At 38.6% G+C, this 100,939-nt stretch carries 73 protein-coding genes and 2 pseudogenes (1 of these 75 only partly in view); 33 read left to right on the top strand and 42 right to left on the bottom strand.

Going from position 1 to position 100,939, the window contains the following annotated elements:
* The 4 genes from BM130_RS00680 to BM130_RS00695 form a co-directional block, all read right to left on the bottom strand.
* Positions 1 to 810, bottom strand: the 5' portion of a protein-coding gene (locus tag BM130_RS00680; RefSeq protein ID WP_254771971.1) for a lysylphosphatidylglycerol synthase transmembrane domain-containing protein. 69 nt of this gene lie to the left of the window's left edge; the window shows 810 of its 879 coding nt (coding positions 1–810); the start codon lies at positions 808 to 810; the stop codon falls past the left edge of the window.
* A gap of 239 nt (positions 811 to 1,049) precedes the next feature.
* A complete protein-coding gene (locus tag BM130_RS00685; protein WP_029626521.1) occupies positions 1,050 to 2,348 on the bottom strand; it encodes a KamA family radical SAM protein in 1,299 nt (432 codons plus the stop codon).
* 706 nt (positions 2,349 to 3,054) lie between these two features.
* On the bottom strand, positions 3,055 to 5,217 hold the full coding sequence (locus BM130_RS00690; RefSeq protein ID WP_010526952.1) for an APC family permease: 2,163 nt from the start codon (positions 5,215 to 5,217) through the stop codon (positions 3,055 to 3,057).
* A 150-nt stretch (positions 5,218 to 5,367) separates the two neighbouring features.
* Positions 5,368 to 6,228, bottom strand: coding sequence for a sugar phosphate isomerase/epimerase family protein (locus tag BM130_RS00695; protein ID WP_010526951.1), 861 nt, complete (start codon positions 6,226 to 6,228; stop codon positions 5,368 to 5,370).
* Between the two features lie 371 nt (positions 6,229 to 6,599).
* Between BM130_RS00695 and BM130_RS00700 the strand changes: the two genes are divergently transcribed.
* The gene (locus BM130_RS00700) at positions 6,600 to 6,791 is read left to right on the top strand and encodes a cold-shock protein (protein WP_029626520.1); all 192 of its coding nucleotides are present in this window, start codon (positions 6,600 to 6,602) and stop codon (positions 6,789 to 6,791) included.
* 132 nt (positions 6,792 to 6,923) lie between these two features.
* On the opposite strand, the gene BM130_RS00705 is transcribed toward BM130_RS00700, so the two are convergent.
* The 6 genes from BM130_RS00705 to lipA all read right to left on the bottom strand — a co-directional run bounded on the left by BM130_RS00705 (position 6,924) and on the right by lipA (position 16,040).
* Entirely contained in the window at positions 6,924 to 10,052 is a 3,129-nt protein-coding gene (locus BM130_RS00705) for an ATP-binding cassette domain-containing protein (protein ID WP_010526949.1), read from the bottom strand.
* A gap of 224 nt (positions 10,053 to 10,276) precedes the next feature.
* Complete coding sequence (locus BM130_RS00710) at positions 10,277 to 11,119, bottom strand: hypothetical protein (RefSeq protein WP_029626519.1); 843 nt, start codon at positions 11,117 to 11,119, stop codon at positions 10,277 to 10,279.
* 657 nt (positions 11,120 to 11,776) lie between these two features.
* Positions 11,777 to 12,508, bottom strand: a complete 732-nt coding sequence (locus BM130_RS00715; protein ID WP_010526947.1) for a DNA-binding domain-containing protein — start codon at positions 12,506 to 12,508, stop codon at positions 11,777 to 11,779.
* An 89-nt stretch (positions 12,509 to 12,597) separates the two neighbouring features.
* Positions 12,598 to 14,319, bottom strand: a complete 1,722-nt coding sequence (gene recJ, locus BM130_RS00720; protein WP_010526946.1) for a single-stranded-DNA-specific exonuclease RecJ — start codon at positions 14,317 to 14,319, stop codon at positions 12,598 to 12,600.
* Positions 14,320 to 14,469: 150 nt separating this feature from the next.
* Positions 14,470 to 15,171 carry a lipoyl(octanoyl) transferase LipB gene (gene lipB / locus BM130_RS00725; RefSeq protein WP_010526945.1) on the bottom strand — a complete coding sequence of 234 codons (702 nt, stop codon included), beginning with the start codon at positions 15,169 to 15,171 and terminating at the stop codon, positions 14,470 to 14,472.
* Complete coding sequence (lipA, locus tag BM130_RS00730; protein WP_010526944.1) at positions 15,168 to 16,040, bottom strand: lipoyl synthase; 873 nt, start codon at positions 16,038 to 16,040, stop codon at positions 15,168 to 15,170. The genes lipB and lipA overlap by 4 nt, the downstream gene beginning before the upstream one ends.
* Before the next feature lie 221 nt (positions 16,041 to 16,261).
* Here lipA and lysS point away from each other — a divergent pair, with 221 nt between their 5' ends.
* The 20 genes from lysS to BM130_RS00830 all read left to right on the top strand — a co-directional run bounded on the left by lysS (position 16,262) and on the right by BM130_RS00830 (position 44,020).
* Complete coding sequence (gene lysS, locus BM130_RS00735) at positions 16,262 to 17,986, top strand: lysine--tRNA ligase (RefSeq protein ID WP_010526943.1); 1,725 nt, start codon at positions 16,262 to 16,264, stop codon at positions 17,984 to 17,986.
* A 104-nt stretch (positions 17,987 to 18,090) separates the two neighbouring features.
* On the top strand, positions 18,091 to 19,086 hold the full coding sequence (locus BM130_RS00740; RefSeq protein ID WP_074964216.1) for an NAD(P)H-dependent glycerol-3-phosphate dehydrogenase: 996 nt from the start codon (positions 18,091 to 18,093) through the stop codon (positions 19,084 to 19,086).
* Between the two features lie 189 nt (positions 19,087 to 19,275).
* Complete coding sequence (locus BM130_RS00745) at positions 19,276 to 20,619, top strand: glucose-6-phosphate isomerase (RefSeq protein ID WP_010526940.1); 1,344 nt, start codon at positions 19,276 to 19,278, stop codon at positions 20,617 to 20,619.
* Between the two features lie 307 nt (positions 20,620 to 20,926).
* Positions 20,927 to 21,529, top strand: coding sequence for a TetR/AcrR family transcriptional regulator (locus BM130_RS00750; RefSeq protein WP_010526939.1), 603 nt, complete (start codon positions 20,927 to 20,929; stop codon positions 21,527 to 21,529).
* A gap of 121 nt (positions 21,530 to 21,650) precedes the next feature.
* Positions 21,651 to 23,114 carry a TolC family protein gene (locus tag BM130_RS00755; protein ID WP_010526938.1) on the top strand — a complete coding sequence of 488 codons (1,464 nt, stop codon included), beginning with the start codon at positions 21,651 to 21,653 and terminating at the stop codon, positions 23,112 to 23,114.
* Between the two features lie 63 nt (positions 23,115 to 23,177).
* On the top strand, positions 23,178 to 24,170 hold the full coding sequence (locus tag BM130_RS00760; protein ID WP_010526937.1) for an HlyD family secretion protein: 993 nt from the start codon (positions 23,178 to 23,180) through the stop codon (positions 24,168 to 24,170).
* Between the two features lie 41 nt (positions 24,171 to 24,211).
* Positions 24,212 to 25,396 carry an ABC transporter permease gene (locus BM130_RS00765; RefSeq protein WP_010526936.1) on the top strand — a complete coding sequence of 395 codons (1,185 nt, stop codon included), beginning with the start codon at positions 24,212 to 24,214 and terminating at the stop codon, positions 25,394 to 25,396.
* Positions 25,397 to 25,408: 12 nt separating this feature from the next.
* Positions 25,409 to 26,620, top strand: a complete 1,212-nt coding sequence (locus BM130_RS00770; RefSeq protein ID WP_010526935.1) for an ABC transporter permease — start codon at positions 25,409 to 25,411, stop codon at positions 26,618 to 26,620.
* Positions 26,621 to 26,990: 370 nt separating this feature from the next.
* Entirely contained in the window at positions 26,991 to 27,479 is a 489-nt protein-coding gene (locus BM130_RS15525) for a hypothetical protein (RefSeq protein WP_202796515.1), read from the top strand.
* Positions 27,480 to 27,534: 55 nt separating this feature from the next.
* A complete protein-coding gene (locus BM130_RS15530) occupies positions 27,535 to 28,422 on the top strand; it encodes an amidohydrolase family protein (RefSeq protein WP_202796514.1) in 888 nt (295 codons plus the stop codon).
* Between the two features lie 113 nt (positions 28,423 to 28,535).
* Positions 28,536 to 30,062, top strand: coding sequence for a bifunctional phosphoribosylaminoimidazolecarboxamide formyltransferase/IMP cyclohydrolase (purH, locus tag BM130_RS00785; protein WP_010526933.1), 1,527 nt, complete (start codon positions 28,536 to 28,538; stop codon positions 30,060 to 30,062).
* A 21-nt stretch (positions 30,063 to 30,083) separates the two neighbouring features.
* Positions 30,084 to 31,106, top strand: a complete 1,023-nt coding sequence (locus tag BM130_RS00790) for a rod shape-determining protein (RefSeq protein ID WP_010526932.1) — start codon at positions 30,084 to 30,086, stop codon at positions 31,104 to 31,106.
* Positions 31,107 to 31,122: 16 nt separating this feature from the next.
* On the top strand, positions 31,123 to 31,953 hold the full coding sequence (gene mreC / locus BM130_RS00795; protein WP_010526931.1) for a rod shape-determining protein MreC: 831 nt from the start codon (positions 31,123 to 31,125) through the stop codon (positions 31,951 to 31,953).
* The gene (mreD, locus tag BM130_RS00800) at positions 31,946 to 32,464 is read left to right on the top strand and encodes a rod shape-determining protein MreD (protein WP_010526930.1); all 519 of its coding nucleotides are present in this window, start codon (positions 31,946 to 31,948) and stop codon (positions 32,462 to 32,464) included. Before mreC ends, mreD begins: the two co-directional genes overlap by 8 nt.
* 15 nt (positions 32,465 to 32,479) lie before the next feature.
* On the top strand, positions 32,480 to 34,327 hold the full coding sequence (gene mrdA / locus BM130_RS00805) for a penicillin-binding protein 2 (protein WP_010526929.1): 1,848 nt from the start codon (positions 32,480 to 32,482) through the stop codon (positions 34,325 to 34,327).
* Entirely contained in the window at positions 34,311 to 35,732 is a 1,422-nt protein-coding gene (gene rodA / locus BM130_RS00810; RefSeq protein WP_010526928.1) for a rod shape-determining protein RodA, read from the top strand. Before mrdA ends, rodA begins: the two co-directional genes overlap by 17 nt.
* A gap of 355 nt (positions 35,733 to 36,087) precedes the next feature.
* Positions 36,088 to 37,920, top strand: a complete 1,833-nt coding sequence (locus BM130_RS00815; RefSeq protein WP_010526927.1) for a DNA topoisomerase IV subunit B — start codon at positions 36,088 to 36,090, stop codon at positions 37,918 to 37,920.
* A gap of 3 nt (positions 37,921 to 37,923) precedes the next feature.
* Entirely contained in the window at positions 37,924 to 40,557 is a 2,634-nt protein-coding gene (locus BM130_RS00820) for a DNA gyrase/topoisomerase IV subunit A (RefSeq protein ID WP_010526926.1), read from the top strand.
* Positions 40,558 to 40,806: 249 nt separating this feature from the next.
* Entirely contained in the window at positions 40,807 to 41,328 is a 522-nt protein-coding gene (locus tag BM130_RS00825) for a shikimate kinase (protein ID WP_010526925.1), read from the top strand.
* A 430-nt stretch (positions 41,329 to 41,758) separates the two neighbouring features.
* The gene (locus BM130_RS00830) at positions 41,759 to 44,020 is read left to right on the top strand and encodes a patatin-like phospholipase family protein (protein ID WP_010526924.1); all 2,262 of its coding nucleotides are present in this window, start codon (positions 41,759 to 41,761) and stop codon (positions 44,018 to 44,020) included.
* Between the two features lie 87 nt (positions 44,021 to 44,107).
* Here the strand turns inward: BM130_RS00830 and BM130_RS00835 are convergent, their stop codons facing one another.
* From BM130_RS00835 to BM130_RS00860, 6 genes are all read right to left on the bottom strand, one after another.
* A complete protein-coding gene (locus tag BM130_RS00835; RefSeq protein WP_010526923.1) occupies positions 44,108 to 45,439 on the bottom strand; it encodes a DUF58 domain-containing protein in 1,332 nt (443 codons plus the stop codon).
* 164 nt (positions 45,440 to 45,603) lie between these two features.
* Positions 45,604 to 46,608 (bottom strand): AAA family ATPase, encoded by a 1,005-nt coding sequence (locus BM130_RS00840; RefSeq protein ID WP_010526922.1) that lies wholly within the window; start codon positions 46,606 to 46,608, stop codon positions 45,604 to 45,606.
* 2 nt (positions 46,609 to 46,610) lie between these two features.
* Positions 46,611 to 47,813: a DUF4350 domain-containing protein gene (locus BM130_RS00845; RefSeq protein ID WP_010526921.1), complete on the bottom strand. Its 1,203-nt coding sequence runs from the start codon at positions 47,811 to 47,813 to the stop codon at positions 46,611 to 46,613.
* On the bottom strand, positions 47,810 to 48,541 hold the full coding sequence (locus BM130_RS00850) for a DUF4129 domain-containing protein (RefSeq protein WP_010526920.1): 732 nt from the start codon (positions 48,539 to 48,541) through the stop codon (positions 47,810 to 47,812). The genes BM130_RS00845 and BM130_RS00850 overlap by 4 nt, the downstream gene beginning before the upstream one ends.
* Positions 48,541 to 49,410 (bottom strand): hypothetical protein, encoded by an 870-nt coding sequence (locus BM130_RS00855; protein WP_010526919.1) that lies wholly within the window; start codon positions 49,408 to 49,410, stop codon positions 48,541 to 48,543. Before BM130_RS00855 ends, BM130_RS00850 begins: the two co-directional genes overlap by 1 nt.
* The gene (locus BM130_RS00860) at positions 49,403 to 50,383 is read right to left on the bottom strand and encodes a stage II sporulation protein M (RefSeq protein ID WP_010526918.1); all 981 of its coding nucleotides are present in this window, start codon (positions 50,381 to 50,383) and stop codon (positions 49,403 to 49,405) included. Before BM130_RS00860 ends, BM130_RS00855 begins: the two co-directional genes overlap by 8 nt.
* A gap of 504 nt (positions 50,384 to 50,887) precedes the next feature.
* On the opposite strand from BM130_RS00860, the gene BM130_RS00865 reads away from it, so the two are divergent.
* Both BM130_RS00865 and BM130_RS00870 read left to right on the top strand, forming a co-directional pair.
* Positions 50,888 to 51,619, top strand: a complete 732-nt coding sequence (locus tag BM130_RS00865) for an RDD family protein (protein ID WP_010526917.1) — start codon at positions 50,888 to 50,890, stop codon at positions 51,617 to 51,619.
* Between the two features lie 874 nt (positions 51,620 to 52,493).
* Positions 52,494 to 53,711: an ROK family transcriptional regulator gene (locus tag BM130_RS00870; RefSeq protein ID WP_010526916.1), complete on the top strand. Its 1,218-nt coding sequence runs from the start codon at positions 52,494 to 52,496 to the stop codon at positions 53,709 to 53,711.
* Between the two features lie 15 nt (positions 53,712 to 53,726).
* On the opposite strand, the gene BM130_RS00875 is transcribed toward BM130_RS00870, so the two are convergent.
* The 16 genes from BM130_RS00875 to BM130_RS00950 form a co-directional block, all read right to left on the bottom strand.
* Positions 53,727 to 54,821 carry an SGNH/GDSL hydrolase family protein gene (locus BM130_RS00875; protein WP_010526915.1) on the bottom strand — a complete coding sequence of 365 codons (1,095 nt, stop codon included), beginning with the start codon at positions 54,819 to 54,821 and terminating at the stop codon, positions 53,727 to 53,729.
* 319 nt (positions 54,822 to 55,140) lie between these two features.
* Positions 55,141 to 55,920, bottom strand: coding sequence for a glycerophosphodiester phosphodiesterase (locus BM130_RS00880; RefSeq protein WP_010526914.1), 780 nt, complete (start codon positions 55,918 to 55,920; stop codon positions 55,141 to 55,143).
* Between the two features lie 24 nt (positions 55,921 to 55,944).
* The gene (locus tag BM130_RS00885; protein WP_010526913.1) at positions 55,945 to 57,855 is read right to left on the bottom strand and encodes an FAD-dependent oxidoreductase; all 1,911 of its coding nucleotides are present in this window, start codon (positions 57,853 to 57,855) and stop codon (positions 55,945 to 55,947) included.
* Positions 57,856 to 57,979: 124 nt separating this feature from the next.
* Positions 57,980 to 59,143, bottom strand: a complete 1,164-nt coding sequence (locus BM130_RS00890; RefSeq protein WP_010526912.1) for a n-acyl-d-glucosamine 2-epimerase — start codon at positions 59,141 to 59,143, stop codon at positions 57,980 to 57,982.
* Positions 59,112 to 60,086, bottom strand: a complete 975-nt coding sequence (locus BM130_RS00895; RefSeq protein ID WP_010526911.1) for a DUF4434 domain-containing protein — start codon at positions 60,084 to 60,086, stop codon at positions 59,112 to 59,114. Before BM130_RS00895 ends, BM130_RS00890 begins: the two co-directional genes overlap by 32 nt.
* A gap of 46 nt (positions 60,087 to 60,132) precedes the next feature.
* Positions 60,133 to 60,837, bottom strand: a complete 705-nt coding sequence (locus BM130_RS00900) for a GDSL-type esterase/lipase family protein (protein ID WP_010526910.1) — start codon at positions 60,835 to 60,837, stop codon at positions 60,133 to 60,135.
* A gap of 2 nt (positions 60,838 to 60,839) precedes the next feature.
* On the bottom strand, positions 60,840 to 62,678 hold the full coding sequence (locus tag BM130_RS00905; RefSeq protein WP_010526909.1) for a sodium:solute symporter family protein: 1,839 nt from the start codon (positions 62,676 to 62,678) through the stop codon (positions 60,840 to 60,842).
* A 203-nt stretch (positions 62,679 to 62,881) separates the two neighbouring features.
* Positions 62,882 to 64,213: an alpha amylase family protein gene (locus tag BM130_RS00910; RefSeq protein WP_010526908.1), complete on the bottom strand. Its 1,332-nt coding sequence runs from the start codon at positions 64,211 to 64,213 to the stop codon at positions 62,882 to 62,884.
* Between the two features lie 30 nt (positions 64,214 to 64,243).
* On the bottom strand, positions 64,244 to 64,936 hold the full coding sequence (locus BM130_RS00915; protein WP_010526907.1) for a GDSL-type esterase/lipase family protein: 693 nt from the start codon (positions 64,934 to 64,936) through the stop codon (positions 64,244 to 64,246).
* A 106-nt stretch (positions 64,937 to 65,042) separates the two neighbouring features.
* The gene (locus BM130_RS00920; protein WP_010526906.1) at positions 65,043 to 66,422 is read right to left on the bottom strand and encodes an alpha amylase family protein; all 1,380 of its coding nucleotides are present in this window, start codon (positions 66,420 to 66,422) and stop codon (positions 65,043 to 65,045) included.
* Between the two features lie 78 nt (positions 66,423 to 66,500).
* Entirely contained in the window at positions 66,501 to 68,174 is a 1,674-nt protein-coding gene (locus BM130_RS00925; protein WP_237706101.1) for a DUF5018 family protein, read from the bottom strand.
* Positions 68,175 to 68,185: 11 nt separating this feature from the next.
* Positions 68,186 to 69,820 carry a RagB/SusD family nutrient uptake outer membrane protein gene (locus BM130_RS00930; RefSeq protein ID WP_029626513.1) on the bottom strand — a complete coding sequence of 545 codons (1,635 nt, stop codon included), beginning with the start codon at positions 69,818 to 69,820 and terminating at the stop codon, positions 68,186 to 68,188.
* Positions 69,821 to 69,831: 11 nt separating this feature from the next.
* Positions 69,832 to 72,921 (bottom strand): SusC/RagA family TonB-linked outer membrane protein, encoded by a 3,090-nt coding sequence (locus BM130_RS00935; RefSeq protein WP_010526903.1) that lies wholly within the window; start codon positions 72,919 to 72,921, stop codon positions 69,832 to 69,834.
* Positions 72,922 to 72,959: 38 nt separating this feature from the next.
* Positions 72,960 to 74,060: a DUF4434 domain-containing protein gene (locus tag BM130_RS00940; RefSeq protein WP_010526902.1), complete on the bottom strand. Its 1,101-nt coding sequence runs from the start codon at positions 74,058 to 74,060 to the stop codon at positions 72,960 to 72,962.
* 593 nt (positions 74,061 to 74,653) lie between these two features.
* Entirely contained in the window at positions 74,654 to 75,181 is a 528-nt protein-coding gene (locus tag BM130_RS00945) for a ribosome maturation factor RimM (RefSeq protein WP_010526901.1), read from the bottom strand.
* A gap of 209 nt (positions 75,182 to 75,390) precedes the next feature.
* Complete coding sequence (locus tag BM130_RS00950; RefSeq protein ID WP_010526900.1) at positions 75,391 to 77,418, bottom strand: transketolase family protein; 2,028 nt, start codon at positions 77,416 to 77,418, stop codon at positions 75,391 to 75,393.
* Positions 77,419 to 77,985: 567 nt separating this feature from the next.
* Here BM130_RS00950 and BM130_RS00955 point away from each other — a divergent pair.
* The 3 genes from BM130_RS00955 (at position 77,986) to BM130_RS00965 (ending at position 81,422) form a co-directional block, all read left to right on the top strand.
* A complete protein-coding gene (locus BM130_RS00955) occupies positions 77,986 to 79,113 on the top strand; it encodes a 4-phosphoerythronate dehydrogenase (protein WP_010526899.1) in 1,128 nt (375 codons plus the stop codon).
* A 106-nt stretch (positions 79,114 to 79,219) separates the two neighbouring features.
* Positions 79,220 to 80,077, top strand: a complete 858-nt coding sequence (locus BM130_RS00960) for a UDP-2,3-diacylglucosamine diphosphatase (protein ID WP_010526898.1) — start codon at positions 79,220 to 79,222, stop codon at positions 80,075 to 80,077.
* A 304-nt stretch (positions 80,078 to 80,381) separates the two neighbouring features.
* The gene (locus BM130_RS00965) at positions 80,382 to 81,422 is read left to right on the top strand and encodes a glycosyltransferase family protein (RefSeq protein WP_010526897.1); all 1,041 of its coding nucleotides are present in this window, start codon (positions 80,382 to 80,384) and stop codon (positions 81,420 to 81,422) included.
* A 107-nt stretch (positions 81,423 to 81,529) separates the two neighbouring features.
* On the opposite strand, the gene BM130_RS00970 is transcribed toward BM130_RS00965, so the two are convergent.
* From BM130_RS00970 to priA, 8 genes are all read right to left on the bottom strand, one after another.
* Entirely contained in the window at positions 81,530 to 82,222 is a 693-nt protein-coding gene (locus BM130_RS00970) for a zinc metallopeptidase (RefSeq protein ID WP_010526896.1), read from the bottom strand.
* Positions 82,223 to 82,443: 221 nt separating this feature from the next.
* Positions 82,444 to 83,952 carry an MBOAT family O-acyltransferase gene (locus BM130_RS00980; protein WP_010526894.1) on the bottom strand — a complete coding sequence of 503 codons (1,509 nt, stop codon included), beginning with the start codon at positions 83,950 to 83,952 and terminating at the stop codon, positions 82,444 to 82,446.
* Between the two features lie 6 nt (positions 83,953 to 83,958).
* Positions 83,959 to 85,362, bottom strand: a complete 1,404-nt coding sequence (locus BM130_RS00985) for an SGNH/GDSL hydrolase family protein (protein ID WP_010526893.1) — start codon at positions 85,360 to 85,362, stop codon at positions 83,959 to 83,961.
* A 30-nt stretch (positions 85,363 to 85,392) separates the two neighbouring features.
* Positions 85,393 to 86,946, bottom strand: a complete 1,554-nt coding sequence (locus BM130_RS00990; RefSeq protein ID WP_010526892.1) for a lytic transglycosylase domain-containing protein — start codon at positions 86,944 to 86,946, stop codon at positions 85,393 to 85,395.
* A 127-nt stretch (positions 86,947 to 87,073) separates the two neighbouring features.
* Entirely contained in the window at positions 87,074 to 87,733 is a 660-nt protein-coding gene (locus BM130_RS00995; protein ID WP_237706100.1) for a DUF5683 domain-containing protein, read from the bottom strand.
* Between the two features lie 24 nt (positions 87,734 to 87,757).
* Complete coding sequence (locus BM130_RS01000; protein ID WP_010526890.1) at positions 87,758 to 88,642, bottom strand: ParB/RepB/Spo0J family partition protein; 885 nt, start codon at positions 88,640 to 88,642, stop codon at positions 87,758 to 87,760.
* Positions 88,643 to 88,665: 23 nt separating this feature from the next.
* The gene (locus tag BM130_RS01005; RefSeq protein WP_010526889.1) at positions 88,666 to 89,466 is read right to left on the bottom strand and encodes a ParA family protein; all 801 of its coding nucleotides are present in this window, start codon (positions 89,464 to 89,466) and stop codon (positions 88,666 to 88,668) included.
* A gap of 468 nt (positions 89,467 to 89,934) precedes the next feature.
* Positions 89,935 to 92,406: a replication restart helicase PriA gene (priA, locus tag BM130_RS01010; RefSeq protein ID WP_010526888.1), complete on the bottom strand. Its 2,472-nt coding sequence runs from the start codon at positions 92,404 to 92,406 to the stop codon at positions 89,935 to 89,937.
* 380 nt (positions 92,407 to 92,786) lie between these two features.
* Between priA and BM130_RS01015 the strand changes: the two genes are divergently transcribed.
* On the top strand, positions 92,787 to 94,139 hold the full coding sequence (locus BM130_RS01015; RefSeq protein WP_029626511.1) for a UDP-N-acetylmuramate--L-alanine ligase: 1,353 nt from the start codon (positions 92,787 to 92,789) through the stop codon (positions 94,137 to 94,139).
* A 242-nt stretch (positions 94,140 to 94,381) separates the two neighbouring features.
* Positions 94,382 to 95,401: a DUF4097 family beta strand repeat-containing protein gene (locus tag BM130_RS01020; protein ID WP_010526885.1), complete on the top strand. Its 1,020-nt coding sequence runs from the start codon at positions 94,382 to 94,384 to the stop codon at positions 95,399 to 95,401.
* Between the two features lie 156 nt (positions 95,402 to 95,557).
* On the opposite strand, the gene BM130_RS01025 is transcribed toward BM130_RS01020, so the two are convergent.
* Positions 95,558 to 96,871: an acetyl-CoA hydrolase/transferase family protein gene (locus BM130_RS01025; RefSeq protein ID WP_010526884.1), complete on the bottom strand. Its 1,314-nt coding sequence runs from the start codon at positions 96,869 to 96,871 to the stop codon at positions 95,558 to 95,560.
* A gap of 498 nt (positions 96,872 to 97,369) precedes the next feature.
* Here BM130_RS01025 and BM130_RS01030 point away from each other — a divergent pair, with 498 nt between their 5' ends.
* The 4 genes from BM130_RS01030 to BM130_RS01045 all read left to right on the top strand — a co-directional run bounded on the left by BM130_RS01030 (position 97,370) and on the right by BM130_RS01045 (position 99,988).
* Positions 97,370 to 97,699 (top strand): hypothetical protein, encoded by a 330-nt coding sequence (locus BM130_RS01030; protein ID WP_010526883.1) that lies wholly within the window; start codon positions 97,370 to 97,372, stop codon positions 97,697 to 97,699.
* Positions 97,700 to 97,709: 10 nt separating this feature from the next.
* Positions 97,710 to 98,177 carry a hypothetical protein gene (locus BM130_RS01035; protein WP_010526882.1) on the top strand — a complete coding sequence of 156 codons (468 nt, stop codon included), beginning with the start codon at positions 97,710 to 97,712 and terminating at the stop codon, positions 98,175 to 98,177.
* A 460-nt stretch (positions 98,178 to 98,637) separates the two neighbouring features.
* Positions 98,638 to 99,270 carry an RHS repeat-associated core domain-containing protein gene (locus BM130_RS15535; protein WP_010526881.1) on the top strand — a complete coding sequence of 211 codons (633 nt, stop codon included), beginning with the start codon at positions 98,638 to 98,640 and terminating at the stop codon, positions 99,268 to 99,270.
* A gap of 328 nt (positions 99,271 to 99,598) precedes the next feature.
* The gene (locus BM130_RS01045) at positions 99,599 to 99,988 is read left to right on the top strand and encodes a hypothetical protein (RefSeq protein WP_010526880.1); all 390 of its coding nucleotides are present in this window, start codon (positions 99,599 to 99,601) and stop codon (positions 99,986 to 99,988) included.
* 36 nt (positions 99,989 to 100,024) lie between these two features.
* Here BM130_RS01045 and BM130_RS01050 read toward each other — a convergent pair.
* Positions 100,025 to 100,309: pseudogene (locus BM130_RS01050) on the bottom strand (helix-turn-helix domain-containing protein); the annotation flags it as partial.
* 94 nt (positions 100,310 to 100,403) lie between these two features.
* Here BM130_RS01050 and BM130_RS01055 point away from each other — a divergent pair.
* Positions 100,404 to 100,939, top strand: a pseudogene (locus BM130_RS01055) (IS1634 family transposase); the annotation flags it as partial.

A 100,939-nucleotide genomic window follows, 5' to 3' on the forward strand; every position in this document is an offset into this window, starting at 1 on the left:
CACTATGAAAAACAACAAACTTATGGCTATGGCCATATCGGGCTGCAAATCCAAATATTCTGCACCCATTAAAAAGGTAAATTCCCTGGCCCCAATTCCTCCTAGTGTCACAGGAACCGATGCCATTACCGACGATAAAAAAAACAAAAAAAGATATTCATCATATCGATAAAGCTCCTTAATCCCTAATGCGTATAAAATACATATCACGGACATCATTTGTACCGATTGTACAAATACAGACCAAAGCGTTATTGAGGAAAATGCTTTAATAAAATGAGGCAAAACCCATTTCATAAACACATAAAAAACAATTACAGGAAGCGGAATAGTAACTAGAACAAACGACTTATAAGGGAAAGAATAATCTATAAAAAATAACAACGCCAAAATAAATGTTACGATTATGGTTAAGCCCGACAACCTGTCGGCAAAAATAGCACCGACAGACCTCTTTACTGGCACTTTTGAATAATGATTCAGTAAATATATCTTAAAACCATCACCACCAACCCCACCCGGTAAAAACAAATTATAAAATAATCCCAACCAATAAAGTTTCAAATTGGTAAATTCATTCAGTTCAACAGGAATTAGGCGAAACAAAATATTAAGCCGGTATGACGATGCAACCTGAGAAATAATATATATAAATAACGTAACCAACAACAACCCTATATTTGCTTTCGACATGGCCTGACCAATCTCGACAAGATCAATTTTTGTAAATATATACCACAATACAGCGGCACTAATAAGAATTTTTATCAGCAGTTGAACTATTTTGGCTGTACGTTTCTTTTCCTTCATCTGTAATTCATTATGGCTGTTGAGAAATAAATGGTCAAAAGTACAACAAAAAAAGCTCCGGAAAAACCGGAGCATTTTATTAATCGATTATTTAATTAACTTATCAAACCTATTATTAAGAAACCCTACTTCATGCTTGGCCTAATTCTCCCTAAAGCGATAGACTCCAAAATATATTACTAAATTTTATAACTTCATTTTGAGGTAGCTGCCAAACATTTTTATTACCAAAACCAGAATTACAGCAGCATTCTGGCCAAATCCTCTTCAAAGAAAAATTCCTCTTGTCCAAATGCCGGTTTTAGGTCATCCATCCAAAGGGCCCGGGGATCATATTTGGCAAAGAAGGGACGTCCAACCCAGTCACTGTTTCGTCCTTGAATAAATTCACAAACAAATACTTTTTCTCCTTTAACTTCGCTTACACCTATAATCCTTACTTTACCGGGCGTGCAAGACATGCTAGGACCTCTTACAGTGCGACAGATACCGCTAACTTTGGTATAAGCACTTCTAAAAATATCCCAGGCTCGTGCAAGAGATACCCCAAAATACTCTTGTGCACCAGTATCCCGTGCCACAAACATATAGTAGGGAATCAAACCCATATTCACCTGTTTCTTCCACATGGTACTCCATACCTCGCCATTGGCATTTATATGGTTCAATAAGGGTGACTGGGTCCTGATTTGAGCACCGGTATTACGTATACGGGAAATGGCTTTTGCTACCGCTTCTGTTTCCAATTCCCTATAATGATTAAAATGAGCCATAAAGGCTAATGATTTTCCTGCTTTAGTAACCTTCTCAAAAACACGAAGTATATCATCCGCATCACTATCTGTCAGATAACGGTAGGGCCAAAAAGTAAGAGATTTGCTTCCTATGCGAATATTTTGAAGATGAGGAATATCGGCTTCCAGTAACCTAGATATATACTGATCTAGAATAGAAGCTTTCATTACCATGGGGTCGCCACCGGTAAACAATATATCTGTAATTTCGGGATGTATTTTTAGATACTCGATAACATAATCGATCTGATTCATGGCAAACTTCAGATCGTCCATGCCTGTAAATTGAGGCCAGCGGAAGCAAAAAGTACAGTAGGCATGGCATGTTTGTCCCTGTGTCGGGAAGAACAACATTGTTTCATCGTACTTGTGTTGTATCCCTGGCAACTTTTGACCGTTTAATTCCGGAACATTATGAACCTGACCCGCCGGATGAGGATTTAATTTATGGCGTATCTCATTAGCAGTCTTTTTTATTTCTACCTTGTCATTTGTCCGGTCAAGAACCGATGCCATTTTTTTAAAATCTTCCGGTTTGAGCATATCCCTTTGCGGAAAATTCAGAATAAAGATGGGGTCTTCATGCAAATTATCCCAGTCAATAAGTTCGTTTACGACATAGTTGTTCGTTTTAAAAGGAAGCACATGACCGACCACATCTATATTCCTTAAATCATCCTCACTTAAACGATCAATCTGTGGAATTTTACGATAATTGTGTAACGAATAAATTTGATACTTCATAGGCATCCAAAGTTTATTTTGTTTGTTAATTGTTTCCCGTACAATACACCAACACATCCATCTTTAAGACAAGACATGCTTCGGGTGCCATTAATTTTTCTATAAAAAGAGGCAAATCGACTTGCCACAGAGGTAATCCTTTTAGGGCCGGTAGGAACTGGAATGTAGTACAAATATACAGACATTTGATTAATTACACAAACAACACTCATTTTAACCCTGATTATCAACAACCTAAAACACAAATACATCTAATCCACCAATTATTGCTTTCATTTTTTCATTTCTACAACCTGTAAAACATCAAACAAGTCATAAAAACCACATTAACAATAATACTTATAAGTTTCAAATTAAAACCACTATCAAATATAATCCCACAATTTCCTTAAAATAAACTCTACAATATTACAATTCGATACTTCCTGGTAGCCAAAAAAACATTTCTTCAAATATAATGAACATGATGACTTTGGCTAAAAACGGGTAAGTATAAAAAGACATAGACAGAAGGGCTGATAGGCCATAAGGCCTACAGGTTGTTAGGCCAATGAGCTATTATGGTTAATAGATTGAGGGGATTGGGGATATTGAAGAATTGATGTGCAAAATAGACTAACCACTAATGGATAATTTTAAGTTCCGTGGACCAATGAGTTAAGTAAATTTTATACGAATAAAACAGTTTTGCACATTACATAAATATTTATTTTAAAATTTCCTTAAAGGCAATATCATGCGATGCCATCACAAATAACCTTCTGGGTATAGAAGCAGTTTTTGCTTTTAGGTCATTGAAGTACTTGGCAAATTCAGAATCAGGGCTCTTCAACCCCAACATAACAAGGTCTGCATTTTGTGAATCGGCCGTTAACAAACTAAAAAAGTCTTCCCTCTTGCCTACCAAGATTTTCCTGCCAAAAGATACACGAATCGAAGACAAAAGATTATCCAGGTTCCGCTCGGCTTCTATCGCAGCTTTTTCCGAGGTCACAACCATCTTTATGACCACCTTCACATCCTGCCAGTGAGGACTGTTTTGCATCATATAGGCCAAAACCATCATTAATCCGCCATTGCCTTTTAATCCGCCCCACCACAAATCCACATTAAGACTAGTACGGCTGGTTAAGGGTTGCTCGTCACGCAGTATAATCACATTTTTTCGTGAATTATAAAAATGAAGAATCATTTGCGCATAGGGCTCATGATGTGATTCGTCAGTAGTATCTCCCAAAAGAATTGTATTGGGCACTACCGGGCCCAATCCATAAGCATTGCTCAGTTGCCGAGCTCCAATAAATGGATTTTCGGCTCTAACCACCCGAACCAAGGAACGAATGTTTTTTTCGGTCAAATAATCCCGAATTTGTTTCTCAAACTGATATATCTTATCCTGTGTAACACTTACTTCGGGCAATATGGTAGCTACAGTAAATAATCCTTTTTCTTGCGCCAATCCATTAGCAAAGTCGATCAAATGCCAACGTTTTACGGGTGCTCCTGAAAAAACCAATATATTGGGCCGCCAACTTTTGGGATCTTCCATCCACTTTATCCGCAACAAAATAAAACGCACCAACTGTAGCAACACGCCATTACGCACATCACCCCACGTAGTTTTTAACCGACGCCGGCGCAACCACCCCAAAACGCCAAATATGACTACCATTGCTAATAAGGTGGCAACAACATGAATTAAAAACATTACCACTATACATCCAATGGCACCAATCAACGAAAAGCCCCAATGAACTTTAAATTTTGGACGAAACGACGGATTCTTCAGAAACCTTTCAATCCCGGCAGTAAAGTTTAAAATCCCGTAGGTTGCAAGAAAAAACATGGTTAGTACCGGGGCTATTGTATTAAGGTCACCCAACACTACACACACTAACGTAATTATAACAGTTAAAACTGTACTTCCCCTTGGAATATTTTCGGAACCATAACTTTGGGCCAATACAGCAAATCGGCGTGGAACAACATTATCTCGGGTCAATGCCTGCAAAACTCTGGGGGCACCCAACAAACTTCCTGTAGCACTGGACAATGAAGCCCCCCATACTCCCATTACTATCGCACCCCCCCAATATGCTATACGACGCATTATCAATGGATCAGAGATCAACAAAGAAGGATCGGCCCGCCGCCATAGTATGACAGGCAACAGCATATATATAACATAACCGGTTCCTACTGCCAAAAATGTACCTAAGGGAATCGAACGCGAAGCATCCTTCAAATCACCCGACATATTTACTCCGGCCATTATTCCCGTCACCGCCGGAAAAAATACTGCAAATACCTTCCAAAACCCCACCTTTTCAGGGGAAGTAACTTCCAATAGCCCTAACTCACCATTTTCAACAGGCTTTCCAAAAATTAGAGAAACTATTGATAGTGCTATTACCGACAGTATTACATATTGCGCCTTAATTGTTGCTTTGGTAGAAAAAAATGCCAGAGAGCCCAGCAATAATGTAGTAAGGATCCCGACTACTTTAATATTTAGTGATGGAAACAACGCTATTACACTTTCCGAAAAACCCATTACGTAAAGAGCCACAGAAAATGTTTGTGCCAAATACAACGGGATACCTAAAGCACCGCCTATTTCCAACCCCAGGGAGCGACTTATCATATAATAAGCCCCTCCGGTCTTCACCTGGGTATTCGTCGCTATCGAAGCAATTGACAATGAAGTAAGAAAGGTTATCGATGTAGACAAAGTCACAATAAGCATAGTGCCACCCAAACCCACATTGCCCACAACCCAACCAAAACGAAGATACATGATTACGCCTAAAATCGTCAACAACGATGGCGTAAATACTCCTCCAAAAGTTCCCAGTTTATTGTTTCGCATATAAAAATTTTAAGGGCCTGACGCGAAAGCCTATTTACGCATGGATTTCCTGCTAACAAATATATTATAATATAATTTGTCTGATAAAATTTCAATAAAAAACCGTGACACTAACTGCCACGGCTACTAAAATTTTAGTTTCACCAACTGTTATTTCCCATAAGAATTCTTTACAAAATCGGCTTTCTGAAGGTATAAAAGACTTTTTTCTACGCTTTCCAGTGGGTCATAATTATATTTCTCAACCTCTACAATGAGATAATTAACACCTGCCTGGTCGGCAGCAGAAAAGATTCGCTCAAAATCCACTTTCCCACTTGCTCCTAATTCTTTTTCATCCTTAACATGCCAAAGAATGAAACGACCCGGGTAATTTTTAAAATAATCTATCGGATCTTTACCCCCTTCTATAATCCAATATAAATCAAGCTGGAAAAATACCTTTTCTGGATCGGTATTACGCAACATAAAATCATAAATTACCTCACCTTCCAGTTTCCTAAATTCCTTATCGTGATTATGGTAACCAAATAAAATCCCTTTTTTGCGGCATTTTTCACCCACCACATTAAAGTATTCACAATACTTTTTCAGCCCTTCAAGCGACTGATATCCTTCTTCCCCCATCCATGGCTGAACAATATATTTCACTCCTGCTTTGACATGCGCCTCAATACACTCATCCCACCAAGCCATTGCGGAATCCCATGACGCAGAATCAGGCAATGAATGCCCTGTATGAGAACTAATAAACTTCATTCCACTTTCTTCCACCAACGTTTTAAAGGCCACAGGATCCATACCGTAAAATTTCCCATCCGAATAGCCTGCTGCTTCTACAAAGGTGTATCCCATTTCGCCTACTTTACGAACAGTTTCTGCCGGTGCTTCTTTCATGGCATCACGAACAGAATAGAGCTGTAGGCCTATTTCCTTTTTTTTCTGTAAAGAACACATGGCCATGAATAAACCAAGAAAAAATAACCCCATTAAAGTAACTGATTTTTTCATATTTCTAATCTGTTTTGTGTTACAATTAGTTGTATGTGAAAGTGAGTAATCAACCTATTTAAATTAAAAGATGTTTAAATTTAATAACAAATTCGGGAAAAGCATCTCTATTAAAAAAAGTATTTTCCTTGTACAGAATAGTTTTAATCTTTTACAATAGCCGAAAAAACCATTATATTTTCGGCAATTAACGGTCTTCATCAAAAATATCTGATTTTTATGCTCTTTTATTATGCAAAATCCAAATATTGTTGCTTTATTTGTAAACTAAATATTAATCATGCAAAGAAATCAACTGTCTATATTCAAATTTTGTTTAATGATGGTCACTATCGATGCATGAAATGATTAACAAACAAATTTTTATTACAATGAAAACAGGTAAAGTAAAATTCTTTAATGAATCAAAAGGTTTTGGATTTATTAAAGAAGATGAGTCGGAAAAAGAATTCTTTGTTCATGCATCCGGACTTATCGACAGAATTAAAGAAGACGATGAAGTTACCTTCGAGCTTGTTGAAGGAAGAAAAGGTCTTAATGCTGTAGATGTTAAATTGGTTTAGAATATATATTTCAATACCATTATTACATTAAGCACAACGTAACAAAAGAGCCGGCCATTAAAAAGGTCGGCTCTTTTTTATTCAGTAAACTTAAAACATTGGCTCAAGAATAAGCTTATACCGGCTTATCGGTCAAGTTCCCAACTTTTGTAGTTTCTGATGCAACTTCCGTAACCGGAATGTTTCGAAATAGCGAATTATCTTTCTCAACAGATCAAAATACAAGGTTACGTAAAGAAGTGCTGCTCCAAGCCAGATAATTATCAAATTAAAGACAGGGGTAGATATAGTCACTCCAGCAAACACCTTTTCGGGCGCAAAGAAATGAGATCGGCCCCACTTACCTGTCGGCTTCTTATACCCGGGATCTTTCTTCCGGATAAATTTATTGTCTGAATATACAAACTGGTCTACACTATTTTTATTCAATACCATTTCGTACAAAGCTTCATTGTGATATTTCTCTTTAAAGGCGGCAACAGCTTCAGTCGACCCCTTTTCTTCAATTAAAGCTTCCATTTTCTTATCCCTGCGCTTTTTCCAATACTGATATTCACTGTTAAAAAATTGTCGGGCATGCGACAACAGGCTATCCACCATGGTATAATAACGCTCCTCACCTGTCACTTTTCCCAAATTAATAAATCTTACAGGGAAAAGATCCGGATACTCATCACTCAATTGTACCAGTGCATCCCGTAACCGATTGTCAAAATACTTTTTTTGAGTAGTATCACCATGTGCGGCAGACCATCGTGCCGACTCCAAATAATTCATTAGTTCAGGAATAAATGTAGAGCCGTAATACGAGGCATTGCTCATGGCTTGCTCCTCTTCAAAAAAGATGGCATCAAAATCATTATTCTTAAACTGCTCAATCACCAAAGCTTCATACGACCAGCGCGAAACCATTGCGTCACCAATACGCGGAACATATTCTTCCGAAGTTATGGATTTATGCAACTTATCAAAACTCACCACAGCTCCGCTAAAAAGCAAATGAGGGACCAATATAAGCGGAATTAAAACATAAATGGCAACCACCGAATTGAGTCCACTGCTAATATTGAGTCCAAGCATATTGGCAAAGCACGCTGTCGAAAACAATATTATCCAGTAACTCCAGGTCATCCCTTTTATTTCCAGAATACTGTTTCCTATCAACACAAACATCAGACTTTGTATGGCTGAAATTGTAAAAAGTATCAACACCTTACTATTCAAAAAACTAAAACGGCTTAAGTTCAGAAATGATTCCCGCTGAAGCAGCTTCCGGTCTTTTATGATCTCCTCGGCACTCACGTTTAAACCCACAAATAAGGATACCACTACACACATGAAAAGATAGGCCGGGATATTAACATTTTCGGAAAAAACATAGCCATATGGATTATCCGGCGTTCCTGCCAGATACTTGATAAAAAAGCCCAATATTAAAGCCAGCAATGGCGACTCAAGTATATTTATCAACATATATTGCTTATCCTTTAACTTGGACAAGCCGTCACGTAAAGTATAGATCCAAAACTGCTTGCGGCGATTAGGAATATTATACAGATTTTCCGGAAGCGGCTCTTTACGGTCAATTTTTCGCTTTACCTTCCACTGAAATTTACTTTCAAAATTCTCCAGATAATGTCGATACCATTCTTCAGGCTTCACCTTCCGTTGCCGAATCAGCTTACCATAGGGGTTTACCATCCTCGCCTCAACAATCCGCAACACCTGCTCGGTTTTCACATTTCCACATACATAACACTCACGTTCTTCCGGATTCACGTAGTTGGCCATCTTCTTAAAATAAACGATGGCATCCATCGGGTTACCATTATAGATGATATAGCCTCCTTTATCTATGATAAGCAGTTTATCCAACATTTTGTAAAGGTCCGACGAGGGCTGATGGATATTAATGATGACCAGTTTTCCTTTCAGCACTTGTCGTTTAAGCAAAGACATCACCTTTTCCGAATCCATGGACGAAAGCCCGGATGTGGGTTCATCCACAAACAGAACGGAAGGTTCACGTATCAATTCCAGTGCAATATTCAGTCGCTTACGTTGCCCTCCGCTCAATATCTTATTCAGAGGGTTACCTACTACAAGGTCACGCGCTTCTACCAAATCAAAATCCTGAAGGGCGTTGTCTACTCGTCTGACTATCTCCTCATGACTCTGATTGCTGAAACACAACCGCGCATTAAAATACAGATTCTCAAAAACCGTCAACTCCTCTTTCAACAAGTCATCCTGCGGCACATATCCTATCACCCCCTCAAGCATCTCTTTATCGTGATGCAAATCATATCCGTTAATGGTAATCTTTCCGCTACTTAACCGATAATTACCATTCAAGACATTGAGCAAGGTAGATTTTCCCGTTCCGCTACCGCCCAGAATGCCCACCAGCTGTCCCGACCTACCGGTAAAGCTAAAACGGTGAATACCTATATGATTGTTATTAAATTTATACGAAACATCTACCGCACGGTAAATTATTCGTCCTTTTTCGATTCGATGAATAAACTTTTCGGCGATTCGGCCATAATATACGGGCGCCATGCGGGATGTCTTGATAACGGCACCCACTGCCAGCGCATAGGGGCGATTTTGCTCCACCTTATGCCCGTTCAGATACAAGTTCCGGGAACCTGAATACCGGAAGATGAAGGTCTTGGTACTACGCACCCGCAACACCCAAACCACAACCTGTTGACGCGGATTATAAATATGCTTGATGCGGCCATCGGACGGCGCTTTATCGCCACTAATCAACAACAATGAGCTCTTATCGCTGACAAGCTCAGGGGACTCAAGAATAAAGGTTTTAAGGTTATCGTAGTCCTGAGAATCTATTTTCAGGTTTTCGGCCAAAATATCAACAAAATAGTGCTCTTCATCACTTATGGTATCCTCCTTCCTCAAAAAATCAAGCAACTGAACAAAAAGAATAATCTTGGGCTCTTGTTCCAACTCCTGATTAATCTGATTACAAATATTCAGAATACGTTCGCGGTTATCGGACGACTGCTTCTCAATTAACTCATGGTCATTACTATACACATGCGCGTGATACCGATTGAGGAATTCTTCAAACTTTGCCAAATACTTTTGAACATACTCACTATTGAAATGACGGGCTAAAAAGTCTTCCACCAAAAAACGTGCTCGTCCTGTTTTGCTCTCCTTCTTTAAATCGGTAAGCAGGGCGAACAGTTTCATTAACGATTCCAGAAGTGCTTCGCTCATTGTTTGTTCCATGACTGGCACGTTTTTTTAGTGTTAATAATTTCTTTATTGTGAAGATATAAAAAAAATCACCCCGTTGTAACTTTTCCGAATTTGCGCGGTTAAGCTTCAAAATTTTTACTCTGACCTATAACACTTTTTTTGACGCGAATTGGACTGCTTTAACCTAAAAAAAAGGCTGTCTCATATATGTAAAGACAGCCTTTCAAACAATGTTATATTCACTTAAACCTTAATTATTCCACAAAAGCAGCTCTGATTTTTTGCGTCTCTTTTATGATAATGTTCATCTGCTCTTCCGAGATGGCATTTTCTTCAACCATATTATATACATTTGCCAAAGGCTGCAATTGGTGCATTACTTCCCGCACCGATTCATCATCTTCATGCTTTTTCATTAACTCCAGAAGCTTATTGAGTGAAGCCTTCTGTTTCATCACAATTTTTACCATTTCCTTATTCTGATAAGTGTTTTCGGAAATATTGGTGGTAATATAGAGTGCTTCGACCCAGCTTCCGGCCAGAACCAACATACTGACGGCACCACGACCATTGGCATTTAAATATTCATACGTATCATAAAATGTGTTGGTTATTATCTTTACCAATGCATCTTTATCATCCTGGTTTTGTTCAATCTGTTCAATAATATCCGAAGGTAAAGCCCCTGAAATATTCAAAGCATCAATCAACTTTTTGGATACCTCCATGTAATCCATGGTTTGCTGCTTTTGATTATAAGTGCTGGCATAACTCAAATCGGCACCATAAACACCCAGATTAATGGCTTGTTTTTTCTCTGTCAGATATTTGTCAACATTGTCGGTTGAATTAGACAAGGTTAAAATATAAGCGGCACCGATACGGTTTAACATTTCGGTCACTTCGAACGAAGTAGGCAACGGATAAACAAACTCTTTCACATCCTTTTCAACCTCTTCTTTTTCTATTCTGGGTTTGGTACTTGTCTGTTGTTCCCGGGCACTCTGCTCTTTTTTCTTACCTGACTGACAGGCAGGTAAAACCATAAGCACTGACATAAGCATTACTATCAGTGTGCGTTTTTGTAGAATTCTCATAGGTAATTTGTTTATTTTTTTGTTTCTACAAATATAATTTATTAATAGAAAATATTAAGCGATAAACCAAGCAATTTACAACCGGCATAAACAATTAAAAAAAAAATTAAGTTAACACCCCAATTCATCCGACACCTTAGCACATTTTCGTAAAACGATTAATATTTTTCTGATATAAGTCGACCGCTTCTCTGAAACGACACCCCAATTCAGGGGAATCGCTTTCCCATTACCGGGGGAAACACTTTCCCATTACCGAGGGAAACGCTTTCCCTTTACCGGGGGAAACGCTTTCCCTTTACCGGGGGAATCGCTTTCCCTTTACCGGGGGAAACACTTTCCCTTTACCGGGGGAATCGCTTTCCCCCAAAAACAGTTTTATCAAACATACCCTAAATCGAATACAATTTGCATGAAATAAATTTGATATTTAATCTCAGCCTCCTCAATACAGGAAATTAACAGGACATGAACACCCGTTATTAAGGGCACTCATTTTAACGGAGACCATAAAACAGGAAATATCATCTTTAAACCCTATCGTTGTTACTTTTTGTCATATTCCGGTTTCCGGAAACTATAAAAGGCCCAACAAAAACCAACGGGATTGTCAAAAAAGAGATGACAATCCCGTCGAAGAAAAAAGCAGAGGATACTTTAACCAACCACATTAAGCAGATGGTCCAAAATGGCAGTACGCGGTTCTTTTAATATTACATTTTTTCCATATTGCGTTACCACCTGTAGCCGATAACTTCCGGCAGCCAAAGCAGGGGTCAGAATAATAATCTCGGAAGGTTTGTTTTCAACGATATCAGAGGGATCAACCTTTATTACCTCTCCCGTAGAATCATTGATAAAACTAACCCCCACCCGGTCATCGTCTCCGGCCAGCTTAATTCTGGAACCTCGAATTCTCAAATTACGATTGGGGGTAATAATATCATTCACCGAACCGGTTTTAACATCTTCCACTTCCAGGATTTTAGCCTCAGTGTCACCTAATCCAAGAATTTCTACCTGGATATTGGAAAGCTCCTGACGAAGCAATGACCCCTGGTTAAACTGAATGTAAAGAGCATGCTTATCGGGATTAAAAGTCTCGTTAGGGCTGTTAAATACTCCCCTTATAGCAACCTCGGAAGTAAAATAACCGGTATTAACAGAGAAACCATCACAGAGCCTGTAGGCCATCTCCTTAAAGAATAATCCTACATCATGTTCCATTCGTTCGGCGGTGGTGTCAGCACCTCCGCGTGTCACTGCTGAAACACACACATCTCTTGTGCTCAGCGTTCGTTCCGAATCTACCCGGGCTACAAAATCATTTGGGTCATCGGTTAATGGATTTTCATACAATCGTGCTTTAATACTATGTAACGCACTCATATGGAAACAGTTTTAGGGTTAAACTCATCCCAAATTTAACACATCTACCATAAAAATACAACACTATTTAACACAAAAAAAATCGAATTTTATTGCTCGCTTTTCCATTTAATATCCAGCACCATTAACTGCAAAGAAAGAGGATGATTATTCATACATTCTTCAATGGTATAGCAGATATCAAACGGTTGAGAGGATTTGATACGGTTTAACAGATGACCCTTGCCGAAGGCTATACCCCTAATGATTTTAGGGGAATCGCTTTCAATGAGTTCCAGCATCAGATGTTCTCTGTGGCGTCCTACTACCTTACTGGTACCAAAGTCGTAGACATTCCGGGTAACAAAAACGGGTTTAGGATTTCCCGGGCCGAAAGGATGGCAACGTTTCAAATTATCAAAAAATACTTGCGTAATATCTTTCAGTCTGATTTCTACATCCACATCAATTTGCGGAACAAGCTGAGCAGGCTCAATGGTATGAGCCACCACTTCTTCAAAACGTTGTGCGAAAACTTCTACATTCTCGGGCTTAAGAGTCAATCCGGCCGCATAATCATGGCCGCCAAAATTTTCAAGCAAATCCTGACAAGCTTCTATGGCCTGATATACATTATAGCCATCGACCGAACGAGCAGACCCCACAATAAGCTTGTTTGTACGGGTTAAAATCACTGAAGGGCGGCAAAACAGCGAAGAAAGTCTCGAGGCTACAATTCCAATAACTCCCTGATGCCAGCAAGGCTGATAAAGCACAGTAGTCTTTCGGTGGGATAAATTCTTATCAGTGGCTACTAAACGAATAGCTTCACGGGTAATGTTACGATCAAGGTCCTTTCGTGTTTCATTGCACCGGTTTATAGAACAACCGATATGGTAGGCTTCTTTTTCATCGTTACAAATCAGTAATTTCACCGCATTATTTCCCGATTCAATACGTCCTGCAGCGTTTAGTCGTGGCCCGATTTTAAAAACAATATCATTGAGTTCAAGTTCTTTTCCATCAATACCAGCCACCTGAATAATACTTTTTAACCCGAGGCAAGGGTCTTGATTTAACTTTTTTAACCCTGCCACAGCCAATGTTCGGTTTTCGCCTGTAACCGGTACCACATCAGACGCGATACTAACCACTACAAGATCAATATAGCGCAGCAGCCTATCAAAAGCTACACCCTTACGCATGGCAAAGGCTTGCATAAATTTAAACCCCACGCCGCAACCAGAAAGATTTTTATCCGGATAGTTACAGTCTTCCCTTTTGGGGTCGAGGCATGCCACAGCTTCGGGAAGCTCAGCCCCCGGTGTATGATGATCGCAAATGATGAAATCAATACCCTTTTCACGGGCATAAGCTATTTTGTCTACTGCCTTTATTCCGCAATCCAGGGCTATCACCAATGAAATATTTTTTTCTTCAGCCAGGTCGATACTTTTTTGGGATATTCCATATCCCTCATCGCACCGGTCCGGAATATAATAATCGATGTGGGGATGAAATTCTTTTAAAAACGAATACACCAATGCTACACTGGTAGTTCCATCAACATCGTAATCGCCATATATAAGGATGCTTTCGTTGCTTGATATGGCTTTGCTCAGACGATCAACAGCTACCGCCATATCCTTCATAAGAAAAGGATCATGTAATTGGGCAAGAGTAGGATAAAAAAAAGCGTGGGCTTCTTCTCGACTCGTAATACCACGAAGTGCCAATAATCGACCTATAATCGGCCCTATATCTTCAAAAGCGGATAGCTCCGCTTCTACATCAAAATGGGGTTCTTCCTTAATGCTCCATCGTTTTTCCATTATATCTTCTCACTTCTGAGACCTTAATTTTTCCAAAAGATACCTGTTTTTAAATAAATTGGAACATTTTGATAAAAAAAGTTATCAACACAACTCAAACGAACTTATGCTAACTTACTGATTACATGTATATAGAAAATCAACAAAGCATTAAACGAAATTAAGCCCGAAAACCTTCTTAAGGTTGTCTTTCAAGACCTTTTTAACTTCATTCATATCCATTTTCGAACCTTTTTCTTTTTCCAGTGAAGTTACCCCTTTATCCACAAAACCGCAGGGATTTATATATCCAAAATACTTAAGATCGGTATTAACATTAAGCGCAAAACCATGCATCGAGACAAAACGACTGGCTCTTACGCCAATAGCGCAAATCTTTCGGGCATTGGGACCATTCGTGTCAAGCCATACGCCTGTAGCACCATCCATACGCTCACTCTCTGTTCCGAAGGCTGAAAGCGTTTGAATTATGGCCTCTTCCAGCAGGTGGATGTATTCTTTAACACCCAGTTTTAATTGTTCCAGGTCGAAAATAGGATAACCAACAATCTGCCCCGGACCATGATAAGTAATATCTCCACCACGGTTAATTTTGTAAAAAGAAGCATTAATCTGCTTTAAAAAATTTTCTTGTACCAACAAATTCCCGGGTTGGCCGTTTTTCCCCAGTGTATATACATGAGGATGCTCACAAAATATTAAACGATGAGTGACGGGTTGTTCATGCCCGGGATGCTCACGATTAAATAGTTTGGCATCAACAATCTCTTGAAACTTCTCTTCCTGATAGTCCCAGGCCTTTTTGTAATCTGTTACTCCTATATCTTCAAAAATAGTATTGGCAGTTGTCATTCTGATAAAGCATTTATATGTTTTTCAGCATGATAAGATGAACGAACCAGCGGACCGCTTTCCACATATTTAAAGCCACGTTTTAGCCCTTCTTTCCGATAGATTTCGAACTGCCCGGGGGTGACGTATTCATATACCGGCCAATGCTTGGGCGTGGGTTGAAGATATTGTCCAATGGTTAGTACCTTGACTCCGACTGCTCTTAGGTCATCCATCGTTTCAAAAACTTCTTCAGGCGTTTCACCGAGGCCTACCATAATACCCGATTTAGATACCACTCCCGAGGAAGAAATATATTGAAGCACCTTTAAACTTAAATCATATTTTGCTTTACTACGGATTTGAGGTGTCAAGCGCCGTACGGTTTCCAGGTTATGGCTGATTACCTCAGGCCCGGCATCAATAACTTTTTGTATGAGATGTTTTAATCCGTTGAAATCGGGAATGAGAACCTCCTGCGTAATCCCGGGGTTTAATTCTTTCACCATTCGAATGGTTTCTGCCCAAACAGAGGCCCCACCGTCTTCCAAATCATCCCGGTCAACAGAGGTGATTACAGCATGTTTAAGCTTCATAATTTTAATAGAGCGGGCAATTCGCAAAGGTTCTTTAAAATCTACTGCGTCGGGTTTTCCGGTCTTTACGTTACAAAACTTACAAGCACGGGTACAAATATCGCCCAGAATCATAAAAGTAGCGGTACCATTACTCCAGCATTCGGCAGCATTTGGACATTTACCGCTTGTACATATGGTATGCAACTTATGATCACGAATGGTTTTATTCATCCAATTGTAATCAGCAGTACTGGGTAGTTGTATTTTTAACCAGGCGGGCTTTCTTTTTCGTTCCGATAAAATATTAATCATTCTATTTTTTTATTTGACGTTTGAATTAGGGACTAATTGCCAACTCTGCAAGTTTAATTAAAATGGATTTAAATAACAATTATAACCAAAAATTGGTTTTCTCAGGTAATCATTATCTTTGTAAAGTTTTTTGTATGGCATTGAGCCGGTGAAAACATCTTTCCGGGTTAAAATGCCACAAAATTTAAGACTAACTAAATATCAACAATACAATAAAACTTATGAGCTTACTGGAATTGAGCGAACAGGAAATTATTCGACGCGAGAGTCTTAATGAACTTAAGAAATTAGGTATCAATCCTTATCCACCGGAAGAATATCCCGTAAGTCATTACTCTCAGGATATCAAACAGGAATTTGAAAAAAATCCGGATGCCTTCCAAGAGGTTAGCCTGGCCGGCCGAATCATGAGCCGGCGAATCATGGGAAGTGCATCGTTTGCTGAAATCAAAGATAAACAAGGACGTATTCAGATATATCTGCGCCGCGACGACCTTTGCCCCGGCGATGATAAAACCCTTTATAATGTTGTCTTCAAAAAGCTATTGGATATTGGCGACATCATTGGTATCAAAGGTTTTGTCTTTAAAACCAAAATGGGTGAGATTTCGGTTCACGTAACCTCGCTCAAGGTATTGGCCAAATCGTTGCGACCGTTACCCGTAGTTAAAGAAAAAGACGGAAAAGTTTACGATGCCTTCAGCGACCCCGAACAACGCTATCGCCAGCGTTATGTGGACCTCATCGTCAACGACAGGGTGAAAGATACCTTCATGAAAAGAACCCGGATTATTAATTCAATGCGTGAGTTCTTCAATGATAAGGGATATCTCGAAGTGGAAACCCCCATTTTGCAGCCCATACCGGGTGGTGCGGCAGCCCGACCTTTCATCACCCATCATAACACTCTTGACATACCTCTTTACTTGCGCATCGCCAACGAGCTTTATCTAAAACGTCTTATTGTTGGCGGATTCGAAGGGGTATACGAGTTTGGAAAAGATTTTCGTAACGAAGGGATGGACCGCTCACACAACCCCGAGTTCACAGTAATGGAAATCTACGTGGCTTACAAAGACTATGAGTGGATGATGAACTTCACCGAAGAGATGATTGAAAAAGTGGCGTTGGATTTGCATGGCACCACTAAAATTGAGGTTGGCGACCAAATCATCGACTTTAAGCGGCCATTTAAACGGATTAGTATGCTCGATGCCATTAAAGAGCATACTGGAATAGATATCTCCGGCATGGATGAGACACAACTACGAAAAGTATGTGACAGGTTGAATATCGAACACGACCCATCCATGGGGAAAGGAAAGCTTATTGATGAAATCTTCGGCGAAAAATGTGAAGCTTCTTACATTCAGCCCACATTCATCACCGACTATCCGGTGGAAATGTCACCTTTGTGTAAGAAACACCGCGACAATCCGGAACTAACCGAACGCTTTGAACTCATGGTCAATGGCAAAGAAATTGCCAACGCCTATTCAGAATTGAACGACCCCATCGACCAATTAGAGCGCTTTAAAGAACAACTACGCCTCTCCGAAAAAGGGGATGACGAGGCCATGTTCATTGATATGGACTTTGTTCGCGCGCTGGAATATGGCATGCCACCAACCTCAGGAATGGGTATTGGTATCGACCGACTAACTATGCTGATGACCAATCAAAATACCATACAAGAGGTCATATTCTTCCCGCAAATGCGCCCCGAAAAAAAACAAGAACGTGATGGTGAAGAAAAATTCACAGAGTTAGGAATCCCTGCGGAATGGGTACCGGTATTGTATAAAGCAGGCTACCTGAAAACAGCCGACCTGAAGGAAGCTAATCCAAACAAGGTGCATCAAGAACTTTGCGGCCTTAACAAAAAATACAAACTGGGTTTAAAAAATCCGCAACCCGACGAAGTGAAAGCCTGGATTTCCAAATAACCTTTCGCAGGAATCGGAATAATTTTTAAGGTGTTTAATGACAAATGTCGTTGCAAAAACCGGTAAACATCTATATTTTAGGGTAAATAAAAATTTATTTAAACATGGATGAGTCATCGACCATTGGAATCATAGGCAGTGGAAGTTGGGCTACCGCTATTGCCAAAATGGTTCTAAACAATACAGATAGTCTTAACTGGTATTTCCGTAATCCGGAACACATCAAAAATTTCAAAGAAATAGGCCATAACCCGAACTACCTGACTTCCGTAGATTTCGACGTCGATAAGATTTTTTTCTCATCCGACATCAATGAAATTGTTGAAAAATCAGATATTCTTATATTTGTTATACCGTCTGCTTTTTTAAAGGATGCTTTAGTATCGCTAAAAGCTCCTCTTAATAATAAATTTATCGTTTCGGCAATTAAAGGACTTATTCCTGAAGAAAACCTCATCATAGGAAGTTTTTTTCACAAATATTATCAGGTTCCCCTAAATTCAATAGCAGTAATTTCGGGTCCATGCCACGCCGAAGAGGTAGCCCTGGAGCGCCTGTCCTATCTGACCATCGCATGCCAGGATATGAAGAAAGGACGTTTCATAGCCTCCAAACTGGCCTGTTCGTATGTTAAAACCTCCGTTATTGACGACATTTACGGAACCGAATACGCCGCAGTGCTGAAAAACGTTATGGCCATTGCCGCAGGCATTTGCCATGGATTGGGATATGGTGATAATTTTCAGGCGGTATTAATTTCGAATGGCATACAGGAAATTAAACGATTTGTTGATACTGTCCATCCAATCAGTCGGGATATTAAAAGCTCTGCTTATTTGGGTGATTTGCTGGTTACGGCCTATTCCCAATTCTCCAGAAACCGCACTTTTGGCAATATGCTTGGAAAAGGATACTCGGTTAAAAGTGCTCAACTGGAAATGTTGATGATTGCTGAAGGATATTATGCCGTAAAAAGCATCGTTGAAATAAATGAAAAGTTTAAGGTTAATTTACCCATTACCGAAGCCGTTTACCGTATTATATACGAAAAAGTTTCTCCGGCAATTGAGATTAAGCTTTTAACTGAACAGCTGAGGTAAAAAAGGCAGTCAAATGTCAACAGTTTTTATTGCAGAGTGTTTACTGTTCGAGTAAGGAGGAATATGAAACGTTGATATTCATTAATTAAATTTTCAACCAGTTTTTAGCATTGGAAAACTGTTCATGACTTTTAAACGCAATTCAATCGAATAACTATAAATTAAGCATCATAAAAAAAGAAATAAATTATGAAAAACCTTGCCATTGATGTATCGAATGTAGCCCCGGAGGTTTCCCTTGACCAAATAAATGCCGAAAAAGAGAATGTGCAAAAACATTTGGAAACCCTCATGGCAAAAACAGGAAAAGGAAATGATTTCCTGGGATGGGTAGACTTGCCTGCAGAAATTTCTGCAGACCATCTGAAGTCTATTGAAGCTACTGCCGAACGTTTGCGTAATAAAGCCGATTATGTGGTAGTTACCGGCATTGGCGGAAGCTATTTGGGTGCACGTGCCGTTATTGATGCCCTCAATGATTCCTTTGACCACCTGAAAGGTGAACGTAAAAATCCCGTCATTCTTTATGCCGGCCATAACATTAGTGAAGACTATACTTATGAATTACTGGAATTACTGAAAGATAAATCGTTTGGCATCATTGTTATATCCAAATCGGGGACAACTACCGAACCGGCCATCGCATTCAGAGTTCTTAAAGAATTACTGGAAACAAAATACGATAAAAGTGAAGTTAAAGAACGTATCGTAGCCATTACTGACGCAAAGAAGGGTGCCCTTCGTACCCTTGCCGAACAGGAAGGCTACGAAACCTTTGTTATTCCCGACGATGTAGGTGGCCGATATTCGGTATTAACACCGGTAGGACTTTTACCTATTGCCGTAGCCGGTTTTAGCATCAGTGAATTGGTAAGGGGTGCCAAAACCATGAGAGACCTTACCGGTACTGACGTTCCATTTGACAAAAACCCCTCATCCATTTATGCTGCAACTCGCAACCTGTTATATCAAAAAGGGAAAAAAACAGAAATCTTAGTTAATTATCATCCCAAGCTGCACTACTTTGCTGAATGGTGGAAACAGCTTTACGGCGAAAGCGAAGGAAAAGAGAATAAAGGTATTTTCCCGGCTGCTGTCGACTTCACCACTGACTTGCACAGCATGGGACAGTGGATACAAGAGGGAGAAAGAACCATATTCGAAACTGTAATCAGTGTTGGTGCTGCCCGCCATCGTGTTTTAATTCCCCGCGATGAAGCCAACCTTGATAATTTAAATTATCTGGCAGGGAAGCGCATCGACGAAGTCAACAAGATGGCAGAATTAGGTACTCGTATTGCACATACCGATGGTGGCGTACCCAATATTCGCATTGAACTTCCCGAACTGAATGAATATTATTTGGGACAGATGATTTACTTTTTCGAAAAAGCTTGTGGCATCAGTGGCTACATTCTTGGTGTTAATCCCTTTGACCAACCCGGTGTTGAAGCATATAAGAAAAATATGTTTGCTCTGTTAGGAAAACCGGGATTTGAAAAAGAAACAGAAGCCATCAAAAAACGCTTATAAATAGTTAGTATTATTTAATTTAAGAAGCTGCCTTCAATACTTTGGGCAGCTTCTTTTTTTCAATTGCTAATAAAACAGAAATCCCTTCCAATAAAATTTCTGCCATCCCTTATAACCTCTAATATTCGGCATAATCTTTGCAAACTTTTGTGACACGAAACAGCGTTTGATTTTTCGCTGTTATCCTGTGTGAAAAATAAAAACTAAATCCCAAAAAAACTTAAAAGAAACATTATAAGAACCCTATAATACAAAGTTTTGTACCTTTGTGGAAACCCAAAAAACCAAAAAGGTGTAAATTGGTTTTATGAAAAATCGAATCATAAAAAAGGCGCAAGAACAATTTTTACAGTTTGGATACAGCAGGGTACGCGTATCTGACATCGCCACCGAACTGGCTATTAGTAAAAAAACTGTATACAACCACTTCAAAGGAAAAGAAGAACTACTCTATAGTGTCATAGAAAACTTCCAGGATGAAATAGAGAGCCAACTGGAAGAATTGGAACAAGAACAACGTACCGATTACCGCGACGAAGTGTTCGCTGAATTAGAGGTCGTTGGTAACTGGGTTAACAAGCTGTCTTTATTGTTACACGATTTAAAACGCACCTTTCCTAAAGCATACGAACAGCTTTGGAAAGCAGAACGAGAAATCATCGTGGAACGAACCATGAAAAAACTGGAAAAAGGGGTAAGCTTAGGACTACTGCATGCCGACCAGCGCACTCAAATAGCCATGGTAGTATTCTTGCTTGCTACACAACGTATTGCTGAGCCCGACTTTAAAGATACCATTCCTCAAAAGCTTTTGGAAAACTTACCGGGCGACCCGCGTGAACTGCTTCGCGAGATAGTCCTGTTAATCAGCGAAGGCATTAAACGAAATGACACTAATGATTATGAATAGATTCGTCATTACAGTGAACTATCCATTAATAAATCTATGCTGCATTTATTAACAGCAGCTCGAGGCAAACACAAGACTCATGCGACTTTAAAACTTGTAAAATATCACAAAACAGGAATTCATGAAAAATAGAGCCATGAAACAAAACAGCTTGATAATATTATTCCTGATGCTTCCGGTATTGGCTTATTCCTCGAGCCCATCCGGAGACGAAGAGCAAAGCAAAGATACTTTGTATCTGGACTTCAAAACTTCGGTGGAGTTAATGAATAACCGGAATAAGATGATTGAATCGGCAAGACTGAGTCAAAAAAAGGCTACTCTCGAGAAAAAAGCTACAGCAGGAATGTATTTCCCCAGTATTGGAGCATCGGCAACTTATTCAATAATGAGCGACCCACTGGAGTTAGATTTAACGCCTGTACGGGATGCAATAACACCCCTGTATGAAACCCTTAGCCAATACGGCTCATTTGAACCGGCAGAAGCTTCTGATGCCATTAAAGCAGGATTAACTGCGGGTCTAACACAAATACAAAACGCCGAATGGGTTAAAGAAATTCAGAAAGATCAGTTCGGAATGGCCGATATAAATATTAATTGGCCTTTATATGCCGGTGGTCGTATTCGTTTGGCTAACAAAGCTGCTAAGATATCAATGGAAGAGGCCGACTACCAGTTTGAACACACCTGGTCACAACAACATGTAGAATTGGTACAACGTTATTATGGTCTTCAGCTGACCCGCCAGGTGGCAGACTTACGCAAGGAAGTTATGGACGGCATGGCTCAACACCTTAATGATGCCAACAAGATGAAGGAAAACGGAATGATGGCAGAAGCAGAAAGACTTCATGCCGAAGTGGCATTCGCCGAAGCTGAACGGGAATATAAAAAGGCACTGAAAGACGTGGAACTTATGGAAACAGCCCTGCGCAACACGCTTGCTACAGACAAGCCTTTAATCCCCGTCTCAGAACTTTTTATTATTCCTACTATTAAAGACCGCCAGTATTACATCGATCAAGCTTTGGCTAATAATCCACAATTAAAACTTATCAATGCCAAGAAGAATTTGGCCGATTTAGGCATAAAAAAAGAACGGGCAGCGTTTTTACCCAACATTGCTTTAATGGGCTCTAAAGAAATTTATGAACATGACCTTTCTGAATATATACCCGATTGGTTTATAGGCGTGGGACTTCAAATCAACTTGTTTGACGGGATGACAAAAATAAGAAAAGTCAGCGCAGCCAAAGTACAAAAACAACAGGTTGTAACCCTGGAAGAAAAAGCCAGACAAGACATTACAACCCTTGTCACAAAAGTGTATCAGGAACTACAAAAAGCTTTGGAAGAATATCAATCGACCGAAACCTCTCTGAAATTTGCCGAAGAGTATTATCGGGTACGCAACAAAGCTTTCCGCGAAGGCTTTGCTTCCTCTACCGAGGTCGTAGATGCACGTCTTAATTTATTTAAAGTGCAAACCGAACAACTCAAAGCCATGTACAATTTCGATTTAGCCTGGGCCAGCCTGCTGGCCATCACCGGCAGTAATGAACAATTTTTAGCAGTAGAATAACAACTTAATATATCCATTACCAAGAAAGAAACAATTAAACCAATAACCAATAATATTGAACTTATGAAGCGGAGTAATATTATAGTCTTAATTGCCCTGATAGTTCTTTTAATCCTCTTAACCCTAATAGGTTGGTTTTCCTATCGTCCCGAACCAATGATATTGCAGGGACAGGTAGAAGCTACAGAGATTAAAGTGTCTTCCAAACTAACGGCACGTATCGACAAAAAATTGGTGCGCAAAGGAATGGATGTGAAGAAGGGTGACACCCTACTGTGGCTTTACAGTCCGGAGGTAGAAGCCAAACTGCAGCAGGCTAAAGCGGCCCGAAATGCAGCCTCAGCACAAAACCTGAAAGCTGAAAAAGGAGCTCGTGAAGAACAAATCAGAGCCGCACGAAACGTTTGGCTTAAAGCCAAAGCAGCAGCAGAACTTATGGAAAAAACTTTTGAGCGAATTAACAACCTCTACATGGACGGCGTTGTGCCTGCCCAAAAACGTGATGAGGCTGAAACTCAAATGAAGGCAGCTCAACTTACCGAACAGGCCGCCAAATCAAACTACGACATGGCGCTGGCCGGCACCCGCGAAGAAGATAAATTGGCTGCTCAAGCATTAGTACAACAAGCGGATGGTGCTGTATCTGAAGTAGAAGCTTACCTTAAAGAAAGAATACTGGTAGCGCCCATCGACGGTGAAATTGCCAATGTTTTGGCAGAACAGGGAGAACTTATTGCCGCCGGGTTTCCCGTTATAAGCATTATAGACCTCAACGATGTTTGGGTTACCTTTCACCTGAAAGAAGAACTATTAAGTGCCATGCCCAAAGGAACCAGATTTTTTGCCACAGTTCCCGCGCTCGGTAACGAAAAGATAGAATTCGAAGTAAGTTACCTGCATCCCATGGGAGATTTCGCCACCTGGAGTGCCACTAAAACATCCGGCGATTTCGACATGAAAACATTTGAAGTAAGGGCCGTGCCGGTTAAGCCTGTCGAAGGGTTAAGACCAGGCATGTCGGTTCTGCTAAATTATGATGAGTTGACCAATCAATAACGGGATAAATTACGGCCGTTTAGATTAAAACCATTTATGCAATGATTAAGCAATTACAACACATGGGTTGGTACCGGGTTACGCAAAGAGAATTACGACGCATGAGCAGCCGTCGTTTATACCTCTTGTTAACCCTGGTATTTCCTCTGATATCTATTGGGTTCTTTGTAGCCTTGTTCAGCGGGCAGGTTCCGCGGGATTTGCCTGTCGCAGTTTATGACGGAGACCAGACCAGTACTTCTCGTGCTCTGCTTCGAATGATAGATGCAACGCCTTCCGTTGAAATTGCTTATCAAGTGTCAACACCATTAGAAGGGAAAGCCCATATCGAAGCAATGGATGCCTATGGCATGGTTATTATCCCCGAAGGATTTGAAAAAGATTTGATACGAGGCGACCTGCCAACAGTTAAAAGCTATTATAATAACGCTTTTTTGGTGGCAGGGGGCCTCATCAACAGAGACATCACCACAGCCGTTCGTACATTCGCTGCCGGGGTGAGCTACTCAAAACATGTAAAAAAAGGCGAAGAACCACTGCAAGCCATTGTTAAAGTATCACCGGTAAAGCTGGATAAACATATTCTATTTAATCCCTACACCAGTTATTTTTATTATTTGGTTACCTGCTTTCTTCCTGTGATGCTTCAAATCTTTATCATGTCGTCTGTGGTTTACGCTATTGGCGTGGAACTGAAGGAAGCAACGGCCCTCGAATGGCTCAATACAGCCGGTGGCAATATCATTCATGCACTATCAGGGAAATTATTACCTTACCTTTTTATCTTCGGACTGCTGATGACTCTAACCTATACCATTTTTTTCCAATATTTCCATGTACCGTTAAACGGCAGTCATTTAATATTAGGTTACAACGCAGTACTTTTTGTACTGGCATATATATCCATAGGTATTTTAATAACATCCATATTTCCAAGTGTGCGAATGGCTTTAAGCATAAGTTCGGTATTTGGTGCTTTGGCTTTTACTTTTTCAGGATTAACATTCCCTTACCAGGCAATGTACAAAGCCTATGTGGTAGGTGGCCAAATATTCCCTTTTAGTCATTACCTAAAAGTATTTATTGACCAGGCTTTAAAAGGCGCACCTGTCTCTGCTTCTTTTTCCGGTCTGGTGGCATTAAATCTTTTTCTGCTCATTCCTTTCCTGGTTACCAGACGTCTAAAAAAAATGGCTCAGAATGAAAAATATTGGGGAAAACTTTAAAGCAAGTAACCAATGGGAAAATATTTAGACAAAATAGTTACCGCCCTTCACGAAATGCTGCAGATTTGGCGTGAAGAGTATGAAAAAATATTTACCGACTTTGGGGTAATGCTTCTTTTCTTGGGGGCTACAATTGCATATCCTTTAATATATGCCGGAGCTTATGCGCCCGAAGTATTATCCGACACCCCCATTGCGGTGGTCAACCATGACCAGTCATCTACAAGCAGGGAATTCTTGAGAATGGTTGATGCCACACAACAAATAAAAATTGCTATGGTTAAAGAGGACCTCAACCAAGCCAAACAGGCCTTTTTCGATGGGGAGGTGAATGGAGTATTGGTGATTCCCGAAGATTTCACCAAAGAAGTCATGAGAGGTGAACAAGCCCACATATCTGTTTATTGTGATGGAAGTTATTTCTTACACTACAAACAAGTTTATCAAGGTGTGGCAACCTCTCTTGCAACCCTAAACGCAGGAGTTCAGGTAAAACGATTGATGGCCTCTGGAATGCCCGAAGAGGCTGCAATAAAATCAGCACAGCAAGTCAAATTAAACAGCTATCCGCTTTACAATCCGGCAGGTGGATACGGAAGTTATGTCATGCCGGCTCTTCTTGTATTAATTTTACAACAAACCCTGTTAATGGGTATTGGCATGTTAGGAGGTACCGACCGAGAAAGAAAGGCCTACCACTACCTGGCACCCTATGCCGAACGGCGAGGTGGTGCGATACGCGTCATACTGGGAAAAACAGGAGCATATGTCAGCCTGTATTTCATCCTTGCTTTTTATATGCTTATTTTGGTAACCCGATGGTTTCACATCCCGCAAAACGGGGAGCCATTACATATCCTGTCTTTCATCATTCCCTTTTTACTGGCTTCAGCCTTTCTGGGACTTTTTTTGGCTACCTTTTTTAAGAACCGCGAAGTTTCTATGATTGTACTTCTTTTTACTTCAATACCTTTAATCTTTCTGTCAGGATTCTCCTGGCCATGGGAGTCATTTCCCATAGTCCTTAAATGGTTGGCACAAATTAGTCCATCAACACATGCCATTCGTGGATTCTTAAAAATCAATCAAATGGGAACTACTTTGTACACCGCCGGACACGAATGGATGATTTTGTGGTTTCAAACAATTTTGTTTGCGGTTCTGGCAACTTGGCGCATGAGAAGCATTATCAAACACGCCCGTAATACAAAACAACCTGAGTAAAGAAAGATTAACAACAGGTCTTAAAAAGTTATACTATTCTTTTTAATTTATTACATCGACTTGGTCGCTTGCCCGCAGGCGACTCGGTCGTTTGAAGCCAGGCGACGCAGTGGTTATAGCAATTCAATTTCATCACCCATTGGTGGCAACCCATTTTGATATCCCGTACAAACATCAACCATAAAACAACATTCTGATAACAAAGAACACTACACAAATAGTATTGGATATTTTTATTAACTTATCCACGATTAAAAACTTCCGGTTCAGATAACATGGCTGTTCCTCCCTTTCTCCATCCTGAGATAAAAAACAGGATGATTCATTACCCAAGTTCAAATGAAGAAACAAATCATCAAAAACTCCCAACATGAAGTTAATTAGGCGAATAACCATAACAGCAGGAATTTTAATTGGCTCACTGATCATTATCTTAACGGTCATATTGACGGCAGACAGGATAAAAACCGATTACTTAAGAAAAAAACGCAGTGAATACAACTCCCAAGATTCCTATGTGATAAAAAACATCCAACTAATACCAATGACTGCCGACACAGTGTTGACCGGTAAAATAGTGCACATCAAAAAGGGTATTATCCATGCCATCTACGACTCAACCAACTGGAACATAAGCAACGAAAAGCTTACAGTGGTTGACGGTCAAAACGGATTTCTGTTGCCGGGACTTACAGATATGCATGTACATCTTTGGGACCGCTACGAGCTGGGCCTTTACCTGGCTAACGGGGTAACCACCATTCGTAATGTTTGGGGATTACCTTTCCATTTAAGACTAAAAAAAACAAATAGCAAGAAACAAACTTATTGGTCCACAGTTTTTTACTACCGGACCTGAATATATTGGCGACGACAACCTTCAGATTTTCACCCCACAAGAGGGCAAGGAAAAAGTGCGGTCCTACAAAAAAAGAGGATATGATTTTATTAAAACCTATAATGGGTTACCAGAAGAAATTTTTTCTGCCATCCTGGAGGAAGCTCAATTACTGAATATGGAAGTAGTGGCACATCCTTCTCACAAGGTGCCCTATAATTTTCATTTCCATCCACAAATTATCACTATTGAACATGCAGAAGACATTGTACAGCAGCCTCTAAATTATCAATTAGACACACTAAAGCTTAATGATTTAGTAACCGCATTTGCATCTTCAGAACACACATCGTTTTGCCCGACACTGATAGTATTTTATAATATTTTCAATATGCTCTCCGATAGCCTTATATTGAATAAAAATTTGATATCTTACATAAATCCGGCCATCAAAATGCTGGACAGCAAAGTTCAAATAAACCGGTGGATTTTAGCAAAAACAACGGATTCAACAATAGTAGACCGGATAAAAAAACAACATCTCTTCCATCTTTGGGCCATAAAACAATTGCATGATGCCGGTGTCAACATTGTATGCGGAACCGATGCAGGTATCGGAATTACAGTACCGGGATTTTCCATCCATCAGGAATTGGCTCTTTACCAACAAGCCGGACTCTCTAATTTCGAAGTCATTCAAACCGCAACGGTTAACGTATCAAAGACTCATCATTTACTAAAAAACATTGGCACCATTGAAGTTGGGAAAACGGCTAATCTCATCCTTCTCAAAAAAAGTCCGCTTAAAAACCTTAATGCGCTCAGAAAACCGCAATTGGTAATTACTAATGGAACCATAATCACCCGAAAAAGCCTGGATAATTTCGAAATAAAAGCCAAAAACAGAAGGAACTTCCTGGCAACCACCATTCGATACCTGGAAAATTATTTGGTGGAACAATGACCATTAAAATTTGCCACAATTTTCCGTTCCCCATTATAAATTACCACCCTTTTATTGGTAAATATTCTCTTTTTCTTAATTTTGCGTCAATCCAAACGACCAACAAAAAAATAATGACGGAAACAAAAAAAATTAAATCGGCCCTAATCTCTGTTTATCACAAAGAGGGACTCGACAAAATAGTTAAATCACTAAATAATTTAGGTGTAAAGATTTATTCTACCGGTGGTACCCAATCATTTATACAGGAGTTAGGAATCGAAGTAACTGCTGTTGAAACCCTTACCGGTTATCCATCCATACTGGGCGGAAGAGTTAAAACCCTTCATCCCAAGATATTTGGAGGAATTCTTGGAAGAAGAGATGAGTCTGGCGACATACAACAAATGAATGAATATGATATTCCGGAAATTGACCTGATTATAGTTGATCTATATCCTTTTGAAGAGACCGTTGCGTCGGGAGCGTCACACTCTGAAATCATTGAAAAGATAGATATCGGGGGGATATCACTTATCCGAGCTGCAGCAAAAAACTATCATGATGTGGTAATTGTTCCTTCTCAAAAGCAGTACCCTAAATTGCAAGAGATATTGGATGGAAAAAAAGGAGAAACTTCTTTAGAAGATCGACAATTCTTTGCCACAGCAGCATTTGCAGTATCTTCGGCTTACGATATTGCCATCTTCAATTACTTCAATAAAGAAAATACTTTTCAGGCATACCGGCATGCCTATGATGACAGTAAGCCGCTTCGGTACGGCGAAAATCCGCACCAAAAAGGAACCTATTTTGGAGACTTCAATAAATTCTTCGACCAATTACACGGCAAAGAAATATCCTACAATAATCTGTTGGATATAGATGCAGCCGTTTCATTAATGTCTGATTTTACAGAGACCACAATAGCTATATTGAAACACAATAATGCCTGCGGATTGGCATCACGAGACAGCTTGCTGGATGCCTGGAATGATGCTCTGGCAGGAGATCCTGTCTCGGCCTTCGGTGGGATTATTATCTCCAACCGTAATATAAGCGCCGAGGTTGCCGAAGAAATAAACAAAATATTTTTCGAAGTAATTATTGCCCCTGGCTATGATGAAAAGGCCCTGCAAATACTAAAACAAAAGAAAAATCGCATCATCTTGGTACAAAAAACCTCTGAACTTTCGACGCTTTGTTCACGTAACCTTTTAGATGGTTTATTAGTACAAGAAAGAGATGTGAAGAGCGAAACCAAAGAGTCCCTTAAAACAGTCACCAATTCTGCTCCGAACGAAAAAGAAATTGAAGATCTTCTTTTTGCCAACAAAATAGTCAAGCATTCCAAATCCAATGCTATTGTTCTGGCAAAAAACAAGCAATTAATTGGGAGTGGAATTGGGCAAACATCCAGAGTCGACGCATTAAAACAAGCCATAGCCAAAGCCAAGGCTTTTGAATTCGATTTGGAAGGCGCTGTAATGGCTTCTGATGCATTTTTCCCGTTTTCCGATTCTGTGGAGATTGCTCATGAAGCTGGCATAAAAGCTGTCATTCAGCCCGGGGGGTCAATAAGGGATAAAGACTCTATTGAATTTTGCAATGCCCATCAGATGTCGATGGTTTTTACCGGAACACGTCACTTTAAACATTAATCATTTTAAGCAGCAAGTAACATGGGATTATTTTCGTTTTTATCTCAGGAACTGGCAATGGATTTGGGAACTGCCAACACCATAATCATCCAAAACGACAAAATAGTACTGGATGAGCCCAGTATCGTGGCGCTGAACCGTCGCACCGACAAGCTGGTGGCTATAGGTGAGAAGGCTCGACAAATGCATGGGAAAACGCATGATAACATATATACCATTCGACCACTTAGAGATGGTGTCATTGCTGATTTCAACGCCGCTGAACAAATGATCAGAGGCATGATAAAAATGATCACCCCCAAAAATCAAATTTTCACACCTTCTCTCACCATTGTCATTTGTGTCCCTTCCGGAAGCACCGAAGTTGAATTGAGAGCGGTTAGGGATTCGGGGGAACACGCCGGCGGCCGTGAAGTTTACATGATTTACGAGCCGATGGCGGCTGCTTTGGGTATTGGGCTGGATGTAGAAGCCCCGGAAGGTAATATGGTGGTAGATATAGGTGGTGGGACAACCGAAATTGCTGTCATCTCTTTAGGTGGAATTGTTACCAATAAATCCATACGTATCGCCGGCGACGACCTTACAGCCGATATAATGGAATACATGCGTCGGCAACATAACATCAAAATTGGAGAACGAACCGCCGAAGAAATAAAAATTAGTGTGGGGTCGGCACTCCCCGAATTGGATGATCCCCCGGCCGACTATATAGTTCAGGGCCCCAATCAAATGACGGCCTTACCCATGGAAGTTCCGGTTTCTTATCAAGAGATATCCCATTGTCTTGAAAAATCCATTTCCAAAATGGAAACGGCTATTTTAAGTGCCTTAGAACAAACCCCGCCCGAACTTTATGCCGATATCGTGAAAAACGGCATTTATTTAGCGGGGGGCGGCGCTTTGCTCAGAGGCCTCGATAAACGTTTGACCGATAAAATAAATATCCCTTTCCATATCGCCGAAGACCCATTACATGCCGTAGCCCGAGGTACAGGTATAGCGCTTAAAAACAGACATAGATTTTCATTCCTAATGAGATGATAATTAATTTAGACTGATGAGAAACTTTTTCCGTTTCATCATTCGATACCATTTTTTGCTGTTATTTCTTTTATTGGAAGTCATCAGCTTTTCTTTAATTTTTAATTTTAATCATTATCATAGGAGTGTATATTTAAGTTCCTGTAATAAAATTTCGGGTTATTTATATGAACATTATAGTTCTATTATTCAATATTTTCAACTTAAGAAGATTAATGAAGAATTGGCGCTGGAGAATTCAGAGTTAAGAAACCGTCTTGAAAAAATTACCCATTCCCTGCCTGTCATCACTCGGTTTACAATTGACACCATTGGAAATCAACATTATCGATATATTCCTGCCAGGGTTATTAATAACTCGGTCAATAAACACTTCAATTATCTTACACTGAACAAAGGAACAGCTGATGGAATCAAACCCGATATGGGTGTCATTTCTCCGAGAGGGTTGGTTGGTGTGGTGCTAAATGCCTCAAATCATTATGCTACCGTTATATCCTTATTAAACGCCCGTTTGCACATCTCTGCCCGAATACGAGAATCAGGTTTTTTTGGGTCTTTAAACTGGGAAGGGGTAAATTATCGATATGCTAAGCTTTCTGGCATTCCTGCTCATGCAGCCCCATCGGTTGGTGATGCTGTGGTTACCAGTGGTTACTCTGCTATCTTCCCTGAAGATATATTAATTGGTACCATAGATCAAATATCTATCGATCCCGGTGAAAGTTTTTATGACATCAAAGTCTTATTATCGGTCGATTTTAAGCAATTGCAATACGTCCATGTGGTAGAGAAAGTGGGTGTGGAAGAACAACGAGAACTTGAAAACCTCATTGAAAATGATTAATTGGTTGCCTCGATACTTGTTCAATTTTGTAGCGTTTGTGCTCATCCAGGTATTATTACTGAATAATCTTCAGTTAAGCAGCTTCATGAACCCTTATTTATATATCCTATTTATAATTACGCTTCCCTTTTCTACCCCAAGATGGCTCCTTATGATCTTTGGGTTTATTACCGGACTGGTTATCGACATATTTATGAACACATTGGGCATTCATGCCTCCGCAACCGTATTTATATCATTTTTAAGACCTTTCATTCTAAGTTCATTTTCTCCCCGTGATGGGTACCAAACAGGGACGCTACCCGTTCCCGCAGACTATGGCTTCGGATGGTTTTTTAAATATTCATTGATAATGGTTACTACGCACCATTTGTTTTTATTTTATGTTGAAGCGTTTAACCGGGAAGATTTTTTCTCTATCTTATGGAAAAGTATTGTAAGTACTATCGCATCCATGATTTTTATAATTATTGCCATGCTTTTTGCTAAAAACAAATCAGGTGTCAATTAAAAAAATTTTGAATAAGTGGGAAATCTCAATAATCGCACCATTATAATAAGCCTCATTATAATTGTTGTGGCAATTATCTTTAGCATAAAACTATTTTTGCTTCAGGTGTTTGATCCCTCTTACAAGTTTTCGGCAGAGAGTAATACCCGTAGAAAAATAACCGAATATCCGGCACGGGGTCTTATCTTCGATCGTAATAATAAGCTCCTGGTTTCCAATCAGGCAGTGTACGACATAATGGTCGTTCCCAACGAAATAGAGAAAATTGATACTTTAGCCCTGGCCCAATCTATGGGAATTGACATTGAGGAGGTGAAGGACTTGTTCCGCAAGATGAATGAGAATTTGAGAGCCAGGAAGATTTCTTCCTTCCGACCCTCGGTTTTTTATAAACAGATGCCGGCCGCACAATATGGTTTTTTCCAAGAAAAACTTTTCAAATTCAAAGGTTTTTATGGTCAACGACGTATTGTCCGAAACTATGAATACCCCATAGCTGCCAATATTTTGGGATATCTTGGTGAAATAAGTGAAGAAGAACTAAAAAAGCAACCCTATTATAGCCAGGGCGACTATTGGGGCATAAGCGGTGTTGAAAAAGTTTATGAAAAAGCATTACGCGGGGAAAAGGGTGCTAAATATGTACTGGTTGATGTACATGGTCGGCAAAAAGGATCCTTTAGAGAAGGTAAGTTTGATATTCCGGCTGTTTCAGGAAAAAATTTAACCTTAACTATCGACCGGGAACTTCAAGAGTACGGCGAACTTTTAATGCAAAACAAGATTGGAAGCATTGTCGCCATAGAACCCTCTACCGGCGAAATTTTAGCCATGGTGTCATCACCATCTTATGACCCATCAATGCTGGTAGGTAGAAACCGCAATAAGAACTTTCCCATTTTAGCGAATGACACCTTGTATCCCCTTTTCAACCGACCACTGCAATCGGGATATCCCCCGGGCTCTACCTTTAAAACCATTAATGCTTTAATTGGATTACAAGAAGGGGTCTTACAACCTCATAACCGGTACGAGTGTTTCATGGGATACCATACTCCTGCGCTATCGGTTGGCTGCCACTATCATATTAGTCCGCTCGACTTACCTCAATCCATTCAAATGTCGTGCAACGCCTATTATTGTCATGTCTTCCGCAATATTCTGGATAACCCTCAATATGGATCGGCCAAAAAAGGACTCAACGTTTGGAAAGATTATCTTGTAAAGTTTGGCTTTGGTTATCGCTTAGGAACCGACTTAAGCAACGAAGCCCGCGGGTTCATTCCGAACAGTGATTATTATGACCAAATATATAACGGTAGTTGGGGATCGCTGACGGTAGTATCACTAGCCATAGGACAAGGCGAATTATTAACAACCCCGCTTCAAATGGCCAATATGACTGCAGCTATAGCCAACAGAGGGTATTGGTACACACCTCATGTTGCAAAAGATATTGAAAATGATACTATCCCATCACGTTTTCTGGAACCACATTTTGTAGATATAGACTCCTCATATTTTGAACCTGTTATTAAAGGGATGGAGCTTGCAATATGGGGTGGCGAAGGAAGTACCGCACGCATTGCCCAAATACCGGGCATTTCAATCTGCGGGAAAACCGGAACCGCTCAAAACCCGCACGGTGAAGACCATAGTATCTTTATTGCTTTTGCACCCAAAGAGGACCCCCTAATTGCAGTAGCAACCTACGTTGAAAACGGCTCTTTTGGCTCAACATATGGTGCTCCAATTGCAAGTCTGATTATTGAAAAGTATCTTACAGGTCAAATCCATCGTAGTAGAAAGTGGATAGAAAAACGAATGTTAGAAGCAGATCTAATTCATGAACGCAACAGGTAAATCATATCGAAATATTGATTGGATAACCGTATTCATCTATTCCTTAATGGTTATTTTTGGTTGGCTGAACATTTTTGCCGCCAATTTTGATCCCGAATCCAATTCATTATGGGCCATTTCAACTGAACCTGTCAAGCAATTAATATGGATTGGCGTGTCACTGGTTACTATCGGTATTATTTTTCTTATCGACAGTAAATTTTTTGTGGAATTTGCCTACATATTTTTAGGGCTTTCCATAGCAATGCTTTTAATGGCCCTTTTGTTCGGAATGGAAATCAATGGGGCAAAGGCATGGTTCAAAATAGGGTTCGTTCGGTTTCAGCCTGCCGAGTTAACCAAAGTTGCGGCAAGTCTTGCTTTGGCTCGGGTAATGAGTCGTTACGGTTTTCAAATGAATAAGATCCGCCACATTTTAAAAGTGGGATTGGTGGTGCTTTTGCCCGCCCTAATCATTTTGCTGCAAAATGACACCGGTTCGGCTTTGGTTTATTTCTCTTTTTTTCTGGTCCTTTTTCGCGAAGGGATGCCCCCGGTAATTCTTTTCCTGGGCTTTTTGGCATTAATAGTCTTTATTTTATCACTTTTATTTAATACCCTTTTCATTTTAATCGGTTTATTCTTTCTTTTTACTGCATTTGTCTTTTATTCAGTTCAAAAAAAACTAGCCATCATTTCATTAAGCATAACAATTATTGCTTTTTCTCTTATAACAGGCATCTCTTTTTTCTTAGAAAATAAACTCGGATATGTACTGCCTTTAATTCTTAGTATAAGCCTCACATCTATTTTTTTGGTGATTCAATCGTTTTTCAGGCGTCTGCCGCGACTGGGCACTGGTTTATTGATTCTGTGGCTTATGATTGCTTATACCTATTCTAATAATTATGTGTTTAATTCAGTACTTTCCGATTATCAGCGAAATAGAATTTTAGTAGTACTAGGAATAGAAAACGATCCTCTGGGAGTCGGCTATAACGTTAACCAGTCTAAAATAGCCATTGGTTCCGGGGGCTTTGCCGGAAAAGGTTTTTTGCAGGGTACACAAACCAAATTCGATTTTGTGCCGGAACAAAGTACCGATTTTATTTTTTGCACCGTAGGTGAAGAATGGGGCTTTTTAGGAACGGTTTCGGTTCTGGCATTATTTCTGTCTCTTTTGCTGAGGATAATATTTTTGGCTGAACGACAGCATTCCGCTTTCAGTCGTATTTACGGATATTGCGTTGTCTCCATTTTCTTCGTGCATATGGCCATCAATATAGGAATGACTATTGGGCTGGCACCCGTTATAGGTATTCCTCTGCCCTTTTTCAGCTATGGGGGGTCATCCTTCTGGGGTTTTACCCTATTATTGTTCATTTTTCTAAAATTAGACACTAACCGTAATGAATTAATAAGATAAAATGAGCATCGAAACCCTTTGATTTGCATCAGTTAATTATTTTATGCCCAAACTCCATTACGAAAGATTTTTCCTTTTAACTATATTTGGATGAATTTTCAGTAAAAAATTCATGTCATAATTCATGCAAATTTTCCGACTGAAAAGAACGTGACCAACGTAAAATTGTCACAATAAAACTAGTTTAGATTCAGTAAAGACTTGCTGGTTTCAATATTGGTAAATTACTTGCCATAAGTAAAATAGAGGCAAACCATGTAAAATAGACAGCATGCAATATTGATGTCCACAATTGAACGAGATAGAGAAAATCATGGTAAAATTTTAAAGAGAAGACTTAAATAAAGAAGCAAAAATGGTGCAGAATTATTCAGAAGATACCATACGCACACTCGATTGGAAAGAACATATCAGGAAAAGGCCGGGAATGTATATTGGAAAGCTCGGCGATGGAACTTTTGCTGATGACGGAATTTATGTTCTTCTCAAAGAAGTCCTGGACAACTCTGTTGACGAGTATATGATGGGCTTCGGGAAGGAAATACATATTCAACTTTCAGACACTAAAGTATCAGTAAGAGATTTTGGACGAGGTATTCCTTTGGGAAAAGTCCTGGATGTTTCCAGTAAAATGAATACCGGCGCCAAATACGACAGCAAAGTTTTTAAAAAATCGGTGGGATTAAATGGAGTAGGGATAAAAGCTGTCAATGCTCTTTCAGATCACTTTGTTGTTCAGGCTTTCCGTAAGGGCGAAACCAAACGCGTCGTTTTCAGCAAAGGAGAATTAGTTGAGGAAGCACCGGTAGAATCTACTCACGAGGCCGACGGAACATACGTCGAGTTCATTCCTGATGGGTCCATCTTTACCAACTTCAAATTCAAGAATGAATACATTATTTCTCTTCTCAAAAATTATACTTATCTAAATGCCGGGCTGTCAATTCACTTTAATGGCGAAGTTTACAAGTCGGAAAATGGACTTCTCGATCTTCTGGATGAACAAATGACCGAAACCAGTTTATATCCGATTATTTCGCTCAAGGATGATGACCTGGAAATTGCCGTTACTCACTGCAATCAATATGGAGAAGAATATTATACTTTTGTGAACGGTCAACATACCACCCAGGGTGGAACCCATTTGCAAGCTTTTCGGGAAGCCTACGTAAAAACCATCAGAGACTTTTACAATAAAAATTTTGACGTTTCCGACATCCGTTCCGGAATCGTTGCCGCCGTTAGTATTAAAATTGAAGAACCTGTTTTTGAATCGCAGACCAAAACTAAGCTGGGTTCAAAAGATATGTCACCGGGTGGACCATCCATCCGGAACTATATGATGGAATTTGTAAAAGAAAAATTAGACAATTTCCTCCATAAAAATTCCGAAGTAGCAGAAATACTTCATAAAAAAATCCTAGAATCTGAGAAAGAGCGTAAAGCTATTTCCGGCATACAAAAGCTTGCTCGCGAACGAGCTAAAAAAGTCAACCTGCACAATAAAAAACTTCGTGATTGCCGTATCCATTTTAATTCCAATCACGAACGTAAAATGGAAACTTCTATTTTCATTACCGAGGGTGACTCTGCCTCCGGATCTATCACCAAAGCTCGTGACGTAACCACACAGGCCGTTTTCAGCCTAAAAGGAAAACCGCTTAACACTTACGGACTGAGCAGAAAGGTGGTTTATGAAAACGAAGAGTTCAACCTGCTACAAGCCGCGCTTAATATTGAAGAAGGCATTGAAGCTCTGCGGTATAATCAGGTAATTATTGCCACAGATGCCGATGTGGATGGAATGCACATTCGCTTGTTGTTACTAACGTTTTTTCTGCAATTCTTTCCGGAACTTATTAAAAACGGGCATCTGTTTATTCTTCAAACACCCCTCTTTAGAGTGCGGAACAACAAACAAACTTTTTATTGCTATACCGAACAAGAACGTATTGAAGCCATTAAAAAAATTGGAAAAAATGCTGAAATTACCAGGTTTAAAGGTTTGGGAGAAATTTCCCCCGATGAATTCAAACATTTTATCGGGAAAGATATCCGGTTGGAACCGGTTACGATGAAAAAAGGGGATGCGTTTAAAGAGCTGCTAGAATTTTACATGGGCAAGAACTCCCCTGAAAGACAAAATTTTATCATTAACAACCTGGTGATTGATGAAGAAATGCTTTAAAAAATGAGCGATAAAAACAATAAATTTCCGGAAATACCTGAAGAAAACAACAAAGATTCCCAAAAACAGGAAGATAAAAACTTACCAGCCCAAAATGATAATGAACAGGAAGTAAAAATTACCCCGCTACAGGGAATGTATCGGTCGTGGTTCCTCGACTATGCTTCCTATGTTATTTTAGAGCGTGCCGTCCCGCACATTAAAGACGGTTTAAAACCGGTGCAACGGAGGATACTTCATGCCATGCGTCGGATGGAAGATGGTAGGTACAACAAAGTGGCCAACATCATTGGCTATACCATGCAATACCACCCACATGGTGATGCTTCAATTGGTGATGCGCTGGTACAACTCGGACAAAAAAACCTCCTTATCGATACGCAAGGTAACTGGGGTAATATTTATACCGGTGATAGTGCTGCAGCACCCAGATATATAGAAGCCAGACTTACCAAATTTGCTCTTGAGGTAGTTTTTAATCCCAAAACCACTGAATGGAAACCATCTTATGACGGGCGTAATCAGGAGCCCGTTACTTTACCCGTAAAATTTCCTTTATTACTGGCTCAGGGAGTTGAAGGAATTGCTGTTGGACTGGCTTCTAAAATATTACCACATAACATCGCTGAACTTATTGATGCATCCATCGCTTATCTAAAAGGAGAACCGTTTCAACTCTATCCCGATTTTCCTACAGGCGGGATGATAGACGTTTCCAGATACAATGACGGCTTAAGAGGTGGGGTGGTAAAAGTCAGAGCTAAAATCAGTAAGCTCGACAGTAGAACCCTGGTTATTTCTGATATACCTTTTGGTAAAACGACTACCTCGCTTATAGAATCTATCCTCAAGGCCAATGAAAAAGGAAAAATAAAAATCAAAAAAATCGATGACAACACCGCCGAAAAAGTGGAAATCCTCGTCCACCTACCGGCAAATACATCCCCCGATAAAACTATAGATGCTCTTTATGCTTTCACCGATTGTGAACTCTCTATTTCCCCTAACTCATGTGTTATTCAGGACGATAAACCAGCTTTTCTCCCCGTTACCCAGATACTTAAAGAAAACACCAATCACACCGTTCATTTATTAACCAGAGAACTGGAAATTAGAAAAGGGGAACTCGAAGAAGCATGGCATCTCTCTTCTCTTGAAAAAATATTCATCGAAAATAAAATTTATCAACGCATCGAAGAGTGCGAAACATATGAAGCCATTATTCAAACTATTGACCATGGGTTAGAACCATTTAAAAAATTACTCAAGCGTGAGGTTACCAGAGAAGATATTATCAAACTAACAGAAATTAAAATTAAGAGAATATCCCGTTACGACTCAAAGAAGGCCGATGAATATATCTCAGCTCTCGAAGAAGAACTGGAACAAGTAGAATTTAATCTGCGAAATATCATTCCTTACGCCATCGAATATTTCAAAAATTTAAAAAAGAAATATGGTTCAAACTACCCAAGAATGACGGAAATCAGAAGCTTTGAAAACATCGAAGCTTCTAAAGTGGTTGTAAAAAACGAAAAATTATACATCAATCGTAAAGACGGTTTCATCGGAACAGCTCTCAAAAAAGATGAATTTGTCTGCAACTGTTCCGATATCGATGATATTATCATCTTTTACAAAGATGGAAGATATCTGGTGACGAAAGTACAAGAAAAGGCCTTTGTAGGAAAGAACATTATCCATATCGCCGTCTTTAAACGAAATGATAAACGAACTATTTATAATGTCGTATACCGTGACGGAAAGCGTGGAAATGCTTATGTGAAAAGATTTGCCGTAACAGGTGTAACGCGAGATAAAGAATATAACCTAACCAAAGGAACACCAGGCTCAGAAGTATTATATTTTAGCGCAAACCCCAATGGCGAAGCTGAAATTTTAAAAGTAATTCTGAAACCACGACCACGACTCAGAAATCAAATCTTTGAATTTGACATGGCTAACCAGGCCATTAAAGGAAGAGGTGCACAAGGAAATATTCTTTCAAAATACGACATCCACAAAATTGTTTTAAAGAAAAAAGGAGAAAGCACTTTGGGTGGACGAAAAATTTGGTTCGAACCGGAAATCCTTCGTCTTAATGCTGATGGTAGAGGTAAATATCTCGGAGAATTTCATGCGGGTGACCAAATTTTGGTTATGACCAAAGACGGTTATTTTTTCCAGACCAGTTTTGACCTTACCAACCACTATGAAGATAACATCCTCGTTATCGAAAAATTCAACCCCGAGGTAGTATGGTCAGCCGTCTATTTCGATGCCGACCAAAATTATTATTACGTAAAAAGATTTCAGGTGGAACCGGTAAATAAACCTCAGCGATTTATCGGTGACAATCCAAAATCTTATTTGGTAAAACTTACTCAGGTTGATTATCCTCGTCTGGAAATAAAATTTGGTGGTGAAGACAAAAACCGCGAAAAAATGATTGTGGAAGTAGCCGAATTCATCAATGTTAAAGGTTGGAGAGCTCGAGGTAAAAGGTTAACCACATATCAGGTACAAAAAATCATGGAACTGGAACCTATCAAAAAAAATGAACCGCAAGATATTCCGGATAACGAAAACAACAACCCGGAAGATGATGATGAAAAGGGACAAATGTCTATTTTCTAAAAACTTATTAGTTTTAAAACATAGGTTCGACAAAGGAATTTTTGTTTTATGCTTAACATTTTTTTGAGACAGGCATGTCAACCGGAATTCTCATAAAGGAAACATACCATCATTCAGAGGTAATGTTATATAAATGGGTAGTCAACCATTAAAAAGCTCAAATACCTCTGTAAATAATTGTAATACTTTATTTAAAACCGGCTGTTATGCCTCTGTTTTTTTAACAAAATCACCAAATTGCCAGTAGTTATGACAAAACCAATATATTTAACCGGTTTTATGGGAAGCGGAAAAACAACCTTTGGGCGTTTGCTGGCCAAACATCTTAATCGCGAATTTATTGACCTTGACCACTTTATCGAACAACAGGAAGGAGTTTCTATTTCACAAATCTTTTCTGACTTAGGTGAAGATGAATTTAGAAAACTAGAACATAAAGTTTTACTATCAACAGTTGATAAAACAAACGCTGTTATTGCAACAGGAGGTGGAACTCCATGCTATTTCAATAACATGGATTTTATGAACAATCATGGCACTACTATTTACCTTAAAGTTAATGTCGAAGATCTTGTCAATCGGCTCCTCCCGGCCAAAAATCATAGACCCTTAATTGCCGATAAAGAAGAATCTGAATTAAGAGAATTCATCTCCAGAAAACTTTCCGAACGGGCACCCTATTATAATAAAGCCAAAATCATTGCTGATACATCAACCCGTTCACCCTCTGATACCCTTCGTATCGTTACCAGAGCATTGGAATTACACTAATTAACTTCATTCGTATAAATTTTACTTACTTCATTGATATATTGTTTCTTAAAAGTAGTCATTAGTGGTTAGTCAATAGTCACTAGTCCTTTAACACTAATGACTGTTCAACAAATGACTATTGACTTCTTCTGCCTTCTGCCTGTGCACTTCTGCCTTTGTCGTTTATACATGCTCTTTTGTGGCAAAAGTCACCATGCTCGTTTTATTCGTATAAAGTTTACTTAAGTCATTAACCGAATAGAACTCGCATGACCTAAAATTTACACATGTTCTTATTATGACAACTTTTGGTGTTCATGCTCATTTCATTAAATCTTATTTTTCCACCTTTTTAACAAACAAAATAAACACCTCAACCAATTATTAATCTTTTTTCTGGCATCATACACAAGGATTCTTTTACTTTTGTAAAAATCCATTCTAAACAATGAGTAAAAAAATTAGCCTTCTTTGTTTAATTTTTGCTAGTGTTATAATAGAAATTAGCCTTGCCCAATCCCCAAAGAAAAGTACCATAGGACTGGTGCTTAGCGGAGGAGGAGCGAAAGGATTAGCACATATTGGAGTTCTTAAGGTTTTGGAAGAAGAAGGTATTATCCCTGACTATATTGCAGGTACGAGCATGGGAAGCATTATTGGAGGTCTATACGCTGCCGGATATAGTGCCCATGAACTGGATTCCATCGTTAACCACGTTGACTGGGGACGGCTGCTCAGTGACGAACTACCGCTTACCAGTATATCACCCCATGAAAAAGAAGACTATAATCGTTACCAGGCGGAATTTACCATAACATCCAAAGGCCTTGAAATACCCTCTGGATTGATTAAAGGGCAACAGATTAGTGCCCTCTTTTCCAGGCTTACCTGGCACATTGCAGATATTAAAGACTTTGACAACCTACCCATACCCTTTCGGTGTGTCGCCGCCGACCTTAACAGCGGACAAGAATATGTTTTTAAAAGTGGAAATTTAGCAACAGCCATGAGGGCCAGCATGTCAATCCCTACGGTCTTTTCGCCCGTAAAAATCGACACTTTATTCCTGGTCGACGGCGGTATCCTTAACAACTTCCCCGTTCGATTATGCCGTCAAATGGGTGCCGACATTATTATTGGGGTTAATGTAGGATTTCAGGATGGTCCCGAAGATAAACTAAAATCTTTCCCCGAAATTTTGATGGCTTCGGCAACCATTGCAGGAAACGTCTCAACCAGAAGAGCCATTCGACATACCGATTTACTTATCTCCCCCGATTTAAAAAATTTCAACACCGGCAGTTTTTTCGATGCACAAAAAATTATTGAGCTGGGCGAACAGGCCGCTCGTGAAAAAATCTATCAAATCCGTCAGCTCGCCGACTCAATTAACAATGGCAAAAGCAGTCCAGTAGTTAACAAAAACAAAAACAGACAAATAAAAATTTCTCAAATCACCATCAATGGTTTACAAAATACAAATCGCCAGTTCCTACTCGGACATTTGGGTATTCAACCGGGTGATTCCATCACTCCTAAGTTACTGGATGAGGGACTAAAAAAATCTATGGGAACCCGTTATTTTGAAAATATTACATATGATTTAATTCCAACAGATTCTTCTGATTATATACTCTCTTTAAATATAGAAGAGAGTCCTAAAGGAAAAGCTAAATTTTCACTTCATTTTGATAATGAAAATAAAGCCGGGCTTTTATCCAACCTCACCCTCAGAAATATAATGGGTAAAGCCTCACGAACTTCACTTAATGTGGATATTTCCGAATCACCTCGAATTAGTTTCTCTCAAATCAATTTCATGGGTGAGCGCCAAATCACTGCCATCAAATTTGGAGGTGAATTCGAAAGCAACAAACTTCCGGTTTATGTCGACAATGGCTCAAAATATGGCACGTTTAAACATTCTTTCGCTTCAGCCAGATTTGGCTTTATGACGGCTCTTGGTACCCGCTGGCAAATGGATGCCTATCTCAGACTTTACAAGTCTACCCTTCAAAGCAAAACCGGATTTTTTGATATCTTTCAAGCCGGTGTCGAACGATTCGGGAATCAGTTCCTCTCTTCTAATTTCGATTTTATTTATAGCTCTATAGATCGACGATTTTTCCCAGTTAAAGGTTCGGAAATTAAAATTAGTTACAAATTCAATCTCGATGCTCAACAACTTTATAAGGGCTCCCCTGCCGGAGAAAGTATGATTGCACCGGTTACCGATTGTCCTTACCAAAACTTTTTTACTGTAAACGGTACCTTGAAAAAATATATTCCAATCACCAACAAATTCACTGCTGGATTAAGAGCCTCCGGACAAATCATCAGTCGTCCACAACCCCTTCTAGGTTTAACCTTTATCGGAGGTATGCCTTTTAATAACCGAAACAATGAAATCTATTTTATGGGTTATTCCTTTCGGGAAATAATTGCAGAAGATTTTACCCTGGGGGAAATAAACCTGCGGTATAATTGCACCAAACAAATTCATTTTAGTGCAATCGGTGGCTTCCTTATGACAGACTCCAACCTACCTCAGGTCATTGAACACATAGACTTTAACCAAACAGACAAAATTTTTGGATACGGATTAATTATGGCTTACAACAGTTTTCTGGGCCCTCTGCAATTGGGGGTTGGAAGTAATAATTCTGACAATCGTTTAAGATGGTACTTTAACTTCGGCTTTAATTTCTGATATTCACTAGTATTTTAACTAATATTGGCCAAATAAAACCTGCATGATTCAACTGTTTTTACCCGTTAACATGCTCATTTTATTTGTCTAGATAAGACCTCTCGATTTTAATTCTAAATATTTATTTATGGTTGCTACAGTAAGTTCTGAGGGTTTGCTTAAAATTGCCTGAATGCCGTTGCGCTCAAGTTCTCTAACTATTAATTTTTTGTCAAAAATAAATTTTTCGGCAATGGTTTGCCGGTAAATATCTTCCAGATCGTTAGCATTTTTATGAATCAGTTTTTCAATTTCTGTATTTTTAAAAAAAACCACCACCAACAGATGATTGGTGGCTATCCGTCTAAGCAATGGTATTTCCCTTTGAGCTGACTTCAAGCTTTCAAAGTTAGTATACAAAACCAGCAAACTACGTTGCGGAATATTATACCGCACAGCGGAATATAAGGCTTCAAGATTATGCTCCATAAAACCTGTTTCCTGGTTATATAGCATTTCCATTATGGTTTGCAAATGTCGTTTATCTCTCCGGGCGCCAAGCACGCATCTTACTTTTTCATTAAAAGTTATCAAACCAGCTTTATCATGTCTTAGCATGGCTATATTGGCCAACACAAGCGAAGTATTTATGGCATTGTCCAATAAGGTCATCCCATTAAAGGGCATTTTCATCGTACGCCCCATATCAATAAGAGAATAAACCTGCTGAGATTTTTCATCCTGATATTGATTGACCATCAGATGGTCTTTACGGGCTGTAGCTTTCCAATTAATTGTTCGGACATCGTCACCCTTTATATATTCACGAATCTGGTCAAATTCCATCTGATGTCCATATTTCCTTACTCTTTTAATCCCCACATCACTTAACCGGTTAGAGATGGCCATTAATTCAAACTTACGCATTTGCATAAACGAAGGATAAACCTTCACCATCTTGGACCCGGCGACAATCACCCTCCGCGACAACAATCCCTGCGGTGTCGAAATAAAAACATTGAGATTGCCAAAATGGTATTCACCCCGCTCCAAGGGTTTTAAAGTATATTTAAACGACCATTCCCCACCTGGTGAAAGCCATCCCTGCTTAAAAAAATCCCGAATCTGAAACTGAATAGGTAGCTCATCTATTACCTCACAACGTACACGAAAGGGAAGCAAATTCTTTAATTCAATCGATACAGAATTGGCATCTCCGAAACTAAACCGTTCTGAAAGATTTCTTGTCCCTTCTATTACGGCTCCCCCTCGCCGGTATAGCATTATTACATCGATGGCTATCAGTGCAACAAAAGCAGTTATTCCAATAAACCCAAGGACGTGGAATAAATACCAGAAATGCCCCAACAAAAAGAGAACAGCCAGAATCGACAGACCGAAATAGAAATTTTTTCGTAAAAATAATGTCTGGATAATCATTCAGGATCTTAAAAATATATTGCTATTCATTCGTATAAAATTAATTTAACTCATTGGCCGAATGGACCTCGCATGGCATAGCCAAAATTATACATGTCCTTTTTAGCAAAAGTCGCCATGCTCGTTTCAATAGAAAACTACAAACGTCCAATTTTAAATTCCTATTATCTGGGAACATCAATTGAGTCAACAATACGACGGATAACATTTTCGGGTTGTAGTCCTTCCATTTCCCTTTCAGGCGTTAAAATAACACGATGGTTCAAAACTGGAATAACCATCTCTTTGACATCTTCGGGGGTTACAAAATCACGACCCTCTAAGGCCGCAAAAGCCTTAGCCGAACGCAAAATGGCAAGAGATGCCCGTGGACTGGCCCCCAAAAACAAGTCACTATTATTGCGTGTTTTGTCAACTATTTTTGCAATATAACTGATTATATCATGGTCAACTCTTATTTTTGTAACAAGTTCTTGAAAGTCTATAATCTCTTCGGCTGTAATAACCGGCAAAACCTCTAGAGTTTCCGGGACATTCCCACGTTCCTGTGCATTCTGCAATATGGTGACTTCCTGATCTACGGTAGGATAATCCAACTTTATTTTGAAGAGGAACCTGTCCAGCTGTGCCTCCGGTAATCGATAGGTGCCCTCATGCTCAACAGGATTTTGAGTGGCCAAAACTATAAATGGGGAAGCCATAGAATGAGTAATACCATCGATGGTTACCTGTCTCTCTTCCATAACTTCAAATAATGCTGCCTGTGTCTTGGCAGGCGCCCTGTTAACCTCGTCAATTAAAACAATATTCGAAAAAATAGGCCCTTTTTTAAACTCAAATTCCGAGCGGCCGGAGTGAAATACCATTGTGCCTAATACATCCGATGGCATCAAATCAGGCGTAAACTGTATCCTGGAAAAGCCAGTGCTAACACATCTTGACAACAATTTCGCAATCATTGTCTTGGCAATGCCCGGAACTCCTTCTAATAGGACATGCCCATTGGCCAGCAGAGCGGTCAGTAAGTAATCCAATACGCGCTCCTGACCAACGATAACTTTCCCAATCTCATTCCGTATTTTAAAGGCAGCATGATTTAGTTCTTCAACATTCAATCGGTTGTTGAACAATGATTGGCCGTCATCAACAGATAAATTATCTAAGTCCATAACTATTGGCAATTATTGTAAAAAAAATCAATTTGTCTATTAAATTGTTCTAGATCTTCCTGAGAAATCCGACGAAGTTCCTGTAAACGATTCCCCATTTGAAAGAGGGCTGCTACCGTTCGCTCCGACACCCCTGATTTTTGTGAAACCTCCCCTATAACCCTACTCGTTTCTAAAGAAGTATTAATAAAATATTTGGTTCGTAAAAACTCTAAAAAATAAGTAAATCTCTTCTTTGCAATATCCAAATGATCCTGACGATGATAATAAAGTTTTGCAATAGTTTCTATAAAAGTAAGAGATGAATTCTCCGGCGTTTTTATCTCCGGAATAGGTCGTTGAACCCTCTTACTCCCAAATGCAAACAATGCCAATACGCCAACTAATATTATATACCAGGCCATTTGCAATGAGCCATTCTCTAATACATAGTCGAAAAGCCCCTCGACATGCATATGTCCGGGTTTATAATATTCGTCCCAAACTGTTGCCTGAACCGGAAGATAGGATAAGGCTTTACTAATGTATTCATAATTATTGCGGGATAAAAAATGGTAATTGGTAAAAGCAAGGGGATTACTATGAAAATAAAAATATCCATTACCAAATTTTACTTTAATGAAATTTGTCTTTCCTTTATCATCATATCCTAAAACGGTAACCCGGGAAGTATCGTAACGGCTAAAATAAAAACGTGTCATCCATTTGGGATACCAATAGCCAAATCCATTATTCAACTTTTTATTGGCAAAATAAAATCCCACCGAATCACTGGAAAAAAAATCCAAATCCTCCCAAAGCTCGGGTTTATACTCCAATTTAAAGGTATCGGCCAACACACCATAAACAACTTCAGAAGCCATAAAAATATGGTTTCCCGCTTTCGCAGCATCCAGTAATACATCAACATCAGAGGGTTTTGCATTTATTCGGCCATTAATGTAAATGAAGTTTGTATTTAAGGGTATCTTTTCTTCCAAAAATAAATGCGGCGAGGTCCAGGATGTGATAATTTCTTCTCCGGGAAATAATTCCGGCAATGATTCAAAAACTAATTCATTACCAAAAGGAATCTCATCATTTCTCGAAAAACTATAACTCCAGTCCAAAGAAGGCGGAGCAAAGATGGCCGCTAAAACCAATAGTAAAAAAACAACTCCTACAAGCTGCGTAAGGATCTTTTCTTTCCGCGAAAGCTGTTTCATAACTTACCTCCTTCGCATGCCTCTTTAAATTCTATTTCCATCTTTTTATACTGCGCTTCAGAAACTGACAGATGTCCATACCATATCGCTTCAAACATGTGACTTAATCGCTGAAATCGCATTTTTTCGCTTTCATCGCCTATTTCATGAAAATAATCTACATTGGTTTTATAATTCCGCAATTTGATGGCCCCTTTTTCCTGAAGAACTCGAAGATATAAATGAAACAACACCCTCACGGCCTCTCTGTATGCTCCATTAGTACGGTATAATTGAAGCATTTCATTTAACTTCTCCAAAGATACCTCTTGTTCATCTGTGCCAAATTGCAGAGCAACAGCATCATGTGGCAACGACAGCACAAGCAACTTGCTCATCGGAACATCCAGAAATTTCAACACCATGAAAATCCCACCCAACCCAACAAGACCTAACAATATGTAAAAGAACCAAGGACGACCTTCAGGTGTTATAAAAATCCAACTTAACAGTGCCAGTAATAAATTTTCCCAGAAACCCGGCCCCTGACCCCTATCATACCTATAACGAGGATTCTTTTTATAAGCATTTATCTTATCTTGTTGAAATGACCGGACTACTACTTCCCCCCCCTCATCCCAAACATCTTTATTGGAATGAGATATAACATCCGTAGTATCCTTTAAGGTTCCATTGACAGAAAAAGTACCTATAAAAAATAATAAAACAAGAGATAATAATCTCTGCATTATACATTCGAATTAATGGCTGATACTTTATTTAATAAAACTTCTCGGTCTTTTTGTTCTCTAAGACTGTAATATTGAAAACCAATGATTATATACAATGCAGGATAGACTAAATATTGCCCAAGGTTACCTATAATATTCGTTAAAATAACTCCTATAGATTTCCCGATTTCGCCATCTATTTGATTCCTACTATATAGGAAACCTTCTATACCGGTCATTATCATTGCCGGGAAAGAAAATAAGGCTCCTACAATTGCAATGATTATATAAGCTAAAATAATTACTCCAAAGGTAACCCACCAACGTTTTCTTATTAATTTAAAACTACGACTAAATGTTCTCCTAAATCCATTCCCTTCTATAATTTTTATGTAAAGAATCAATGACAACGGCACTAAAAAATAAATCCCCGGAATAAAAAAAAGAAGCATTCCAAATAATACAATGATACCAACTACAAAAGAGTATCCAAATATTGCCCCCAAATTTCGAATAAATCTTTTCCAAACATCTATTGAACTGAAATTACCTTTGCCTTTTTCTTCATATTCTCCCATATATGCGGGGACAAGTCCACTAATAAACAACGTTGCAATTATGGAAAAGAAAATGGTTAACAAGATTAGGCTACCCGAAGTAACATTATTATCTACACTATTACTCCCTTGAATTACCTGCATAAAGGCGGTCATATAATCTTGAACAAAATACACATTCATAATTACAGCAAGAATAATAGGAAGGCCGGCGTATAAGGCAATAACCTTGAACAACTGTTTAAACTCTTGTGTAATGAAAGCAAATGCTGCGTTAAAAACATCTGAAAAGTCACGATCCTGCTTTAATTCAATGGCTTGCTTATTCATTATAAACTATTTTTTTCCGTCGATTTTTCTGAATATAAATTGGATAAAAAATAAAATACCCCAAAACAATAGTCAATGAAACAAAAATAATAATTAAATTAATTAGAAATGGGATCTGATTGTAATATCTTGTAATAAAACTTTCGATAAAGCCTGCCATTATAAAAAAAGGTACTAAGCCAATCATTATCCTTGTTCCTTTTTTAACTCCCCTCAGAAAAGCACTTTTACGAGGTAAAGTGCCGGGCCAAATAAAACTTTTGCCTAAAATTATACCTGCACCACCGGCCAATACAATAGCCGATAATTCCAACGTACCATGTAAAAATATGCCAAGCGAAGCTACCGTTAATAAGGAATGCTGATAAAAAAAGGCCTGAAATGCACCAACCATAACACCATTCCGAAACAAATGGAAAAAGGTCCCTAACGGGCTTAGTAAACCAAATAAAAACACTACAAATGAGACAAAAATATTATTGCCCGTTATCATTAAAAACATCGGAACTTCATTCATCTGGCTGTAAACGCCCAATGGGTCACCCTTCTCTATATTATCCAATGTCATATTTACATACTGGTCACTCAAAACCAATCGCACGAAATCATCATTTTTAACCGCCGATACAGCTCCAATGAACATAGAAACAACAAAGACAACCAACGATAATAAAAAATAATACCTACTGTCATATAGATCTTTGGGCAGATCTTTGGTCCAAAAAGAAAAAAAACGATGTGACTTTTCGGGCTTATTTTGATAAATTAAATAATAGGCTTTACTACTTAATGCATTCAAATACTCAACAATAGAAGATTCCGGAAAAAAGGTCCTTGCATATGATAAATCATCAGTCAACTGAATATAATGATCTGCCAACTCATCAGGACTCATCTTTTTTGGGGTTGCAATTTTGTTTTCAAAAGATTGCCACCGTTCACGGTTCTGCTGAATAAATGTTATTTCCCGCATTCACAAGTTTTTTACTCATGGCACAAATTAATCAAAAAATTATAATTGAAGAAAAAAGACCACCATTTCTGACATTTAACAAAAACAATAATAGCTCAGAATCTCCAATGCCAAATGCTATAGCCACTAACACAAATTTATTTCGGTTATATTATTCACTTCTTTAGGAAATATAGTATTTCTATTTTTTCACCAGCACAAAATTTATATAAGTTATTGGTCGGATGGAACTCGCTTTGTTTTAAGGTAATTCTTCTTGTAATGTTAATTTCATTACATTTATTACATTTGCAAACATAAAAAGCAACCGAAAAGATCAGTCTATAATATTTTCAACTCAGAATATTGACATTTGAGGATAAGAGAATAATTTTCCTATAAAGTCAATAACACCAAACAACCACTTCTAAACTTACTTATTATAAGAAAAAAGTCGGTTAACTGTTATTTGCCATTTTTGTTATTGATTGAATTAAAACCAAACTGAAATATTCAACATAGGTAATGGAAACAATTGAACTAAATACTTCTCAGAATGTGTCCTTACAATTTCCTATTGCGAGTGTAGCCGACCGTATTTTGGCATATATTTTCGATGCTGTTTTTGTTGGTATTTATATCATTTTAGAGGCCATAGCCATTGCCCAGTGGTTTAGTATAGATGCATGGGGAATCATCATCCTCTTTTCTCTTCCTGTTCCCTTTTATCATTTAATTTTTGAATTATTTTTCAACGGTCAAACTCCCGGGAAAAGAATTATGAATATAAGGGTGTTCAAGGCAGATGGAACCACTCTTTCAGCCGGTAGTTGTTTTATTCGATGGATATTTCGCTTAGTAGATATTACCATAACTTCAGGGGCTTTAGCCACTTTAGTTATCATTTTAAATGGGAAAGGGCAGCGTCTCGGTGATATTGCGGCACAAACAACAGTCCTCAAAATCCGAAAAAAAAATAACCTTCAGCAAACCTTATGGGTTGATGTCGAAAAAGACTATCAACCTCGTTTTCCCGAAGCCGAAACTCTTTCCGACAAAGATGTCCAAATTATCAAGGAAGTAATTAATGTGGTAAACGACTCTCAACGAAGACCCGACAACTATGTACTTTTGTTAAACAACACCAGGAAAGCTATCGAACAAAAATTAAATACTTCAAGCGATTTGACTGATATGGACTACCTTACAACCATCATCAAAGATTACAATGCATGTCACCAAAGACCAAAACAATAAGTTTCTTATTCACTGTCTTTAGCATCTACCTTTTTACCATTTGACGGATGCCTTAGTCGTTAAAAATTTTCAAAACAATATTTACTCATTACCGTTTCCATAAATCTGATGCTTTGTTTGCTATAATAATCAGGCACGTTGCCATCTTTTAAAGGATATTTCCTAGTAAATTTACAAATAATAACTCCCCTAAAAGTTGTGATTTTGACTTTTTTTTCGACCAACATAAATCCTTTTAAGGATAAAATTTAAATTATTCTAATCAGTCAGCGCAAATCCTTTTAAGGATTAATCTTTTATAATTCTAATCAATCAGTACGAATCCTTTTAAGGATATAAAATAAGCTATACTGATCATTTAATTCCAATCCTTTAAAGGATATTCATTTGACAAAAATGATGGACTAATGATAACCCTTTTAGAAATATTAATTAACATTTGGTTTAGCACCTATACTACTAAAAGATTCCAAAGAGATAGAATAACATTATAAACCCATGGAAACTAATAATAAAATGGGCCCCCATTAAACGAAGCAGAGCCGGCAACACCGTTCGCTATAAAAACATAAAATAAACTGCTCCCCATTAAATTGGATAGCACTTTTATTCTCAGTGGTTTTAGCCTCTAAAGAAAGTTTTTTCACAAAATCATATTTCAATTATAAAGGAAAATCGAAAGAATAGCCTTCCAATTCAATTCTTTAGCCAATCTATTGTGAATACTTCTATTCTCTCTTAAAATATAAGGTCAAACACAGATTTCCTCAAAAACTTTCCTACTTTAGAAAATTTTTTAATATTTACCCTTTATAAACTCAAAAGAAAAATTAACACTAACCACTCAGCCAAATAAAAAATAAAAAAGAGGACAATGAACTTAAATACTGTTTTTAGGGAATCAGATGAAGTAAGTAATCAAAGCCGGCAAGCCAAGCAAAAAAGCAAAATAATCCGGACACTCTCAAAATCAAGAAATGCCTTAACGATCCCCGAACTTCAAAAGCAAGTTCGCATAAGCCCACCTACTACAATTAAATTAATCAACGAATTAATTGAAGAAAACCTGGTCAGGGAAGAAGGGAAAAAAGAGACTGAAAATGGCCGAAAACCCATGTTATATTCGTTAAACATTAACAGATTTTATGCTGTAGGGGTAGAAATACAGTTTAAGCGAATAAGTGTTTCATTAGTTCGATTAGATCAAAAAGTTATTTTTGAAAAACAAGATCAAAATTTCGACTTAAAGAACACTTCTGAATGTTTGCAAGATGTCATTACCTTTATCCAAGACACCATAGAAGAATCTAAAGTTGCAAAAGATAATATTTTGGGCATTGGCATAGGCCTTACAGGGCGAGTCAACACCATAACGGGAGAATCCTATAATTTTTTTAACTTCACAGAAAAACCTGTTGGACAATACCTTTCAGACATATTTCAAAAAAGGGTAATAATTGACAACGATACCCATGTAATGGGATTAGCCGAACAAGTATTAGGTCAGGCCAAAGATGCCAGAAACGCGTTGGTATTGAATGTAAGCAGAGGATTGGGGATGACCATTATCGCAAACAAAAAGCTTATTACGGGCGGAATGGGATTCGCAGGCGAATTCGGACATATGCAATTGGAAAATTCCGACAAACTTTGCATTTGTGGTAAACGAGGTTGTTTAGGTATGGAAGTTTCCGGTTTTGCCCTGGAGGAAAACTTTAAAATCGCTATTCAGGAAGGCGGAACTTCACTATTACTAAATGATAAATCGCTCGACAAAATCCGCTATGAAGACATATTAACGGCCGCCAATCAGGGCGATGGACTATCGATCAACCTGCTACAAAATATGGGTGAAATTTTGGGAAAAACTCTTGGCAATATTATTAACCTATTAAACCCAGAACAAATCATTCTTGGAGGAAAATTTGCTCAGGCCGGACATATTTTCACAGATAGCATTAAAACCGGAATAAACAAAACAGCTTTGCCCCTACCATTAAAATACGTAACCATAAAAAATTCTTTATTGGGCAGTGAAAGTGTATGCATAGGAGCTTCTGCAATGATTTTCAAGCAACATGATTTAATATAAAAGCCCATATTCGGATTAATACTGCCACTGTAAAAAATTACTCATAATGGGAATAATAAAATTGGCTATTTTTTGGTGTCCCTTATAGGAAGGGTGCCAATCAGCTCCTAAATCTTCATGGTCATTCAATAACTCGGTAGGAATCCCAATAAAACAAACCTTGGGATCATTATACAAAACTTTATAATTCTCCACCACCTCTTTCACGTAAGTAAAACAAGGCTCGTTTACCATTGGTCCAACCAGACAAAACAGAGAAACTGTTGGACCATAAACTTCTCTTATTTGCAAAAGAAGTTTTTCATACGTACGCTGAAAAATCACTTTATCAGGATGGGGTTCAGTGGAAAAATCGTTTGTTCCTAAATTTATTATCACAGCATCAGGTTTCCAGGAAGAAAAGTCCCATTTTTTAATATCATCCATATCTAAAGTTCGGGAATATCGCTGTGGCATTGTGGCTAAATTCACAGACACTTTTTGCGGATCACCATAATTTCGAACCACTCCTAACCCTGAATGGGCAACAACATGGTAATCTGCTCCAAAAGCATTCGCAACAATAGATGCATATGACTTTAATACATTTTCTGTACGGGGATCAAAATCTTCGTCCCTGCTTTTGGCCTCTGCACCATATCCACAAGTTATAGAGTTTCCGATAAATTCAATACGACGTTCTGAAACTTCGAGCCAAGGAAGCAATTGACCCTTGGACGATAATTTAACACCAGAAAAACGAACTTCGCCCATTTCACCTTCGGTGCGTTTAATAAACTCGACTCGATGCGGACCTTGCCCTTTTAACCCATTAATTTCAAGAACTGTATCTTTGGGAGCATGAAAAACCCCAAGATGCTTTCCGTCAACTACTAAGTCAAAATAATTTCGTTCGCCGCCACTAAAATGAAGATTTAATTCCCTTCCGGTAAAACGGAATCGAACCCTAACACCCGGCCAATCATACCGGACATATCCACTGTCTGATAAATCGACACGCCCCATGTAATCAAAATACTCATGATTGGCAGGGTAAAAATTTTTATCCTGTCCAAACAAAAATCCTGATATCGACACAACGAAAAAAAATGTATATAGTCTAATTTTCATTCGTATATAATTTATTTAACTCATTGGCCGAATGGAACTCGCATGGCTTAATAAAATTTATACATGCTCTTTTGAGGCAGAAGTCGCCATGCTCGTTTCATCCGTATAAAATTTACTTACTTCATTGATATATTGGTTCTTAAAAATAGTCATTAATGGTTAGTCATTAGTCACTAGTCCATTAATTAATGACTGTTGACTAATCACAAATAACTTCTTCTGCCTTCAGACTGTGCGTTTTGTATGCGAGCTCTTTTTAACCAATAAATGTATAATGAATTTTAAATAATCCAATATCTGAAAACGAATATTACCTGAATTATTTCTGAATGACTATTTTCTTTATTAAATCAGGATGATCTGTTGTAATACCCTTTATACCGGGATATTCAGCCAGAATTTTTTCTGCTAATACTGGATCATTAACGGTCCAAACATATATTTCCAAGTTATTCATTGAAGCTTTAGATAAAAGTTCGTTACTCAAAATACCGTAATTAACATCGAGACCGTCAACTCCGTAATCAAGAGCCTTTTCAATCAATTCATCAACCGGTTTATTTTCCCATACAAGCCAATAGGTTGGTACATCAGGCAAAAAATCGGAAGCTTCAACTAACTTATCCGGATTGAAAGAAATAATTACTGCCTGACTGGTTTTTCCGGTTTCTTCCAAGAGCTCTGATAACATAGGAAATACTTCACCGGCCTTTCCTACTTCCCAACAACATTTTATCTCTATAAACAATTTCATATCATCCGGCAAAATCTCCAAAACCTCTCGAAGTGTTGGAATTTTTCTGTTCCCTTTAAGTGTCAAGTTTCGTAAATCAGCAAAATAAGCTTCAGGGATAATGAGTGAATCATTACTCAACCGTGCCGTATGCCGGTCATGAAAAACTATTATTGAATCATCCTTTGTTCTCCATATATCAATTTCGATGGCATCTGTATTCAATTCGATGGCTTTTTTAATTGCAGCAATAGTATTCTCAGTTTCTTCACCTGAAGCACCCCGATGGGCAATAACTTCGATATTAGTTGAACGGCACCCACTAATTAAAAGCACCATCAAAAATAAAATAGCTCTCAATACCATATCAAAAAATTATTTCAAAACAAATTAATTATCACTCGATAATTTATGTACAAATCTCCCCTTCATATCAACCTCTAAGGCGAATGGGTCGGCAATACGATTCAGCAAGACAGCCATCTGAGCTCGGGTTATCTGTGAATCAGGGTCAAATGTACCAAAATTTAATTGAGTCCACCATTGTTTAACCTGCTCATCAATATCCATTTTGAGGGATTTATGTTTTAAATATTCTGCCAACTCAATAGCAATATCCAAACCATCTTTTACTGATAAGATATTGTTGTCTTCAAAATCAATTATATCTATTTCTGGGGCCATCTCATTAATACCGGGTTTAATTGCTTCAATAGTCATAACAGAATCAGGATGAAATAAAGTAACATTAGTCCATCCAATATTTTTTCCTTCACCTCTTATCAATCCGGTAGCTCCAATTTTTTGGACATCTAACCAATAAGGATCATCAGGTATTACGTCCCGGTATGGCATCAAGTAAGCACCTGCTTGTAAAAGATGCGTTTGAACTTCACGCACCGACACCTCGGCAGGTGTGATTTGATTATTAGCCGATAAGGCTGCTAAAGTTCCGGCAGCCTGCCCCAGAAGAATACAAACAGGCTGCAATCGGGTAGCGCCATTAACGATATTGGTAACCGATATAGATTTTTCGGCCACAATAAAATCTTTAACATCTTGGGGTATAAGCGTACCCAGAGGGACAGAGAATGAAGGTACCGGGTAAAAATGCAGATCTGGCACTTTCGATTGATCAGGATAAGCAGCATGGTGATGATCGATTGGATAATCTCCTACAGCGATACCGGTTCTATATAAGGGAAATTCCTGATCAAACGGACGGGCTAAATCATTAACGGTAAATCTTACTAAACCTTTTATGCGTCTGGATTCCCTATGATAAGGGATAAGCGGAAAGCCATCCTCAGTCGGAAATTCATTCTCAGCAATCCCTAAATAATTAAACCCTAATTCTGTTTGTAAGTAGTAGAGGTAACAACGTGTGTACCATTTGGCCTTCTCATATGCTTTTTTTCTTTCAGCCGGGGGCAGCTCTATTACATTCAAATAATAATCGTTACCATATATGGGCCAATTTATCATATATTTATTGTTGGGTAATCGCCCGTATTCAATCATTTTATCACATGGCCATAAAATTCGAGAAATTGTATCCGGATCACACTTTCCTGCACAAGTACAAAAGAATGGGGTTGGATCATAGTTTTCGGGCCGTGCAATAGTCTTATCAGTGCCTTCTCCATAATCCTGAAGAATAACCACATATGTCATATCTTGAATTATATCATTACTTTCATCAGGTGCAATCTCCTCGCCGGTGTCATACCTTGAATCCATTCCAATGTCATAAGGGATTCCAACCATTTTTGCAACGTCCCCCAGCTCAGTACCGTCAATCACCACCTCCGCCTCAATGATAAATGACCCGTTTTCACCAACAAATGCGGCAAGCCAACCATGATCAGTTCTCTTTAACGTATCAAGTTTTGAATTAAAAACCACTTCAAGATTTGACTCAGCAAAAGCCATTTCTCTAATCAACTTTTCGCCTACCGAGGGCTCAAACAGGACATTACTTACCCAACCTGTTTTGACAGAGTCAGGCCCACCATAATAATCATAAAGCCTCTGTCTAAATTCTTCCCATAAACCGGAATAGAGATGATAATTTCCATCAATTGCACTAACGCCGGCAGAAGTTAGCATACCACCCAACCATGGACCTTCTTCAACAATTAAAGTTTTGGCGCCCATTCTGGCCGATTGAATGCCAGCCATACTACCACTAGCTCCTCCACCAATAATTAGTACATCTACCTTGTTTTTCTGACCATTATAGCTACATCCGAAAAAAGCAACCAATAACCAAATCAATAAGAAAGACTCTGTTTTCTTCATAAAAAAACACCAAATTTTATATCAAAATCTCAAACGGTTAAGATCCCTACTTTTTAACCTTTTAGGGAACTAAAACAAATATGAATCAATCCATTAACAATTTAACAAGAGAACCACAACTTATTTAAGCTAATTTTTCGAGCAGTTGCCAACATTGAAAGAGACCTCTTGGTACATGAAAGCAACCTTTCCATTTTCCCCCTTTCAGGTTATGAGTTACTTCACCTCTTCTATTCAGATAACCAAACCATTCGGGGTACTCATTATCTTTAAAATGCTTCCAGGTATAATCATGGACAATTTTAAACCATTCCAGGTTTTCATTTTCACCTGTATGATAATATCCTTTAAGCAGAGAAACAAGAGTTTCAAGATGGACCCACCAAAGTTTCATATCCCATTCGAGCTGTTGCGGGGGGTGATTTTTTGCATCCATATAATAAAAAATCCCAGAAAATTCATTATCCCATCCATGTTTAAGGGTTTGTAAAGTTATGGTTTGAGCTTTTTGAACAATATCTTTTCTGTTCAAACGCTCAGCCAGGTCCATTACAAACCACATGGCTTCAATAGCATGTCCCGGATTGAGTAATCGGCCATCAAAAGTATCGGAAAAAGAGCCGTCGTAATTCACATTTTCAACAATCAACCCAAACTCTGGACGGTAAAAAACATTCATCACCTCCTCAATTAATTTCTCAGCCGATTCATCAACAAAGTCTTTGCCCAACAGGAATTCCATCTCCATATTGAGATTACACATAATCATCGGTAAGGCAAAACTCCTTAATTTTCTAGTTTCTACAACAGCTTTATTGTATTTACCTTTAGGATTTTCCTGACGTTCTAGAATTCGTTCATAGGTTTTCAATGCCAATGCAGTATATTCTTCATTACCAGTAGCAAGCCCCAACTGTGCGAAAGCCATAGCGGCAAAAGTGTACGAAAAAATATTGTAAGGCCGGACAAGGGGTTTACCTTCTCTAGTCAAGCTAAAGTACCAGTTTCCATTGCCATCATGCCCATATTTTTTCAAAAATTCACCGCCTTGTTTGGCACATTCAAGCCATTCAGTTTTTTCTTCTACACGATTGTAAAGCATTGAAAACAGCCAAACCTGACGGGCTTGCAGCCAAACGAATTTATCCGTGTCATAAATATCTCCTTTGCGGTCAAGACAAGTAAAGTATCCTCCATTCTCTAGATCTTGGGATTTAGTGAGCCAGAAAGGAACAACATTATTCAATAATTCATTCTTATATTGAGCAGCCAGTTTTTTGAAATCCATTATTCTTACTTTTTAATTGATCCAAATACTCCATGTAACGATTGTACAAATGACCTGCCTGCAAGTAGGCCGATTGAGGACTCATGAAATGAGAAAACTCAAACGTAATGGCATTTTCAATGCCTGCCAAATCTGCCATTTTTAGTTTCAACAACAGTTTTTCCCATTTTATTGGCAAAAATTTAATAGGCATATCTCTGTCAAAAGTTTCTGAATTGGTCCAGCATTCCAGACCATATTTATCGGCCAAAGATTTATTTATGCGTAGAAAGCTTTCTAAATCCTCATAACTAACATGACCATCCTGGAAAGCAACAATATCAACCACATTTTTAATACCATCAAAAATTTCATTCCACTCGGTTTCATGCTGTCTCAGTGAAACCCCATTTTTCCTTGTAGTATCTGTTAAATACTGACTCACATTCTTTACGCCATCAATATATGGAGAAATTAAAACAGGTAATCCGTTGGAAACGAGCTTACAGTGATGAGCCAAATCAGCATACAGGTCTATTATTTGCCCTGTTTTACGACTAATCTCCTGACAAATATACCAGCCTTTAAAAGCAGACATATTTCCGTATTTCTTCCAAACCTCATCAATAAACTTTTTATTTACATCAACCTCTTTCTGATAATTTCCTTCAACCCAATATTTTCCTGAATCGTACAACCCAAAGAAAAAATCCATATTGTTTTGTTCGGCCAATTCCAGAAACATCTTCACCAAATCTACAGGCGGAGTAAAAGCGCCTTCTTCCCTCGTCAATACATTTGAATGAAAGGTTTGCCATTTGCCGTAACCTGCGCGTATGAGGATTACGGTATCAATTCCGGCTTTTTTCATATACCGGAAATCATCTTCCCACTCCTTCCTACCCCAGTTTTGGTGAGGTATATCATGGCTAATCTCATCTAAAAAAGTCCCTTTAATTCTCATCCAACTATCCAGTTTATTATTATTAAATAGTCCTGTTCTTCTTCTTTTACTTATTGAAAATATTTGTCTTGAAATAATCTACCCAAACTTGGTATCCTTTCTCATTAAGATGTAATCCATCAACACACATGTTTTCTGGTAACTGATCATTCTCTTTTGAAAATAATTCATGAAGATCAACGACGGTTAGTTTATATTCCGCTCCCAATTTTCGAATACCGATATTTAACTCATTAATTTTGGGTGTCTTACCTTTCATATAATCATACCATATAATTGCCTCATTTATGGGTAATACGGTCTGCAACACCAACCTGGTACGAGGACTAACATCCTTAATTTTTTGAATAATTTGCTCATATTTGTCTAATATTAAATTAACCGGGATTCCTCGTCCGAGATCATTGATACCAATCATTAAAATGATCATTGAAGGTTTTCCTGCCAAAATAGAATCTAAGCGCGCATAAACCCCCCAACAATTATCACCACCAATTCCCCTATTCAAAACAGGAATTGAAGGGAACCATTCACTCCAAAGCCCACGTTCGGTAATACTATTCCCAAGAAAAACAACGTTCCAAGGTCTAACTTTAACAGTCTCATGCAAGGCTCGTTTATTTAAATAGTAGTTGTTTGCATACGAAGTATCAATTTTAGATTCCTGCCCTAATAGAACACCGCTATTTATTAAAAGAAAGGGTAATAATAACCATTTACCTATAAGCCGTTTTTCCAAAAAACTCACCATAATTATTTTATATTTTTAATATGATCATACCAGAAAAACTTCAATAACACAGAAGTAGCAACAAAAATCCCCAATGAAATCCAAGTTGATTTATACTGCCCTGAAAGAAAAAACAATGGCAAAACCACCATAGACATTTGCCAGGTAATACCCACTAAAACATTAAATACATCTCTCTTAAAATCTTTGTTGGGAAGAAAGGAAGCGTCCTCTTTCATAACCTCACGTTTTACCGGCCCCCAGAAACCCCAAGGTTTTGTTTGTTTGTAAAAATTCTTTATGGTCTCCATATCTTCCGGTTTGGAGAAAAGAGTAGCCACCACCGAAGCCCCCATAGATATGAGTAATATAATGGGATACATATAAATATCAATGGCATCAGGATAAAAGAATCTTACTGCAGATGGGACTATAACAGAAGCCACAAGTCCACCTAACATCCCGAAAAAATAACCCATGCCATTAAATCGCCACCAAATCCACTTCAAAACATTTGCGGCAGCATATCCACCATAAAGAGAGGAAGTAATCCATAAAGTAAGGCTATTCAATGACTTGGCGAACAGTCCAAAAATAAGCCCGACCATTACCAACAAAAGACTTGAGAGATAGCTATATCGGACCAACTTTTTATTGTGCGCATCAGGATTAATATATTTTTTGTATAAATCGTTTACCAGATAGGCTGGTGCTGCGTTTATAAAAGCAGCAAAAGTTCCCATAAAGGCTGCCAATAAACCTGCCAGAAGCAAACCTTTTATTCCGACAGGAACAAACTGCCGAATAGCCAATGGGAGAACCATCTCAAAATCGATATTTGCTCCCATTTTCATTAATTCTGGTTTGAGATAGACCAACCCTAACAGAGCAAACCCACCAACCATTAAATAACGAGGAATAAAGAGCACCAGGGATGTTAAACCACTCATTTTGGCAGCCTCGGCCGGGGTTCTGGTACTAAGAACTCTTTGCATATCATAACTGGGAACAGGACCGGCAAGACTGGCAAAAATTCCTTTCAGAATCATCATCATCAATAGCATACCAAACATTTCATACCCATCGGCACCAATCTTGTCGTTAAGTTCCGGAAATGTTTTCGACCAGTCTAGGTTCAGTTTCCATTCTGGCCAAAAGTCGGTCCAACCATTTGGAATTACAGCAGAAAGTTGTTCCGGCGTAACCTTATTGTAGGCAATAATTCCCACAGAGATACAAGCTACAGTCATAATCAGGAACTGCAGCACTTCGGTGCTTACCACACTATACATTCCACCCTTCATTGTGTAAAGTGTGGTAATAGCAATAATAATAAGAGCATATACTTGCTCCGAAGTCAAATGGAAACCAAACAACGTAGTGGATAAATCCCAGGTAAAAAATGTAGTGGCAAATTTTCCTATTCCTTCTACAAAATAAGCAATGAAACCTATAACACTAACCACTGCGAATAACACCACAATGATATGAGATAGCCTACCGCCTCGTCCATCCCCAAACCTAAAGGTAATCCATTGAGCTCCCGTCATGGTATTGGACCGCCTCATCCATATAGCAAGAAATACCATTACAAAAATTTGATTCCAAACAGGCCACAGCCAGGGGATCCAGGCACTTTTTAGTCCATACACAAACACAATCGTAACCGTCCACATGGTACCTGAAATGTCAAACATTCCGGAAGCATTGGATAAGCCTAAATAATACCATTTTATCGAGTTCCCGCCCAGAAAATATGCCTGCAAGTCCTTAGAAGCTCTTTGGGAAAGCCAAAAGCCAATAAACAAAGTAAGAACCAGGTAGGCCAAAACAATACTAATATCTATAAGTGATAGGTTCATTAATCGATCTTTTTTAGAAGATGAAAATCTGACCTTTTATATATCTCTTACATTTGAAATTTGTAAGAGCAGTTTTATCTGTAAATAAATTAAATAATTTCATGGTCAGATTTTCACCTCATAGTTTTTTGTTAAAAATTTAAAACCAGAAGAATAAACTTTCCTCTTCCCAAAAATTACAAAGTCATACCCTCAAAATGCTATTAATTTCCCTTGGCTTTTGAAATAGCATTTTCCAAAACGTCCCACCAATCTTTATTTATAATGTGTACAATATCAAATATCATTAGACCATCGGTCGAATTATATGCCATTTGTACAGCCCTGCTAAACTGCCCGGTATTATTCTCATATTGCTCAACATAAAGACTTCCGGTAACGGGGACAACCCCTTTAATCACTTTGTTAGCTAACTTGGCACTTCCTTCCACCGAGTACCAATAATCTTTACCAGCCCCCATAGCGGCTTCGCCCCTCTTTTCCATTGAAACTTCATTAAGTTTTTCAACCTCTTCGATAGTTACTTCATAGAAGTAGAGTCCGGTCATATATAGGTCAAGAAGCTCGGCATATCCAAAGTTTTTATAGTTCTCTGTAGCCCAATCGTAATCTTTGGATGGGTCATACTTTTTACTTGCCCAGTTTACCCCTAATTCATAATACACCGGATACCATGCCCCAGTATATGTACCAAAAAGAATATTGGGATTTGCCTGCTTAGTTACCGAGCGGGCCTTTTCAAAAAAATGATATATAACCGAAGCCCTCCATTCAATCCACTTATTGAATAATTTACCACGTCTCCATTGGTAATCATCATTTTCATCCTTTTCCCAATAAATAATGTCATTAGGGAAATTTTCCACAGTTAGACCAGCATACTTTTCAAATGCTTTTTTTGAGAATTCACTAAAATCAGAAGTGATACCGTCATATCTCACACGATCCAGAATGAGACCATCCAGTTTCGGATACTTCTGAACCAATTCTTTTATTATACCAAGTTGATATTCTTGAACTTCGGGGATGGCAGGATTTAACATACCGTTATAGTGCCATTTCATTTGAGAAATGGGGACAATGGAATCGCACCAATAATTTATAGATTGCCAATCTGCATGTTCGCCATAAATAATTCCTCTGTTATAAAAGTTATGTCCCCCGGCAAATACATTCATTGAAGCATGAACCCCCAGCCCCAATTTCTTTCCTTCTTCAATAAACAGTCCTAACATATCATATTCAGGACTTCTCTTTACACCTTGCCATTCATCCATAAAAGGTGCAATTTCACTATCATACAAGGTTTCACCCATAATAGATTTAACATCAACCACAACATCCGTTACGCCTATATCTTTAACTTTTTGTAAATAAAATTTTATAGAATCAGGATAGCTCAATCGCCCATAATTAGCTTCACAGTCAAACCACATATAAATATGCTTATCGGTTTGATTTTTCCTGTTTTGAGGAGAACAAAAAACCAACAAAAAAGAAATCAACACTATACTTGAAACGATTATTTTTTTCATAATTTTAAAATCTAATAATGAAATTAATAATTACTTTTTCCCGCATTCGCTTAGATATGGACGAACAATATTTTTCCATAATTGATATCCTGAAGGTTTCATATGAAGCAGGTCTGACAAGAATAAATCGGCCTTTATATTTCCATCTTTATCAACCATCAATTGACTAACATCTATGAACTTCAGGTAAGGCTTGCCATGACAAAAGCTACGAACTAATTGATTTGCTTCTTGATATTTCTCACTCCATTTTTTTCTTGCCGGACTAGGTTTTATTGAAACAAATGCAATTTCTGTCCCTGGTAGGAATATTTCCACTAATCGGGTAAATGTGATAACATCTTGCAAGTACTCCTCAGGCGTCATACCAGATGCAATATCATTATCGCCTTCATAAACAATAATTTGACAAGGCTTATAAGGAAGAACAACATCTGCAAAAAAATAAATCAGATCTGACATATGTGACCCTCCAAAAGCCCTATTAATAACCTTATATTCCGGGAAATCCTGCTCTAACGAACGCCATCCTCTAAAAGAGGAGCTTCCTATAAAAAGGATACCACCTTCATCAGGCGGATTTTGTACATCTTCTTTTTTAAAATTTGCAATATCATCTTCCCACAGCGAAGCTCTTGAGTAATTGCCCTGTGCAGCAATGTCTAAATTATTTATCAATAAAAGCAACAATAGAGCAGAAAACACCTGTTTAATATCTACCATAATACTAAATTGACATTTATAGACAGAAATTCAGATCGTAAAAACCGACTCGTTTTTTCTGTTTTGAACAAAAGTTTTTCTTTAAAATCTCAACGAAAGCTATAAATTAATCCCCATTTTCAGTTGATATGACATTACTTATCCCTTCTTTAACGACTTCCCATTGATTTTTTTTCTTTAAGTGGATCATATCAAACAAGAAATAACCATCACAAACATCCATCACAGCTCCAACCGACTGAATAATAGCATTATTAATGACCTCATCGTTAGCAGTTGCCCACGCTCCATTACCAACATCAGGTCCTCCAATGACTGTTGCATCGCCTTTAATCTTCCTCATAGCCTGAGAACAAAAACCTTGAATGGTCCATTCATTGGTTCCATAAACTTTTGTTGGGCTAGCATATGCTCCAATTAAAATAATGTCCATAATATCTGCATAACCATATTTTTTATAATCTGGCGTAGCCCAAACAGGAAATTCAGAAGCAGTATCATAATTAGGACTAGCCCAGTTTACACCAACTTCATAATATGTAGAATACCATCCCCCCACATAAACTCCGAAGCTCAAGTCAGGATTAACAGCTTTAACCCTAGCAGCCGCTTTATCAAAAAAATCATGGATGACTTTAGCTCGAAATTCCAGCCACTTTTTAAAGTATTCAGGTAGGGTTGATGGTAAATTTCCGGCTTTGATGTCTGGCGACATCACACCTTCCGGAAAATTCTCAACAGAATAACCCAGGTATTCCTCGAATTTCTCTTTTGTATAATCAGAAAAGTCGCTATCTATCCCATCAAAGCGCCCTCTATCCAAAATAATTCCTTTTAATCCATCATAAGCGGCTAAATCTTCCAACATATTAAAGATATATTCTTGAACATCTTCTCGAACAGGATTAAAAAATTTTGCTCCTGTTCCACCAACCTCTAATGTGCTTTTAATCCCAGTTTCTGTAAGTAATTTTGTTGCCCAATCCTCTTTTTCGGAATCACGAAACAATGCTCCTTGTTCCCCAAGACTGGAAGAATTCCCACCAACAAACGTGTTAATGCTAGCGTAAACATCCAATTCAAGCTTTTTACCAGCATCAATAAACGCCTGCAGATAGTCCCAGGTAGCTGTTCTTTCTACCTTTGAATAACCCTGCTCCAACCAAGCACCTAACCACTTAACTTGCTCAACCACGTCGGTTTCAAACAAAACATCACCAGTAGTTGGTCTAACATCAACAACAACAGCAGTAAAACCAGCATCTTTAGCTATTTGCAAATCACGAAGAATATTTTCCTTACTATTGGCAAAATCCACAAAATTGGCAGCTGCATCTATCCACAAAATTCTTGGTTTATCATTATTGTCTTCCTCATTATTATCCCATTCCCATTCAGGCAAAGATTCAGAATCCTTATCACATGAAGTCGATGACATCAAGAAAGGGATAAACAGTACTACCAAAAATCTTACTATGCGAATCATAGCATTCTCCTTCCTTTAGTTTTGAACAAACATTTATATTTAATTGCCCCCAATTAGGGGGCAATCATAAAATACTAACTACATATCGATACAATCAAATTGATATCCTACCACATATCCATTGGTAAACATAAAATAGAGATATAGATAGAACCCGTCTTCAGAAACTTTTAAAGCAACATCACCAGTTCCATTAGCATTTGGAACAACAGGGGTAACAGCTTTTGCACCATAAGTATCTCTTGTTGTTTCCCAAACCACAGCAGGACAAGTCCCGGTTTCTAAATTACCGGTAAAATTAGAGCTCGTAGTTACATCCAATAACCACACCATATCGGCTGCGCCCCAGGTGAAGCTGTTCACCCAGTTTACAGTAGCATATTGGGCATTATTAAATTCTATAAAATCAACCGCATTTTGAATATAATTCACACTGATAGACTCCAACATTTGTTTTACTTGATTGGTGGTTCCATCGACCCAGGCAAATGTGTTATCAGAATATGAGGCTACAAAGTAATCACTATTAACATCCGATCCAGAAGTATAAACAATATCACAATTAGTAGTCCATCCTTTGGCAAGACCACTCATGGTAATTATTTCAGGAGTTTGAGAAGAAAGGTTCCCATCTGATATAGTCCACCTTGCAAACTGTTGACCATTACTGAGAATCGGAGCAGTAATAATGGCATTCCCGTTAATATCGCCCTGAACAGATATTTTACGACCTACTGCTACACCACCATCCCATTCAATCAATAATTCCGGCGAACCAGAGACATCTGATAGTTTCCAAACTTTAAAGGCGCCATCGTTAGGTGCAAGGTTACAGATTAAAATATTCCCGGCTTTATCGGCAGTATTATAAAAATTCGTCAAGTTACCTTTTACTGAGCCTAAATCAATTTCCCCGATCTTTTCCCCGGTTTTGGCATCCAAATAAATACTATTTTCACCTCTTGTATTTAAAACAATATAATCACCGGCTACTGCCAGCCCACCCGTCAAATGATCTACTGTGATTCCAATATCGGCTTTTAATTTTTTTGCAAACATTAATTTCGCGCTACCAGATCGAATTCCATAAGGAAGTTTTTCCGGGATTTCTTTCTTAACCGTATAAACGTTTTGTGTTACACCATCATGAGCCGTAACAACAAACTCAACCTCGTTATTATAGTCTAGTGCTTGTTCTCTAGGGTCAGGTGAAATAGTTGCATGGAAAGATAAGGTTACTTCTGCAATAGCAGGTTCAAGGTCACCTATAGCCACCAGAGAGATTGTTTTGGTTGCCTCATTAATCACTCCTGTTAAACCAAGTGACGGGATTTTAAATTCCTTGATCTCGCATTCTGAACTTTTCCTAATTTCGCCACGAACAATATATTCATGTATTTCCCCTACCTGATCTTTCACAAATATTACATTTTCCTTAGTCAAGTCCATATACAAAAGAGGGGGATTAACCGTAACATTATCATCCAAATTTGCTCTAACCCTCATTTTTGAAATCATTTCTTCAGTTACCCTATTATCGCTGCTAACAGGGTAAAAATAGGGGATCGGAATAATAATTTCATTGGATCCTTCCTGTACCGTTCCGATAAATTCTCCTGTTCCGTCTGGGAATGTAGCTACAATACTATTAATACCTGCTCTGGAGATGGAAGGCAGCAACTCATCAGGCTCTTGACAACCAGTCAAATAAACAAGAAGGAGTATCACCGTAAAAAATATATTTCTTTTCATAATTCTATTTTTTATTTCCATTCATCATATTGTTCGATTGCTGAATTATTTGCCAACTCACTATAAGGAACGGGCAGCACATAAGTCTTTTCTAAGAACTTACGGTCTTGCATATCACAATCAACATATTCATATAAATATCCACCTTCAGCAGGGGAAATTTTCAGACCATGAACTCTGTAATCATTATATTCAATATGGGCCAATCTCCATCGACGCATATCCCAATAAAGATGCCCCTCATATGCCAGCTCAATCTTTCTTTCATGACGAATAGCTTCAAATACTTCCTCTTCTGATAATCCTTCCTTTGCCGGCAAACCCACTCTTTTTCTTATTTCATTCAAATCATCTAGGGCTTCACCCAAATTTCCAAGATTATAGTTAGCTTCGGCACGATTCAGGTATACTTCGGCGAGTCTTAATTCCACCCATGGCTGAGTACTATTATAAGTCACCAGGTCGGTATGGGCTTCATCTCTAAACTTCTTAAGATAATAACCTGTAGTGGTACGACCTTTAGGATAAGTATCTTCACGGTAGCCCATGAATCGACCATTAGTTCCATCCACTGAATTTTCCATAACTTTCCCTTGCCAGACTGAACCATTGTAAATAACAGTAGCATGAAAGCGAGGTTCCAATTCATTATAGGGAGGCGGTGTTGTAGTTCCACCTTCTACATGCCAGGGCGACCAGTCCAATTTAGTTCCATCAGATTTTTCATAAGCTTCAACCATTTCTTGAGTGGGGGTTCCACTTCCACCCTGATTTTCGATTTCACCAAAAGTGGCATAATCTTTATCAAAAGTATGATTTGGCCCGGTTATCAGATAATTATATTCTAATATTGACTCAGCATTTCCCCCTTTCCAGGCATCTTCATACCTTTCAGTTAAACTGTAAACACCCAAATTAAATACTGAATCGGCAGCGTTTTTTGCTGCTTCCCATCTTTTAGCGTATAACATGGCTCTTGACTTAAAGGCAAAAGCAGCTCCCTTGGTTACACGTCCCTGATTGGATTGATCCCATTGCTTGGGTAAAACAGAAGCAGCAAAATCAAGGTCATTTTCTATCAAATCCCAGGTTTCTTCTTCTGAGGATCTAGGTTTATCCTTCTGAAGGTCCATGTCGGTATACAAAATCACCCCTCCGTGACGCTTAGCCAATTGAAAATACAAGAATGCTCTAAAGAACCTAGCCTGTCCTTCAAACAGCTTATTTGTTTCTTCATCAAGCTCTGAATATTTCCCCAGACCCACTAAAAATTCATTAACACGTCTAATTCTTTCATAAGTTTCTGCCCATGTATCCAGTAGATTTCCGGAAGGAGATATACCCTCCGGATCGAACACATACAGATTAGCATCTCCGGCTTTACTTCCGGGAACATACGAGCCATATTTCAGCGTCTCGGTTAACCCTTCGGTTAGATTACCATTAAACTGAGACGATCCAAAATTTCCATATCGGTCAATATATGGGTAAAACCCATTCACATAAAGTGTGACATTCTCTTTATTGGACCAAACAATTTCATCAGATATTCTGTCTGTAGGCGTAGTATCCAGGAAATCATTACATCCGGTAAAACTGACTACCAGCAGCAGAGCAAGACCTATTCGAAAAATTATATCTTTCATAACATTCATAATTAAAAAGTCAATTTAATACCCATTGAATAGATTCTTTGTTGAGGATAATATCCATTAGAAACCCCAGGTTGTTCCGGGTCAATATTATATTTAGTCAATTCACTAAAAGTGGCTAAATTTTCACCTTCAGCATAAATTCTTAGGCTACTGACTCCAATAGACGAAAGCCATCTGGGTGGAAACGTGTAACCAATTTGAAGATTTTTTAATCTCAAATAATTCCCATTTCTATACCAGAATGTAGACGAAAATGCGTTATTTGAACTAGCAGAGACGATAGCCAACCTTGGAAATTCTCCCTGCGGATTATCCTCCCTCCAGGAGTTTTCTACAAGATATTTAGGAGAATTACCACCATGATAAAACGGTTTTGTCATTGACGTGTTATCCATTATACCACTGCTATAGACACCAGTAAGAGCAACATCCCGACCTAAAGCACCTTGAAATAAAAATGAAAGATCAAATCCGTTCCACTCTCCGGTAAAAGAAAAACCACCAATAAACTTTGGATATGCTGATTTTCCAATATACCCTCTATCCTGTTCATAAGTTATTACGCCGTCACCGTTTCTATCTTTATATTTAATATCTCCTACCCGGACGTCTTTCCCGGGAATCAAAGGAGAATTATCTATCTCTTCCTGACTTTGGAATAACCCTTCGGCGATAAAGCCTACCTGAGCTCCAACCTCTTTCCCGGTAAGTTTGAGCCAGTCGGGGGTATTCGGAGAATCTCCATATCGCAACCAACGTCGTTTGGTATAAGTACCATTAGCATTAATACTGTAGGAAAATTCACCCAATTTATGTCGATGGGATAAATTTATCTCAAAGCCCTTATGATCTTGTTTATTATTATTGGCATAACCAGGAACATACCCACCAAAGGAAGGCGGATAAGTAGCATCTACAGAGCTAAGCATGTCATAGATGTATTTGTAGAAAACATCCAGTTCAATCCCTAAAAGACCTTTCCATAAAATGGCATCGAACCCGGCATTATATTGCAATGATTTAGCCCAGGTCAAATTGGTATTTGCCGGACGAGAGGTATACAATCCGCTTTGAGCGGCACCACCTATTACAACAGCAGGATTATTTAAGAACGATAGGGTGTTTAAATAATAATAAGGTGGAATCTGGGTGGTACCTGTTAAACCTATCCCCCCTCTAATTTTTAAATTATTAACAAATTCCAGGTTTTGGAACCAACTCTCCTCTGAAATCCTCCAACCAATTGAAGCAGCCGGGAATAAACCCCATCTTTCATCCATACCGCCAAAAACATAACTCCCATCATAGCGAAGCGCAAGCTCAGCAAGATATTTAGAGGCATAGTCATAATTAAGTCGCCCGACAAAACCTACTTGTCTTTGAATATAGCTTCCACCCGAAACTTTAGTTTTTTCATCCAATGTTGCAAAATCCAATTCATCCAATTCCAGAATATCAAATCCATAACCATATGCCCCGAAATTATTACCTTCTCGATCAATAGTCTCTAACAAGGCTAGCGCCGACACATTATGTAGTCCAAGTTGTTTATCGTACCGAAGACTTGTGTTAGTAGTTATATGCGTATATTTGGAAGATCCCTCAACCAGGCTGGCAACTTTCCCCCGAGGATCATGAGTATAAGAATAACTTATATCACCTTGAGGTGATGTGGGAGGAGTTGCCACATAAGTATAATATGGCGTAGAAAATGCTTTAGAATTTTGATTAGATAAATCGTAAGCCACCATAAACTTCGCTTGTAAACCCTGAATAAACGGGAAGCGATAATTAAGTGCAATATTTGTTTGAATGATATTGGTTTTAGTCTTATTATACCCACTCATTGTAGATGCTGCTATTGGGTTGACATGCGAACTGGCAGTCCGGGTAGAAACAGGAATGCCATCTATCTCTTCCACCACATAGGGATGAGCACGAATTGCTTGTTGCGGGATGTTATTCCAATCATTAGGATTTGCGGAAAAGCCAGGTCTTTTTCTGTTCTCCACCCGTGCAGCAATATCAAACTTCAGGTCAAGATTTTTGGCAATTACCGCATCAATATTAGACCTCAAGTTAATCCTATCATAGCTGAATCCTTCAACATTTCCTTCTTGATCGAAATAACCTATAGAAGTAAAATATTTAATTTGCTCTGTTCCACCAGTGGCATTTACATTAAAATTTTTGTTGGTACCAATACCAAAAGTTTTTTCATACCAATTGGTATTGCCCCAGCCATCCGTTGGATCGCCATTTAGCATTTTTTCAACATGTTCAGATGAAAAAACCGGTTCATCTCCGTCCATTTCCCGAGCTTTATTATACCAATAAGCATATTCAGGTCCATCAAGCATTTCAAGCATTTGAGTGTTTTTGCTGATTCCATAGCCCCCATTGAAGGAAATTTGTGAATTTTCCACATTCCCCCTCTTTGTGGTTACAATTATTACAGCATTTGCATCTAATCCATAAATTGAAGCAGAAGAAGCATCCTTCAAAACAGAGATAGATTCTATTTCATTAGGATCTATTTCCGAAAAACTTCTTTCAACACCATCAACAATATATTTTGCAGACGACCCTCTAACTAAAAGACTAGCAGCATCCGCACCGGGCTGACCAGATTGTTGCAAAGAAATAACCCCAGGGACCACTCCTCCTAACTTATTAGAAATGTTACCCACAGGAGCTTTCAACAACTTTTCACCGGAAACCTGCGAAACAGCTCCCGTTACGCTGGCTTTTTTCTGAGTACCATATCCAACCACCACAATTTCATCCAATTCAGCTAATGATTCCTCCATGGTAACATAAATAAAATCTTGACCGCTAACCGAAACATCCTTGTCTTCAAAACCAATGAATGAAAACACTAAAACCGCATTTTCATCTGTCACCTCAATGGAAAAATTTCCATCCACATCGGTTATCACACCACGCGAAGTACCTTTTTCTAAAATATTTACACCAACAAGTGGTTGCTCTTTTACGTCAACCACCTTCCCGGAAACTCTATGCTGTGCAACAATTTCCTGAATGCCCAACATAGAAAAAAGCAAAAGAAAATAACAATACAGCTTTTTCATAATTAAAAATTTTATTTATGCTGTTTAACAAAACTGATTTAAAGAATTTTGAAATGATTTTTGTATCTTTTGTATAAATTGCCTGCTTGTAGATAAGTAGAATTAGGACTCATAAAGTGAGAAAATTCAAAAGTTATGGCATTTTCCATGCCTGCTCTCCGTGCCATTTCAAGCTTTAGCAAAAGCTTTTCCCATTTTATTGGCAAAAACCTAATTGGCATATCTCTGTCAAAAGATTCAATATTGGTCCAGCATCTCATACCATATTTTTCGGCAAGTTTTTTATTCACCTTTAAATAATCATACAACTCAAAGTAGTTAACTTGCCCATCCTGGAAAGCAAGAATATCGACAGCTCCTTTAACATTCCCTAATATTTCATTCCACTCGGCCTCATGCTCCTCAACCGAAAGGGGATTATCTCCAGCCATCACCTGGTCGGTTTTAACACCATGAATATATGGCGACAATAATGTTGGCAAATTTCCTGAAATACTTTTGGCATATTTTCCAACTTCAGCATAAACTTTACTCATCTTTTTTGTTCTTCGACTAATTTCCTGTGATAGATACCAACCTTGAAAAGATTTATGATGCCCATACTTTTCCCATACTTCATCAATCAAGGAAATATTCAAATCAATCTCTTTCATATAATCCCCATTTAACCAATGTCGCCCGGAATCATACAAACCAAAATAAAAGGAAAGCCCATACTTATCCGCCAACGTCAGGAACATTTCTACCAAATCTACAGGCGGGTAATAAACATCTTCGCTTTTCATTATTGATTCAAAAGGGGCAGCTATCCACCAACCCAAGCCAGCTCTTATCATTACCACAGTGGTTATCCCCATATCTTTCATGGCAGCAAAATCGGCATCCCACTCCTTATACCCCCAATTCTGATGTGGTATATCCCAACTTATTTCGTCTATAAAAGTGGCTTTTATTGGCATCCCTTTAAATCGACCCGGTGTCCAAAAAGCTTTTTCTTCTTCTATATCTAATGATAAATCCCCTTGAAAACCATCATTAATTGAACGCGCACCCAAACAATTATATGATACACCCATGCCCAAAGCACTAAACGATATTTTTTTTAAAAAACTTCTACGGTTGAAAGGCCATGCATTCATCTTATTAAAATTACTCTTTACACTCTTGTGTTTATTATTTTTTTTATTTTATAGATTATCAGACCTAATTTAACTACCAAACAATCTCATTATCTCAAATTTCCTTAGCACAACAAAAATCTTTTCTTCTAAAACTCCTCCTACTTAATTATATTTTTTTGTTTTGACAAAGTTATTTTTTAATTTTTTTATTAACAAATTTTTTATAAATAATTTCACTTCATTTTTCTTCAGCAACACACTATATATGAAAAATTCTAGAAATGATTTATTATTTAGGAAAGCTATCAAAAAGAAAAAGTTAAATTAGGAAGAATCAGGATAAGCAAAACACAAAATAATGAAGGGATAAAAATTTAAATTTTTTATTATTGTAATTTCACCATTTAAAAGACAGAAGAAAATTACTACATGGAGAACTATTAAAAGAAAACAGGAAACCTATTCATATTACAAATTAAACGAAGAATAAAATGAATCAACCCCTTGCAAGAAAATTACTCATAACAACACCAACAAATAGCAGGTCTATTATTTAAAATAAAAAATTAAACTTTTATCAGCCACTTATTAAAAATATTTAATTAAAAAGGCTACCTATATAAATCCAAAAGACCATCAGGTAATTCCACTTTAATAATTTTCTCTTTATCATTGATTTCAGCAATAAATTCCTCGGCAACAGGAATTAGAATTTCACCGCTATCCTGAATTACACGAAACAACGGATTACCGGCAATATCTTGAATACCTGAAATTTCACCTATTTCCCCGTCTCTCGAATCAATAACTTTAAAACCCTTAAAAGCATTTAAGTTATCCAAACTAGCGGGCTCCAAAATAACCTCGTGAGGAGAAAGAAAAATTCCAAACCCCATAAGTGATCTAATCTGACCCTCTGTCTTGAGAAAAGGTGACTTAATAAGAATAACACCTTCATTTTTATAACGAAAGCTATCTACTCTAAAAGGAACTAAACCACCATCAATTTCTATAAAAATAAAAGAAGGATTAAAAGTATAATTTACAACCTCAGGGGAGAGTCGGATTGCTACTTCCCCGGCTATTCCATGAGGTTTGGCAACAACACCAATAAAAATGAATTTAGATTTATCAAGCATAAAGCAAAAATACAATTTGTTTGGTTAATATTTCCAAACAATTTTCCCAATAAGACATGCTTCAAAAATAAAAAAGTACCGTACCTACATAATTTTCCTAATCGACCTAAATCGATCGAACTTTGCATGGAGGTACGGTACATTAAACCAGATTATATTTTCCCTCTCTTTTTAAAAAGGAAAATTCTACTTACAAATCCCCTTTTATTTTATAGCTTTAAGAAGTCACATACTGCATCAAAAACTGCTTTCCCGGTAAATCCAAACTTCTCATCCAAAACCTTATAGGGAGCAGAATAACCAAAATGATCCAAGCCGACAGCAAGACCATTGGGACCTGTTAGTCCTTCAATCGTTACCGGCAGTCCGGCAGTAAGACCAAACCTTGGAATATCAGGTGGTAAAATTTCGTTTTGATATTCCTTGGGCTGATTTCTAAATAATCCTTCTGAAATAACCGAAACCACTTGAATTTTTATGCCTTTTTCTTTACGTAATAATTCAGCGCCTTCGACCATAGTGGAAACTTCAGAACCATTACCCACCATAACAAGGTCAATATTTCCCTCGTCCTTTTGAACGATGTAAGCCCCTCTTTTGGCATTTAATGCCTTCTGATAACTGCTATCCGGTAAATTAGGTATATTTTGACGCGAAAAAATCAATGCAGTGGGGGTTTTCGTGTTCTCCATAGCCATTTGCCAGGCAACAGTTGTCTCATTGGCATCGGCAGGCCGTAGCACCAACATGCTATTTTCACCTTTATGATTCTTTAGTTTTTCCATCAATCGGATTTGAGCCTCCTGCTCTACAGGCTGGTGAGTAGGCCCGTCTTCACCTACACGGAAAGCATCATGTGTCCAGACATACTTTACAGGAAGCTGCATAAGGGCAGCCATTCGAACTGCAGGTTTCATGTAATCAGAAAAAACAAAGAAAGTGCCGCATACCGGAATCACACCTCCATGCAAGGCCATCCCATTGGCAAGGGCACCCATTGTTAATTCAGAAACACCCGTATGAACAAATTGGCCGGAATAATCTCCTTTTCTCATTGGATGAGTTTTTTTCAGAAACCCATCCGTTTTATCGGAATTACTAAGGTCAGCCGACATAACAATCATGTTTTCCACATGATCGGCAAAATAGGCCAATACAGTTCCTGACGACGCTCTGGTTGCAGCATTAGCCTTCTGCTCTATTGAAGCGTAATCAATATTAGGTGCTTCATGACTAAAGAATTGATGAAATTTTTTGGCAAGTTCCGGATTCTCTTTTTCCCACTTTTGTTGTTGAGCTTTCTTAGCCTGAACTTTTTGTTCTTTTTCCTTCATTACCTTTTTATAATATTCGGCAACATCTGGAAAGACAGCGAACGGTTGATCCGGATTTCCCCCAAGATTTTCTATTGTCTTCCTGAAGGACGCCCCTGCTGCACTTAAAGGCTGACCATGCGTTGATACTTTCCGTTCATACGACTCTCCATCTTCGGTAACCGCACCTTTCCCCATAATAGTTTTTCCAATAATTAGAAAAGGCTTATCTGTAGTTTTAAGCGCTTCGTCAAGTGCGGCTCGTATTTGATCATGGTCATGACCATCTATGGTTTTAACAGCCCATCCCCATGATTCGTATTTTTTTGCCGTATCCTCGGTTGATGCTTCTTTTGTTTCAGTAGAAAGCTGAATATCATTAGAGTCATAAAACATGACTAGATTCCCTAAACCGAGATGTCCGGCTAAACGACCAGCACCCTGTGATATTTCTTCCTGGATTCCTCCATCGGAAATAAAAGCATAAATAGTGTGTGCGCTCCAATCACCAAATTTTTGTGCAAGAAATCTCTCAGCAATAGCAGCACCAACAGCCATCGTATGTCCTTGACCCAATGGCCCTGAAGTATTTTCAATACCCCTATTAAAATCTACTTCCGGATGACCGGGTGTAGGGCTACCCCATTGCCTGAAGTTGGCCAATTCATCCATGGTATAAGCACCCGTAAGAGCTAATTGTGCATATAACATAGGAGACATATGTCCAGGGTCTAAAAAGAATCGGTCGCGAAGAGCCCATTGACGATCAGTAGGATCAAAATCCAAATATTCTGAAAACAAAATATGCATAAAATCGGCACCTCCCATAGCTCCACCAGGGTGACCGGATTTGGCTTTTTCTACCATTGCAGCTGAAAGAATCCGGATGTTATCAGCAGCACGTTTTGCGATTTCTTTACTCATATTATTTAAAGTTTGAATTAATTTATCTGTCCTGTTCTGGTGTTATTCCCGTTTTTACCCGTCACAAATATATAAAACCAAAGTTGTCTTTCCTCTTAAAATTCACTCAATCATTATATTCAATACAAAAATAATGATTTTTTGAATGAAGAAAGGAAGGCACCCCTTTCTCGCAAGACATTTAAAAAAATTTTTTATTCAATAATATGTATAAACGTTTATCCGCGCGGATGCAAGAAAACTTAAAGGACCTTCATGATTTGCGAAAATGATGGTTATCACCTTCGACTTGGTTAATACCAAACCTTCAGGCGTAGACATCCGCTCAGTCAAATGGATGTTGGAAAGAAAATCGACAACTAATAAACATTAAAATTGGAAGGAGAAATCAATTAATTCCAAAATGGAAAGCCAAATTGGAAATATTCTTTGTTAATTTGAAGTTGAAACGAGCATGACCATGAAAACTTGTCACATGAAGAACATTTTTTAATTATGATCATGCGAATTCTATCTGACCAATAAATTAGATAAATTTTATACTAATAAAAATTAAATTTGAAAGCCATGTTAATCATAGCTGATGATAAAATTCCTTTTCTTAAAGGCGTATTAGAACCATATTCCAAAATTCTTTATCTTCCAGGTGCATCTATTAGTAATAAAGAGGTGAAAAATGCAGATGCTTTAATTGTTCGCACCAGAACCAAAGTCAACGAAAAATTATTGAAAGGAAGCAAAGTAAAAGCTGTTGTTTCGGCGACTATCGGGACTGATCATCTGGACATTTCTTGGCTTGAAAAAAACAATATTGCATGGAGTAATGCTCCCGGATGCAATTCGGGTTCTGTAAAACAATATATTGCTTCAGTTCTGGCAAATTTAGAATTAAAAGGTTTTTCTTTACAAGGGAAAACTTTGGGAATTATTGGCGTCGGGAATGTCGGAAGCAAAATTATTAGTGTAGGAGAGGCATTTGGCATGAAAGTGCTTTTAAATGATCCCCCAAGAAAAGAGAAAGAACCGGATTTCCCTAATACAGACCTCAATGTCTTACTTCAACTCTCTGACATCATCACATTTCACGTCCCATTAACTCATGAAGGGCCATATTCTACCTATCATTTATTTAATGACACAACCCTTTTGATGGTTAAAAGAGGATGTGTTTTAATCAATTCTTCACGTGGTGAGGTAGTAGATCAACAAGCCCTTCTAAAAGGTTTAAATACCGGCATCATAAATCAAGCAATTTTGGATGTATGGGAGAATGAACCTGACATTTCATTAGAGCTTCAAAACAAACTTTTATTTGGGACACCGCATATAGCCGGATATGCAGTAGACGGGAAAGCTAATGGTTCTGCTGCCGCCGTTCAATTCTTAAGCAAAATATTCCATTGGGACTTAGACAATTGGTATCCTCAGAATCTGCCTTCACCGGCTAACATGGTAATAACATTTGATGAGAAAGATGATGGTATAAACACCCAACTAGCTAAAGCCATCTTGAAAACTTATGATGTATCTGAGGATTCTCGTCGATTGACGCAGAACCCTGAAAGTTTTGAATACCTACGAGGGGCCTACCCGGTTCGAAGGGAATTACACTGCTGGACAGTAAAAATGCCTAAAGAATGTGAGGATTTAAAACAACGGTTATCACTTCTGGGCTTCCGGATAAAACAACAGTAACATTTACATTCTGAAATAACTCATTATTAACAATTTGTTTCGGTTAAAATTACATTAGATTATTGCTGAATGCGTAATCTTGCATATCAATTTGTTAAATATTTATATGCAAGATACAACTTCAGCAACTAAACGAAAATTAAAGGCAGTAGTCCTGTCAGACATGCACCTGGGCACCTACGGATGTAAGGCCGAACATATTCTTAACTACCTTAAGACCATCAAACCCGAAACATTAGTCCTCAATGGCGACATCATTGACGGCTGGCAGTTTTCCCGGACCTTTTTCCCGTCATCCCATCTAAAAGTAGTACGGCAGCTCATAAAAATGATGGAAAACGGAACTCAAATAATATACATTCCGGGGAATCACGATGAGGTACTGCGCCGGTTTACCAGTTTAAACCTAGGTAATTTTTCCATTGAAAACAAAGCGGTTTTATCACTAGATAATAAAAAAACGTGGATATTTCACGGCGATGTCTTCGATGTATTTATGCACCATTCCAAATGGTTAGCACGGTTAGGAGCCAAAGGATATGGACTACTAAATCTTCTCAATAAAGCAGTCAACTCTTTATTATCTGTATTCGGGAAAAAACCACTATCATTTTCAAAAAAGATTAAAGACAAAGTAAAAGGGAGCGCAAAAGCCATTACACGATTTGAAAGGACTGTCGCCCAACTAGCCATCGAAAAGCAGTATGATTTCGTCATTTGCGGTCATATCCATCGTCCTGAAGATAAAATCGTAAAAACAGAAAAAGGAAATATAAGGTATTTAAATTCCGGAGATTGGATAGAAAATCTCTCAGCGTTGGAATACGAAAATGGAGATTGGCACTTAAAATTTTGGGAGCCTTCATATGTTATAACTACAGAAGAAACATCCAATGATAAAAATTTCAATGACCCTTCAAAAGCTATTTTTTACAGAGCATTTAAAGAAGTATTAAGCAGTTAATTTACCGCTTGAATTAAGATACATCCTACATCTCAAAAGTTATTCTTAAGTATTAATGGGATTAGAGTAAGCGAAAAGATTTTCACAAAAACGAAATAAGTATAGCGGCTTTGGGCACATGAGAAGTTGTTTAATAATAGCAGAGGCATAGATACATAGGCAGAAGAAGTCAATAGTCATTAGTCAACAGTCATTAGTGATAAGTGTTGATAAACTTATTACTAATCACTAATGACTAATCACTAACCACTAACGACTACTTATAAGAAGCAATATATCAATGAAGTAAGTAAACTTTATGCGGATGAAAATATTATATGCCATTCAGGGAACCGGTAATGGGCACATGGCACGTGCCATGGATTTAATCCCGGAATTTAAAAAATACGGAAAAGTAGATGTTTTACTTAGTGGTTATCATTATGAACTAAATTTTCCGTTCGATATTAAATATCATTTTCAAGGATTTGGCTATTTCTTTGGAAATAATGGAGGAATAAATATTAGAAAAACATATCAAAAAAATTCCGTCATCCGTTTCGTTAAAGAAATTACTGAATTACCCGTTGAAAAATATGACCTGGTGATATCCGACTTTGAACCTGTTTCCGCCTGGGCTTGTCGTTTAAAAGGCAGGGAATGCATATCGATGAGTCATCAGGCTGCTGTAATGGACGCTCCCTACCAGCCTGCTTCTGCTGAAAAATGGATGGGCAAAAACATCTTAAAATATTATGCTCCAGGTCATCATAAAATAGGGTTTCATTTTCGGGCGTTTAAGGATTTTATATTTACACCCATTATTCGCAAAAAAGTCAGAGAAATTACACCGGACAATTTAATGCATTACACGGTGTATTTACCTTCTTATTCTGACCTGCATATAATTAACATTTTATCAAAAATCGATGGTATTGAATGGAAAGTTTTTTCAAAAAATGCTTCAGTACCCTATTCCTATTTTAATGTATCTATTTCACCAATAAACAATGATAAATTTATTGAAAGTTTAGCCAGTAGTACAGGAGTACTGTGCAATGCAGGCTTTGAAACCCCGGCCGAGGCTTTATTTTTACAGAAAAAACTTTGTGTTGTACCTATGAAACATCAATACGAACAGGCAGCCAATGCAGAAATGCTTAAATCCTTTAAAGGTGTATGTGTCCTGCCAAAATTTTCTGAAGATGAAGTTTCTTCTATCAAAAATTGGATTTTATCGGAAGACAAGCCTTCCGTTCACTATCCTGATAATGTTTCGGAAGTTGTGTTGTATGCATTATCATTAGCAGATACAATTAGAAAAGATATTCCTCATCCAACAGTCCAACCTCTTATAAATTATTGAGTCCTATTGATTAACAAAAAGAGAGTATCTAAAAAATTAATAAGATTTTCGAATATTTTAGACACTCTCTTAAATTCTATTTCCGATTTACAGCCTAATAGATAATATTAATCTCTCCTTCCCAAAAATATCATCACATAATAAGCCAGGGTAGCCAATGCCGAAAGCGCTGCTACAACATAAGTATAGGCAGCCCATTTAAGAGCATCCTGAGCCTGATGATGATTCCTGCCACTGGTTATATTAGCAGAGTGCAACCAGGCAAGGGCTCTTTGCGTTGCATTAATTTCTACTGGCAAAGTAATAAATGCAAACAAAGTAAAAACAGCATAACAAGCTATAATAATTTGTAATGCTAAATCAAAAGTTATAAAACCGGGCAACAAAAAGGCCCCGAAAAACATCATAATAAATACGGCATTCAAAATTTTTGCGCTGACATTCTGTACGGGCACCAACGCAGATCTGAGCTTTAATGGTGCATAACTACGTGCATGCTGTACAGCATGTCCACATTCATGTGCGGCTACGGCGGCGGCAGCCACATTACGGCCATGATATACCGACTCACTTAAATTTACCGTTTTGTTGGCAGGATTGTAGTGGTCGGTCAGCGTACCTTTGGATGGTATTACTTTTACATCAAAGATACCATTGTCATGCAGCATTTTTTCTGCCACTTCCCGACCCGAAAGATTACTGCTCAACGGCGTTTTTGAATATTTCTTGAACCGACTCTTGAGTTGCGAACTTACTATCATGCTCGCAATCATGAAGAACAGAAAAATCAGTATAAGCATAGTTCACAAATATTAAATTCAAACAAAAAGATTCATTAATTCATTAAACCACTCGCAGAAAAGAGTTCACATCATTTAAATTTATAACTTCACCACTTTCTTCATTCGCTTCGTCATTTTCAGCCGAACAATACGCCCACATCGTAGCAAAAATCTTGCCATGCGCCTTACCTACATACACTGCCCTATCTTCACTCTTCTTTCCAAAAAGTCTGTCGCACTTAAAATCGAAAATATATATAAGGCTCCCCCCCTGCAACATTAAATTGAAGTAAAAGAACCCCAACCAAAGCAGTGAATGCCACTTTGACAGGCCAAGGCGCAGAAATAAACCATCCTCTAAAATTCTCTTTAATAGAATCCGGCAACCAATGAAGAACAAATCCCATAACAATTAAAACAAAGGCAATACAATTGACCTCAATAGCTTTCCAAACTAAATCGGGTCGAAAAACCGTAAAAATCCTAACAACCATAGTACGTGCACTTTCTAAATCGGCCGCTCGAAATAGTATCCAACCTATTGCGACAAAATGAAATGTCATAAAATATCCTAACCATGCCATCAACCATTTTGGGAAACGCTCTGTTACCGGTTTTAACAATTTATCAATCACAATTCCCAAACCATGCCATATCCCCCATAAAACAAAACGTACTGAAGCGCCATGCCACAAACCACCTAAAGTCATAGTAATCATAACATTGACATTCATTCTCCATCGCCCCTTTCTATTTCCACCCAATGGGATGTAAAGATAATCACGTAACCAACTGGATAGCGAAATATGCCATCTTCTCCAAAAATCGCTAAGCGTTCGTGCACTATACGGACTGTTAAAATTAATTGGCAACCGAAATCCTAATAATAGAGCCAGCCCGATAGCCACATCGGTATATCCGCTGAAGTCACAATAAATTTGCAGTGTATATCCATAAACAGCTGTAAGGATTTCTCCCCCTGAGTAGAGATAAGGATTTTCAAAAATCCTGTCGGTAAGGTTTAAGGCTATATAATCTGAAAAAATAAGTTTTTTTACCAGACCTGACAGAATCAAAAAAACCGCATGCCAGGCTTGCTTCTCGGTAAGATTAAAAGAGCGATAAAGCTGCGGAATAAATTCTCGTGCCCTTACTATCGGACCAGCCACTAACTGCGGGAAAAAAGAAACATAAAAGCCAAAATCAACAATATTTCTAACAGGACTTAGCTGACGCCTGTATACATCTATAGTATAACTTATAGTTTGAAAGGTGAAAAATGAGATGCCGACAGGAAGAACAAGGTCTCCAATTTCAAAGGAACTACCAAAAAGATTATTGGCCAAAACTGCCAGCCAGTCTTTCATTTCAACATTTTTCCCGAAAATATCTGCCCACAAACCAACAGCAAACCAGGAGTATTTAAAATATCCAAGCATCCCCAGGTTAACTACCAGGCTAACTATCAGCAAAAATCTTCGTTTCCATCGTTTAGAACTTTTTTCCAGACCAAGACCGATAAAATAATCGGTCAAAGTAGAAATTAATAGTATAAAAAAATAATATCCACCAGCTTTATAATAAAAAAAGAGGCTACTCAAAAAAAGAAAACCGCTTCTAAAAAACCTGTTTCGATAAACTAACGAATGCACCAGCAAAACAAAACCATAAAACCCCCAAAAAAGATATGAGGTGAACATAAATGGTTCGCCCGGATCATATTTTAATATTTCATATAAGGGTTCCATGAATTCTTAATTGGATTCTTCAATTTTAGTCCGGAGAGCTTCCATGAGATTCCAGATTTTTAATCCAACTTCGTATGCCCCCTTTCGGGTAAAATGCATATAATCGGAAGAGATAAAAGGCGGTTCTTGTTTTGCCCAGGTTACTGCAGCATCGATACCACCCATTGCCTTTTGCAAATCCAAGAATCCCATACCACAATCTAAAGCGGCAGAACGCTGTGCATCAGCAATAAGACGCGCACGTCTAACAGGCTTTACTTTGTTGTCGATGAGTTCGGCCGACGACTGAACTCCTATTATCAGAACCGGAATATCTGGAAAAAGCGTTTTCAAAACCTGTAATTCTTTAACAAAATGAATGTAATAAAACCTATAATCGTCGGTACGTGTAGGCAAAACATTGGTTCCAAACTGAAGGATAAATAAGCCAATATTAAGCTCAGAGGCCATGGATTTTAACAGTTTATGATCAGCCAAACGAAATCCAGGCCATGGCCTCCCACGCATGGCAATATTGTCTACTGCCACACCATACTCTCCATCCAGGGTCAACCCGTGAAATGTCGGGCTGTTTTTAGCAAAAAATGTAAAGGAAACCTTTTCGCCAACAGGAATATCCTCAACTTCAACAATTTGTATACCCTCATCGGCAGGGACACTCTCCGACCTAAGGTTGTTAGAATTAAAACCTATTTCCACTCTGAGAGAATCATCACCGGAAATAACAAATAATTTAGCGCGGGAAAATTGTGCGTCCCTATCTCTTTTCCATGGATAGGGCCCAACAGTAAAGCCGGCGGTTTCTCCCCGGAACCAGGCAACTTTAGAAGAAAAACCATAGGATAGTGGGCCCGGCGAATCGCCCTTCCGATAGCTATATGACAATACCCATTCACCTTTATTGGATAAATGTACATTGGCATTGATGCGAAGTGGATCATATGGAATAATAAAACCGGGTCCCCGTCCGCCATAACGTTCCTGAAATTTTTTTCGCAAGGTCCCGGTAATACGGTCGGCTTCAATTTGCGAATCTCCTATATGAAGAATTCTTATTAACGTTTTATGCTCTTTGGCTTGTTCTGCCTCTTCGTAAAAGTTAGCTAACAATCTACAAAACCCCTCAGGTGCAATTAAAGTAGAATCATCTATATAATAGACTTTGGGAGGAAGTGATAAGCCCAAACTCTTATCATCAATAGTTCCACTATCTGCCAATAAAGAGTCACTGTTTTCAATAATCTTCTTTTTATCAACAGGAAGAGACAAGGACAAAGTATCGACTATAGGAGATGCCGGCCTTGTCTTTGAAAATAAGAATAAATCAAAATCATTCAATAACTGGTCAATTACCAGAATCAATAAAACGACAAGAACGAAGTACAAAAATATTTTTATCGGACGTATCATCCGTTAAAGCTAAAAATTACCTCCCAATTATCATGATTTGGGTTTTATTTTAAGTTTTTGGCCGGGTTTGATATGACGGGCATTTTTTATATTGTTTAAACGCAATATATCGGTATCGGTTACACCCGGATATTGGCGGGCTATGGACCAAACACTATCCCCTTTTCCGACGACATGGTAAATGTAGTCATCGTCATCTGTCGAATCAGCCAATTGGTCATTTGTTGAAGTAGAATATCCACTCTTTTGACGGGCAATATTTCTATAATAATCTGCTTTATCTTCATCGACATAAATGACCAACTTCTGTCCCACACGTATCAAGTTACCTCTAATATTATTCCAATATCTGAGGGTTGAGGTATATACATCAAACCAGTCGGCTATCAAACCCAAGGCATCGCCCGACTTTACTGTGTAATATATTTTGGTTTTTCCGGGGGGCGGGGCCGATGAGACACCTAATGTGCTACCGGGCTTTATGACCAACTGATTGTTTGGAAAAAACTTTTCTCTCTTATGATTATAAATGGTATCCTCACGAGAGGCAAAAAAAGTGGACTGATGAAAAGCCAATCTTAGCGGATAGGCCTGATTTTGCGCAGGAATAATATCCCTTCGGTATTGTGGATTCAATTGTCGGATAATATCAATGGGGACATCCAGCATTTCTGACACTTGAAAAAAATGTAAAGGCCTTGATATCATAACTGTATCTGTGGCAACCGGTAATAATGAAGGGCGCGGCTTTAAGTCATGTTCCTTATAATAATGAAAGGTATAAGTGGCTGCAATAAATGCAGGAACATATCCTCTTGTTTCTCGTGGCAAAAGATAAAACAATTCCCAAAAATTTCTTTTTCCACCACTTCGACGAATAGCACGGTTCACATTCCCCGGACCACAATTGTAGGCAGCAATTACCAATTGCCAATCGCCGTATATATTATACAAATCACTTAAGAATTCAACAGCTGCCCGAGTCGACTTATAAGGGTCTCTTCGCTCATCAACGTATGAATTTATTTCCAGACCATACTGTTTCCCGGTGTAATACATAAACTGCCATAGGCCGGAAGCACCTGCACGGGAAAAGGCTCGTGGATTCAAAGCTGACTCGATAACCGGTAAATATTTTAATTCCAGCGGCAACCCTGCTGCATCCAGTGCCGATTCAAATACCGGGAAATAATATTCAGAGAGACCAAGCATGGTTTCAACCTGCTCCCGGCGCTTCAGGGTATAGAGTTTTATGAATGATTTTACGTGATTATTGTAAGTGAGTGGAATGGCCGAAACAATCTTACTAAGGCGCCCAATAAGAACAGAATCACTGAATTCATGCCCAGAAACAAAAGAATCTTCATATATCGTGTCTACAACAAGGCCCGGGGTTGTTGTTGCATACCAAATATTAACCAGGCTGTCAAGCGACTGAGAAAAAAGATCTGCTGTAACCGATGAGGTCATACTTAAAGTGTCATTCATCGCCTTCTGACCGGTTGATTTTATTGGTATGCCTACCAAACCCAGGAAAGAAAACAATAACAATGGGTATATGGATAACAAATTATTTCGTTTCATTTTTTGGTAATTTTGTGTATATCACGAAACCGAAGAAAGTAAAAGACAACACTGAATGGCCCAATCGGGTTGTCGATAATGACAGGTTACGGGTTACAGTCCCAAAAGTTTCAACACTCACAACATATTAAAAATTAAACGACAATCGAATCCCTATATTTTGATTTGAATAAGGTGTTGGCGCCATAATTACAGGTTGTACATTCAGCGACAAGTCATCACTCACATCAAAATCATAGAAATGAGCATCCACAGAGGCATCAATCAGATTCAAAACATAAATGGCCACCATCCCTATGTAGCTTAAATCCCGATATCGGCGATAGTAGTCCCGTTTATTTTCCAATGCTTGTTCAAACCATTCCGCATATTGGCCTTCAACATCTTCAACGGTAAGGGTCGGAGGTAGAATATCAGCATACGATTTATTGCCCGGGTCCTGGATTAAAAAATCACGGTACGCATTTTTGTATTTGGTATAGTTGGTAGAGTTGAAATGGATGGCATAAGCCATCGAACCAATAACCCCATATATTATCGGTATTTTCCAATATTTTTTATTGTAGGCCTGACCGAGTCCGGGTAATATGGCAGAATAAAAAGTAGCTTTATGAGGTGAATGGATTTTTTTTCCCGGAAAAGGAAAAACTTCCTGAAAAGTGTTGCCCTCACCTAAGGAAACGGTGTCAGTTTTTATGACTTCCTGAGCATTGAGCGAGGATGTTCCAACCCCTACCAAAAGAAAAACAGCCATTATGAGTGCACACTCAAACCTCCTCCACTGCATAAATTCCATCCTTCCCTTTTAAAACTATTTTGTATTGGCTTTGTCAAGGACATTAACAATCTTCTCCAATTCATCGTCATTGCGGAATGGAATAACAATTTTCCCTTTCCCGTCATTCCCTCTGCTAAATTGAATATTGGTTTTAAAAAAGTTGGATAATTGTTGCCTCAACTGTTCATACTCTTCCGGCAATTCTTTCTTGTTCTCTTTTTTGTTACTTTCTTCCTCGCCCTTAACGGCCTTCCGGACTAACTCCTCAACCTTTCTTACACTAAGGTCTTCCTTGATAATTTTATTGAAGATTTTAAGCCGTAATTTTTGATCGTCCAGATTAATAAGAGCACGGGCATGCCCCATAGATATCTGTTTTTCCCGAAGACCCAGCTGAATTTCGGCAGGTAATTTAAGCAAACGAAGATAATTGGAAATAGTAGAACGCTTTTTCCCTACGCGTTCCGACATGCTTTCCTGCGTCAGGTTACACTCTTCCATCAAGCGTTGATAACTAATAGCCACTTCTATTGGGTCGAGGTCTTCACGCTGAATATTTTCAACCAGAGCCAATTCCAGCATGTCGTCATCTTCGGCATTACGAACATATGCCGGGACTGTTTTAAGCCCTGCTAATTTAGCTGCTCTGAAACGCCGTTCCCCTGCAATCAATTGATATTTATCCTCTGTTTTACGAAGGGTGAGGGGCTGAATGATGCCTATTTTTTTTATGGATGAGGCCAATTCATTCAGGCTCTCTTCATCGAACCGGGAGCGTGGTTGCCAAGGATTTCCTTCTATTTTATCAATGGGGATTTCGTTAATGGACGCTTGTGGTTTAGGGGTACTCCTGGTGTAATCCTCCGAATTGTCGATTAAAGCACCAAGGCCTCGTCCCAATGCATTTTTTCTTGCCATTGTATTCTCCTGTATCTTCTTTTTTAGTTGGCTACTTTATTTTTGTTATCAATTTGGGTAAGGTTGTTTTTTTGCAATAATTCCCGTGCCAAATTTAAATAGTTCATGGCTCCTTTGGAAGAAGCATCATACATAACCACGGCCTTACCATAACTGGGGGCTTCACTCAATTTAATATTTCGCGTAATAAGTGTTTCAAAAACCATATCCTGGAAATGTTTTTTCACTTCTTCTACCACCTGATTAGAGAGTCGAAGCCGGGAATCATACATGGTTAGCAAGAATCCTTCAATTTCCAGGTCAGGATTAAGACGGTTCTGTATAATCTTGATTGTATTAAGCAACTTGCCTAATCCTTCCAATGCGAAGTATTCGCACTGAACCGGAATAATAACTGAGTCGGCAGCTGTCAAAGCATTGACGGTAATCAGACCCAAAGAGGGGGAACAATCAATTAAAACAAAATCGAAATCATCCTTTATATTGTTAATAACATTTTTAAGTACCTTTTCGCGGTCGGGCATGTTTAACATTTCAATTTCAGCCCCTACAAGGTCTATATGGGAAGGTAACAGATACAGATGATCAATTTCTCCCTTTAGAATAGCCTTATGAGGATCTTCCCCATCTACAATGCATTCGTAAATGCTGGTTTCTACTTCCCGCAGGTCAAACCCCAAACCAGAGGTAGCATTGGCCTGTGGATCTGCATCAATAACCAATACATTGTATTCGAGGACAGCCAGGCTGGCAGCAAGATTGATAGCGGTTGTGGTCTTCCCCACACCCCCTTTTTGGTTTGCTAATGCAATTATCTTAGCCATAAATTATAATTTTTTCATAGTTCTTAGTTCCTAGTTCTTAGTGATTGGGGCAACCTTGTTCGTCCTTGTACCGACCCCAAAACCTAATTATCAACCCCTTTCACCTCTCGTCTGCCTGTGCACTTTTAATATTTCTGTTGTAACAATCTATTTTGATCAAGCTCGGTTCATCCTTAAAATAATTTATTTCATCAGATGGGGACGTGTGCGACCTCGATCTTTAAAGGTTCGTATGGCGACAATTCTTCCGTATTTTGCTTAATTAATTGTAATATTGCTCCAATAAAAACCAGGTTATTTTTCTATCCGAGAAAATTTTAACCTCTTTTCGACAACTGCCAAAGTTATACTTTTATATTAAAAAAATAACTTTAAGAGGACCTTTTATTTCTTTAATAAACAAACATAAAGCTAATAAAAACAGCATTGCACGTGCCTACAAAGTTATAAAAATCCGCTTATTTTTTGTTACAGTGGATCCACATCGGCATGTACAGTCACATATTTCCATCGCTGATTGCTTAAAGTTGCCTCAATGGCTTCTTGAATAATATTTTTAACGTGAGCGGCCGAAAGACCTTTTTCAAATTTAATTAAAATTCGCGACAAATACTGATTTTGTATGCGTCCTACAGGTGGTTCCTGTGGTCCCAGGACTCGACTGCCCAAAACTGCCCGCAGCCGGTTGGCCAGTGCTTCGGCGGCAGTATCAACCACTTCTCTTTGTTTATGTTTAAGCACCAGATAAATAAGCCTGAAATAAGGGGGATAAAGATAGGCACGTCTTTCCACCATTTGGGTTCGATACATTTGGTCATAGTTATTTTCAACGACAAATTTAATTATAGGATGTTCGGGCGAAGAAGTTTGCAACACTACGGTGCCTCTTTTGTTTTTCCGCCCGGCACGACCGCTTACCTGCGCCATTAATTGAAATCCTCTTTCAAAGGCTCTGAAATCAGGCATATTCAAAATATTGTCGGCATTCAATATGCCTACCACATTTACATTATCGAAATCCAATCCTTTCGTAACCATCTGGGTGCCAATCAGAATATCCACAGCACCGCTCTCAAACTGAGATATTATCGTCTGATACGACTTTTTCGACCGGGTAGTATCAAGGTCCATACGGGCTACTTTCGCCTCTGGAAACAACAATTTTACTTCTTCTTCAATTTTTTCTGTACCAAAACCCTGGGTGACCAATGCAGGGCTGCCGCAAGCCTGACATGTGGAGGGCGTTGTCACTGTATTACCGCAATAATGACATACCAATTGATTCATTTTCTTATGATAGGTCATGCTCACATCACAATATTTACAGCGCGGAACCCATGAACAAACAGTACATTCCAAAAAAGGTGAAAAACCCCGCCTGTTCTGAAACAATATGATTTGTTGCTTATTGGACAGGGCTGCCTCCATCTGTTCAAACAATGCGGGTGTAAAATGCGACTTCATCTGCTTTTTTCGGCGGGCTTCTTTAAGATCAGCCACCAAAATCCTAGGCAACTGGATTCCCTCATATCGGGTATTAAGCTTCACCAGTCCGTATTTTCCCCTTTCGGCATTATAATAACTTTCGATTGAGGGAGTAGCTGTTCCCAGCAGCACCTTTGCATTGTGCATATGGGCGAGCATTATGGCGGCATCGCGCGCATGATAACGCGGAGCCGGATCAAATTGTTTAAAAGAATGTTCATGTTCTTCATCAATAATAATAAGCCCAAGGTTTCGGAATGGTAAAAATATAGAAGAGCGAACCCCCAATATGATTTGATAATTTTTTTCTTCCAGGAGATCGCGATAAACTTCTACACGTTCCTCATTGCTAAACTTCGAATGATAGATTCCCAGCTTGTTACCAAAATGTTGCTTCAATCGATTGGTGATTTGTGTGGTAAGAGCAATCTCCGGAAGCAGATAAAGCACCTGTTCCCCTTTCTGTAAATATTTTTCTATCAGATGAATATACAGCTCCGTTTTCCCACTGGAGGTGACGCCGTGAAATAATACCACCGTATGCTCATTAAAAGCCTTTTCTATTTCATTAAAAGCTTTGAGTTGGTCGTCGGTAAGTTGATGTTTACTTTTTAGATCGCCTTCACTATGGTCAAGCCTATCCACCTCATCAGAAAACTGCTCCAAAATCCCTTTCTTTATTAGCTCTTTAAGTGCCGAAGCCTGACCGGGATGCTCCTGTAGTAATAACTTACGTGCTATACCTTTTCGTTCCAAAACCTTACCAACACCACCCGAAAGCTGAATCAACTTCATGAGCAATTCCAATTGTCTGGGCGCCTTTTCAAGAGCATCGAAAGCTTTATGTAGAGCCTGCTCATTGCAATAGGCTTCACTCAATCTCAAGAAATTTTCAGTCTTTGGCCGGTATCGCTCTTTTAAACGTTCGCTGACAAAAACAGCCTCTTCATCTATCAGCTTCTGCAATAAATTAAAACAATTCTTCTGTCCAAGAAAATCATTAATATCAGCAACCGAGCAGCTCTTCTTTTCTGCCAAAAAATCAAGCACCTTAACGGCTTTAGGAGGCAGGTCATCAATTTGCTCATAATCCGGATTATAATACACCCGGGTTTCGCTTTCCAATTTCAGTCCGGAAGGGAGGGCTGCTTTATAAACTTCACCCAAAGTGCACAAATAATATTGAGCTATCCACCGCCAAAAGTCAAGTTGCTGTGACGTCACCACCGGCGAACCATCCAATACCGTTATAACAGGTTTGGTATCATAATTTTCCGGACGATTATGGTGTAAAGAAGATACAATGCCCGAATATTGTTTTTTCTTTCCAAAAGGAACCACCACTCGCATACCGGGGGTTAAATTACGAAACTCCTCTTCTGGTGGCACATGATAGGTAAAGAGTCGCGGAAGAGGTAGTGGTAAAATTATGTCGGCATATAAATCGGTTGTCATCTCATTCGTATAAATTTTACTTACTTCATTGATATATTGGTTCTTAAAGTAGTCATTAGTGGTTAGTGGTTAGTGATTAGTCATTAGTAATAAGTTTAGCAACATTAGTCACTAATAACTGTTGACTATTGACTAATCACTAATGACTGTTGACTTCTTCTGCCTTCTGCCTGTGCACTTCTGCCTTTGTATCTTCCTTGCCCATGAGTTTCATTAAAAAGCCTAAAGTTAAAAAAAGAACTTCGTCATCAAAACTGCAAAATTTATAGTCAGGCCATCTATTATTGCATACCATTGACCATCGGATAGTTTTAAAAAGATTTATTTTTTCCGCAAAAGTTTTACTTTCTTTGCTGACAGGTCTATAATTCAGCAAAATTATGAGAGTACATTTTATCGCAATCGGGGGCAGTGCCATGCATAATCTGGCTATTGCTCTGCACCAAAAAGGTTTTGTTGTTAGTGGGTCGGATGACCAGGTGTTTGAGCCAAGCCGGAGTCGACTGCAGAAATATGGATTACTGCCATCGATAGAAGGTTGGAACCCCGATAGAATTACCGAAGATATAGATGCTGTTATTGTTGGAATGCATGCTCGCCCCGACAATCCCGAACTTTTGAAAGCTCAAATGCTGGGAATTAAAATATATTCCTATCCCGAGTATCTTTTTGAACAAACCCGACAAAAAAAACGGGTGGTTATTGCCGGAAGTCACGGAAAAACCACCATTACCTCTATGCTTTTGCATGTAATGAAAGTTTTAGGGAAAAAAGTAGACTTTATGGTCGGTGCCCGCCTCAAAGGATTTGAAACCATGGTTCATTTATCTGATGATTCGGATATAGCAATCTTTGAAGGTGATGAGTATCTGTCGTCACCAATCGACCGACGCCCTAAATTTTTGTGGTACCAACCTCATATTGCTTTAATATCGGGAATAGCGTGGGACCACATCAATGTATTTCCTACTATTGAAGAATACAACCAACAATTCGAACGGTTTGTCCAAACCATACAACCCGGCGGAACTCTTTTCTACTATGGTGGTGACCCGACATTAAGAAATATTGCACAAAGCCTGAATTCCACAGAAACCGTTGCTTATGATGCATTGGAAGCAAAAACAGAGCAAGGAAAAACCATAGTACATTATGGTAAAAACAAGTATGAGTTAAAGATATTTGGACAACACAACCTACAAAATTTGTCGGGCGCTCTATTGGTGGCCCAAAAAACGGGAATCGCTCCGACTGATTTTTTGGAAGCCATGCAATCGTTCGAAGGGGCTTCCCGTCGATTGCAGATATTGGCCGAAAACAAGGATGCAACGGTTTTTTTCGATTTTGCCCATGCCCCTTCCAAAGTTAAGGCCACAGTCGCTGCTGTTAAAGAACAATATCCTCATCGCCACCTCACCGCAGTGGCAGAACTTCATACTTTTAGCAGTCTGAACCGAAAGTTCTTACCTCAATACAAAGATACCCTCATGGCTGCCGACAATGCAGTAATTTTTTATAATCCGGAAGTTATAAAACATAAAAAACTGCCACCCATAACTCCCGACGATGTAAAAGCCGCCTTTGGTTCCCCAAGACTGCGCATCATCACCAATGCAACTGAATTAGAGACCTTTTTAACTCAATTGAAACCTCTTAACGGCAATCTTCTGGTTATGAGCTCCGGAAATCTGGGAGGAATAAACCTCCGGAGTATCGCTTCCCAAATAATTTAACGTTATTAAGGTGTAACTTAATTTCTTTTGAAGCGTCCCACCTATAGATTAAATTCTTAGCGGGGGTAAGATTATTGTACCTAAAAAGATTCCTTTGCCGGGGTGAAACAAATACGCCCATCATGAAACACATGTTTATCACAGCTTTAAAGAGCCAATAAATTCATCTTTTCAGGTATCCCCGATGATGCATGATTTTGGGAATATTTTCGGAAACCGATAACCTTTAAAACAATAAACTAATGAAGCATCTTCTTATTATTTTTTCGATTATTTTTTGGAACAGCTGTATGCTCACAAATTCACAACAGCTGATAGACCACATCGACACTACATTTGGTGATATAGAAAAAATTACGGTTGAAGGGTTTATTTGTGACATCAGGGTAGAACCCGGCAATTCGAACGAAGTACATCTCAAAGGAGAAATACGAAGCACCAGAAACACCCCTGATCTAACCATACTAACCGACCGAAAAGGCAATGAATTAAAAGTTTGGATTGAACACAAAAATATCACACGCGGCAGCATACAAGGTTTTTTAAATTTTACTGCACCCTCCAATGTGGTTTTGGATTTGAATACGGTGTCGGGTGATATTAATGTCATTAATATTGTAAGCGACAATGCCCAATTAAATACGGTTTCGGGCGATATTTCCATAAGCGGTGCAGGGGCTGGCACAGATATAAAAACTGTATCCGGCAACATCCATGCCTCTGAAATTGGAGGTCCCTTATCAGCCCATGCCGTTAGTGGTGATATGAAAATTGAAAACATTAAAGGTCCGTTTAACGGCCGCAGTACATCCGGCAATTTCTATTTTAACATGATAGAAGGTAAATGTTCGGCTACATCCACCTCCGGAGATATAATAGCCGGTAACCTGTTAAACGGTGCTGAATTTAAATCTACTTCCGGAGACATTAAAATTTCGGTGTTAAAAGGAAATCTTTTTACAAAGACCACATCGGGCGATGTTAAGCTTTCGGATATTACCGGCTCTGTAGAGTTGTGGACCACCAGCGGAGATCAAAAAGGTGAGAACATAATGATTCTGGACTCCGGCAGCTTTAATTCTATTTCAGGTGATATTTACATTGACCTGGACAATGCCTTAGAAGAACTAAGCTTTTGGCTTACTTCCCAATCCGGAGATATAAAAGCCGGAAACATGAATGGCGAAAAGAATTTGCAAATCGAAAAAGGCAGGATTCGCATCAAAGCCTCCAGTACTTCGGGCGATTTGATTTTCCAATAATATCTTGCGTTTACCTAGAGGTCGTCTATTGATGACATTTCACGAATAGTTGAAGCGAATAAAAAATATTGAGAAGGTTTATAAAAACAAAAACTCTGTGTCCTCGTTAGCACCCCAAAGAGAAACACAGAGTTTTTTATTAGCAGCTAAATTGGGTTACTGCTCATTTTTTTTGCAGATAAAATGGAAATGAGAGCCAAAGCGTTCATAGGCTGCTTTTTCCAGCATCTCCCGATGGTCGGGATGAGCTATAGAAATGATGAGGCGGGCTCTTTCCTGCAGTGTCTTTCCATAGAGGTTCACCGCACCATATTCGGTAACCAGCCAGTGCATGTTAGCACGTGTTGTAACCACTCCGGAACCTTCCATCAATGTGGGCGTTATTTTTGAAATACCTTTCGATGTTACCGATGGCATGGCAATGATCGGTTTACCACCTTCCGAATAACCGGCACCACGGATAAAATCAATTTGTCCGCCTACACCGGAATAGTGTTTGGTACCAATAGAATCGGCACAAACCTGACCGGTAATATCCACTGCCAGGGCCGAGTTGATGGCAGTTACCTTTTTGTTTTTACGGATAATTTCAACACTGTTGGTGTGGCGCACATCTTTCATGGCCACCATAGGGTTGTCATCCACAAAATCATAAAGTTTTTGTGATCCCATAAGGAAAGAAGCGACCATCAAACCTTTATCAATTTGTTTCTTTTTACCGTTAACCACACCTTTTTCGACCAGAGGAAGGATACCATCAGAGAACATCTCGGTATGAACTCCCAAATCCTTATGGTTGCCCAATTCGGCCAGCACAGCGTTGGGAATACCACCAATACCCATCTGCAGGCAGGCACCATCTTCTACCAGCTCGGCTACATTATGTCCAATGGCACGGTCGATGTCGGTGAGGGGTCCATTTTCGTGAATATACAAGGGCTCATCATGTTCCACAAAGTAGTCGATATCCCGCATATTGATTTGGGAATCGCCCCATGTACGCGGAACGTATTTATTAACCTGAGCAATAACAACATCAGCAGTTTCAATAGCTGCCAGGGTAGCATCTACAGATGTTCCCAACGAAACATAACCATGACGGTCGGGAGGTGAAACCATTACCATGGCCACATTCACTTTCAAATATCCTTCACGAATCAGTTTTTGCGTCTCGCTCAAAAAGACAGGAATATAGTCGGCATAGCCAGACTGTGTCACTTTGCGGACATTAGCACCTACAAAAAATGATTCAAGCTGAAAAACCCCTTCAAGCTCCGGATCGGCATAAGGCGCCGGCCCTTCAGTGTGGATGTGCTGAACTTTTACATCGTGAAATTCCCCTTTTCGGCCGCGTTCCACCATGGCGTTAATAAGAGCGTGAGGTGTAACGGCTACACTGCTCAAATGTACGCGGTCGCCTGATTTGATAACTTTAACAGCCTCTTCGGCAGATACGGTTTTATACTGCATGTCGAAATAAATTTTATAATGTTCTGTTAGATTTTTCTAAAGCTGAACAAAAGTAGTTGTTTTCCTTCATTTTTCACTGATTAGTGTCACTTTATCAGCTGGTTTACGCTGTATTTAAAATCATTCTTAAGAAATAAAGATTTATTTCTTTATTGAATTCAGCAAGTTGCAGAATTTGAGGATACATTTTATCTTTTCTTACAAAAATTGCTAAATTTCGTTAATCTTTTTAAAAGGACATCCAAGAATAATTATAGGTAAAATTCACTACCTTAGCGGGGTAACGGTTTAGCAGCCATATATCTTGAAGAGGATGGAAACAGCCAACTCTACTACGCCTACACCGATTACTTGGGCTCTTTGACCGCTTTGACAGACAGTGACGGCAACGTCGTGGAACACAATGCATTTGATCCGTGAGGAAACAGGCGTGATCCGGATAACTGGACCAGTCTTAATACAAGGAAAGGTGCAGCATACGGAGCGGCTGGAGGATTAATGTACGGCAGTTTAACAGAATTAGGTTATCAAGCACAACTAAAATGGGGCAGAAGAAGTGGATTAAATAGCGCTGCTACTGACGCAATAGCTGGTGGCGGTAAGGATGCTATTAATCAAATGAAAAGTGTGGGTGGTGGCCCAGGAGGAAATGGTAGCACAGCCAACGGCACAGGTCTTGGGGAAGTAAGAGTTGTTTATAATACCAGGACAGGAACAACAACTGTTTATTGGGTTGTGGATGGAGGTTATTGGCAGCCACCTTCGCCATACCAATATAATAGTCCCACGATGCCTAATGTTGTAAATTGGCTAAGATTGCATAGATAATATTAAGATAATGAAAAATATAAAAGTGATTATATACATAGTTGCCATTATTTTAGGAATTATTTTTCTATACTGGTACGGGAAAATGAATCAGAAAAAAAAGGAAGATATTGCGGAAAAAGGCACTGAAACTATTGGGACTGTTATAAATAGAACAATAGTAAGAAAGCCTAACCAATTTGAGACTTTTATGATAAAATTCGATTTCGAATATAATGGCAAGAGAGTTCAAAGCAGCACACTATTTACCGAAAAGTGGTATTATGAAAATGCAATAACCGGGATGAAATACAAGGTTAAATACTTAACCGATTCTCCCAGAAAAAATGCTGAGATATATATCAACAAACCAATTGAAGGCGAATATACTAATATTGAAAAGGAAAGAGAACGCATTCTAAATACATATAAGGATGCGAAAGTAAGCTTAAAAAAGAACGCTCGCCCTTTAGATGAGATACAACATTTATTGAAATGAACTTTAAGCCTCGGAGAAATCCGGGGCTTTTTACTTATGCTTGTTCCAAAGTTCAATAAAAGTATCGATTTCCGGTTCCAAATCATCACGGATAATTTTTCTAAGCCAACCCTTTGGAAGACCTTGGATTTATGAACCGGAAGAGTAGTAAACCTGCTGTCAGGGTGTTTAATCTGGTGGTGAGAGCAATTAATATGAATAATAACAACGAATGGCTTGTAAGATTTTAAAAATGCTTTTCCAGGCATTACCGGAATTGGAGGCATAGGGAAGTGTTCATCAAATTGTGTCCTTATTATTTTTGTGATGAACCATAATTATTTAATAAAATTTATAATGTTTATTTTCTAGTAAGTGTCGCAGATATGCAGAAGAATAGATAGTGAGAAATAGTAGTTCTTTGAGATGTTGCCCTGTTGGTTTGATTTTGTAGGCTAAGGAGGTTGGAAATTCATCTTGGGTGATATTTATCCGCGACTATACCGGACACGAGCATTTATTGGCCTTCGGCCTGATAAATATGAATGCCCGACTATATGATCCGGCCCTTGGTCGTTTCCTTAGTCCTGACCCTTATGTTCAGATACCGGATTTTACGCAGAATTTTAATAGGTATAGTTATTGCATTAACCATCCCCTCAAGTACACAGACCCATCCGGAGAGTTCTTTTTGGGAACAATTTTAACTTTTGTTGTGGATGCTTTAAAAACTGCTTTTTTTGATGGTGGCTTAGACCCAACAAGTAAAACTGCACGACAGAATGCTTGGCGGGATTTTGACCCTACAGCTGAATGGTCGTCTACTAATAAAGCTTGGAAAATTGATATTGGTGGTTTTAAAACTGACCCGAATAGGACAATAGCAGGCAGAGGGCTACAATTATTATCAAGATGGACATGGGAATTGCCTCAGACGGTACTTGGAAAAGCTGCCTCACATTCACGAAATTGGTTAGGACAAGTAGATAACGTAGATTATTATGGTGGAGCTACTTTGGTTAATGATGATGACCCGAGTTATGGAGGAGCATGGGGATTTACATTAGGACCATATATAAACTCTAAAAAAAATTGTAGCAGACCCAAATGTTAGCGAAATTTTCAGACATGAATACGGTCACACTTTGCAAAGTAGGTTGGTTGGTCCATTATATTTGACACATGTAGCATTACCAAGTCTTGTTGGTTCTGGGTTAGAAGATTTAGGGTTAAATGACCACAATAGAGAATGGTATGAAACCCAAGCAAACAGGATGGCTTTTAGATACTTTAGCAATCATGATAATGGAGCATTAACTACTTTATCTTGGGATGATAATGATTACCCAAGAGAATACAATCCAAACTGGTATTGGTTTTTTGCTCACCCACCTTTAATGTCAATGTGGTGGTTGTTCTTTTAAATATAAAAAATTAAAACAATGAAGATGAATTTATTAATAATACTGTCGTTAATGTTTTGTAGCTATAGCTGTGAAAAGCTTGCCGACCACACTTATATTTTAAGGGTTCAAAATAATACGAAAGATACAATACAGGTTTATGCTGGATATAATTATCCAGACACAGCACTAAATGTAGAAAAGCCTATTTTAAAAATCGGTTATCCTGATTACGAAACAAGATTAGAAAGCAAAACAGATTGGAAGGATAAGTTGCAAGGTGATACCCTTAGCATATTTATTTTAAGTAAAGATACTGTTGATACTTATAGTTGGGAAGATATAAGAAGTGAATACAATATCTTAAAACGTTATGATATGAGTATTAGTGACTTGGAAAGTCAGAACTGGACAATAACATACCCATAGAAAAAGAGAACGCTCGGCAACCACCGAGCGTTCACTTTATAATAATGTTTGCAATTTTGCTTTAGTAATAAATGCATCCAGGAAAGCGTAAATCATTTTTTTATCGTCAGGCTTCATTTTATCAACATCCTCAATCTGTTTTACCATCTCTTTATTTAGCTGCTTTTCTGAAGCTCTCACCAAATAATCTAAAGAAACTTCAAAAGCATCTGCCATCCGTTTTGCTATGTCGATAGACGGAACAGCGTCGCCACGTTCGTAGCGTCCCACAATCTCACGGGAAACCTGTATTTGCTTTGCCAGTTCGCTTTGCGACCAGCCTTTTTCCTGTTTTCCGCACTTTTTCGGGGCACCCTCTTAACTATCTGTAAATCAATCATGATTTTTTAAATTTGGGTGTCCCAAATTTATTTCTATGTTTGTCAGAAAGAAACGCAACGCTTCCGGAAGCCTTTCTGTACAAGTAATACAGAAAGTGCGAGGCAAGTATAAAGTAGTAAAAACAATAGGGGGTGCCACAACACGGCACAAGGTAGAAGAACTTGTCAATTTGGCTCAACAGGAAATAAAAAAACTTTCTCAACAACAAGAATTGTTTGAGAGTGAAACAGATGCAACTGTAGATAAGGTTTTTGCAGCATTGCAAAATGCCAGTATTCGAACAGTTGGTCCTGAAATTATTTTTGGGAAAATTTTCGATTACATCGGATTTGGATCTATCAATGAACCAATGTTTCGGCATTTGGTAATTTCCCGTATAGCTTTTCCTCTGAGTAAGCTTAAAACCGTTGACTATTTGTATCGTTATCAAGGCAAAAGTTTAGATATTGATGCCGTTTATCGCTTTTTGGATAAGCTTAACGGCAGGCTTAAATCAGAAGTAGAGCAAATTGCCTTTGCTCACACGAAAAAAGTTTTAGCAGGTAATATTAGTGTTGTATTCTATGATAT

Origin of the sequence: Thermophagus xiamenensis, from assembly GCF_900112795.1 — a bacterium.
GTDB classification, from domain to species: domain Bacteria; phylum Bacteroidota; class Bacteroidia; order Bacteroidales; family Marinilabiliaceae; genus Thermophagus; species Thermophagus xiamenensis.

Coding starts and splice junctions, on each gene's coding strand:
- BM130_RS00685 (WP_029626521.1), bottom strand. CDS start 2,348: ATGAAGTATCAAATTTATTCGTTACACAATTATCGTAAAATTCCACAG.
- BM130_RS00690 (WP_010526952.1), bottom strand. CDS start 5,217: ATGCGAAACAATAAACTGGGAACTTTTGGAGGAGTATTTACGCCATCG.
- BM130_RS00695 (WP_010526951.1), bottom strand. CDS start 6,228: ATGAAAAAATCAGTTACTTTAATGGGGTTATTTTTTCTTGGTTTATTC.
- BM130_RS00700 (WP_029626520.1), top strand. CDS start 6,600: ATGAAAACAGGTAAAGTAAAATTCTTTAATGAATCAAAAGGTTTTGGA.
- BM130_RS00705 (WP_010526949.1), bottom strand. CDS start 10,052: ATGGAACAAACAATGAGCGAAGCACTTCTGGAATCGTTAATGAAACTG.
- BM130_RS00710 (WP_029626519.1), bottom strand. CDS start 11,119: ATGAGAATTCTACAAAAACGCACACTGATAGTAATGCTTATGTCAGTG.
- BM130_RS00715 (WP_010526947.1), bottom strand. CDS start 12,508: ATGAGTGCGTTACATAGTATTAAAGCACGATTGTATGAAAATCCATTA.
- recJ (WP_010526946.1), bottom strand. CDS start 14,319: ATGGAAAAACGATGGAGCATTAAGGAAGAACCCCATTTTGATGTAGAA.
- lipB (WP_010526945.1), bottom strand. CDS start 15,171: ATGACAACTGCCAATACTATTTTTGAAGATATAGGAGTAACAGATTAC.
- lipA (WP_010526944.1), bottom strand. CDS start 16,040: ATGATTAATATTTTATCGGAACGAAAAAGAAAGCCCGCCTGGTTAAAA.
- lysS (WP_010526943.1), top strand. CDS start 16,262: ATGAGCTTACTGGAATTGAGCGAACAGGAAATTATTCGACGCGAGAGT.
- BM130_RS00740 (WP_074964216.1), top strand. CDS start 18,091: ATGGATGAGTCATCGACCATTGGAATCATAGGCAGTGGAAGTTGGGCT.
- BM130_RS00745 (WP_010526940.1), top strand. CDS start 19,276: ATGAAAAACCTTGCCATTGATGTATCGAATGTAGCCCCGGAGGTTTCC.
- BM130_RS00750 (WP_010526939.1), top strand. CDS start 20,927: ATGAAAAATCGAATCATAAAAAAGGCGCAAGAACAATTTTTACAGTTT.
- BM130_RS00755 (WP_010526938.1), top strand. CDS start 21,651: ATGAAAAATAGAGCCATGAAACAAAACAGCTTGATAATATTATTCCTG.
- BM130_RS00760 (WP_010526937.1), top strand. CDS start 23,178: ATGAAGCGGAGTAATATTATAGTCTTAATTGCCCTGATAGTTCTTTTA.
- BM130_RS00765 (WP_010526936.1), top strand. CDS start 24,212: ATGATTAAGCAATTACAACACATGGGTTGGTACCGGGTTACGCAAAGA.
- BM130_RS00770 (WP_010526935.1), top strand. CDS start 25,409: ATGGGAAAATATTTAGACAAAATAGTTACCGCCCTTCACGAAATGCTG.
- BM130_RS15525 (WP_202796515.1), top strand. CDS start 26,991: ATGAAGTTAATTAGGCGAATAACCATAACAGCAGGAATTTTAATTGGC.
- purH (WP_010526933.1), top strand. CDS start 28,536: ATGACGGAAACAAAAAAAATTAAATCGGCCCTAATCTCTGTTTATCAC.
- BM130_RS00790 (WP_010526932.1), top strand. CDS start 30,084: ATGGGATTATTTTCGTTTTTATCTCAGGAACTGGCAATGGATTTGGGA.
- mreC (WP_010526931.1), top strand. CDS start 31,123: ATGAGAAACTTTTTCCGTTTCATCATTCGATACCATTTTTTGCTGTTA.
- mreD (WP_010526930.1), top strand. CDS start 31,946: ATGATTAATTGGTTGCCTCGATACTTGTTCAATTTTGTAGCGTTTGTG.
- rodA (WP_010526928.1), top strand. CDS start 34,311: ATGAACGCAACAGGTAAATCATATCGAAATATTGATTGGATAACCGTA.
- BM130_RS00815 (WP_010526927.1), top strand. CDS start 36,088: ATGGTGCAGAATTATTCAGAAGATACCATACGCACACTCGATTGGAAA.
- BM130_RS00820 (WP_010526926.1), top strand. CDS start 37,924: ATGAGCGATAAAAACAATAAATTTCCGGAAATACCTGAAGAAAACAAC.
- BM130_RS00825 (WP_010526925.1), top strand. CDS start 40,807: ATGACAAAACCAATATATTTAACCGGTTTTATGGGAAGCGGAAAAACA.
- BM130_RS00830 (WP_010526924.1), top strand. CDS start 41,759: ATGAGTAAAAAAATTAGCCTTCTTTGTTTAATTTTTGCTAGTGTTATA.
- BM130_RS00835 (WP_010526923.1), bottom strand. CDS start 45,439: ATGATTATCCAGACATTATTTTTACGAAAAAATTTCTATTTCGGTCTG.
- BM130_RS00840 (WP_010526922.1), bottom strand. CDS start 46,608: ATGGACTTAGATAATTTATCTGTTGATGACGGCCAATCATTGTTCAAC.
- BM130_RS00845 (WP_010526921.1), bottom strand. CDS start 47,813: ATGAAACAGCTTTCGCGGAAAGAAAAGATCCTTACGCAGCTTGTAGGA.
- BM130_RS00850 (WP_010526920.1), bottom strand. CDS start 48,541: ATGCAGAGATTATTATCTCTTGTTTTATTATTTTTTATAGGTACTTTT.
- BM130_RS00855 (WP_010526919.1), bottom strand. CDS start 49,410: ATGAATAAGCAAGCCATTGAATTAAAGCAGGATCGTGACTTTTCAGAT.
- BM130_RS00860 (WP_010526918.1), bottom strand. CDS start 50,383: ATGCGGGAAATAACATTTATTCAGCAGAACCGTGAACGGTGGCAATCT.
- BM130_RS00865 (WP_010526917.1), top strand. CDS start 50,888: ATGGAAACAATTGAACTAAATACTTCTCAGAATGTGTCCTTACAATTT.
- BM130_RS00870 (WP_010526916.1), top strand. CDS start 52,494: ATGAACTTAAATACTGTTTTTAGGGAATCAGATGAAGTAAGTAATCAA.
- BM130_RS00875 (WP_010526915.1), bottom strand. CDS start 54,821: ATGAAAATTAGACTATATACATTTTTTTTCGTTGTGTCGATATCAGGA.
- BM130_RS00880 (WP_010526914.1), bottom strand. CDS start 55,920: ATGGTATTGAGAGCTATTTTATTTTTGATGGTGCTTTTAATTAGTGGG.
- BM130_RS00885 (WP_010526913.1), bottom strand. CDS start 57,855: ATGAAGAAAACAGAGTCTTTCTTATTGATTTGGTTATTGGTTGCTTTT.
- BM130_RS00890 (WP_010526912.1), bottom strand. CDS start 59,143: ATGGATTTCAAAAAACTGGCTGCTCAATATAAGAATGAATTATTGAAT.
- BM130_RS00895 (WP_010526911.1), bottom strand. CDS start 60,086: ATGAGAATTAAAGGGACTTTTTTAGATGAGATTAGCCATGATATACCT.
- BM130_RS00900 (WP_010526910.1), bottom strand. CDS start 60,837: ATGGTGAGTTTTTTGGAAAAACGGCTTATAGGTAAATGGTTATTATTA.
- BM130_RS00905 (WP_010526909.1), bottom strand. CDS start 62,678: ATGAACCTATCACTTATAGATATTAGTATTGTTTTGGCCTACCTGGTT.
- BM130_RS00910 (WP_010526908.1), bottom strand. CDS start 64,213: ATGAAAAAAATAATCGTTTCAAGTATAGTGTTGATTTCTTTTTTGTTG.
- BM130_RS00915 (WP_010526907.1), bottom strand. CDS start 64,936: ATGGTAGATATTAAACAGGTGTTTTCTGCTCTATTGTTGCTTTTATTG.
- BM130_RS00920 (WP_010526906.1), bottom strand. CDS start 66,422: ATGATTCGCATAGTAAGATTTTTGGTAGTACTGTTTATCCCTTTCTTG.
- BM130_RS00925 (WP_237706101.1), bottom strand. CDS start 68,174: ATGAAAAGAAATATATTTTTTACGGTGATACTCCTTCTTGTTTATTTG.
- BM130_RS00930 (WP_029626513.1), bottom strand. CDS start 69,820: ATGAAAGATATAATTTTTCGAATAGGTCTTGCTCTGCTGCTGGTAGTC.
- BM130_RS00935 (WP_010526903.1), bottom strand. CDS start 72,921: ATGAAAAAGCTGTATTGTTATTTTCTTTTGCTTTTTTCTATGTTGGGC.
- BM130_RS00940 (WP_010526902.1), bottom strand. CDS start 74,060: ATGAATGCATGGCCTTTCAACCGTAGAAGTTTTTTAAAAAAAATATCG.
- BM130_RS00945 (WP_010526901.1), bottom strand. CDS start 75,181: ATGCTTGATAAATCTAAATTCATTTTTATTGGTGTTGTTGCCAAACCT.
- BM130_RS00950 (WP_010526900.1), bottom strand. CDS start 77,418: ATGAGTAAAGAAATCGCAAAACGTGCTGCTGATAACATCCGGATTCTT.
- BM130_RS00955 (WP_010526899.1), top strand. CDS start 77,986: ATGTTAATCATAGCTGATGATAAAATTCCTTTTCTTAAAGGCGTATTA.
- BM130_RS00960 (WP_010526898.1), top strand. CDS start 79,220: ATGCAAGATACAACTTCAGCAACTAAACGAAAATTAAAGGCAGTAGTC.
- BM130_RS00965 (WP_010526897.1), top strand. CDS start 80,382: ATGAAAATATTATATGCCATTCAGGGAACCGGTAATGGGCACATGGCA.
- BM130_RS00970 (WP_010526896.1), bottom strand. CDS start 82,222: ATGCTTATACTGATTTTTCTGTTCTTCATGATTGCGAGCATGATAGTA.
- BM130_RS00980 (WP_010526894.1), bottom strand. CDS start 83,952: ATGGAACCCTTATATGAAATATTAAAATATGATCCGGGCGAACCATTT.
- BM130_RS00985 (WP_010526893.1), bottom strand. CDS start 85,362: ATGATACGTCCGATAAAAATATTTTTGTACTTCGTTCTTGTCGTTTTA.
- BM130_RS00990 (WP_010526892.1), bottom strand. CDS start 86,946: ATGAAACGAAATAATTTGTTATCCATATACCCATTGTTATTGTTTTCT.
- BM130_RS00995 (WP_237706100.1), bottom strand. CDS start 87,733: ATGCAGTGGAGGAGGTTTGAGTGTGCACTCATAATGGCTGTTTTTCTT.
- BM130_RS01000 (WP_010526890.1), bottom strand. CDS start 88,642: ATGGCAAGAAAAAATGCATTGGGACGAGGCCTTGGTGCTTTAATCGAC.
- BM130_RS01005 (WP_010526889.1), bottom strand. CDS start 89,466: ATGGCTAAGATAATTGCATTAGCAAACCAAAAAGGGGGTGTGGGGAAG.
- priA (WP_010526888.1), bottom strand. CDS start 92,406: ATGACAACCGATTTATATGCCGACATAATTTTACCACTACCTCTTCCG.
- BM130_RS01015 (WP_029626511.1), top strand. CDS start 92,787: ATGAGAGTACATTTTATCGCAATCGGGGGCAGTGCCATGCATAATCTG.
- BM130_RS01020 (WP_010526885.1), top strand. CDS start 94,382: ATGAAGCATCTTCTTATTATTTTTTCGATTATTTTTTGGAACAGCTGT.
- BM130_RS01025 (WP_010526884.1), bottom strand. CDS start 96,871: ATGCAGTATAAAACCGTATCTGCCGAAGAGGCTGTTAAAGTTATCAAA.
- BM130_RS01030 (WP_010526883.1), top strand. CDS start 97,370: ATGTACGGCAGTTTAACAGAATTAGGTTATCAAGCACAACTAAAATGG.
- BM130_RS01035 (WP_010526882.1), top strand. CDS start 97,710: ATGAAAAATATAAAAGTGATTATATACATAGTTGCCATTATTTTAGGA.
- BM130_RS01045 (WP_010526880.1), top strand. CDS start 99,599: ATGAAGATGAATTTATTAATAATACTGTCGTTAATGTTTTGTAGCTAT.